Origin of the sequence: Streptomyces sp. MJM8645 (genome assembly GCF_001625365.1) — a bacterium.
GTDB lineage: Bacteria > Actinomycetota > Actinomycetes > Streptomycetales > Streptomycetaceae > Kitasatospora.
Map to the genome: position 1 here is coordinate 3,415,785 of NZ_LJJF01000001.1, position 111,115 is coordinate 3,526,899.

Here is a 111,115-nt window from a genome sequence, read left to right on the forward strand (position 1 = left end):
CCAGCGGTCCGCCCCCTCGGTGATCGCCCAGTCGAGCGAGGAGGGGCCGCGGTCGCCCTGGGGGCCGGGGTGCACGATCAGGACGGTCCGGGTGGACCAGATGTCCTGCGGGACGGCCTTGGTGAGCATCGGACAGATGATCAGTTCGGGGTCGGTACGGTCCACCGCCGTCCTCATCGCCTCGTCGCCGAGGGCGAGTTGGACGGCGACCTGGTGGCCGCGCCCGCGCAGCTCGGTGTGGACGCGCTGGGTCAGGCTGTTGAACGCGCTGGCGATCAGGAGAATGCGCAAGAGGGCCTCCGGACAGGGACTGGGGTCGCGCGCAGGCGATGAAACCAGGGCATGGACACGTAATGATTACGTTCTACGCCTTCCCGCCCGACCCTCACGCACTCCGCACACCTGTGCGCCCGGCGTGGCGTCCGCTTCGCCGGATCTCCCCAGCCCCTCCCCGGAGTTGACGGCATCGACCGCCCGCCGGCATCGACAGGCCCGGCCGCTCCCCGGCATTGACGGCCCCGGCCGCTCCCCGGCGTCGACGACCCCGGCCGCTACCGCGGAAACGCCCGGCGGGCCCGCCAGGTGGTGTGCTCGCGGGACACCGCGTCCTCCGCCTCGGCGGCCATCCGGGCCCAGCGCGCCTCGGCGTCCGGCGTCTTGAGGTCGAGGTCGGAGAGCTGGTTGCCGACGTTCTCCAGTTCGCGCGCGGCCAGCTGGTAGGCGGCGGCCAGCGGGCGCAGCTGCTTGAGCTGGGTCCAGGCGATGACGGCGGCGGCCGCGGCCGAGCTGGCGCCGAAGACGTGCACCTGGAGGGCGCCGGTGGCCTGGGCGACGGCCGCCGCCGCGCCGATGATGATCAGCGCCGCGATGCCGAGCCCCCAGGACACCGCCTGTGTCTCGCACGCCTCGGCCCGGGCGCGGTACCAGGTGCGCTGGCCCTCGACCCGGGTGCGCAGGTAGAGCATGCGGCGGGTGGTCAGGCTGCCGGCCCGCATCCGCCGCATCTCCGGGGTGATCTCGGGGACGGTGCCGGGCGGCACGATCTCCGGGTCCTCGAAGGCCCGCAGCACGTCCTCGACCTGGAGCAGGTAGCCGCGGTCCACGTCCGCGGACTCCGCCTCGCCGTCGAACGGCCGGGCCCGGACGGTGTACTTCCAGGCCAGCGTCTTGACCGACTCGGCCGCCGCCCGGGCCTCGTACCAGCGCCCCTGCGGGTTGCTGCGGCGCAGCCGGGACCAGAAGTAGCCGGCGATCAGGAAGGCGCCCACCGAGTACAGCGGCACGCTGTCGAAGGAGCCGCGGTCCTTCGGCCCGGGGAACGAGCCGATCACGGCGGCGATCACCAGCATGGCGATCAGTCCGCGGTACCAGCGCAGCGTCTCGCGCTGGCCGTCCAGCGAGGCCTTGTCCGCCGTCCAGAACAGCTCCGGCAGCAGCTTCGCCTCGTCTCCCCCGGGCGGATCCTGTTGCACCATCGGTCGAGCCCCCTCCCCGTGTCCGTCCAGGCAGTATTCCCTCCGTCAACTTCGCTACACAGGCCCCTTTTTGACATTTTTCCCGGCGGTGATCGCCGAACCGCCCTCGAAACCGGTACAACCGGTTGCATGCCGCTGCACTGGAAGCTCGTCATCGACTGCGCCGACCCGAACCGCCTGGCCGCCTTCTGGGCCGCCGCCCTCGACCACACGCTTGAGGAGCACAGCGCCCTGATCACCCGCCTGCTCGACGCCGGTGCCGTCACCCCGGACGCCGTCACCGAGGTCGACGGCCACCCCGCCTGGCGCACCCTCGCCGCCGTCCGCCACCCCGAGGACCCGTACGACCCCGCCACCGGCACCGGCCTGGGCCGCCGCCTGCTCTTCCAGGCCGTCCCCGAGCCGAAGCACGGCAAGAACCGCCTCCACCTCGACGTGCACCCGGGCCCGGGCGAGCGCGAGTCCACCGTCGCCCGCCTCCAGGCGCTCGGCGCCACCGTGCTGAACGACATCAAGGAGCCCGGCGGCGCTTGGACACTCATGGCCGATCCCGAGGGCAATGAGTTCTGCGTTCACTGACCGCCGGCCCGGGGCAGGCGCCCCGGGAACGACGGCGGCCCCGCCCCTTCCCCGGAGGGGGACAGGACGGGGCCGCCGGTGGAGCGGTACGGCGTCAGAGCAGGCCGAGGGCCGGCATCAGGTAGTAGAAGGCGAACACCGACGCCACCGCGTACAGCGGGACGGGCACGCTGCGCCCGCGCCCGGCGGCCAGGCGCAGGACGCAGAAGGCGATGAAGCCGAAGCCGATGCCGTTGGTGATGCTGTAGGTGAACGGCATCATCACGATCGTCAGGAAGGCCGGGATCGCGATGGTGTGGTCCGACCAGTCGATCTCCTTGATCGAGCCCGCCAGGATCAGGAAGCCGACGGTGACCAGGGCCGGGGTCGCGGCCTGGGCCGGGACCATGGTGGCGAGCGGCGTGAGGAAGAGCGCGACCACGAAGAGCAGGCCGGTGACGATCGAGGCGAAGCCGGTCCGGGCGCCCTCGCCGACACCGGCGGTGGACTCCACGAAGCAGGTGTTCGCGGAGGCGGAGGTGGCGCCGCCGGCCGCGGTGGCGATGCCGTCGACCATCAGGATCTTGTTGATGCCGGGCAGGTCGCCGTTCTCGTCGAGCAGGTGGGCCTCGTCGGCGACGCCGAGGATGGTGCCCATCGCGTCGAAGAAGCAGGACATCAGCACGGTGAAGACGAACAGCACGCCGGTCAGCACGCCGACCTTCTCGAAGCCGCCGAACAGGCTGACCTTGCCGACCAGGCCGAAGTCCGGGGCGGCGACCGGGTTGCCCGGCCAGGCCGGGACGGTCAGGCCCCACTTGAGCGCCGGGACGTCGACGAGCTTGTCGATCACCACGGCGAGCGCGGTGCTGACCACGATGCTGATCAGGATGGCGCCGGGCACCTTGCGGATCAGCAGGACGAGGGTGAGCAGCAGGCCAAACACGAAGATCAGCACCGGCCAGCCGAGCAGGTGCCCGCTGCCGCCGAGCTGCAGCGGGACGGTGGTGTGCGCGGCGTCCGGCATGCGGCTGACGAAGCCGGAGTCGACCAGGCCGACGAGGGCGATGAACAGGCCGATACCGATCGCGATGGCCTTGCGCAGCCCGAGCGGCACGGCGTTCATGACCCGCTCGCGCAGGCCGGTGGCGACCAGCAGCATGATCGCGAAGCCGGCCAGCACGACCATGCCCATGGCGTCCGGCCAGGTCATCTTGGGGGCGAGCTGGAGCGCCACGATGGTGTTGACGCCGAGGCCGGCGGCCAGGCCGATCGGGACGTTGCCGATCACGCCCATCAGCAGGGTGGTGAGACCTGCGGTGAGGGCGGTGGCGGTGACCAGCTGGGCGCTGTCCAGGTGGGCCCCGGTCATGTCCGTGGCGCTGCCCAGGATGATCGGGTTGAGCACCAGGATGTACGCCATGGTGAAGAAGGTGGCGACGCCGCCGCGGATCTCGCGCGGCAGGGTGGAGCCGCGCTCGCTGATCCGGAAGTAGCGGTCCAGGGCGCCGGCGGGGGGCTTGGGGGCGCTGGAGGCGGGTTCGGGCGACTCGGTGGTCGGCTGGACCACAGGCATGCGTGCGTCCTCTGTGGGGGAGCTGAGGAGGGGGGACGCCCGGGGCGACGGTGGCCGGGCGGGGAACTTTCAGTATGGTTTCCCGATCGCACACGCGCTATCTTCGCGCGTAGAAACCAGAGGGCCCCTGCGGGCCTGCCGCCGCACCGTACGCTAGGCCCCATGCCCAAGACGCCGCTGCACCCCTCGCCCCCTCCGCTGGAGGCCAACGACGTCGCCATCGTCGGCGGCGGCACGGTGCTGTGGTTCGTCGCCTTCCTGGCCCTGCTCCCCTTCCAGGGCACCCTCTCCGACCACGGCCACGGCACCTGGCCGTGGATCTGCCTCTCCGGCGGCCTGCTCGGCCTGATCGGCCTCTGGTACTGCCGCGCCCGACGGGACGCCATCGCCCGCGACCGCGCCGCCGAGGCCGCGAACCGGGCGGCCGGAGACGACGGCCAGGACCCGGCCACCCAGTCGGACTGAATAGTCCTTTAGTAGCACGCACCGGACATAAGGCACCCGTAGAGTCGGTGCCATGACGCAGCCTGCCCACCCCGCGGAAGAGCAGCCCGGCGACGCCGACCGCCCCGACGGTGCGCACCCCCTCGGGCTGCTGCCCGGCCGACGCGGCGGGCTGACCTCCGCCGAGGTGGCCGAACGCGTCGCGCGCGGACAGGTCAACGACGTCCCCGTACGGTCCAGCCGCTCCGCCAAGGAGATCGTCCGGGCCAACGTCTTCACCCGCTTCAACGCGATCATCGGCGTGATGTTCGGGATCATCCTGATCGTCGGCCCGCTCCAGGACGGCCTGTTCGGCCTGGTCATCGTCGCCAACACGGCGATCGGCATCATCCAGGAGCTGCGCGCCAAGAAGACCCTGGACAGCCTGGCCCTGATCGGCGAGGCCCGCCCCGAGGTCCGCCGGGACGGCACCGTCGAACAGATCTCCGTCGCCGAGATCGTGCTCGACGACACGGTGCTGCTCGGCATCGGCGACAAGGTGATCGTCGACGGCGAGGTCACCGAGGCGGACGGCCTGGAGATCGACGAGTCGCTGCTCACCGGCGAGCCCGACCCCGTCCTCAAACAGCCCGGCGACCAGGTCATGTCCGGCAGCTTCGTGGTGGCCGGCGCGGGCGCGTTCACCGCCACCAGGGTCGGCCGCGAGGCGTACGCGGCGCAGCTCGCCGAGGAGGCCAGCCGGTTCACCCTGGTGAAGTCGGAGCTGCGCAGCGGCATCAACAGCATCCTGCGCTTCATCACCTACCTGCTGATCCCCACCGCCATCGGCCTGATCATCAGCCAGCTGGCCGTCGAGGGCCGCGACTGGCGCGAGGCCGTGCGCCGGATGGTGGCCGGGATCGTACCGATGGTCCCCGAGGGGCTGGTCCTGCTGACCTCGGTCGCCTTCGCGATCGGCGTGATCCGGCTGGGCCGCAAGCAGTGCCTGGTCCAGGAGCTCCCGGCGATCGAGGGCCTGGCCCGGGTCGACACCGTCTGCCTGGACAAGACCGGCACCCTCACCGAGGGCGGCATGGACGTCGTCGACCTGCGGGTCCTCTCCGACGGCGAGCCCGGCGCCCCCGACCCGGACACCATCAAGCACGCGCTCGGCATGATGGCCGGCGCCGACGCCCGCCCCAACCCCTCCATGCAGGCGGTCATCGACGCCTACGGGCGCGGCGACGGCGGCGCCCCGGGGGCCGGCGGCTCCCCGGCCGCCGACGGTTGGCGGGTGATCGAGGCGATGCCGTTCTCCTCCGCCCGCAAGTGGAGCGGCGTGCAGCTGCTGGAGCCGCAGGGCGGCGAGGCCAGCTGGCTGCTCGGCGCCCCCGACGTGCTGCTGCCCGCCGGGCACCCGGCGCTCACCGAGGTCGACGAGCTGGGCGCCAAGGGCCTGCGGGTGCTGCTGCTCGGCCGCACCCCCACCCCGCTGGACTCCCCCGACCCGGCCGACGGGCTCGCCCCGCTCGCCCTGGTGGTGCTCCAGCAGCGGCTGCGCAACGACGCCGCCGCCACCCTGCGCTACTTCGAGGGCCAGCAGGTGCAGGCCAAGGTCATCTCCGGCGACGCCGCGGTCTCGGTCGGCGCGGTCGCCAGCCATCTCGGTCTGCCCGGCGCCGACCACCCGCTGGACGCCCGGACGCTGCCCGCCGAACCGGACGCCCTCGCCGACACGGCCGAACGGACCACCGTCTTCGGCCGGGTCACCCCGCAGCAGAAGCGCCAGCTGGTCGCCGCCCTGCAGTCCCGCGGACACACCGTGGCGATGACCGGAGACGGCGTCAACGACGTGCTCGCGCTCAAGGACGCCGACATCGGCGTGGCGATGGGCACCGGCAGCGACGCCACCAAGGCGGTCGCCCAGATCGTGCTGCTCAACGACTCCTTCGCCACCCTGCCCTCGGTGGTCGCCGAGGGCCGCCGGGTGATCGGCAACATCGAGCGGGTCGCGGGCCTGTTCCTGGTGAAGACGGTCTACTCGGTCCTGCTGGCCCTGCTGGTGATCTTCACCCACTCGCCGTACCCGTTCCTGCCCCGGCACTCCACCGTGCTCTCCACCCTCACCATCGGCGTGCCGGCCTTCTTCCTCGCCCTCGCCCCCAATAACGAGCGGGCCCGCACCGGCTTCGTGAAGCGCGTCCTGCGGCTCGCCGTGCCGGGCGGCGTCATCGCCGGCACCGGCACCTTCGTCGCCTACGCGCTGGCCCGCTCCGACCACGCGACCGACCTCAAGGCCGACACCAGCGTTGCCACCCTGACGCTCTTCCTGATCGCCATCTGGGTGCTCGCCATCGTCGCCCGCCCCTACAACTGGTGGCGCCTGCTGCTGATCGGCACCATGGGCGGCGCCTTCGCCCTGGTCCTGCTGGTGCCCTGGCTGGCGGAGTTCTTCCAGCTCTCGCTGGTGGGCACCCGCGACCCCCTGGTCGGCGTCGGCATCGCGGTGGTCTGCGGCCTGGCCCTGGAGATCGCCTGGCGCTTCATGAAGCGCCGCGTCGACTCCTGACCGGGGGCGGCGCCCCGGCCACAGACACCTCTGGCGGTCCGCCCTCCCGGCCTGCATGATGGCCAGCAGGAACGGGGGTGCCGACATGGCCCACACGGGTGGGGAAACCGAGCGCGAGACCGGGCAGGTGGAGGCGTTCACCGCCTTCCTGGCCGGCCTGCTGGCGGCCGGACTGACGGTCCTGGTCCTGGTCGGCGGCCGCTGGCTGACGAACGCCGGCGAGGTGACCGCCCCGGCGCTGCCGTGGGTGCCGACGGCCGTGAAGGCCCTGGTGGCGGCCGTCTGGCTGGCCACCACCACCGTCGTCTACCTGCGGCTCAAGCGCCGTGGGCGGGCCCGCTGAGCGCTCAGCCCTCGAAGTCCCGCGCCGCGGACAGCTCGTACGCCCGGTCCGGATCGGTGAGCACGGCCAGCACCTCGAACCGCCGGTGCCACTGCCCGACCGACCAGGCGAGCCCGGCCGCCAGGCCCTCCGGGGTGGCCGCGTGCAGCAGCCCGGGCACCGGCGGGAGCTCGAACTCGTCGTCCTCGTCGGCGGCCTCGGCCGCGTCCGGGTCGTAGGGCGCCTCCGGGGCGTCCGCCTCGACGTCCCAACGCCAGTCCACGGCGGCGTCGTCGCCGTCCGGGCCGACCACCAGCAGCTCCTCGTGCTCCTCGTAGGCGACCGGGCAGCCGGGCAGCAGCTCCCGCACCACGGCGGGGACCCGGTGCAGCACGCCCTCGGAGAGCACCCGCCCGCCCGCCACCTCGCTGGCGAGCGAGACGTGCAGCCGCTCGGCGAGGTCGGCGGCGAGCGCCGGGGCGACCGGCACCAGCGGGTACGGGTGCAGGAGCTGGACGAGGTCGGGCGCGTCGGCGACGACCGCCCTGGAGGAGTCGACGACCACCGTGTGGGCCGGCCGGCGGCCGGTGTCCGGGTCGAGCGGCGGCAGCGCCCGCACCACGTCGACCGGTTCGATCCGCTCGATCTCGACCCGGGCCAACGCGCTGTGCAGGCCGTGCAGTTGGCGGTGGCCGAGGTCGGAGGCCGGATCGGTGAGCCGGTCCAGCACCTCGTCCGGGCCGTGCGGTTCGGCGAGCAGCGCGGCCAGCGTGGTGCGCACCCCGAGCGCGTGCAGGAACTGCTCGTCCAGGGTCGTCCGGGCCTCGTCGTAGAGGCCGCGCAGCAGCGGGTCGGCACCGGCGGCGCGCAGTCCGGCGGGCTCGCGGCCGTCCAGCACCGGGTGGTCGCGCAGCCACCAGGCGGTGTACGGCGGCAGGTCGGTGTAGGAGCCGTCCGGCAGCAGGGTGCGGACGGGGTTGACGACGGCGTCCCGGTACGGCGGGCGGGAGAGCGCGGCGAGCGCCTCCGGCCAGGCGTCGTCGTCGACCAGGTCGAGGTCGCGGACGGCCAGCAGTTCGGCGGCCACCGGCGGGACGCCCGCGACGTCGTCGGCCTGTAGGGCTTCGAGGGCGTCCTCGGCCCAGTCGGCGAGGCCGTCGGGCGCCTCGTCGAGCAGCCCGGTGGGGTGGCCGCCAGCCGCGCGGTCGGCGGGCGCGGTGGGGTCGAGCCGCTCCAGGTCGTCCGGGTCGAGCACCACGTCCTCGGCGCGGACGAGGACGAAGTCGGCGAGCACGCCGACGGCGGTGAGCACCTCCGGGCCCCAGCGCTCCAGCAGCTCGTCGTCCACCCAGCCGGCGTCCTCCTCGCGGGCGAGAGCCGCGAACGGGCTGCCGGGCAGGACGAGTTCACCGGCGCGGGCGGGCTCGCCCTCGTCGTCGAGCAGGGCCAGCCGGGCCAGCCAGCGGTGCTCGCCGGCGGCCGGGCCGGCGACCTTGACCAACGCCAGGACGGCGTCCGCCAGTTCGAGCGCGGCCTCGACGTCGTCCTCGGCCACCTGGTAGGAGCGGGCGACGGCGGCCCGCACCTCGGGGGTGTCGAGCACCCCGGCCGGGGTGGCGGTGCCGGCGCCGAGCTTGGCGAGCAGCGGGTGGGCCGCCTCGGGGTGGGCGAGCCGCAGGTCGAGGGCGGCGAGCGCGTCGGCCAGCGACTCGGGGTAGCCGGGGAAGGCCGCCCAGTCGGCGTCCTCGGAGGGCAGCAGGACGCGCCGGGGCCCGGTGATGGTCCGGCCGTCGGCGAGCGGGACGGGCAGCGCGCCGAGCGCCTCCGGGTCTGCGGCGCCGAGCGCCGCGTACAGGTTGCGCCACCAGGCGGGCTCGCGGTCCAGGCCGCCGAGCTGGTCGACCACGTCGGCCAGCGGCACCCGGCGCACGTTCAGCACCCGCAGCTCGGTACGGCGCTCCAGCCCGGCCGGCAGCAGCCCGGGGAAGATCGGCGCCAGCGCCTCGACCACCGAGCCGTCCGCCCCCTCCAGCAGGGTGGCGTCCCGGGGGCGCAGCGCGGGCGTGCCCGCCTCGACCGGCGCCGGGTGCGGCAGGAACGGCGTGCCGGGCAGCCGGGAGAGGACGGCCGCGCGGAGCGCGTTGTCGAGCGCACCCTGGCCGAGCGGCCCGGGGACGAGGCCGAGCGAGCCGAGGTCGGCGCCGCGGGCGCGCAGCAGGTCGGCGTAGCTGTCGGCGGCGCGCTCGGTCAGGAAGTCGGCGAGCGCGCCGGGGGCGACGTGCCGGCGGGTGGAGTCCAGCGGGTAGGAGGCGATGAGCAGCGCGGGCAGGCCGATCGGCTCGTCGCTGGGGGTGGGCGCGTGCAGCACCGGCGCGATGCCGGGCGCCTGCGGGGTGCCGTCGGCGGCGACCGGGACGGCCCAGGTGACCGTCCAGTACGGGCGGGCGCGCTCCTCGGTGGGGCGGTCGGCGAGCAGTTCGGCGGCCAGGGTGCCGGTGGCGCCGGCGGTCTGCCAGCGGGTCCGCCGCGGCCGGCCGTCCGCGTCGTCGGTGACGGTGACCTCGGTGACGCCGTCCGGGCGGGGCTCGGCGGCGGCGCGGGTGAGCGTCCGGGTGCCCTCCGGGGTCTCCACCACGACCTCGGCGAGGCCGGGCAGGGTGAGCAGCAGCGCGTCGTCGATGCCGGCGAGCAGACGGCGGGTCAGGTCCTCGGCGGCGGCGTCCCGCAGCGGCAGCACGACCACCGTGTCGTAACCCTCGGGGGCCGGGCCCTCGGCGGCGAACGGCAGCCGCAGCAGCGGCACGTGGCCGTCCCGGCGGCGCAGTTCCTCGGCCAGCGCGGGCTGCGCCTGGGCCAGCGAACGGGCCTCGCCCAGCGACCAGCGCACCCCGCCGGCGGCGCCGAGCACGGCGGGCTCGTCGGTGACGGCGAGCACGGCGGCGAAGCCGACGCCGAACCGGCCGACGGCGGGCGTCTCACCGCGCTTGGAGGAGGCGCGCAGGGTGGACAGCGACTCGACGGCGGCCGCGTCCAGCGGGGCCCCGGTGTTGGCGGCGGCGAGCACGCCGTCGGCGAGGGTGAGCCGCAGCCGGCCGGGACCGTGCCCGGCCCGGACCGCGGCGTCGGCCGCGTTCTGCGCCAACTCGACGACCAGGCGGTCGCGGTAGCCGCCGAGCGCGAGTTCCTCCTCGGCGTTGGCGTCCTCCCGGAACCGGGCCGGCGAGGCGGCCCAGGCGTCCAGCACCCGCCGGCGCAGCGCGGCGCTCCCGAAGGGGTCCGCGAGGTGCTCGTCCGTGCTGCTGCCGATGATCCGAGGTTCCACTGGACCTGCCGCCTTCCGCCGCCCTGTACTTCGTACGGGGGGCATTCTCCCCCGCCCCGGCCGCTGCTCCGGACCGCGCCCCCGCCGCCGGGCGCCCGCAGGGCCCCCACCCGCACGAACGCCACGGCCCGCCCCACCGGTTCGGTGGAGCGGGCCGCAAGCGAGAACAGGTCCGGTCAGGAGTGCCCGAGCTCCTCCGCCGGGGCGTCCGGCTCGACCGAGCCGGAGGTGCGGTCCGGGTGCAGCTGCATCGGCTCGACCACCAGCTCGTCCAGGATCAGCTCGGACGGCGCCGGCGGGGCCGGGATGACGGCCGCCTCGGAGTGCCCGCCGCAGCCGTACGCGAAGGAGACGATCTGCCCGTCCGCCGGCCCGAACTCGTTGCCGCACACGCCGAAGGCCTGTCCGAGCGAGCCGCCGATCGGGATCAGGAAGCCGCAGCTGCCGCACGCGGCGGGCGCGGCCTGCGCCATCGGCGTCTGCGAGCCGTGCGCCTTCTCCCAGCGGTCGGCGGCCAGGTGCAGGCCGAGCCGGGAGAGCACCCGGCTACGGCCCATGCCGAGCTCCTCGGCGACGGCGTTGATCCGGGCCCGGGCCGGGGCGGGCTGGATGCCCGGGTCGGTGACGACCACGTCCTCCTCGGCCGCGAGGGCGACCGCGGAGTTCGGGGCGGGCTCGTCCTCGCCGCTCCAGCCGGGTTCCAGGCGCGCGTCGTCGGCGTCGGTGGGCAGCAGGTCGCCCGGGCCCATGTCACCGGGGCGCAGCCGCTCGCTCCACGGCACCCACTGGGGGGCGAGGACGGCGTCGGCGCCGGGCAGCAGGACGACCTCGTCGAGGGTGACGTTCTTCGCGCGCGGGGCACGGGCGACGGTGACCGCCCAGTGCCAGCCACGGTAGGCGGCGTCCAGGCACTCGAAGGTGTGGGTGACGACGCGGTCGGCGTCCGCCTGGGCGCCGAGATGTGGTCCGACGGTCTCCGGGCCGACGGCCTCCTCGGCCGCCTTCCGGGCGAGTTCGACGGCCTCGGCACAGAGCCGATCGGGGGTACGGCTTCGCATCGCAGCACTCACGGCGTCGATTCTCTCCCAGTTCTTCTGTCGCCCACGGCGTGTTGCCTGTTCCGTCGCGGCTCGATAGTCCCTTGTCCATTCTGCGCGACCAGAGGCCGCCGCGGATACCGGCCGCGCCGCTCGTCCGGGCCTGCCGGCGCCCCGGCGCTCGGCACGCGGCCCCTGGGCAGGCTACCCGCCGGTCGGCGCCCCAGCACAGTCCGGGGCGGTGGCGGCCGTTCCGGGGCCGCGCCGAGGGGGGTGGATTCCCGCGTCACTGCGGCGATTCTGGGGCAGGATGGGCATGTGGCGGACGAGGACCCGTCGCAGCACGCACTGCACGCCTCGCAGGCCGGCAGCCCCGACCAGGCGGACGCCGTGCCGCGACAGCAGTCTCCGGCCCCCGCTGCGGGCGAACCGCAGCCGGGGGGCGATTTCGAGTCGCCCACCGCCCCCGTGAGCCTCGTCAAGACCGGCGCCGCGACCGCCACCGTGGCCGGCGCCGACCCGGCCGTCCACGCCCGGCAGCTCGCCGCCCTGGACGGGGACCCTGGCGAAGAGGAACCCGAGCCGAGCCGCAACCTCCTGGTCCGGACCGCCTCCGCCGCCGGCGCCCGCACCGGCCGGGTGGTGCACGGCACCGGCCGCCGGATCCGCAAGGCCACCTCCGCGGAGGGCGCGGGCGAATCCGGCCTGGCGAAGCTGATCGAACTGCACGCGCTGAACTCCTTCGGCGACATGCTGATCACCGTCGCGCTGGCCTCGACCATCTTCTTCTCCGTACCCACCGGCGAGGCCCGCGGCCGGGTGTCGCTGTACCTGTTGATCACGATGGCCCCGTTCGCCCTGCTGGCCCCGGTGATCGGCCCGCTGCTGGACCGGCTGCCGCACGGCCGCCGGGCGGCGATGGCGATGTCGATGCTGGCCCGGGCGGTGCTGGCCTGGACGATGGCCGGGGTGATCACCGGCGGCGGTCTGGCGCTGTACCCGGAGGCGCTGGGCGTGCTGGTGGCGTCCAAGGCGTACGGGGTGGTGCGCAGCGTGGTGGTGCCGCGGCTGCTGCCGAGCCGGCTGTCGCTGGTGAAGGCGAACTCCCGGGTCACCCTGGCCGGGCTGCTGGCCACCGGGGTGGCGGCCGGGGTGGGCGGTCTGCTGCACCTGATCGGGCCGGGCTGGCCGCTGCGCGGCGCGTTCCTGGTCTTCGTGATCGGCACCCTGATGGCCTTCCACCTGCCGCACGCGGTGGACTCCGCCAAGGGCGAGCAGCGCGCACTGCTGCACGCCGAGATGCACGGCGAGGCGCACGGCGAGCGGGCGCCGGAGGACGCCCGCGCCCCGAAGGCCTCGCTGCGCACCGTCGGCCCGTCGGTGATCCTGGCGCTGCGGGCGATGTCGGCGCTGCGCTGGCTGGTCGGCTTCCTGGTGATGTTCCTGGCGTTCCTGCTGCGCGAAGAGCCGATCGGGGGCCTGCGGCCGACGCTGGCGCTGGGCCTGGTGGCGCTGGCGGCGGGGACGGGCAACGCGCTGGGTTCGGTGCTGGGCTCCTGGCTGCGCACCCGGGGCCCGGAGGCGACGGTCACCGCGATGCTGCTGCTGGCGACCGGCGCGACGGCCGCGGCCGCGCTCTGGTACGGCGTGGTGACGGTGGTCCTGGTCGCCGGCGTGGCCGGGGTGGCGGCCTCGCTGGGCAAGCTGTCGCTGGACGCGCTGATCCAGCGGGACGTCCCGGAGGCGGTGCGGACCTCGGCGTTCGCGCGGTCGGAGACGCTGCTCCAGCTGTCCTGGGTGGCCGGCGGCGCGGTCGGCATCCTGCTGCCGCTGAACGGCGTGCTGGGTCTGTCGGTGGCCGCCGGGGTGGTGGGCCTGATGCTGCTGTGGACGGTCCGCACGCTGTTCCGGGTGGGCCTGCGGCGGCGCCCTCCGGCGCCCAGGGTGGCCTGAACCGGCCATGGGCAACACGCGGTGGCCGACCCCCGCGTAGCGTGATCGGCGAAGCCCGGTAGATTCTGACGCATGAGCCTCAATACCCGTGCCATCGCCGCCCTCGGCGCCGTCGTCGTGGTCGGTGCTGCCACGGTCGGCACGTCCGTCGCCATCGCGAGCGGCCAGACCGAGCACAGCTCCCACCGCGCGACCCTCACGGTCGGCAACTCCTCGATCGTCGCGGACCCGCTGTGCTTCAACGGCGGCAGCCCGATCACGGAGGACCTGCAGCAGGAGTGCCAGCAGAAGGCCACCCAGGCCCTCGCGGAGGGCACCCTCCCGACCTCCGACGTCGTGGTGAGCGACCGGGTCGGCGTCGGCGTCTCCCCGAACGTGGCCGACAAGGGCTGGTGGGCCTTCACCAACGGCGGCTCGCAGGGCCAGGGCGGGCGCTTCAGCCTGTTCTCCTACGCCAAGGGCCCGACCTTCTCCGGCTCCCAGCCGGCGAGCCAGGTGCTGAACGCCTCCGGCAAGACCCTGGTCACCGTGGTCGAGGGCGACAAGAACTCGGACAACCCGGTCGCCGTCTGGTACTTCCAGCTGAACACCCAGGACAGCTGACGCTCCCGCGATGACCGCACACGCCGTCGCGGACGAGCGCAGCGAGCAGCCGGGCCCCGACCGGGCCCGGCTGCTCGTCGTCGTCGCGGTGCCCGCCGAGGCCGAGGCCGTCCTGCGCGGCCTGCCCGGCCCGGCCACCGTGCTGCCGCTGCCCGGCGGTGCGCTGCACCGGGCCGCGGGCGCCCCGGTGGACGTCCTGGCGGGCGGGGTCGGCCCGGCCGCCGCCTCCGCCGCCGCCTCCGCCGCGCTGGGCGCGCAGCCGGCCTCGGGGGGCCGCTACGGCCTGGTCGTCTCGGCCGGGATCGCCGGCGGGTTCGCCCCGCACGCCCCGGTCGGCACCACCGTGCTGGCCGACGCGATCGTCACCGCCGACCTCGGCGCCGAGACCCCCGAGGGCTTCGCCGACGTCACCGAACTGGGCTTCGGCACCGTCCGGCACACCCCTCCCCCGGCCGCCGTCGCGCTGGCCGCCCGGGCCCTGGGCGCCGCCACCGGCCCGGTGCTGACCGTCTCCACCGTCACCGGCAGCGCCGAGCGGGCCGCCGCACTGGCCGCCCGCCACCCGGGCGCCCTGGCCGAGGCGATGGAGGGCTTCGGCGTGGCCGAGGCCGCCGCCCGGTACGGCGTGCCGGTGCTCGAACTCCGGACCGTCTCCAACCCGGTCGGCCCGCGCGACCGGGCCGCCTGGCGGATCGGCGAGGCGCTGGCCGCCCTGGAGCGGGCCTTCGCCGCACTGCCCGTCCACGAACTGATCGAGGAGGCCGGCCGTGGCTGAACGGCTGAGCATCGCGTACTCGCCCTGCCCGAACGACACCTTCGTCTTCCACGCCTGGGCGCACGGCCTGGTGCCCGGGGCGGACGCCCCCGAGGTGACCTTCGCGGACATCGACGTCACCAACGGCCTGGCCGAGCGCGGCGAACTGGACGTCCTGAAGATCAGCTACGGCGCGCTGCCCTGGGTCCTGGACGAGTACACCCTGCTGCCCTGCGGCGGCGCGCTCGGGCGCGGCTGCGGCCCGCTGGTGCTCACCCGGCCGGGCACGGACGCCCCCGCGGACCTCACCGGGAAGACGGTGGCGGTGCCGTCCGAGCGCTCCACCGCCTACCTGCTGTTCCGGCTCTGGGCCGCGAAGGCGGTGCCGGGCGGCTTCGGCGAGATCGTCGTCCTGCCGTTCCACGAGATCATGCCCGCCGTCCGGGACGGCCGGGTGGACGCCGGCCTGGTGATCCACGAGGCCCGGTTCACGTACCGGCAGTACGGCCTGCACAGCCTGGCCGACATGGGCGAGGCCTGGGAGCAGGAGACCGGCCTGCCGATCCCGCTCGGCGCGATCGTCGCCCGGCGCTCGCTCGGCGCCGAACGGCTGCGCGCGCTCACCGACGCCGTCCGCGCCTCCGTCCGGCAGGCCTGGGCGGACCCGAGCGCCAGCCGGGAGTACGTGCTGGCGCACGCCCAGGAGATGGACCCGGCCGTCGCCGACCAGCACATCGCCCTGTACGTGAACGAGTTCACCGCGGACCTCGGCGAGGAGGGCTACGCGGCCGTCCGCGCGCTGCTCACCCGGGCCGCCGCGGAGGGGCTGGTGCCCCCGCTCGACCCGGGTGCGCTGGCGTTCTGATCCCCCTCGGTCAGACGTCGAACTGGTCGGCCACCGCGCGCAGCAGGCCGGCCAGCTTCTGGCCGGTCGCCTTGGCCGGGTAGCGGCCGTGCTGGAGGCCCGGCAGCACCGCGTCCAGCGTGGTGATCAGGTCCTGGACGATCGGCGCCATGTCGTCGGCGCTCTTGCGCTGGGCGGCGGCCACCGACGGCAGTGCGTCCAGCAGTTGCACGGCCATCGCCTGGTCGCCGCGGTGGCCGGCGACCACGCCGAACTCGACCCGCTGGCCCGGCTTCAGCACGGTGACACCGGCGGGCAGCGCCTTGGTGTGGACGAAGACGTCGCCGCCGTCGTCGCGTGACAGGAAGCCGAAGCCCTTCGTCTCGTTGAACCACTTGACCTGGCCGGTGGGCATCTCGACAGTCCTCGAATGGGTGTGAGGGATCCCGGCCCTGGCCGGGGATCACTGGGTGGTGGGGAAGGCAGCCGACCTCGGCTCGGCGCCCGCGGGCGCTCATGGTCAGCACGCTGTCAGGAGCAGACTAACGGTCCGTCACTGCCTCATCCGCGTTCCGCGAAAGATCCGCGTTCCAAGGCCCGTTGGGGGCGGTACGGGCGCGGCGTTCTCGCGATCACGGGCGACCCGGTACTGGCACAGCCGGGGCGCGGCTCAGCACGGTCCATCGGCTCACACCCCCGGGTCTGAGGAAACGGGGCGCACGTGTCGCACCCCTCGGCACCCCCTGCATACCCCCGCCCAGCAGGGATCAAAACGTTCAGCTTCCGAGAAACTGCGCAACGTGACCGGACCGCTCCGGTGACGGGGCCCGGCGGCCGCTCTGCCAGACTGGACCGACCGCCCGACCAGCCCCGAGGAGCGAGCAGACGTGAGCAGCCAGAGCGCCGACCCCGGCGACGTGTACGTCAAGGCCGGGACGATCGTCTTCGGTCTGGGCGCGCTCGCCACCCTGGTCACCTTCGTCCCGCTGTTCCTGCACCTGACGCCGCTGCCGACGGCCGCGTACTGGCTGAGCATGCTGATGCCGGCGGGCTTCCTGGCCGCGCTGACCGGGCTGTTCCTGAACGCGCGGGCCCAGCGCCGCCGGGTGGAGTCCGCGGCCGCGTCCTAGAACGCGGCCCCGGGACCCGGCCCCAGGGCATGCCCCGGGGCCGCGGCTCAGCCGGCCAGGTGGGCGTCGAGCCAGGCCGGGAACCCGGTGAGGTCCGCCAGCACCACGTCCGCCCCGGCCGCGCGCAGTTCGTCCGCGCTGTACGGGCCGGTGGCCACGCACACCGCGACGGCGTCCGCGTGCCGGGCGCCCCGGATGTCGCCGAGGTGGTCGCCGACGTAGACGCTCGCGCCGTACTCGCGCAGCGCCTCGCCCTTGGTCTCCGCCCAGAGGTCGCCGACCAGCGCGTCCGCGTGCAGCCCGGCGTGCTCCAGGTGCAGGCGGGCGTTCGGCTCGTACTTGCCGGTGATCACCGCGACCCGGCCGCCGTGGTCGCGGACCGCCTCGACGGCGGCGTGCGCGCCGGGGAGGGCGACGGTCGGGGCGAAGGCGAGGTCGCGGTAGAGCTCGCGGTAGCGGGTGGCGGCGCGCTCCACCTCGTCCTCCGGGAACCAGTTGCGGATCTCGTCCAGCAGCGGCGGGCCGAGCCGGGTGACCACCAGGTCGGCGTCGATGCGGACGCCGGTCTCGGCCGCGAGCGCCAGGTAAGTGGCGTGGATCCCCGGCCGGGTGTCCAGCAGCGTCATGTCGAGGTCGAAGCCGACGGTGAGCGGGGCGGTGCGGGTCTCGGGCATGCCGCCAGGCTATCCAACGGGCGGTTCGGGGAGCCGGGGCAATTTGCCCCGGCTTCCGACGGGAACTTAGGTTTACCTGAGTTGTCTGCGGAGAGGGCCCATGACCGACACCACCGCGCCACCCGGCGCGCGACGGACAGCGCGCCGCCGAATACTGTGGCTCGCCGCCGCGCTGGCCGTCCTGGCCGCCGCGGTGCTGCTGAGCCTGGCGGTCGGCAGCCGCACCATCCCCTTCGGCGACACCCTCGACGCCCTGCTGCACGGCGGCGACACGGCCAACGCCGTCGTCGTCCGCGAGCTGCGGGTGCCGCGCACCGTCGTCGGGCTGGCCGTCGGCGCGGCGCTCGGCCTCGCCGGGGCCGTCATGCAGGGCCTCACCCGCAACCCGATCGCCGACCCCGGCATCCTCGGCGTCTCCCAGGGCGCGGCGGCCGGCGTGGTCCTCGCCATCTCCGGCTTCGGCGTCTCCACCCTCACCGGCTACGTCTGGTTCGGCTTCGCGGGCGCCGTGATCGCCACCGTGCTCGTGTACGGCCTGGCCGGGCGCGGCCGGGGCGGGGCCACGCCGATCAAGCTGGCGCTGGCCGGCTCGGCGATGTCCGCGTTCATCGCCTCGCTCAACACCATGGTGCTGACGACCGACGCGGCCACCATGGACCAATTCCGCTTCTGGCACGTCGGCTCGCTCTCCGGGCGGACCTCGGACGTGGCCTGGCAGCTGCTGCCGTTCCTCGCCGTCGGCACGGTGCTGGTGGTCGCGGTGGCCCGCGGCCTGGACGCGCTCGCGCTCGGCGAGGACACCGCCAAGGGCCTCGGCGCCAAGACCGGCCTGGTCCGGGCGATCGGCGCGCTCGGCGCGACGGTGCTGACCGGCTCGGCCGTCGCGGCCGCCGGGCCGATCGCCTTCATCGGCCTCGCCGTCCCGCACGCGGCGCGGGCCGTCGCCGGCGCGGACCACCGCTGGGTGCTCGCCTTCTCCGCCGTCCTCGGCCCGGCCCTGCTGCTGCTCGCCGACACCCTGGGGCGGGTCCTCTTCCCGCCGTCGGAGGTCCCGGCGGGCGTGATGACGGCGCTCGTCGGCGTCCCGGTCCTGGTCGCGCTGGTGCGCCGCCGGAAGGTGGTCGCGTCATGAGCGCGCAGGGCGGGCGAACCGTCGGGCGCGGCGCCGTCTCCCCGCGCGGGTACGCCGTGCTGCGGGCCGGGCGGGCGTCCGTGCTGCTGCACCGCCGGTCGGCGGTGGTGGCGCTGGGCCTGCTGGTCGCGCTGGCCGGGACGGTCGTCGCCTCGCTCTGCCTGGGCGAGTCGGCCGTGTCGCCGGTCGAGGTGGTGAAGGTGGTGCTCGGGCAGCCGAGCCCGCACGAGCTGGTGGTCGGCGAGTTCCGGCTGCCCCGGGTGGTCGTGGGCCTGCTGGTCGGCACGGCGCTGGGGCTGGCCGGGGCGCTGATCCAGACCGTCGCCCGCAATCCGCTGGCCAGCCCCGACGTGGTGGGCGTGACCTGGGGCGCGACCGCCACCGTCGTCGGGCTGATGGCGTACGGCGTGGTCGGCTCGACCGGTCAGGCCCCGTACGCGGCGGTCGCGGGCGGGCTGGTGGCCGGGCTGCTGGTGTACGCGCTGGCATGGCGGCGCGGCCTGCACGCGCAACGCTTCGTGCTGATCGGGATCGGGATCAGCGTGGCCCTGTCCTCGCTGACCTCCGTGTTCCTGACCAAGGGCGATGGCTTCCAGGCGCAGGCCGCGAAGGTCTGGATGACGGGCAGCCTGAACGGCGCCGGCTACGACCAGGCCGGCTGGCTGGCCTGGGTGCTGCTCGCCGCCGTGCCCGTCGTCCTGTGGGCGGCGCGGGCGCAGCGCTCGATCTCCTTCGACGACGCGACGGCCGTCGGTCTGGGCCTGCGGCTGGACCGGATCCGCCTCGGCATGGCGCTGCTGGGCATCGTGCTGGCCTCGTGCGCGGCGGGCGCCGCCGGGCCGGTGGACTTCGTGGCGCTGATGGCGCCGCAGATCGCGCTGCGGCTGGTCCGGTCCGCGCAGGTCCCGCTGTTCTGCTCGGCGCTGACGGGCGCGCTGGTGGTCGTGCTGGCCGATCTGATCGCCCGGCGACTGATGGCGCCGACCGAACTGCCGGTGGGCGTGGTGACCGGCATGGTCGGCGCGCCGTACTTGATGTGGCTGCTGATCCTCCCCCGAACTCCGTTCGGGGGTACCCCCATCCGTCGTGGAGGTTCCTGATGTCCGCTCACCGACTGGAGGCCCGGGGCCTCACCCTGGCCTACGAGGCGCGCACGGTCGTCGAGGGCCTGGACGTCGGCATCCCGGACGGGCGGGTGACGGTGATCGTCGGCCCGAACGCCTGCGGCAAGTCGACGCTGCTGCGGGCCCTGGGGCGCCTGCTGAAGCCGGTCCGGGGCGCGGTGCTGCTGGACGGCGAGGAGCTGGCGCGGATCCCGACGAAGCGGATCGCCCAGCGGCTGGGCCTGCTGCCGCAGTCGCCGACGGCGCCGGAGGGCATCTCGGTGGCGGACCTGGTCTCGCGGGGCCGCCAGCCGCACCAGAGCTGGTGGCAGCAGTGGTCGCCGGAGGACGAGGCGGCGGTGACGGAGGCCCTGGAGCGGACGTCCACGGCGGAGCTGGCCGAGCGCAGCATGGACGAGCTGTCCGGCGGCCAGCGGCAGCGGGCGTGGATCGCGATGGCACTGGCTCAGGGCACGGACATCCTGCTGCTGGACGAGCCGACCACCTACCTGGACATCGCGCACCAGGTGGAGGTGCTGGACCTGGTCCGCCGGCTGAACGTCGAGCGCGGCCGCACGGTGGTGGCGGTGCTGCACGACCTCAACCAGGCGGCCCGGTACGCGGACCACCTGGTGGCGATGCGGGACGGCCGGGTGGTGGCGCAGGGCGCGCCGACCGAGGTGGTGACGGCGGAGCTGGTGCGGGAGGTGTTCGGGCTGGAGTCGGTGGTGGTGCCGGACCCGGTGACGGGCACGCCGTTGGTCGTTCCGGGGGCCCCGTGGGCGGCGGCCGTGGACGCCTGACGGCAATTCCACACGAAACCGGACATAATCGGCGCGCCCCCGAAGCCTCACCGCCTGAGGACCGCCGATGCACCGGATCGCCCGCCGTTCGTTCCTCGCCGGTCTCGGCGGGGCCGCGCTCGCGGCCTGCACCACCCGGCGGCCGGCGCCGCCGACCGCCGACGGCCTGGGCGCGGCCGCCTCGCCCACCCCGGTGCCGCCGGTCACGGTGGACACGGCCACCGGGCCGGTGCTGGTGCCGGGCGAGCCGCTGCGAGTGGTCGTCCTCGACACGGACGTGCTGGACTCGGCGCTGACCCTCGGCATCACCCCGGTCGGCGCCGCGCTGCCGGCCGCCGACATCCGGTTCCCGAGCTACTGGCCGGCCTCCCGGGTCGCCGGGATCCACCGGGTCGGCCTGGCCGGCGCCCCGGACCTGGTCGCGATCCGGGCGCTGCGGCCGGACCTGATCCTCTCCAACCAGGCGCGCGACGGCGACCGCTACGACCAACTGCGGGAGATCGCGCCGACCGTACTCACCCAGACCACCGGCGCGCCGTGGAAGGCCGACTTCCAGGTGCACGCCCAGGCGCTGAGCCGGGAGGCCGCGGCGGCGGCCTTCGTCTCCTCGTACCAGCGGCACGCCAACCAGGTGGTGCAGGCCCTGTCGGCGGCGAAGACATCCGGCCGGAAGGTGAGCCTGGTGCGGTTCGTGGAGGGCGGCGGGATCCGGCTGTTCGGGAAGCAGAGCTTCCCCGGGATCGTGCTGTCGGACGCCCAGGTGGGGCGGCCGGACGCACAGAACGTCGACCAGTCCGACGTCGAGATCCCGCTGGACCAGATCGCGAAGGCGGACGGCGACCTGCTGCTGTACGCCACCTCCGGCGACCCGGCCCTGGCCGGCACCGACGCCGCGCTGGAGAGCCCGGGCTGGCAGGCGCTGGGGGCGGTCAAGGCGCACCGGGCGTTCCCGGTGGACGACCAGCTGTGGTTCCAGGGGATCGGGTACACCGGCGCCAACTTCATGCTGGCCGAGCTGCAGCGCTTCCTGGAGGCGTGACCCGCCGCGCGGCGTCGGCGTAGCGGGCCGGGGAGGTGCCGACGGCGGCCGTGAAGTCGCGGGTGAGATGGGCCTGATCCGCGTACCCGAGTTCGGCCGCGAGCGCCGCCAGGTCCAACGCGCCGCCCGCGTCGGCACGTTCGGCGGCCTCGTGGAGGCGGGCGCGGCGCAGCACCCACTTCGGGGAGGCGCCGACGTACTCGGCGAACAGCCGCTGGAGCCGGCGGACGGTGAGGCCCAGCTCCCGCGCCAGGTCGTCGACCCGGCACAGGTCGGGGGTGCCGGTGATCCGCTCCACCATGGCGGCGACCTCCTGCGCGACCGGGTCGGGCGCGGGCAGCCGGGGCAGCAGGAAGGCGTCCGCGAGGGCGGCCTGGTCCCGCGGCCGTTCACCGAGCACGTCCTCGTTGAGCCGGTCCGCCTCCGGGCCGAAGTAGGCGGCCGCGGGCACCGACCGGTCCGCGAGCCCGGCCACCGGGTGCCCGGCGAACGAACGGAACGCGCCCGGCCGGAACTTCACTCCCAGCACGTGCCCGGCGCCCTCCAGGCGGCGGACGAAGAGCGACCGGTCGACCCCGTAGACGCGGGCCCTCGGGGCCTCGAAGACCAGGTGCACGTTCGGGTGGGCGAGCACCTTCTGCTCGTACGGGGGCCGGCCGCGCCGGTCCCAGCGGACCAGCCAGTAGAACTCGACGAAGCGCGCCACGGCGGGGGCGGGCGCGCGCCGCTCCACCCTGATCGCCTCCGCCGCACGGGCGGGGTGGAGCACGCCGCGTCCGAGGTCGGGAGAGTCCATACCCACCAGGCTAGGCCTTGTCCGGTATGGACTCTCCGGGCCCGCGACGCCCGGGTTCCGGCGCCGGTCGGGGTGGCTGCACCCTGCCATAAGCTGGCACGGTGAGTAGCGAACCGGCCCCGCCCGAGGACACCGCCGTCGAGCTGATGCGCGCGATGACGCGGCTGCGGGCACGGCTGCGCACCGAGGCCCCGATCGACGACCTGCCGTGGAACTGGTCGCACCTGACCACCCTGCACCGCGTCGTGCAGCAGGGCCCGACGACCGTGACCGAACTCGCCCAGGCCGAGCACGTGCGCCGCCAGTCCATGGCGGAGACCGTGGCCGCGCTGCGGGCCGGCGGCCTGGTCAGCGCCGCCAAGGACCCGAACGACGGGCGCAAGTCCCTCTTCAGCGCGACCCCGGCCGGAGCCGACCTGTGCGAGCGGATCCCGGCGGCGCGGGAGGCGTGGCTGGCCGAGGTGATCGGCTCCACCCTCCGGGCCGGCGAGCGCAAGACGCTCGACCGGGCCGCCGAGATCATGAACCGCCTGGCGGACAGCTAGCCCCTGTCCGGTTCGCCTGCGGTGGCTAGGTCCTGTCCGGTCGGACAGGGCCTAGGGCGTGTTTCATAATTCGCGGCGGATCAGCGCGCGGCGTTGGGCGCCCGGCTGGGCGTGCCGGCGAAGCGTCCTCGTACTGGGCCGTACTTGGACGTTTCGCCGGTGCGTCCAGGCGGGATGCCCGGCGTCGCGCGCCCGGCGGGAATTATGAAACACGCCCTAGGACTCGGCGAGTCGGCGGTCGCAGACGGTCAGGACGAGGAGGAGTGCGGAGATCGCGACCAGCACCCAGGCGATGAAGTGCAGGCCGCCGTCGTCCACCCGGTCGTGGAAGGCGGTGCCGGTGATCGCCGCCGAGGCGATGGAGCCGAGGTAGCCGAAGGTGCGCAGCAGCCCGGAGGCGGTGCCGACCGTGGCGGCGGGGGCCTCCTGGTAGAGGACGGTCTGGTTGGCGACCGTCCCGGCGCCGGAGGTCAGTCCGAACACCGCGCTGACGGCGACGACCGCCGCCATCGGGGTGCCGCCGCCCACGAACAGCACGGCCACGGCGCCGAACAGCAGCAGCACCGAGCAGACGATCAACGGCAGCCGCACGCCCGTCCGTTGGGCCACCACCCGGGCGGCCACGGCGCTCAGGACGCCCATCGGCATCAGCGCCAGGCCGGCCTGGTAGGCGGACAGCCCGCGGGCCGCCTCCAGCCACTGGGTGAGCCCGTAGAGGATCACGTACGTCCCCATCAGCGTCAGGCCGTTGCGCACGTAGGTACGGGTCAGGGCCCCGTTGGAGGCGAGCAGCCGGACGTCGAGGAACGGGTGGGCGGCGCGCAGTTCCCAGCCGACCAGCACGGCGGCGAGGACGAGGGCGGCGGCGAGCGCGGGCCAGTCCGGGCGCGGCAGGGCGGCGAGGAAGACCATCAGGGCGGTCAGCGAACCGCCGAAGCCCAGCATGCCGGGCAGGTCGAGGCGGGAGGCGAGGGCGCGGGGTGAACCGGGGCGCACCGGGTCGGGGTCCGGTGCGATCCCGACCACCGCCAGGACCAGGGCGACGGCGGCGACCGGAATGTTGATCCAGAAGGCGGTCTGCCAGCCGAACCAGCCCACCAGCAGCCCACCGAGCGCGGGGCCGACGGCGACGGTGGCGGCGCCGGTGATCGCCAGACCGCCGAGCACCCCGCGCGGCGGGGCCTGGTAGCCGGCCTGTTCGGCGCGGCGGCGGATCAGCAGCATCGCGGCCGGGTAGCCGGCCGAGGTGCCCGCGCCGATCAGCACCCGGGCCGTGATCAGGGCGGCCATCGAGTGGGCCAGCGTGCCGACGATTCCGGCCGCGAAGACGAGCACGATCCCGGCGATGAAGATCCGCCGGGGCCCGAACTCCTCGGCGAGCCGCCCGGCGGCGGGCTGGGCCAGCGCGCTGGTGAGGTACAGGCAGGAGATCAGGACCGCGGTGTCCCCGACGGGGAGGTGCAGGGCGGCCGCGATGGCCACCAGTGCGGTCGCGATGATCGAGCTGTTGACCGGGTTGAGCGAGGCCCCCAGGTACAGCGGGACCACGAGGCGCGGGCCGAAGGGGTTTCCGGCGGGCGCCGGGGTCGTCTGCCGCGGGGTGCGGGTGTCGCCGGGGAGAGGCATGCCGGGTTCCTTCCGCTTCCTCCGGGACCTCTGCGACGGGGCGGGGCCTGCTGGGGAGATCCCGGCGGAGATAGGCAGGCTACCTGCTGAACATTAGCAGTCTGCCTGCCTATTTTGAACCGTTCGCCGCAGCCGGGGCGGGCCGCCGCGAGCCCCGGCCCGACGCTCCTGGTCAGGGCGCCGACCGTCGCGTTTCTTCAAGACCCGGCAGCCCCGACCGGCGCAGGATCGGGGCATGAACGATCACCCCACCCCGGACACCCACCCCCTGCACCCCCTGCTGGCCCGCGCCGCCGCGGCCGCCGCACGCGTCGCCGACGGCGTCCCGGCTGGCCACCCGCTGGACGGCCCGACGCCCTGCGCGGACTTCGACGCCCGCGCGCTCGTCAACCACTGGGTGCTCTACACCTCGCACGGCCTGGAGCACCGGGCCCGCCGCACCGAACTGCCCAAGGCACTGGTCGACCACGACTTCACCGCCGACCCCGGCTGGCCCGCCGCCTACGCGGCCCAGCTGGACCGCGCCGTCGAGGCCTGGGCCGACCCGGCCGCCTGGGCGGGGGACGTCGACCTCGGCGGCTCCCCGGCACCGGCGGAGGGCGTCGCCCGGATGCTGATCGCGGAGCTCGTCCTGCACGGCTGGGACGTCGCCCGGGCGACCGGCGGTCCGATCGGGATCGACGAGGAGCTCGCGCAGCTGGTGCTGGAGGTCGTCGAGGAGAACGCCGAGCTGTACCGCCAGTACGGCGGGTTCGCCGCCCCGGTGGCGGTGCCGGACGGCGCCCCGGCGCTGGACCGCGCGCTGGCCGCCTCCGGACGCGATCCGCGCTGGAACGCCTGAGCGGCTGAGCGGCTGAGCGGCTGAGCGGCTGAGCGGCTGAGCGCTCAGCTGGTCAAGCCCTCAGCCCGTCGCCCGCAGGGACGCGCGGAGCCGGGCGTGCAGCAGGCGCACGGCCGGCGAGTGCTGGCCGGGTCGGGCGACCAGGCCGAGGCGGGCCCGGACCGGCGCATCGGCGACGGGGACGGTCCGGAGGCCCTCGCCGGCGGCGGAGGAGGGGCTGAGGACGGCGACGCCGGCCCCGCGCTGGGCGAGCCGGAACAGCGTGGCCGGGGAGCTGGCGTCGATGTCCACCCGCGGTTCGAGGCCGAGTTGCAGGCAGGAGTGCTCGTAGGCGGCGCGGATGCCGGTGCCCGGGGAGAGGCAGAGGATCTTCTCGGACGCGAGGTCGGCGAGCCGGAGGGAGGGGCGGTCCAGGCGGTGGCCGGCGGGGACGATGGCGGCGATCGGCTCGTCGACGACGACGGTGACGTCCAGGCCGGGGTCGGCCTCCTTGGCGAAACCGATCAGCGCCAGGTCGAGGGCGCCGGAGAGGACCTGCGCCTGGAGCAGCTCGGAGTGGCCCTCGTGCAGGCTCAGTTCGATGCCGGGGTGGGTGCGGCCGAGGTCGGCGACGACGTCGAGGAACGGCGGGATCGCACACCCCATGATCATCCCGAGCCGGACACGGCCGCGGACGGCGTCGGCGAACTCGGCGGCGGTGTGCTGGATGGCTTCGAGCGTTGCGAGGGCGTCCTTGGCCAGCGGCAGGACGGCCTCGCCGGCGGGGGTGAGGCGGACCCGGCGGCCGGAACGGTCGAGGAGCAGCTGGCCCAACTCGCGTTCCAGCTTGCCGACCTGGGTGCTGATGCCGGACTGGCTCACGTGCAGGCGGGTCGCGGCGGCGGTGAAGGAGCCCTCGTCGACGACGGCCGCGAAGTAGCGCAGCTGGTGCATCTCCATAACCAGTGATGATAGCTGGGATCTGATCCATCTGTTGGACGGATGGTTGAGCGCTCGGGAGGATGGAGGCATGACGACGACGAAGACTGCGCGTGAGATTTCCGAGACCTACTTCGCGGCCTGGCAGGCGGGCGACTTCGAGGCGCTGCGGGGGCTGCTGGCGGAGGACGTCGACTTCGTGGGGCCGCTGGCCACGGTGTCGGGGGTGGAGAACGCCCTGGCCGGGCTGAAGGGGCTCGGGCAGGTCCTGGAGAAGATCGAGGTGCACACCCGGGTGGTCGAGGGGGACGACGTGATCACCTGGTTCGACCTGCACACGAGCGTCGCACCGCCGGCGCCGACGGCGAACTGGAGCCACGTGGAGAACGGGCGGATCACCCGGATCCGGGTGACCTTCGACCCGCGGGAGCTGCTGGCGGGCTTCGCCCGCTGAGCGGCTGGGGCGCACCGCGCCGCCGGACTGAGGGGCTGGGGGGGTTGAGGGGCTGAGGGGCTGAGGGGCTGGGCGATCCGCCGCCGGACCAAGCGGGGCCAAGCGGTCCGACCCGCCGGGCCGGATCGCCCAGCCCGGCGGGTCGGACCGAGGCGGCCCCGGCTACCGTCGCGCCAGCCAGCCGCGAACCGCCCAGGCCGCCGCGCCGAGGGCGAAGCCGTAGACCGCCACCAGGCCGTGCCCGTTGTCCTGGGCGAGCCACATGGCGAGGCCCAGCACCGGGACGCCGACGGCCAGGGCGCGCTCCCTGGGCAGGCGGGTGCGGGTGAGGAAGGCGAGGGCCAGGGTGGCGCCGAGGAAGTAGGTGGCGCCGGAGCTGCCGGCGAAGTTGCGGGGGTCGGCGCTGGGGCCGTCGCCGAAGCCGAGCAGGTCGTCGATCCGGCCGGGCAGCAGGATGCCCGCGAGGAAGAAGGCGAGGGTGAGCGGGCCGCCCCAGTACCACTGGGCGAGCGCGGCGACGGCGGCGAGGGTGGCGAGGTTCCACAGGCCGCCGCCGAGGCCGCCGTTCTGCAGGAAGACCGAGGTGAACTCGCGCCACCAGCCGGACTTGGCGGGGTCGGCGTCGAGCGCGTCCATGGCGCCGGACCAGAGCAGCTGGAGCAGCACGCCGCCGACGGCGAGCGTGGTCAGGGCGACCGCCGCCCACGGGATCGGCCGCCCCCGCAGCGTGTCCCGGCCGACCACGCCGAGCCCGCAGTTGACCATCATGACCATCAGCGCGGCCGTGGTCACGTTGAACAGGATCGCCCCCATGACTGCCCCTCCCCCATTGCATTCCAACACCGTTCGAAAACCGGGCAGGGCAAAGCTAGCACAGCTTTCGAACGGTGTTGGAAAACGTTGTACGGTGGAGCCATGAAGCTCACCAAGGAGCGCATCGTCGATGCGGGCATGGCCGTCTTCGCGGAGGTCGGCTACCACAACCTGTCCATGCGCCAGGTCGCCGACCGCCTCGACGCCCACGCCGGCAGCCTCTACTACCACGTGCGCGGCAAGGACGAGTTGCTCACCCTGATGGCCGACCGCGTCTGCCGACAGGCCTACGACACCGGCACCGGAGCCCTCGCCACCCTCGGCCCCGACGCCACCTGGCGGGACCGGGTCGAGGCCCAGGCCACCACCCTGCGCCGCAGCATCCAGCAACACCCCGGCGGCGCACTGCTCCTCGCCGAGAGCCCCGGCATCCTCAGCTCCGGCGGCCTCTCCCTGATGGAACGCCTGCTGCGCACCCTCCTCGACGCCGGCCTGCCCACCGTCCACTGCGGCATCGCCGCCGACATCCTGCTCAGCCACGTCACCGGCTTCGTCCTCCAGGAACAGAACCAGCCACCGGCCCCACCACCCGTCAGCGCCGAGCTCTACGCCGACCTGTGCGCGCAGTTCCCGCTGATCATGGGCGAGTTGATCCCCCGGATCAGCCAGGACGAGAAGTTCACCCAGAGCATCCGACTGCTCTGCACCGGCTTCGCCGCCCTCGTCCCGGGCCTCAGCCCTGCTGCGGCGGGCGACGGCGCAGGCTCAACAGCAGCAGCACCACCGCCGACAGCACCGCCGACAGGCGCAGCACGCCCGGGGCCGCCGACCAGCTGATCTGGCTGAACTGCGCACCGGCCTGCACGCCCGCGCCGCCCTGGGCGCCCGGCTTGGCCTGCATGGCGTGCAGGGTGGCCGCGCTCATCGTGATCAGCGGGATCCCGAGGATGACGAACTTGCGCATCAGATCGGAGAGTTGGCGGGACAGGTAGCCGAGGGCCCAGCCCACCAGCATGGCCGGGAAGAAGCTCATGGCGGCGCCGCCGATCAGCAGCCCGCAGGAGAGCAGGACCAGCAGGGACGGCCGCCGAACCCCGACGCCTGCACCTGCACTTGCGCCCGCACCCGCACCCGCACCCGCATCGGCACCGGCCTGGCCGGCGGGGACGGCCGGCTGCGCCTTCGCCTTCCCCGCGGCGGCCGCCCTCCCCTTGGCCTTGCGCAGCTTCTTCCCCTTCCCCGAAGCCGCCGCAGCCGCCCCCGCCGGATCGGCAGCCTGCGCGCCCGCCGCACCCGCCCCGCCCCCGGCGCGCTGCTCGGGGATCGGCTTCGGCGGAGCCTGCGGCGAGTCCGAGAAGTTGAGCAGCACCAGATCCCAGCCGTTCGCGCCGGAGCTGTACACCTGGGGCGGCGGGATGGAGTCCGAATCGTCCTCGGGCCCGTCGAAACGCGACTTGTCCAGCTGTACGGGCGGCGCCCCGGCCCCCGGGGCGCGCGGCGTCCGGGGCGGATCCAGCGGCACCGACGGAGTCCCGCCGCCCGGCGCCGCCGTGTCGTACACGCTGTCCCCGTCGGAGGCGCCGGACGGACCGGAGGCCCCGGACCCACCCGACGCACCCGGACCGCCCGAACCGCCCCTGTCACCGGCAGCACCGGCCCCGGCAGACCCGCCGGAGGCCCCCGCCCCGCCCCCCGAACGGCCGCTCCACGGCCCGCTCCTGCGCCACCACTCGCCGTCCGTCATCACCGACACCCCGCCTCGCGCCCGAACCCCGGCCCACCGAACCACCCTCGGCCGTGACGCTACCCACCCCGCCCCCGCCCACGCGAGTCCTGAGGACCGGTCCACCACGGGCCGCCGCACGGACACCCCGCCGTCCGCCCGCCCGACTAACCTAGGTCGAATGACCACACAGCAGGGCCCTCAACGCCAGGGCAGGTCCGCCGCCGGCCCCCGCACCCTCGCCGAGGAGTTGCGCGCCCGCCCCGACGACGCGCTCGCCGCCCTGCTCCGCTCCCGCCCCGACCTGCTCAACCCCGTCCCCGGCGACCTCACCCAGCTGTCCGCCCGGCTCTCCTCCCGCGCCTCGGCGCTGCGCGCCCTGGAGCGCCTGGACCGCTTCACCCTGCAGGTCGCCGAGGTCCTGGCCACCGCCCCGGACGGCACCGGCCTGGCCACCGTCCGCACCCTGCTGACCGGCCCGGCCAAGGTCAAGCCGCACCCCGGCGCGACCCCGCTGACGCCCGCCGACCGGTCCGCCGTCGCCGCCGCCCTCCCCCGGGCGATCGCCACCCTGCGCGACCGGTCCCTGCTCTGGGGCCCGGACAACGGCCTGCGGCTGGTCCTCGCCGTCCGCGAGGCACTCGCCCCGACGGCCGCCAACCCCGGCCGCACCGGCCTCGGCCCGACCCTCTCCGACGCGACCGTCGGCATGTCCCCGGCCCGGCTGCAGCAGCTGCTCGCCTCCGCCGGACAGCCCGCCACCCCGGACCCGGTCACCGCCGTCGACGCGCTCGCCGCCCTGCTGAACGACCGCGCCCGCTGCGCGGCGCTGCTCGACACCGCCCCCGAGGCCGCGCTGCGGCTGCTGGAGCGGCTGGTCTGGGGGCCGCCGACCGGCACCGTCCCGGACGCCACCCGCCCGGTCACCGCCGAGGACGCGCAGAGCCCCGTCGAGTGGCTGCTCGCCCGCGGGCTGCTGCTGCCCAGCGGGCCGGGCAGCGTCGTCCTGCCGCGCGAACTGGCCCTGCACCTGCGCGGCGGCCGCACCCACCGCGCCGTCGAGCCGGTCCAGCCCGAGCCCGCCCCGGCCGCCGCCCCGCGCGATCCACAGGCTGTGGACGGCGCGGCGGCCGGCCAGGCCCACACCGCCGTCAAGACCGTCGAGGAACTCCTCGACACCTGGGGCCTCACCCCGCCGCCCACGCTGCGCGCCGGCGGCCTCGGCATCCGCGACCTCAAGCGCACCGCGCAGGCCCTGGAGACCACCGAGCAGCAGGCCGCCTTCTGGCTCGAACTCGCCTACGCCGCCGGGCTGCTGGCCCCCGACGGCGAGGCCGACGAACGCTGGGCCCCGACCCCGGCCTACGACGGCTGGCTCCAGCGGGACACCGCCGAACGCTGGTCCGTCCTCGCCGCCGCCTGGCTCGCCGCCACCCGCGTCCCCGCCCTCACCGGCACCCCGGACGGCAAGGGCAAGCCGCGCGCCGCACTCGGGCCCGAGCTCGACCGCACCCTCGCCCCGTCCGTCCGCCGCGCCACCCTCGCGCTGCTCGCCGAACTCCCGCCCGGCACCCCCGCCACCGCCGCCGAACTCCTGCCCACCCTGCGCTGGCAGCGCCCGCTGCGCGGCGGCCCGACCGGCCCGGACGGCCACGAGCTGCGCGACGACCTCACCGCCTGGACCCTCGCCGAGGCCGAACTCCTCGGCGTCACCGGCCGCGGCGCCCTCGCCGCCCCCGCCCGCGCCCTGCTCACCGCCGAATCCGACCCGGCCGAGGTGCTCGCCCCGCTGCTGCCGCAGCCGCTCGACCACGTGATCCTGCAACCGGACCTCACCGCGATCGCCCCCGGCCCGCTGCTCACCCCGCTCGCCCAGGCCCTCGCGCTGTGCGCCGACATCGAGTCCAAGGGCGGCGCCACCGTCTACCGCTTCACCCCGGTGTCCGTACGCCGCGCCCTCGACGCCGGACGCACCGCCGCCGACCTGCGGGCCTTCCTGGAGCAGCACTCCCGGACGCCCGTCCCGCAGCCGCTCGGCTACCTGATCGACGATGTCGCCCGCCGGCACGGCATCCTGCGGGTCGGCGCCGCCTCCTCCTACCTGCGCTGCGACGACCCGTCCCTGCTGAACGAGGTCCTCGCCGACCGCCGCTCCGCCGACCTGCGGCTGCGGCTGCTCGCCCCCACCGTCCTCGCCGCCCAGGCCGCCCCGGACGTCCTGCTCGCCGCCCTGCGCACGATGGGCTACGCCCCGGCCGCCGAGTCCGCCGAGGGCGACGTGCTGATCACCCGCCAGGACAGCCACCGCACCCCGCCCCGCACCGCCCCCGCGCCCGTCCCGGACGGCCCGCCGACCCCCGACGACACCCTGCTCGCCGCCGCCATCAAGGCCATCCGGGCCGGCGACCGCGCCGCCACCGTCAACCGCCGTGACTCCACCCCCGACCCGCGCCAGCTGCCCCGCACCGCCGCCGCCGAGACCCTCGCGGCCCTGCAGACCGCCGTCCTGCTCGGCGAACGGATGTGGATCGGCTACCTCAACGCCGAGGGCATCGCCAGCCAGCGGATCATCGACCCGGTCAAGGTCGAAGGCGGCTTCGTCACCGCCTTCGACCACCACGCCGACGAGCTCCGCACCTTCGCCCTGCACCGCATCACCGGCGTCGCGGAACTCGACGAGTAACCCCGGCGGCAGGGCCGGGCTCAGTGCCCCTGCGACTCCTTCATCTTCTCCTTGACGGCCTTGTCCGCCAGGCTGCCGATCTCCCCCTGCCCGACCGGCAGCGAGCCGCCGCCGACCTGGTCGGCGATCAGGAATCCGGGCGCGGCGAGCAGCCCGCCGGGCCCCTCCCCGATCCCCGCGAGGGCGTGCGCGGAGCCGACGGACGAGGCGGTGGCCGCGAAGGCCGTGCCCATCAGGGCGAGAGCGGTGAGAACGCGCTTCGACTTCTTCATGCCCGGCTCAACGAGCGATGCGCACCGTGGTCACCCGGAGCCGTCGCCCGGAGCGCGGGTACCGGCGCGGTCGCGGTCGCGGGCGCGGTCACCCGTACGAATGGAACAAGCCCGATCACGTTTGGAAGGGGCCCGCTCACGTTCGCCGCGCAATGCGCGACACTGGAGGGTCTGCGTCAATCCAGCCTGTCAGCCAGTGGAGGGCTTCCCCGCGTGAACGACGGACCGCTCATCGTCCAGAGCGACAAAACTCTTCTCCTGGAGATCGATCACCCCAAGGCCGCCGAGTGCCGCCGCGTCATCGCGCCGTTCGCCGAGTTGGAGCGCGCCCCCGAGCACGTGCACACGTACCGGGTGACGCCGCTCGGGCTGTGGAACGCGCGGGCGGCGGGGCACGACGCCGAGCAGGTGGTCGACGCCCTGGTGACGTACTCGCGCTACCCGGTGCCGCACGCACTGCTGGTGGACGTGGCGGACACCATGGGCCGCTACGGGCGGCTCCAGCTGCTCAAGCACCCGACGCACGGGCTGGTGCTCGCCACCACCGACCGGCCGGTGCTGGAGGAGGTGCTGCGCTCCAAGAAGATCGCCCCGCTGGTCGGCGCCCGGGTCGACCCGGACACGGTGGTGGTGCACCCCTCCGAGCGCGGCCAGATCAAGCAGGTGCTGCTCAAGCTCGGCTGGCCGGCCGAGGACTTCGCCGGGTACGTGGACGGCGAGGCGCACCCGATCGAGCTGGACGAGGACGGCTGGCGGCTGCGCCCGTACCAGGCACAGGCCGTCGAGGGCTTCTGGCACGGCGGCTCGGGCGTCGTGGTGCTGCCCTGCGGCGCCGGCAAGACGCTGGTCGGCGCGGCCGCGATGGCGCACGCCAAGTCGACGACGCTGATCCTGGTCACCAACACCGTCTCGGCCCGCCAGTGGAAGCACGAGCTGGTCAAGCGCACCTCGCTCACCGAGGAGGAGATCGGCGAGTACAGCGGGACGCGCAAGGAGATCCGCCCGGTCACCATCGCCACCTACCAGGTGATGACCACCAAGCGGAAGGGCGCCTACGCGCACCTGGAGCTGTTCGACGCCCGCAACTGGGGCCTGGTGGTCTACGACGAGGTGCACCTGCTGCCGGCGCCGGTGTTCAAGTTCACCGCCGACCTCCAGGCCCGCCGCCGCCTGGGCCTGACCGCGACGCTGGTGCGCGAGGACGGCCGCGAGGGCGACGTGTTCAGCCTGATCGGGCCCAAGCGCTTCGACGCGCCGTGGAAGGAGATCGAGGCGCAGGGCTACATCGCGCCCGCCGACTGCTGCGAGGTGCGGGTCACCCTGACCGACTCGGAGCGACTGGCCTACGCCACCGCCGAGCCCGAGGAGCGCTACCGCTTCTGCGCCACCACGGCGACCAAGCGGCGGGTGGTGGAGGCGCTGGTGAAGAAGCACGAGAAGGACCAGACGCTGGTCATCGGCCAGTACATCGACCAGCTGGACGAGCTCGGCGAGGTGCTGGACGCGCCCGTGATCAAGGGCGAGACCAGCAACGCCCAGCGCGAGAAGCTGTTCGAGGCGTTCCGCAACAAGGAGATCGGCGTCCTGGTGGTCTCCAAGGTCGCGAACTTCTCGATCGACCTGCCCGAGGCCACCGTGGCCATCCAGGTCTCCGGGACGTTCGGCTCCCGCCAGGAGGAGGCCCAGCGCCTGGGCCGCGTCCTGCGCCCGAAGGCGGACGGCCACTCGGCGCACTTCTACTCGGTGGTCGCCCGGGACACCGTGGACCAGGACTTCGCCGCCCACCGGCAGCGCTTCCTGGCCGAGCAGGGCTACGCGTACCGCATCATCGACGCGGACGACGTGCTGTAGGGCGTGCGGTAGGGCACCCCGGCCCCGGACACCGTCGCGCCCGAGGAGGACCACGCGCGCGGCGGTGCCCGGGGCGGTGCCGCCGCGGTGCGCGTCCTCCGGGTCGTACGGGGGCCGGGACCTGCGGGCCCGGGACCTGCGGGGCTGGAACCCCGGGCCGCACGGGTCTAGGATCGTCCGTCTGCCCCCTCCCGAACCGTGGTACCTGCTGAAGTCGCGCAGGCAGCCGGGGGAGGCGCCGACCGCACGGCAACCGGTCGGCCGTACCCACCGTGAGCTCCATCGATCCGCTGCGCCCGGTTCCGGCGCAGCCGGGAAGGTTCGCTGTGCCCGCCACCCCCACCACCGACCCCCTCCAGCGCGAACGCGACCACCTGGCCGCGTCCCGGTCCGCGCTGCGAGCGATGCGCGAGGACGTCCAGTCGCTGGACCTGCGCGACGTGACCGGCACCTGGGTGTCCGCCGCCGTCCTCCAGAACCAGATCGAGGCCCGGATCGCCGCCCTCGCCGACCTCTCGCACACCCCGCTGTTCTTCGGCCGCCTGGACTACCTGCACGCGATCAGCGAGGAGCTGAGCGAAGGAGGAGGCGGCGAGAACTTCTACATCGGGCGCCGGCACGTCCACGACGCCGACGGCGACCCGATGGTGATCGACTGGCGCGCGCCGGTCTCCCAGCCGTTCTACCGGGCCACCCGCACCGAGCCGCTGGACGTCGAGCGCCGCCGCCGCTTCGGCTACACCGCCGGCGAGCTCACCGCCTACGAGGACGAGCACCTGAGCGACCCGGCGGAGGCGGACAGCGCCTCCGCCCTGCTCGCCGCCGAGATCGAGAAGCCCCGCGTCGGCCCGATGCGCGACATCGTCGCCACCATCCAGCCCGAGCAGGACGAGATCGTCCGCTCCGACGTGACGGGCACCATCTGCGTCCAGGGCGCCCCCGGCACCGGGAAGACGGCCGTGGGCCTGCACCGCGTCGCGTACCTGCTGTACGCGCACCGTGAGCGCCTCGCCCGGACGGGCACGCTGGTGATCGGGCCGAACAACGCCTTCCTCTCCTACATCGAGCAGGTGCTCCCGGCCCTGGGCGAGCTGGACGTCGCCCAGGCGACCGTGCAGCAGCTGGTCGGGCACGTCGAGGTGCGCGGCGAGGACGACCCGCAGGCGGCCCGGCTGAAGGGCGACGCCCGGATGGCCGAGGTGCTGCGCCGGGCGGTGCGCGCGGGCATCGCGCTGCCCACCGAGCCCTGCGTGGTGGTCCGCGGCTCCCGCCGCTGGCGCGTCCAGGCGCACGAACTCGCCGCGATCATCGAGGAGCTGAAGGGCCGCGAGGTGCGCTACGGCGCCGCCAGGGACGCCCTGCCGCAGCGGATCGCGCACACCGTGCTGCTGAAGATGGAACAGTCCGGCGAGGCCCCCGACGACCGGGTGCAGGACGCGGTGGCCCGCAACGCCGCGGTCAAGGCGGTGGCCAAGGAGTGCTGGCCGGCGGTCGATCCGGCGAAGCTGGTGCTGCGGCTGCTCTCCGACCCGGAGTTCCTGGCCGCCTGCGCGGAGGGCGTGCTGACCCCGGAGGAGCAGCAGGCGGTGCTGTGGCCCAAGCCGGGCCGCTCGGTGAAGACGGCCCGCTGGACGCAGGCCGACGCCGTCCTGGTCGACGAGGCGACGGACCTGGTGCAGCGCACCCCCTCGCTCGGGCACGTGGTGCTGGACGAGGCGCAGGACCTCTCCCCGATGCAGTACCGCGCGGTCGGCCGCCGCTGCACGACCGGCTCGGCGACCGTCCTCGGCGACCTCGCCCAGGGCACCACCCCGTGGGCGACGGCGAGCTGGCCGGACGCGCTGCGCCACCTGGGCAAGCCGGACGCCCACGTCGAGGAGCTGACCAAGGGCTTCCGGGTGCCGGAGGAGGTCATCGCGTACGCCTCCCGGCTGCTCCCGGCGATCGCCCCGGGCCTGGCCCCGGCGACCTCCGTGCGCGACGCCCCCGGCTCGCTGACGATCCGCCGCCTCCCGGACGGGGAGGCCGTGCCCGCCGTCCTGGCGGCCTGCCGCGAGGCGCTGGAGCACGAGGGCTCGACCGGGCTGATCGCCGCCGACGCCCGGATCCCGGCGCTCGCCGAGGCGCTGACCGCGGCCGGCCTGCCGTACCTGTCCCCCGGCGCCGAGACCAGCGCCGAGGCCCGGCTGACGCTCGTCCCGGCCTCGCTGGCCAAGGGCCTGGAGTACGACTACGTGGTGCTGGACGAGCCGGCCGCGGTGGTCGCGGGCGAGCCGGACGAGCGGACCGGCCTGCGGCGGCTGTACGTGGCGCTCACCCGTGCCGTCTCCGGCCTGACGGTGCTGCACGGCGAGCCGCTGCCCGCGCAGCTGCACTGAGGAACCGGGCAGCGGGGGCTGGCCCCACCGGGACCGGCCCCCGCCCGCCACGCGCGCTCAGGCGTCGATCAGCGCCCGCCACTCGGCGACCTTGGCCGCGTCCACCGGCGTCCGCCAGCCGTCGGCCCGCACCGCGCCGCCGACGTGGAAGCCGTCGAAGCCCTCGGCCCGCAGCCCCTTCAGGTGTTCGGCCCGCAGGCCGCCGCCGATCAGGATCCGCTGCCCGTACCCGGGCTCGCCCGCGCGGGCCAGGTCCGCCAGCAGCACCTCGTGCCCGGCGTCGACGCCGGCAGGCGCGCCCGAGGTGAGGAAGGTGTCCAGCCCGGGCAGCGCGCCGACGGCGGCCCGCAGGGCGGCCCGGTCGGCGCTGTGGTCGATCGCCCGGTGGAAGGTCCAGCGGCAGCCGGCCACCGCCTCGGCGACGGCGGCGGTGGCGGCCAGGTCGACGGCGCCATCGGCGTGGAGGAAGCCGAAGACGAACTCCTCGGCGCCCTCGGCCCGCAACGCGGCGGCCCGGGCGGCCAGTTCGTCCAGGCCGCCGGGCGCGAAGCCGTCCTGGATCCGGAGCATGACGCGCAGCGGGATGTCGACGGCGGCCCGGATCCGGGCGAAGTCCTCGACGGGCGGGGTGAGCCCGTCCGCGGCCATGTCGGTGACCAGTTCGAGCCGGTCGGCGCCGCCCGACTCGGCAGCCTGGGCGTCCTGGGGCGTCAGCGCGATGACTTCGAAAATTGGTCTAGACATATCAGTAGGTTGCCACATCCGGCCGGACCCGGCGAGCACTTCGCCCCAGCCCCCGGGTCACGCCAGGCTGCGCCCCTTCCCGGAGCCCCCGCCGAACCGTCCGCCGAGCCCGTCGCCGGTCCCGATCCGGCGCACCGCCACCGCGGCCGCCACCAGGAGCAACAGCACCGGCGCCGCCATCGGCAGCACGTGCCAGAACCCGCGGCCCTCGCGCCAGATGTTGAACAGGCCCGCGAACATCGTCAGCGACAGCACCGCGACCCCGACGGCCGCCGGCAGCACCCGGCCGCGCAGCGCGGTGAAGGTCAGCAGCAGCGGCCCGATCAGCAGCACCGCGAACCACTGCATGTCCAGCGGGAAGGTCGAGTCGCCCCAGTGCTGGAGCGCCACCAGCAGCCCGCCCCCGAGGACCGAGGCCAGCGCCAGCCCGCCGGAACGCCAGGAGGCCCTGGGCAGCAACTCCGTCGGCGCCGCGGCCAGCAGCAGCGCCCCCAGCACGAACGGCATGGTGGCCACGCTGCTGTCCCCCACCCCCCAGAGGTCGAACTCCGGCGGCAGCACGACGGCCTTCGCCAGCACGAACAGCGCGGAGACGGCCTGGACCAGCGAGATGACCCGCACCGCCGTCCAGCGCCCCGTCACGACGGCCACCGCGAGCAGCAGCGCGATCACCGGCGGCGCGATGGTCAGGGCGTACGTGAGGTACGAGTCGTCCCAGGTCAGCCGATGGGCGGCCCGCTCCGCATCGCTCACCCACGGCACCAGGGCCGCACCGGCCAGCGCCCCGGCGACCATCGGCGCGGCCAGCGCGAGCACCCGCCCGGCCAGCGAGGAGCCGGTCAGCCCGAGCCGCACCCGCAGCCCGTACGCGGCCAGGTCGAACGCCTCGCGGGCGACGGCCGAGCGGCCGGCCTCCGCCGTGGTGTCGGCGAACACCGCGGCCAGTTCCTCGCCGCGCTCCCGGCGGTAGCGCGGCGGGTAGAACTGCAGCGCCGCCCGCAGCGCGGTCGAAGGCGCCCCCATCGTCGGCGTGGTCATGGGTGTGGTCATGCGAAGAACCCCCTCATCATCGACTTCCCCTCCGGCTCCGGCTTTCCCTGCAGCGCCGACAGGACGTTCGCGAGACGGCGCTCCGCCTCGGTGGCGACGGCCCGCAGCCGCTCCGCCTCGGAGGCCAGCGCCTCCCGGCCGACGCTGGTCAGCGCGTAGCTGCGCCGCGCCCGCCCGTCCACGACCTCCTCCGCGGCGACCTCGATCAGCCCCTGCTGGAGCAGCCGGTCGAGGGCGCCGTACAGGGTGCCGGTGCGCATCTTGACCCGGCCCTCGGAGATCGCGGCGATCTCCTGGATGAGGGCGTAGCCGTGTCTCGGGGCGTCCGCCAGGGCGGTGAGCAGCAGCAGCGTCGGCTCCTGCATCGAGCGTTCAGTCATACGACTACATATATCGTCAACCTACCTATAGGTCCAGTACTCCCGCCGCCCGGTCCACCACGCGGACCACGAGCCGGCTACGAGCGGACCAGGAGCGGGCTAGGAGAGCTCCCCCACCGGCGCGACCACCGCACCCTGCTTGCCGCACACCCAGTGCGGCTCCGGCCCCAGCTCCGGCTCCACGCCGAGCGCGTGCGGGTCCCCGTCGGCGGCGCAGGCGGTGCACAGCGGCCAGCGCCCGTACGCCTCCAGCAGCGCGTCCTGGACGTCCTGGGCGACCAGCCCGAGCACGTACTCGGTGCCGTCCGGCCACTGCTCCAGCCACCAGCGGCGGTGCGTCACGGCCTGCTCCACCAGGGAGACGACGGCGGCGTCCGCCACGTCCCGCGCGGTGAGGTCGGCCAGGATCAGCGCCCGCGCGTTGTGCAGCGCGGTCTCGATGTCGTCGGAAGCCATCTGTCCATTCTCCGGTAGAACGCCGTGTGGGCGGCCCCCCGAAGGGGACCGCCCACACGATCAGGAACCAACTGATCCGATCGGTGCGATCAGGATCAGAAGTCCATGTCACCGCCCGGCATGCCGCCGCCGGCGGCCGCAGCGGCCTTCTCCGGCTTGTCGGCGATGACGGCCTCGGTGGTGAGGAACAGCGCCGCGATGGAGGCGGCGTTCTGCAGCGCGGAGCGGGTCACCTTGGCCGGGTCGATGATGCCCTCGGCGATCAGGTCGACGTAGGTGTTGGTGGCCGCGTTCAGGCCGTGACCGGCGGGAAGGTTGCGCACCTTCTCCACCACGACGCCACCCTCCAGGCCGGCGTTGGTCGCGATCTGCTTGATCGGGGCCTCCAGCGCGACCTTGACGATGTTGGCACCGGTGGCCTCGTCGCCCTCCAGCTCCAGCTTGTCGAAGGCGACCGAGGCCTGCAGCAGCGCGACGCCACCACCGGCGACGATGCCCTCCTCGACGGCGGCCTTCGCGTTGCGGACGGCGTCCTCGATGCGGTGCTTGCGCTCCTTGAGCTCCACCTCGGTGGCCGCGCCGGCCTTGATGACGGCCACGCCGCCGGCCAGCTTGGCGAGGCGCTCCTGGAGCTTCTCGCGGTCGTAGTCCGAGTCGCTGTTCTCGATCTCGGCGCGGATCTGGTTCACGCGGCCGGCGACCTGCTCGCTGTCACCGCCACCGTCGACGATGGTGGTCTCGTCCTTGGTGATGACCACCTTGCGGGCGGTGCCCAGCAGGTCGATGCCGGCGTTCTCCAGCTTGAGGCCGACCTCCTCGGAGATCACGGTGCCACCGGTGAGGATGGCGATGTCGCCGAGCATGGCCTTGCGGCGGTCGCCGAAGCCCGGGGCCTTGACGGCGACGGACTTGAAGGTGCCGCGGATCTTGTTCACGACCAGGGTCGACAGGGCCTCGCCCTCGACGTCCTCGGCGATGATGACGAGCGGCTTGCCGCTCTGCATGACCTTCTCCAGCAGCGGCAGCAGGTCCTTGACCGAGCCGATCTTGGAGTTGGCGATGAGGATGTACGGGTCCTCGAACGTCGCCTCCATGCGCTCCAGGTCGGTCGCGAAGTAGGCGGAGATGTAGCCCTTGTCGAAGCGCATGCCCTCGGTGAGCTCAAGCTCCAGACCGAAGGTGTTGCTCTCCTCGACGGTGATGACGCCTTCCTTGCCGACCTTGTCCATGGCCTCGGCGATGAGCTCGCCGATCTGGGTGTCGGCGGCCGAGATGGAGGCGGTGGAGGCGATCTGCTCCTTGGTCTCCACGTCCTTGGCCTGGGCCAGCAGCTGGTCGGAGACGGCGGCGACGGCCTTCTCGATGCCGCGCTTCAGGGCCATCGGGTTGGCGCCGGCGGCGACGTTGCGCAGACCCTCGCGAACCAGGGCCTGGGCGAGCACGGTGGCGGTGGTGGTGCCGTCACCCGCGACGTCGTCGGTCTTCTTGGCGACCTCCTTGACGAGCTCCGCGCCGATCTTCTCGTAGGGGTCCTCGAGCTCGATCTCCTTGGCGATGGAGACACCGTCGTTGGTGATCGTGGGGGCGCCCCACTTCTTCTCCAGCACGACGTTGCGACCCTTGGGGCCGAGCGTGACCTTCACTGCGTCGGCGAGCTGGTTCATGCCACGCTCAAGGCCGCGGCGAGCTTCCTCATCAAAGGCGATGATCTTGGCCATCAGAAGTGGTCCTCCGGGACACGGTCGACTGCTCGGACCAAGGGGTGCCCGCGACGGACGGCCCTGGTGTGCGGGGGTCCTTTCCCCTACCGCTCCCGGGGGCCTCACCGACCCGGTCCGCTGTCACTCTCACGCTGTGAGTGCTAACGCCAATGATTAGCACTCCGGGTGGTCGAGTGCAAGCCCAATCGCGATCCCGCGAGCCGTCCGGGGCGCTCCCGCCGACCCGCGCAACTCCCCGCCGGGGAACGCCGACGGGCCCGCACGACGTGTGTCGTACGGGCCCGTCGAGAAGCGAGTGGTCACCAGCCGTGGGCCGCGCCGAGCTCCTGGGGTCGGAAGGGGGTCACACCGCGGCGCGGACCATGTCCGCCTGCGGGCCCTTCTGTCCCTGGGAGATCTCGAACTCGACCCGCTGGCCCTCCTCGAGGGTGCGGTAGCCGTCCATCTGGATCGCGCTGTAGTGGACGAAGACGTCCGCACCACCGTCGACCGCGATGAAGCCGTAGCCCTTCTCCGCGTTGAACCACTTGACGGTGCCCTGAGCCATTCCGAACTCCCCTAGTGCTGTGCTGGCCCTTCACGCGCCCGCAGGTCGCGGGCCCGGGTCTGGTTTGAAGGCCGGCCCGGGGAACCCCCCCTGGGCACAGCCGTGCACGCCGCAGTCCTCCGCCGGGGGTGCCTGACGGCGCCCTGTGAGCGGGTGATTACGTCGACCGCGGCTGAATGTATCCGGATCGACGCCCTCTGCAACAGGGTCAGCTGCGGGGAATTCCGGCACCGCACCAAGGGGCAGGACGGGCGAAAGCGGGAGGAATTCGGCATTTCACGCCGGACATAGCGGACGGATTACTACAAATCCCCGCGGGAATTCTGACATCTGCCTGACATGTTTCACGGCCCAGGCATCCGACCGGTCTCAGCGGCCGGACGACCGTCCGGCGATTCGCGGGTGAGGATGAGGGGAAGCCCTGTTCCCAACCGAGCCACACTCTACTCCGACTTGACCCCGCCATATTCCCGCCGAAATGCGGCCGGCCGTCCGTGCGTACGGAGAACGGAATTCCGTACGCGCGAACGGCCGGTCGGACGAACGGCTCGGGCGGAGTGCCCGGATCGGGGCGCGGCTCAGCAGCCGCCGGCCACCGCCGGGATGATCGAGACGCTGGCGCCGGCCGCGATCCCGGTCGCCAGGCCCTCGGCGAAGCGCACGTCGTCGTCGTTCACGTAGACGTTGACGAAACGACGCAGCTTGCCGGCGTCGTCCAGGATGCGGGCGGCGATCCCCGCGTGGTTCTTCTCCAGGTCGGCGATGACCTCGCCCAGGGTGGCGCCCTCGGCGGCCACCTCGGCGGCGCCGCCGGTGTAGGTGCGCAGGATGGTGGGGATACGGACGTTGGCGCTCATGGTTCTCCTAGCGGGTGCGACCCAGCGGGGTGGGGGGTGTTTCAGGCGGACGCGAGGCCGGCGTCGTGGAAGGACGCCAGGGTCGGGCGGATGACGGCGGTCATCCCGGCCCCGGCGACGGCGTCCAGGGTCTTCAGGCCGTCGCCGGTGTTGATCGCGACGGTCTCCTTGGCCGGGTCCAGCTGGCCGGTCTCCACCAGCTTCTTCAGCACGCCGACGGTCACCCCGCCCGCGGTCTCGGCGAAGACGCCCTCGGTCCGGGCCAGCAGCCGGATCGCGTCCACCACCTCGGCGTCGGTGACGTCCTCGACCGCGCCGCCGGTGCGCCGGGCGATGTCCAGCACGTACGGGCCGTCCGCCGGGTTGCCGATCGCCAGCGACTTGGCGATGGTGTCCGGCTTGACCGGGCGGATCACGTCCTGGCCGGCCTTGAACGCCGCCGACACCGGCGAGCAGCCCGCCGCCTGGGCGCCGAAGACCTTGTACGGCCGGTCCTCGACCAGGCCGAGCCTGATCAGCTCCTGCAGCCCCTTGTCGATCTTGGTCAGCTGGGAGCCGGAGGCGATCGGGATGACGATCTGCTCCGGCAGCCGCCAGCCGAGCTGCTCGCAGATCTCGTACGCCAGCGTCTTGGAGCCCTCGCCGTAGTAGGGGCGCAGGTTGACGTTGACGAAGCCCCAGCCCTCGCCGGCCGGGTCGCCGATCAGCTCCGAGCAGAAGCGGTTCACGTCGTCGTAGTTGCCCTCGATGCCGACCAGCTCGCCGCCGTACACCCCGGCCATGACGACCTTGCCCTGCTCCAGGTCGTGCGGGATGAACACGCAGGACTTGAAACCGGCCCGGGCGGCCGCCGCGCCCACCGCGCCGGCCAGGTTGCCGGTGGAGGAGCAGGAGAGCGTCGTGAAGTTGAAGGCCCGCGCGGCCTCGATGGCGCAGGCCACCACGCGGTCCTTGAACGAGTGGGTCGGGTTGCCCGAGTCGTCCTTGATGTGCAGCTGCGCGGTGAAGCCCAGCTCGCGGCCCAGGTTGTCCGCCTTGACCAGCGGGGTCCAACCGGGGTTCAGGTTGGGCTTGGTGGCGACGTCGGCCGGGACGGGCAGCAGCGGCGCGTAGCGCCAGATCGAACTCGGGCCGGCCTCGATCCGGCGGCGCAGCTCCTCGGCGCCCTCGCTGCCGAAGTCGTACGCGATCTCCAGCGGGCCGAAGCACTCCAGGCAGGCGAAGCTCGGACCGAGCGGGAAGCGGGTGCCGCACTCCCGACAGGACAGCGCGGTGGCGGGGCCGAGGTCCACGGATGCGGGTGCGACAGTGTCGATAGCCATGATGGCGGAGGCCTCTCTCCTCATCTTCCCCGTGGCACGGTCGCGCCACAGGCCGGAATTGGCACCTGTCCCGCCGGGGCCTGTCGACAGACAGCCGCGCGAGAAGGTTGCCGGGACGTCAACGGGCCGTTCCCTCAGTCCCTCTGGATGAGCTTGTGAAATTGTGGTGGTGCTCAACGGCGACCCCGACGTGCAAAGGTCCGGCCGCTGTACGAAGACTGTATCCGAAGGCGTCAACCCCGAACGGGATCGTCCGCCACGCGAGATGGCGCGTCCCACCGACCCCGCCGAGGAGAGTCCCGTGCCCGCCGAACCGACCCCCGCGCTGCTCCCGCAGGCGGCGTCCTGGCTGCGCCGCCGCTCGTGGAGCGCGGTCGACCGGCCGGTGCACGCCCTGCTGGAGGCCAAGCGCCGGACCGGCCACACGGTCAGCGTGGTGCTGCCCGCGCTGGACGAGGAGGCCACCGTCGGCGACATCGTCCGCACCATCCGCCGCGAGCTGATGGAGCGCCTCCCGCTGGTCGACGAACTCGTCGTCATCGACTCCGGCTCGGCCGACGCCACCGCCGCCGTCGCCGCCCGGGCCGGCGCCCGGGTGGAGTACCGCGACGCGATCCTGCCCCGGCTGCCCGCCGTCCCCGGCAAGGGCGAGGTGCTCTGGCGCTCGCTGCTGGTCACCCGCGGCGACATCGTCTGCTTCGTCGACGCCGACCTGCGCGAGTTCGACCCGGCCTTCGTCTCCGGCATCCTCGGCCCGCTGCTCACCGAACCGGACATCCAGCTGGTCAAGGCCATGTACGACCGGCCGCTGGAGACGGAGGGGGCGGTGGTCCCGGCCGGCGGCGGCCGGGTCACCGAACTGGTCGCCCGCCCGCTGCTCAACCTGCACTGGCCGGAACTCGCCGGTTTCGTCCAGCCGCTCGGCGGCGAGTACGCGGCCCGCCGCGCGCTGCTCGAACGGCTCCCCTTCCCCACCGGCTACGGCGTCGAACTCGGCCTGCTGGTCGACGCGCTGGAGACGGTCGGGCTGGACGCCCTGGCCCAGGTGGACGTCGGCGTCCGGCACCACCGGCACCAGGACGGCCAGGCCCTCGGCCGGATGGCCGCCACCATCTACCGCACCGCCCTCGAACGCCTCGACCGCACCCACCGGCTGAAGGCCTCGGCCGACCTCGTCCACCCGCTGCTGACCCAGTTCACCCGCGACCCGCAGAGCCGGGAGTTCACCGCCCACACCCACCCGGTGACCGCCCTGGAACGCCCGCCCATGCACACCGTGCCCGAGTACGCGACCCGACACTGAACACCCACCGAAAGGGTTTGCCGCTCCGGAGCCCAGGCAACGTACCAACCATGGGCGATCTCACGACCGAACGTTCGAGTGCGACCGGCACCGCCCCCGTCCTGGTGGCCTCCAATCGGGGACCGGTGTCGTTCAGCACCGCGGACGACGGCACGCTGACCCTCCGCCGCGGCGGCGGAGGCCTGGTCTCCGGCCTCTCCGCCATCGACGACCCCGACGCCGTCTGGGTCTGCGCCGCCCTCGGCGCCGCCGACCGACAGGCCGCCAGAGAGGCCCCGGACGGCCGCCTCGACCTCGCCGGGCACGACGTGGGCGGCCAGGCCGTCCGCATGCTGGACATCGATCCCGACACCTTCGCCCGCGCCTACAACGGCGTCGCCAACTCCACCCTCTGGTTCGTCCACCACCTGCTCTACGCCACCCCCACCGCCCCCGCCTTCGACGCCGGGTTCCGCACCGAGTGGGCCGCCTACCGCGCCTACAACGCCGCCTTCGCCGAGGCACTGGCCGCCGAGGCCGCCCCCGGGGCCGCCGTGCTGGTCCAGGACTACCACCTCTCGCTGACCCCGGCCCTGCTCCGCGCCGCCCGCCCCGACCTGCGGATCGGCCACTTCTCGCACACCCCGTGGGCCCCGCCCGAGTACTTCCGGCTGCTGCCCGACGACGTCGCCGAGGCCGTCCTCACCGGCATCCTGGGCGCCGACCGGGCCGGCTTCCTGACCCGCCGCTGGGCGCTGGCCTTCGCCGACTGCTGCGCCGACCTGCTCGGTGCCGAGGTCGACCGGGACGCCATGACCGTCACCCACGCCGGCCGCACCACCCGGCTCGGCGTGCACGCGCTCGGCGCCGACGCCGACTTCCTGCGCGAACGCTCCCACCGCCCGGACGTCGACGAACGCCTCGCCGCCCTCCGCGAGGCCGTCGGCGGGCGCCGCACCATCGTCCGGGTCGACCGCACCGAGCTGAGCAAGAACATCGTCCGCGGCCTCCAGGCCTACCGGCACCTGCTGCGCACCCGCCCCGAATGGCACGACCGGGTGGTGCACATCGCCTTCGCCTACCCCTCGCGCACCGACCTCGCCGAGTACCGCGCCTACACCGCCCAGGTCCAACGGCTCGCCGAGGACATCAACGCCGAGTTCGCCACCCCCGCCTGGCAGCCGCTGATCCTGCACGTCGACGACGACTTCCCGCGCTCCCTGGCCGCCTACCGGCTCGCCGACGTGGCCCTGGTCAACCCGATCCGGGACGGCATGAACCTGGTCGCCAAAGAGGTTCCGGTGGTGTCCGACCACGGCTGCGCCCTGGTGCTCTCCCGCGAGGCCGGCGCGTACGCCGAACTCGCCGAGGACGCGCTCACCGTCAACCCGTACGACGTCATCGCCACCGCCGACGCCCTGCACGCCGGCCTCACCATGCCCGAGGAGGAGCGCGCCGACCGCACCAAGCGCCTCGTGGCGGCGGCCACCGCGCTGCCCCCGCAGCAGTGGTTCCTCGACCAGCTCAACGCGCTGTGAACCGGCTCGGCGCGCTGTGAACCGGCTCGACGCGCTCTGAGCCGGCTCGACGCGCGCTGAACCGGCCCGCTCAACACGCTGCCGCCCGGTTCAGCCAGCGCCGACGGCCGCGCCGAGCGCCGCGAGCAGTTCCACCACGCCGGCCGGGCCCGCGACCACCAGGTCCGCCCGGTCGGCGAGCTCGCGCACCGGCGCGTCCCCCACCGCGCCGCTGCACACCAGCAGCCCCGCCACCCCCTCGCCGCGCAGCTTCTCCACCGCAGCGAAGGCCGCCACGTCCCCCAGGTCGTCCCCCGCGTACAGCACCGAGCCGGCCCCGCGCTCGCGCAGGAAGCCGGTCAACGCCGCGCCCTTGTCCACCCCCGGCGGCCGCAGCTCCAGCACCAGCCGCCCGGGCTCCACCACCAGCCCGTGCCCGGCCGCCAGCTCGCCGACCGGCGCCCGCAGCAGCTCCAGCGCCTCCTCGGGCGCCGCCGTGCGCCGGGTGTGCACCGCCAGCGAGCGCCCCTTGTCCTCCAGCCACGTCCCCTCGGGCGCCCCCGCCGCCGCCAGCAGGCCCGGCAGCGCCGCCCGCGCCCCGGCCACCCCGGGGTGCACCGGCGGCGCGGTCACCTCGCCGCCCTCCCAGCGCTCGGCGCCGTAGTGCCCCAGCACCACGACCCCGGGCAGCCCGTCCAGGCCGCCGTACTCCGCCGCCAGCGCGGCCGGCCGCCCGGTCACCACCACCACGGCCCGCACCGCCGGCACCAGCGCCCGCAGCGCGGCCGCCGCCCCCGGATGCGCCCGCGCCCGATCAGGATCCGCCACGATCGGCGCCAGCGTCCCGTCGAAGTCCAGCGCGATCACCGCCTCGCCCGGCGCCGCCAGGATCGCCCGCAGCCCGTCCCGCCCGGCAGCCGTGACCGGCACCCACTTCTCGTCAAAGCCCATGCCCGAGCCCTACCCCGCGGCCCCCTCCCGCTACCGCGCGGACCGCCGGGCCTCCCGGATCCGGCGCAGCCGGTTCACCAGCACCGGGGCGTGCGCCAGTGCCTCCGGCCGGTCCAGCAGCGCGTTCAGCAGCTGGTAGTACCGGGTGGAGGAGAGCCCCAGCTCCTCCCGGATCGCCCGCTCCTTGGCCCCGGCCGTCCGCCACTGCCGCCCCTCCAGGGCCAGCACCGCCAGGTCCCGCTCACTCAGCTCACCCACCAGGACACCTCCGCCATCACTACGGAGTGTCATTCTCCCGCGTGAGCCGGACACACTGTGCGCCCTCCGGCGCCCGGCCGCCCCGGCTAGCGTCGGCGGTATGACCACGCCCAGCTTCGCCGTGCACATCCCCACCGCCGACCTCGAACCCGACCCGCTCGACCCGGCCCAGATCGTCTCCGGCACCCCGGAGGTCTCCGGCCTGGTCCTCTCCGAGTCCCCCGACGGCCGCCAGCTGCGCGGCATCTGGCAGATCACCCCGGGCGTGGTCACCGACGTGGAGGCCGACGAGCTGTTCGTGGTGCTCAGCGGTCGGGCGACCATCGAGGTCGAGGGCGGCCCGACCCTGGAGGTCGGCCCGGGCGACTGCGCCGTGCTGCGCGAGGGCGACCGGACCACCTGGACGGTCCACGAGACGCTCCGCAAGGCCTACGCCATCACGCTCCCCTGACGAGCCCGCCCCTGACGCCCCCGCCCCTGAAGAGCGCCCCGGCCCGGGTTCACCTGCGGACCCGGGCCGCCTCCTTGACCGCCGCGTCCTGCAGCCCGGCGAGCGCCTGCTTCGGGTCCCCGGTGACGGCCTGCCCGATCCCGGCCTTGATCCGGTTGCTGACGTCGCCCCAGGCCGGGTCCCCGAACGGGTAGAAGCTGGCGTTGGTCAGCCCGACCGCGAACTGCTTGAGATCCTCGTGCTTCGGGTCGGACGTCATCTGGTTGAACGCGTCCTGGGTGACCGGCAGCAGGTTGTACTGCTCGTCGAACTTCAGCTGGAACTCGCGGGAGTAGGCGAAGGACAGGAACTTCTTGATCTCGTTCTTGTGCCCGTTGGCCTTGAACGCCATCATCCAGTCCGCGACGCCGAGGCTGCCGGTCTTGCCCACGCCGTCCTTCTTGGGGATCGGCGCCGTCCCGAAGTCGATCTTCCCGGCGGTGGCCATCCGCAGCAGCGTCGGGTGCCCGTTCAGCATCGCGACCTTCCCGGCCGCGAAGTCCTGGAAGACCGGGGTGCGGTTCATCTTGCCCGGGTCCGGATAGGTCAGCCCGGTGGCCACCAGGTTGTTCTTCAGCCAGCTGAAGGTGGCCTGGTTCTGGGTGCTGTCGATGGTGTAGTTGCCGACGTCGTCGGAGAGGCTGCCGCCGCCGCTCAGCGTCCACAGCATGGACTCGGCCGGTGCCTCCTCCGGCCCGAGCGGCAGCCCGTACGGGGTCACGCCCGGCACCTTGGCCTTGATCTTCTCGGCGTCCTGGCGCAGTTCGTTCCAGGTGGCCGGCGGCTGGGTGATGCCGGCCTGGCGGAAGACGGCCTTGTTGTAGAAGAGCACCCGGGAGGAGGAGACGAACGGGATGCCGTACTGGGTGCCGAGCACCTGCCCGGCGTGCGCGAAGGTGTCCAGGAAGTTGGCCTGGGTGTCCATCGAGAGCACGTCGGCGGCCGGGTACAGCCGGTCCGCCGCGACCTGGTCGGCGAAGCCGCCGGTCTGCAGCAGGTCGGGGGACTTGCCGGCCGCGATCATGTCGTCGACCTTCTTGCCGATGTCGGTCCAGCTGTCCACCTCGACGTCGACCTTGATGCCGGGGTTGGCGGCTTCGAAGCCGTGCGCGATCTCGTCCCAGTAGAGCTTGGAGCTGGTGTCGGCGCTCTCCCCGTAGTCGGCGGCGACCAGCTTGAGGGTGACCGGCCCGTCGTTCTGCCCGCCGCAGGCGCTGACGGCGGTGAGTACCAGTGCTCCGGCCAGCGCGGTGCCGAGGACGCGGGTGGGAACGTGGGCGCGCCTGTTCAACGCGGGTACCGCCTTCAGGGGAGAACTGCGACCGGACGGGGGAATCCGGGAGGGGGGAGGCGCAACACTGCCAAACCCACCGGGCGGTGGTCCACACCACTGTGCCGAGCCCGCTGAGTAGTTATCGAAGTGCGGACGTCATTGCACGATGCGCAACAGAAGGTGAACGGAAGGCGCCCGACGCAAAGCCGCTCACACCGACCCCATCTGCGACAAAGCTCACCTACTTTGGACCAGACCAATCCGACAACTGGACTAGACCTCTTCTACCCGACCAAGGGAAACTGTCCTCCGTGAAGCACGTCATCGCACTCGATGTAGGCGGCACCGGCATGAAGGCCGCGCTGCTCGCCCAGGACGGCTCCGTGCTGTTCGAAGCACGCCGACCGACCGGGCGGGAGCACGGCACGGACGCCGTGGTCGCCGCCATCCTCGACTTCGCCGCCGACCTGGCGGACGAGGGCCGGGGCCGCTTCGGCGTCGCCCCGCTCGCGGCCGGCGTCGCCGTCCCGGGCACGATCGACGAGAGGAACGGCATCGCGGTCTACTCGGCCAACCTCGGCTGGCGGGACCTCCCGCTGCGCAAGCTGCTGGGCGAGCGCCTGGCCGGGCCCGACGGAGCCGCCATCCCCGTCGCACTCGGCCACGACGTGCGCTCGGGCGGCCTGGCCGAGGGCCGACTCGGCGCCGGCCGGGGCGTCGACCGCTTCCTGTTCATCGCGCTGGGCACCGGCATCGCCGGTGCCATCGGCATCGGCGGCCGGATCGAGGCCGGCGCGCACGGCTACGGCGGCGAGATCGGCCACGTCGTGGTCCGCCCGGGCGGACCGCAGTGCGGCTGCGGCGCCCGCGGCTGTCTGGAGACGCTCGCCTCCGCCTCCGCCGTGTCCCGCGCCTGGGCCGCGGCCAGCGGCGACCCCGACGCCGACGCGGCATCCTGCGCCGCCGCGGTGGACGCCGGGGACGACCGCGCGCTCGCGGTCTGGCAGGGCGCCGTCGACGCCCTCGCCGACGGGATCGTGCTCGCCCAGAGCCTGCTCGACCCGTCCACGGTGATCGTCGGCGGCGGGCTGGCCGAGGCCGGTGACACGCTCTTCGGCCCGCTGCGCACGGCGGTCACCGAGCGCCTGACCTTCCAGATGCCCCCGAAGGTCGTACCCGCCATGCTCAAAGACACCGCCGCGTCCCTGGGCGCGGGCCTGCTCGCCTGGGATCTGCTCTCCATGGAGGTGACCGCGTGACCACCGCGGACCGTGACCGTACCGCACTGGCCGGCGCCCGGCTGGTCCTGCCCGGCGGCGTCGTCGAGGGCGGCCGCCTGGCCGTCGAGGGCGACCGGATCGCCGGCCTCGGAGGCGAGAGCGGGCCCGGCGACCTCGACCTGACCGGGTACACCGTCGTGCCCGGCTTCGTCGACCTGCACGTGCACGGCGGCGGCGGCGCCTCCTACGCCTCCGGCATCGCCGAGGAGGCCCTGCTCGCCGCCCGTACGCACCTGGAGCACGGCACCACCACCACGGTCGCGTCCACCGTCACCGGGGAGATCGACGAGGTCGCCCGCCAGGCGTCCGTGCTGTCCGAGCTGGTCGAGGACGGCGTGCTGGCCGGCATCCACTTCGAGGGCCCGTTCATCTCCCACAACCGCTGCGGCGCCCACCGGCCCGACCTGCTGCGTGACCCGGACCCGGCGCTGGTGCGCAAGCTGGTCGACGCGGCCCGCGGCCACGCGAAGATGGTCACCCTGGCCCCCGAACTGCCCGGCGGCCTGGACTCGGTGCGGATGCTCGCCGACCTCGGCGTGATCGCCGCCGTCGGCCACACCGACTCCGACTACGCCACCACGCTGGAGGCGATCGACGCCGGCGCGAGCGTCGCCACCCATCTCTTCAACGCCATGCCGGGCATCGCCCACCGCGCCCCGGGCCCGATCGTGGCGCTGCTGGAGGACGAGCGGGTCACCGTCGAGCTGATCAACGACGGCGTGCACCTGCACCCGTCCGTGCTCGACCTCGCCTACGGCACCGCCGGGGCGTCCCGGGTCGCCCTGATCACCGACGCGATGGGCGCGGCCGGCATGGGCGACGGCCTCTACCCGCTCGGCCCGCTCCAGGTCGAGGTCAAGGACGGCGTCGCCCGGCTGGTCGAGGGCGGCGCCATCGCCGGCTCCACGCTCACCCTGGACGTCGCCTTCAAGCGCTCGCTCACCGTCAACGGCCTGACGCTGAACCAGACCGTCGAGTCGCTGTCCGCCACCCCGGCCCGCCTGCTGGGCCTCGCCGACTCGATCGGCTCGCTGGAGACGGGCAAGCTGGCCGACCTGGTCGTGCTCGACTCCGAGGGCTACGACCTGGTCGCCGTCATGCGCCGCGGCCGCTGGGTCCTCGGCGGCGAGCGCTTCGACGTGGTCAAGCCCGCCTGACGGAGCGCCGGAACGCCGACGGCCGCCCTTCCCCCACGGGGACGGGCGGCCGTCTCGCGTTCCGGCTCAGCCGCTCAACCGGTCAGCTGCTCAACCGGTCAGCCGGTCGCATTCGGTTCGAGGGTGATCTGGTCGATCAGGATCGACCCGGAGGGCACGGTGAAGGTGATGCTGTTCGTCCCGGCCTGGAGCTGCGGGAGTATCCAGGTGTTGAACCAGGAGGACGCCGGGTCCTTGCCGGGCACGTAGTTCTTGAAGAGCAGCCCGCTCGGCCAGTCCTTGCCGTTCACCGAGGCGGCGCCCTTCAGGTCCCCGCCGGTGTTGTTGTAGTGCACGTTCAGCTTGTAGGTGCCGGCCGCGGCGACCTCGCCGTTCCAGGTCACCGAGCCGCCCGGCTGGAGCGTCAGGTAGCTGCCGTCGGCGGACTTGGTGCCCTTGACGCCGTTGCCGGACGGCGCGTTCTGGGCCTGGAGCTGGCCCGAGTCCACGGTCAACGGGCCGGCCGGGGCGGTGGTGCTCGCCGAGGCCGAGGCGGTCGGGGACGAACTGCCGGTCGCCGGGGTGCTGGGGGGAGCCGCGGCGGTGGTCTGGGCGCCGCCCTTGGCGGTCTTGTCGCCCTCCGGGTCGCCCTTGGAGAGCGCGATCCCGGCGCCGATCGCTATGGCCGCGACCACCGCGACCGCGCCGATCACCGCGCCCTTGCTCCGGCCGCTGCTCGACCGGTCCTCCCCCGGCTGCGGCCGGGAGTGCTCGGCGTAACGGGTCTGCTGGGTGGGCGCGGTGCCGTGCTCGGGCTGCTGTTGCTGCGGCGGGTACGGCTGCTGGCCGCCGGGGTAGCCCTGCTGCGGCCCCGCCTGCTGGCCGTACTGGGGCTGCTGCGGCCGCGGCTGGTAGGGCTGCTGCCCGTACTGGGCCCGGCCGACCTCCATCGGACGGCTGTACGACGTCCGGGGCACGCCCTGCTGTGGCTCGGCCGGCTGCCCGGAGGCACCCTCCGCCGGGCGGTAGAGGTAGCCGAACGGGTCGTCGTCCTGCGGGGCACCGCCCTCGGGCGCTCCGTTGTTGCCGGCGGTCGTCACGGTGGTCAACTCCCCCATCCGGTTCGCGCCGCCGGGATGCGGGCCGCCGGCGCAGATCATGGACGCTGTCGTACCCGGGAACCCTACCTGTCCTTTGTGACAGCCGGAAAAGAGCCCTTGACAACCCGTGGGTAACCAGGACCGGCGGGCTCAGCCCGCCCGTCGGTGCGAGCGCTCGCCCCGCGCGCCGCGCACCGCGCCGCCCCGGGCCCGCTTCTCGTCGTACATCCGCTCGTCCGCGGTGTGCAGCACCTCCTCGATGCTCATCCCGCAGCCCGCCCAGCCGACGCCGAGGCTCACCCCCACCCGCATCGCCCGGCCGTCGATCCGCATCGGCGGGATGATGGCGCCCCGCAGCCGGTGGGCCAGGTCCTTGGCCTCCTCGCGGCCGATCCCGTCGGCCAGCACGACGAACTCGTCGCCGCCGAGCCGGGCCACCGTGTCGCCGTCCCGGACGGCCTGGCTCAGCCGCCGGGCGACCTCGACCAGCACCGCGTCGCCCGCGTTGTGGCCGAACCGGTCGTTGATCGACTTGAAGCCGTCCAGGTCGCAGAAGAGCACCGCGAGCCCCTTGTCCAGCGACGCCGCGACGCCGGAGCGGAACGGTGCGGACCACGCCTCGCCGCCCGGGCCCTGGTCGGCCGGGACCACCGCGTGCACGTGCTCCCCGTAGCCCGGGGCGAGGCCGTACGGCGGGCCGCCCTCGGGCGTCCCGTAGCCGTGCACCGGCCCGCCGTACGGGTCCGCGCCCTCCAGCCGGTCGTACGCGGCGTGCGCGCTGTAGGAGTCGGCCGGGTAGCCGTACGGCGCCGGGTAGGCCGGCTCGCCCGGCCCGGCGGGGGCCCCGACGGTCTGCGGCTCGGCGCAGAGCCGGCGACCCAGCCGGGCCTTCAGTTCGGCGCCGTTCGGCAGGCCGGTGAGCGCGTCGTGGCTGGCCCGGTGGGCGAGCTGGAACTCGTGCCGCTTGCGGTCCTCGATGTCCTCGACGTGGGTGAGCAGGAAGCTCGGGCCCTCGGCCGCGTCCGCCACGATCGAGTTGCGCAGGCACACCCACTGGTAGCCGCCGTCCCGCCGGGACAGCCGCAGTTCCGCCCGGCCGCTCTCGGCGCTGGTGCGCTCCAGCAGCGCCCGGTCCTCCGGGTGCACGAGGTCGGCGAAGCTCTGCTGGCGCAGCACCGCGCGAGGGCGGCCGAGCAGGCGACAGAGCGCGTCGTTGACCCTGGTCAACTGGCCGCGCCCGGCGCCGTGCAGTTCGGTGATGGCCATCCCGCTGGGCGCGTACTCGAAGGCCTGACGGAAGCTCTCCTCGCTGGCCCGCAGGGCCTGCTGCTCCTTCTCCAGGCGGGCCAGCGCGCGCTGCATCTCGGCCCGCAGCCGGGCGTTGCCGATCGCGATGGAGGCCTGCAGCGAGAACATCTCCAGCGCCTCGCGGGTCCACGCCCCGGGCCGCTTGCCGCTGCGCGGGCGGTCCACCGAGAGGACGCCGAGCAGGTCGCCGCCGGCGCTGTACATCGGGGCGAGCAGCCCGTCGGCGGGGTGCCAGTCGTTGGCGTAGACGGGCAGCGGGCCGTCCCCGATCCAGCGCGGGATGTCGCTGGCGACGGCCCAGCCGCGGTCGTACGGCAGGAAGCGCAGGGTGCCCCAGTGGTCGCTGACGCCGAGCAGCCGGTCCCAGGACTCCCGGGAGCCGACCTGGCCGAGCAGGACGGAGGGGCCGCCCATGGTGCTCTCCTCCAGCTCCCAGACGGCCGCGACCACGAGGTCCCCGTCCGGGCGGACCAGGCTGACCGCGGCGGCGTCGAAGCCGAGCCCGTGCACCGCACCCTCGACGACGGCCTGCAGCGTGCCCGCCAGGCTGCGGGCAGCGTTGAGGTCCGCCACGACCCGGTGCAAGGTGCGGAGGGTCGCGAGACGGACGTACGGCTCCGACTCGGCTTCCATGCGGGGGCTCCCCGGCTGCTTCGGATAGTTCTTGATTGGTTATCGTCCGATTGCCAGAAGAACTGAATCACAGGGAGCACAGCGTTCGGCACGCTCGGTCAGCAATAGGCCATCACTTGTGACTTAAATCACACGACACTAATGCACCCTTAATCAGCTCATCCGCCCCATAGCGGGACATAGAGCGCTATCGGAATATTTCCTTTGGTCGACCGCATTGGCCTCACGCTGAAGCCCGCTGCCGCCTGGCAGGCCCCTTGCTTCACTCCTGAGGGTGAGTCCCGAACCCGGCCGCAACCCCGCCCCGTGCGCCGCTGGTCCTACGACCTCGGCCCGATGCCGATTCCGGCGGCCGCCGACTACCGTGCGGTACGTGTACTCGTCCCCGCAGCCCGAAGCTGCCTCCCACGCCACGCCCGACGAGTTCCGGGCGGCACTCTCCCAGCTCGCCTCCGGCGTGAGCCTGGTGACCGTCCACGACCCGGAGGACGGCGAGGACGTCGGCATGACCGCCACGTCCTTCCTGTCCGTGTCGCTGGAGCCGCCGCTGGTCCTGATCTCGGTCCGCGAGGACTCCCGGATGGACGAGGTGCTCTCCCGCACCGACACCTGGGCGGTCTCGCTGCTCACCGAGGGGCAGAAGGCGCTCGGCTCCCGCTTCGCCATGAAGGGCCGGCTCAGCGACCGGCTGCTGTTCGCGGACACCCCGCACCACCGCGGCCCGCGCTCCGGCGCCCCGCTGATCGACGGCGCGCTCGCCACCGTCGAGTGCCGCACCGAGCAGCGGATACCGGCGGGCGACCACACCCTGCTGCTCGGCCGCGTCCTGGAGGCCGCGGTGCCCAGCCCGGCCGGCCGGCCGCTGCTCTACTTCCGCGGCGGCTACCGCACCCTCGGCTGAGCCGCCCCGGCTACTCGCCGCCCCGCGGCGACTGCCGTCCCTGCTTCAGCTCGGAGCGGCGCCGCTTGTTGGACAGCCGGCGCTCGACCATCCCCCGGCTCGGCCTGGTCGCCCGGCGGGACTTCGGCGGCGGCGCGCACGCCTCGGTCAGCACCGCCGACAGCCGGGCCGCGGCCGCCTCCCGGTTGCGCCACTGCGAGCGGAACTCCGAGGCCTGGATCACCAGCACCCGGCCGTCCACCAGCCGCCCGGCCAGCCGCTCCAGCGCGCGCTCGCGCCACACCTCGGGCAGCGCCTTGGACGCCGCCAGGTCGTAGCGCAGCTCGACCTTGCTGTCGGAGGTGTTGACGTGCTGGCCACCTGGACCGGAGGAACGCGAGAAGCGCCAGACGAGCTCGGCGTCGGGGACGACCACCGACCCCCGTACGCGGATGGGCTCGGGCATGCGTCCATCATCCCGCGCCCACACCGCCCGGTCACCCGGTTATCCGCGACGGCCGACGGCCCGGTTCCGCACCACCGCCCGCAGCCCGGACAATGGCGTACGTGATCGAGCTCGGCTACTCCCTCTCCAACCGCTTCCCCGACCCCCCGCAGACGGACTACCGCTCCGCCCCGGTGCGGTCCCTGCGGTACGACCTGTTCTGCGGCGACGTCTACCTGGACGCCGAGGGCGCCGAGCTGTCCACCGGCTGGGGGTGGGTGCCGGTGCTCGACTTCGCCTGGGCGCTGTGCGACATCGTCGAGGAACTGGACCGCGACCCGGACGGCGGCCGGGCCGCCCGGGTGCAGACCGCCGACCTCGACTTCACCCAGAACACCGAGCTGCTGCGGTTCGCCCGCCGCTTCAACTGGGTCGAGATCACCTCGACCTGGCTGCCGGACGAGCCGCCCGCCGTGGTCCGCCACGGCGAGCTGCGGCGCGAGGCCCGGGACTTCCTCCAGGACACCCTCGCCGACCTCTTCGATATGCACCCCGAGCTGGCCGACAATCCGAACATCTGGTCGCTACAGGGCCGGTTCCCCCGGATCTGACCAGGGCATTGTCAGACCTTTGCCAGCGGATTGGCATCCACGAAGAATTCACGGACTTCGCGGAACCAACCCACCGGAGTATGGCGTTGTCCCGGAAAAAGCGAACGAAAGGACTTCAATCGCCATGCCAGTGAGCCTCTCCAAGGGTGGCAACGTCTCGCTGACCAAGGAGGCCCCGGGCCTGTCCGCGGTCAGTGTCGGCCTGGGCTGGGACGTCCGGACCACGACCGGCACCGAATTCGACCTCGACGCCAGCGCGATCGTCCTGAACGCGGACGGCAAGGTGCTCTCCAACGGGCACTTCGTCTTCTTCAACAACACCAGCAGCCCGGACAACACCGTCGTGCACACCGGTGACAACCGCACCGGCGAGGGCGCCGGCGACGACGAGTCGCTCAACGTCAACCTGGCCGGCCTGCCGGCCGAGGCCGTCAAGATCACCTTCCCCGTCACCATCTACGACGGGGTCGCCCGCGGCCAGAGCTTCGGCCAGGTCCGCAACGCGTACATCCGCGTGGTGAACGCCGCCGGCGGCGCCGAGATCGCCCGCTACGACCTCTCCGAGGACGCCGCCACCGAGACCGCCATGATCTTCGGCGAGCTCTACCGCAACGGCGGCGAGTGGAAGTTCCGCGCCGTCGGCCAGGGCTACGCCTCCGGCCTGGCGGGCATCGCCCAGGACTTCGGCGTCCAGCTCTGACACCCCGCCGGGCCCCTCCCGGCCCGGCGCACCGCCGGAACGAAAGCGGCGCGGGACATCGGTCACACCGATGTCCCGCGCCGCTTTCGCGTATCCGGACCTAACGCGAGGCGCGCAGCTCCGGCAGCTGAATCAGCTCGGTCTCGTCCTCCGGGGTCAGGTCCACCACCGCGGGCGCGCCCGGCGCAGGCTCGGCCGCCGGCTGCGACGCCTGCGAGCCGGCCACGGCCTCCTGCACCTCACGAGCCTCCTGGGCCTCCTGCGCCTCGGCCTTCGCCTGCGCGGCCACCGCCTCGTCGCCCACCACGTCGGCCAGGTCCGTGCGCTCGCCCAGTTCGGCGACGCTGCCCACCGCGGGCGCCGGGGCCGCCGCCCGCACGGCCGCGCCCGCACCACGGCCGAAGAAGCTGAAGCCCGGCCCGCGCACCGCCCCGGGCTGCGCCGACCGCGGCCGCTGCCGCTCCACCGGCGCGGGCGCCGCGACCGGAGCGGACGGCGTCCCGCCGAGCTGCCCGACCGTGGCGGTCAGCGCCGGGCGCACCGGCGCGGGCCGCACCGACGCCTGTGCCTGTGCCTGTGCCTGTGCCTGTGCCTGTGCCTGTGCCACCGGAGCCTGCTCCGGAGTCGGCACCGCGGGAGCCACCGGCGCCGGCACCGAGGGCGCCACCACGGCAGGCACGGGCGCCGGGGCCGCAGCGGCCGGCGCCGTACGCGCCCGCAGCGCGACCGCCGAGCCCGCCGTCCGCTCCCGCCGCGCCTCCTGCTCCGCCGCCCGCCGCTCCAGCACCCGCAGCACGGACGCGGCACGGACGAACGCGGCCGGGCTGGCCGGGTACTTGGGGCGGCTCGCGGCGAGCGCCCGCTGGGCCGCCTCGGCCTCCTTGAGCGCCTGCTCGGCCACCGTCACGGCCCGCTCCCGCAGCAGCCGGGCGATCTCGGTCTCGGCCTTCGCCAGCCGCGACTTCTCCGCCGTCAGCCGCCGCCCGAACCGGGTGGCCCGCTCCTCGGCGACCTCAGCCGCGTACTCGGCCTCCGCCAGCTGCTCCTCGAACCGCTCCTCGGCCCGCAGCCGCTGCGCCGCGGCCATCTCGGCGGCCGCCCGGGCCGCCTTGTCCCGCTGCCGCAGCAGCAGCGCGAAGCCGAGCGTCGCGACGACCGCCGCGACACCCACCGAACGCACCAGGACGGCGTCCTGACTGAAGAGCAGGGCGGCCAGCGCAGCGACGAGCAGCACGCCGGCGGCGGTGGGGGGGAAGATCCGGCCGAGGACGGAGGAATGACGGTGGCGTCCGCGAGACATGCCAAGAAACTAGCGTGCGAATTGGGGCCGTGTCAGCCCAGGGTCCTCTTCCGCCCTTGACAGTGCGCAAGTTTTACCGCACGTGCCCGGCGTTTCACTCAAGATCACGAAAAAGGACCTGCTCAACGGGGCGAGGGCGCCGGGCCGCTCGGATCGTCGTGGTTCTCCGGCAGCTTGCACACGTGCTGCAACCAGAGCGCCGCCGCGATCACCGCGGCCCCCGCCAGCACCGCGAGCCCGGCCGTGACGGCCTGGTCCTTGCGCGCCGACACGTCCAGCTCGCCCAGCAGGAAGATCCCCGCGCCCGCGTAGACGCCGGTGACCACCGCCGAGACCAGCGCGCTGGCCTGCCCCAGCACCACCGCCCGGGCCGCCAGCAGCGGGTCGACGCCCTTCGCGCCGGGCTGCCGCTCGCGCACCGCCTTCAGCCGGGACCGCAGCGAGAGGGCGGTCGCCAACAGGACCACCGCCACCGCCGCCAGCACCACCGGCGCCGCGACCGGCACGGCCGGCAGCGTGTCCAGGGAGGCCCAGAGCTTGGCACCGGCCCAGGACAGCGCCGTGGTAGCAGCGGTGATGCCGACCAGCAGGCGGAGGCGAAGCAGCTTCACTCGGAGGAGGTCCTTCCCGGGGTTACCAGAGCCGGCCGTCGCCCGGTGGCCCGGCACGGCGGCGCCAGGCCACCGTACCGGGCCCGACCGGGCGGGCACCCGCGCGAACGGCGGACACCTACTCGTACGGCCGGGCACCCCGGTCGAGTTCCCCGGCCGCCCTCACCGGGCCGCCGGGCCGCGGCCGGTCACTCCGGCAGCGTCAGCCGGATGTCGTCCCGCCGCCGGACGCCCTGCGCGCCCGGGCCGCCGAGCGCGTCCAGCAGTGCGCCGACCTGCCCGTGGCCGGGCACCTCGGCCTCCGGCTGGGCGTCCAGCCAGGGGGCGAGCACGAAGGCCCGCTCGTGCGAGCGCGGGTGCGGCAGCAGCAGCTGCGGGTCGTCGCTGAGCACGCCCTCGTAGGCCAGGATGTCGACGTCCAGGGTCCGGGGACCCCAGTGCACCGTCCGGACCCGCCCGAACGCGTCCTCGATCGCGTTGCCGCGCTCCAGCAGGTCGCGCGGCGGCAGCGAGGTGCGCAGCACGACGACCGCGTTGTAGTAGTTGGGCTGTTCGTCCGGGCCGCCGACGGCCTCGGTCTCGTAGACCGCGGAGACGGCCTTGATCTTGAGCCCGGGGGTGTCGGCGAGCGCGTCGACGGCGCCCTGGAGGGTGTCCAGGCGGTTGCCCAGGTTGCTGCCGAGTGCGATCACCGCGCAGTGCTGGCTGTGCAGTGTGGTGTCGGCGGAGTCCACCCGGCTCTCCAGGTCGAACGTGGTCGGCGAGGCGGTCGGGTCGCTGGTGCTCATCGAGATCCCTCTGCAACTGGAACGGGGCGCACGGCGGCGGTCATGCGCGGCCCCGGTGAATGGTCACGGTCACGTCGTCGAACGGCACGGTGATCGGGGCGTCGGGCTTGTGCACGGTCACCTCGACCTCCTCGACCGCTTCGTGCTTCAGGCACTGGTCGGCGATGCGCTGGGCCAGGGTCTCGATCAGGTCGACCGGCTCCCCGGCGATGATCGCGGTGACCTCCTCGGCCACGAGGCCGTAGTGCGCCGTGCGGGTGAGGTCGTCGCCGGACGCGGCGGGGCGGGTGTCCAGGTACAGCACGAGGTCGACCACGAAGGTCTGGCCCTCGATGCGCTCGCGCTCGAAGACGCCGTGGTTGCCCCGGGCACGCAGCCCCCGCAGGGTGACGCGGTCCAGCAAACGAATCACTGCTCCCAGTCGGACGGGCCCCACCCGGAGAATGGCATGGACGGGCGGGGCGAAGGCGGGCAGCACACCCGCCACTCCGTTTCGAATCTACCCGCGGGCGCTGACAACGTCTGACCGTCCTACCCGGCACGAACCGTCGCCACGCGCACCGGAATGGCGATTGACGTGAACGTTCGGTGACCACTCGGGAATTCCCGGGCGACCTCCCGGCGGCGTTTTCCGAAGGCCGCCCGAATCAGTCCTCGTCCTCGTCGTCGCCGCTGGTCAGAACGGGTGAACCGTGGTGCGACCAGAGCTTCCACCCGCCCGGGGTACGGCGGAACAGATTCGTGGATACGACCTTTCCGCCGACCAGCGGACCGAGTTCCCCCTCCTCCTCCGCCTCGCCGCCGGAGAGGATGTTCTCGGTGCACGTGACAAGGGCCACATCTCCGTGGACCTCGGCCTCGACATCGGTCAGGAAGAACTGGATGTACTCCGTGTTCATCATGATCAGCATGTACGAGCGGGTCACCTGCGCCCGCCCGCGCAGCACCGGCCAGCCGGGGTGCACGCACACCACGCCGCCCTTGTCGTCCGCGTCCGCGGCCCCCAGCCAGGCGTCCTCGACCGCCTCCAGGTCCCCCTCCTCCAGTGCCTGGTAGAGCGCCTGGTTCGCCGCGAGCACCGCCTCCAGGTCCGCCTCGCGGGCCTGGCCGGCCGTTCCGCCGCTCAGCCTGCCGTCACCTGTCACAGACCCTCCCTCACCCCTTGCCGGGCCGCGTGCTGCCAGGCCGCGACCACCCGGACGGCGTCCGCCGTGCCGGACACGTCGTGCACCCGCACCGCCCAGGCGCCGGCCTGGGCCGACAGCACCGACACCGCGGCGGTCGCGTCGTCGCGCTCCCGGGCCGGGCGCAGCGCCCCGGATTGCGGGTCGGCCAGCAGCGTACCCAGGAACCGCTTGCGCGATGCGGCGACGAGGACGGGACGGCCGAGCGCGGTGAGCGCGTCCAGCCGGCCGAGCAGCGCCCAGTTGTGCTCGGGGGTCTTGGCGAAGCCGAGCCCCGGGTCGAGGATCAGCTGGTCCTCCTTGACCCCGGCCGCCAGCAGCGCGTCCACCCGGACGGCCAGCTCGGCGACGACGTCCGCCACCACGTCCCGGTAGACCGCCAGCCGCTCCATGTCCGCGGACTGGCCGCGCCAGTGCATCACCACGAAGGGCGCGCCGGTGTCGGCGACCACCTGTGCCATCGCCGGGTCGGCGAGCCCGCCGGAGACGTCGTTGACGAGCGCGGCACCGGCCGCCACGGCCTGCTCGGCGACGGAGGCCCGCATGGTGTCGACCGACACCACGACCCCGGCGGCGACGAGCTCGCGCACCACCGGCAGCACCCGGCGCAGCTCCTCCTCCTCGGGCACCCGCTGCGAGCCGGGCCGGGTGGACTCGCCCCCGACGTCCACCAGGTCCGCACCGCGGGCACGCAGGGCGAGCCCGTGCGCGATCGCCTTGGCGGGGTCGTGCCAGAGGCCGCCGTCCGAGAAGGAGTCGGGCGTGACGTTGACCACACCCATCACGGCGCAGCGGTCGAGCCGCGGCAGTCCGGCCGGCAGCGAGAAGGACGGCGAGTTGCTCATGTGCCCATTATCGAACGGGGCCCCCGCCGAGGATTCTCGGCGGGGGCCCCGTTGGTCGCGGCGGTGCCTCAGGCGGCCTCGGTGACGTCGCGGGCGCCCGGGGTGGGCATCAGGCCCTCCCGCTGGCGCCGGCGGCCGAAGCGCGGCATGCCGAGGGTGATGAAGGCCTCGGCCTGCATCGCGGCGAAGCCGATCCGCGGCAGGTCCCGGGTGTTCGGGAAGACCAGGAAGCGCGGTTCCCACTCGGGCTGGAACTTGGCGTTGAACTTGTACAGCGATTCGATCTGGAACCAGCGCGAGAGGAACACCAGCAGTCCGCGCCAGGCCCGCAGCACCGGGCCGGCGCCGATCCGCTCGCCGCGGGCCAGCGCCGAGCGGAACATCGCGAAGTTGAGCGACACCCGGCGCACGCCCATCGCGGGCACGGCCTGGAGGGCGGCGACGATCAGCAGCTCGTTCAGGCCCGGGTCGGCCGCGCGGTCGCGGCGCATCAGCTCCAGCGAGATGCCGTCCGGCCCCCACGGCACGAAGTGCAGCACGGCCTTCAGGTCGTCGCCGCTCTCGCCCTCCTCCGGGGCCTTGTGGGCGGTGACCACCACGCAGTCGTCGTCCAGCGGGTCGCCGAAGCGCCCGAGGGCCATCGAGAAGCCGCGCTCGGTGTCGGTGCCGCGCCAGCGGGCGGCGGCGTCGGCGATCCGCTGCTTCTCCTCCGGGCTGAGGTCGCGGACCCGGCGCACCTGGCAGGAGTAGCCGTTGCGCTCGATCCGCTTGACCATCTGGCGGACGTTGCGCATGGCCCGGCCGGCGAGCGAGAAGGTGGCGGTGTCGACGATCGCCTCGTCGCCCAGCTCCAGCGCGTCCAGGTCCGCCTCGCGGGTCCAGACCTCGCCGCCGACCTCGCTGCAGCCCATCACGGCCGGCACCCAGGCGTGCTCGCGGGCCTCGGCCATGAACACCTTGATCGCGCCCGGCCAGGCCTCGACGTCGCCGACCGGGTCGCCGGAGGCGAGCATCACGCCGGAGACCACCCGGTAGGAGATCGCGGCCTTGCCGGTGGGCGAGAACAGCACGCTCTTGTCGCGGCGCAGCGCGAAGTAGCCGAGCGAGTCGCGCTCGCCGTGCCGGGTGAGCAGTTCGCGGACCTTCTCCTCGTCCTCCGGGGTCAGCTCCGGCTTGGGCTTGCCCGGGCGCAGCGCCAGGTAGGCGGTGGTGAAGGCGGTCAGCAGGCCCAGCCCGCCGAGCAGGTAGGCGACCAGGTCGGACATCCGGACGTTGTTGTACCGGATCGGCCCCTCGAAGCCGAACAGCCCGTACACGACGTGCTGGAGGCGCTCGGGCAGGGCCGGGTAGCCGATCTCGTACTTGGTCCGGGTGCTCACGATCAGCAGGCCGAGCAGCACGCTGACGGCGCCCATCACGATCAGGTTGACCAGCGCCCGCCAGCGGGTGCGCGGGTCGGCCTTGGCGTAGAACTCGCGCTGGTGCACCAGCATCACCACGAAGACCGCCAGCGAGACCACGGCCGGGCCGACCTGGTGCCAGCGCACGATGTGCAGCGCGGCGCCGACCGGCAGCAGCACGCACACCGCCCGCCAGGCCCGCCGCTTGCGCCGGCGCAGCGCGTGCGCGAGCAGCACCAGCAGCAGGCCGACCATCATCGTCCCGACCGCGGCCAGCGAGGTGGTGCCGCCGGGCAGCTGCCCGGTGAAGGTGTGCATCTTGGAGTGCCGGAGCTTGGGGAACACCGCGCTGGCGATGTCGACCAGGCCGATCAGCAGACAGGCGTACCCGACCGCGCGGGGCAGCCAGGCCCTCGGAACGGCCGCCGCCTGGGTGCGAAGCGTCTGCAGGCCGCGTCGACGACGCGGCTGCTCGGGGCTCGGCTCAACGGACACGGGAACGCTCATGGAAGCTCAGCGTAGAGGCTGCGGGACGCCGTCCGGTCACTCCGGGGGAGCACGTGTGATGGACCTTCAATGCCTTTTCCTTCATCAGGCAATGCGCATACCAAGGATCCGGAAACGGTCGGTAAACCGGTGCCGTGGGCGCGCTGCGGTGGAGCCGGGGACGGAGCCGAAGCCCTGCCGCCGCGTGGCGCGGCAGGGTCCTCCGGTACGCCGTACGTACGGTGGACGCCGCATTCTAGGGCGCCGGTTGCCTACGGCTCCCCCCGCCCTCCCAGCTCGCCCGGGCATCCGGACAGCCTAGTCGCGGTGGCCGGAGCTGACGGGCCGCCAGACGATGAGGCGTGCACCGACAGTGTCCCATCGGAAGGCCGACTGCATGGAACTGACCAGCGACGCACTGGTGAACTCGCTGCTCGCACTCGGCGCCGCGGCTCTCGTCACCACCCTGTGGCTCTGGCCGCGGCTGGCGCGCCAGCGCCCGCTGCCCGTCCTCGGCCGGATCGGCCTGCTGACCGTCACTCAAGTCGCGGTCGTGGCCGTGCTGGCGCTGGCGGTGAACAACTCCTTCGGGTTCTACACCTCGTGGGACGACCTGCTCAGCCCCGGCAGCACCAAGCTCGCGCTGACCAGCAACGAGAACCACAAGGGCGGCACCTCGGCCTCGGACACGCCGGTCCAGCCGACCACCGAGGGCGGTCTGGAGACCGTCACCGACCTGCCCAAGGGCCCGCCCGAGGAGACCGGCAAGGTCGAATCGGTCCGGGTCACCGGCAAGGAGACCGGGCTGTCCGACCAGCTGTTCGTCTACCTGCCGCCCGAGTACTTCGACCCGAAGTTCGCCCTGGTCCGCTTCCCCGTCCTGGTCGCCATCTCCGGCTTCCCCGGCACCACGCTCAACCTGATCAAGGAGCTGCCCGTCCTGCGCACCGCGGGCGAGCTGCAGAAGTCCGGCAAGATGCCGCCGACCATCGTGGTCATGGCCCGCCCGACGGTCGCCCCACCGCGTGACACCGAGTGCGTGGACGTCCCCGGCGGCCCGCGCGCCGAGACCTGGTTCACCAAGGACCTGCCGGAGGCGCTCCGCACCGCCTACCGGACCGGCCGCTCGGCCGCCTCCTGGTCCGTCTTCGGCTACTCGACCGGGGGCAGCTGCGCGCTGCGGCTGGCGATGCGCTTCCCGAACGTCTACGGCAGTGGGGTGGGCCTGCACAGCGAGTACAAGGTCAAGGAGGACCAGTTCACCGGCGGCGACCTGTTCGCCGGCGACGCCGCCCTGGCGCAGCAGAGCGACCTCGACTGGCGGCTGACGAACCTCCCGGCCCCCGCCCTCTCGCTGCTGGTGGTCTCCTCCCGCAAGGAGGGCGACTTCGCGCAGACCCTCCAGTTCGTCGGCCACGCCCAGCAGGTCGCCGCGGCCAACCCGCAGTTCAAGGTCGACTCGCTCTACCTGGACGACGGCGGCCACAACTTCGACAGCTGGACCCGTGAGCTGCCGTCCTCGCTGGAGTGGATCGGCGAGCGGCTCGGCTGACGCGGGCGGGTGGCGCGGGCGGGTGGCGCGGGCAGGCGACGGCCGGCCGGTCCGAGGGACCGGCCGGCCGTTGCGCTATCGGCCGATGATGAGGCTCATCGCCTCGGCCCGGGTCGCCGGGTCGCGCAGCTGGCCGCGGACGCACGAGGTGATGGTCTTGGCGCCGGGCTTGCGGATGCCGCGCATCGACATGCACATGTGCTCGCACTCGACCACGACGATCGCCCCGCGCGGCTCCAGGATCCGCATCAGCGCGTCGGCCACCTGGCTGGTCAGCCGCTCCTGCACCTGGGGGCGGCGGGCGTAGACGTCGACCAGCCGGGCCAGCTTGGACAGGCCGGTGATCTTGCCGCTGGCGGACGGGATGTACCCGACGTGCGCCACGCCGCGGAACGGCACCAGGTGGTGCTCGCAGACGGACGTCAGCTCGATGTCCTTCACGAGCACCATCTCGTCGTGCCCGAGGTCGAAGGTGGTGGTGAGGACGTCCTCGGGCTCCTGCCAGAGGCCCGCGAATATCTCCTTGTAGGCGCGCGCGACCCGGGCCGGGGTCTCCAGCAGCCCCTCGCGGTCCGGGTCCTCACCCACGGCGAGCAACAGCTCGCGGATGGCGTTCTCGGCCCGCTTCTGGTCGAAGGTCCCGACGGTGGGTGGACCGTCGAGCGTCACCGGGTCGATCATGCGGGCCTCGCTTACTTGGGACGACTTTGCTGAACAGCACGGATGCCGCGTCTCCAGGGTACAAACCCCGGTGACGCGGCATCCATTCCGTACGGTGCGCGGGATCAGCCCTCGGCGGGCGGCTCCGCGCTCGGCAGCGGCGGGAGCTTCACGATGTCCACCGGGGCGGTGTCGATCGCGGCGGCGCCGTTGGTGAGCGCCAGCTCCTTCGGGGACTGCACCGGAGGCCGGGTGGACGGCGTGCGACGGGACGAGCCCGTCCAGGCCGGCCGGGCCGGGCGCCGGACGATCGTGGCGAAGATCTCCGCGATCTGCTCCTTGTTCAGGGTCTCCTTCTCCAGGAGCTCCAGAACCAGGTTGTCGAGCACGTCGCGGTTCTCGACCAGGATCTCCCAGGCCTCGTTGTGCGCGTTCTCGATGAGCTTCTTGACCTCTTCGTCCACCAGCCCGGCGACCTCTTCCGAGTAGTCGCGCTGGTGGCCCATCTCACGGCCCAGGAACGGCTCCGCGTTGTCCGAGCCGAACTTGATGGCGCCGAGCCGCTCGGTCATGCCGTACTGGGTCACCATGGCCCGGGCGGTGGCGGTGGCCTTCTCGATGTCGTTCGACGCACCGGTGGTCGGGTCGTGGAAGACCAGCTCCTCCGCCGCACGCCCGCCCAGCATGTAGGCCAGCTGGTCGAGCATCTCGTTGCGGGTGGTGGAGTACTTGTCCTCGTCCGGCAGCACCATGGTGTAGCCGAGGGCCCGGCCGCGCGAGAGGATCGTGATCTTGTGCACCGGGTCGCTGTTGGGGCACGCCGCCGCCACCAGGGCGTGGCCGCCCTCGTGGTACGCGGTGATCTTCTTCTCCCGCTCGGACATGATCCGAGTGCGCTTCTGCGGACCGGCCACGACGCGGTCGATCGCCTCGTCCAGGATGCCGTTGTCGATCAGCTTCTTGTCCGAACGGGCCGTCAGCAGAGCGGCCTCGTTGAGGACGTTCGACAGGTCCGCGCCGGTGAAGCCGGGGGTGCGCTTCGCGACGGCCGAGAGGTCGACGTCGGGCGCGATCGGCTTGCCCTTCTGGTGCACCTTGAGGATGTCCAGCCGGCCCTGGAGGTCGGGGCGCTCGACCGAGATCTGACGGTCGAAGCGGCCCGGGCGCAGCAGCGCCGGGTCCAGGATGTCGGGGCGGTTGGTGGCCGCGATCAGGATCACGCCACCCTTGACGTCGAAGCCGTCCATCTCGACCAGCAGCTGGTTGAGGGTCTGCTCGCGCTCGTCGTGACCGCCGCCCAGACCGGCACCGCGGTGCCGGCCGACGGCGTCGATCTCGTCGACGAAGACGATCGCCGGGGCGTTCGCCTTGGCCTGCTCGAAGAGGTCGCGGACGCGGCTGGCGCCGACACCCACGAACATCTCGACGAAGTCCGAGCCGGAGATCGAGTAGAACGGCACCCCGGCCTCGCCCGCGACGGCACGCGCCAGCAGGGTCTTGCCGGTACCGGGCGGGCCGTAGAGCAGCACACCCTTGGGGATCTTGGCGCCGACGGCCTGGAACTTGGCCGGCTCCTGGAGGAACTCCTTGATCTCGTGGAGCTCCTCGACCGCCTCGTCGGCGCCCGCGACGTCCGCGAAGGTCGTCTTCGGGGTGTCCTTGGTGAGCAGCTTGGCCTTGGACTTGCCGAACTGCATGACCCGGGAGCCGCCGCCCTGCATCTGATTCATCAGGAACAGGAAGACCAGGACGATGATGACGATCGGGAGCATCGACAGCAGCAGGCTGACGAAGGTGCTCTGCTTCTCGGGGCTGATGGTGTAGCCCTCGGCGAGCGTGCTCTGGTCGTTGTCGTTGATCTGGGCCTGGAGCTTGTCGGCGATCGCAACACCCTGGTCGCCGATGTACGAGGCCTGGAACTTGCTGCCGGACGGCGTCTTGCCGGTACCGGCGTTGGACAGCGTGGCGCCGTCCTTCAGCTGGATCTTGATCGTGTTCGAGTCACCAGTGGTGATCTGCGCCGACTTGACCTGCTTCGCGTCGATCGCCGCGACGACCTGACCGGTGTCCACCGTCTTGTAGCCGTTCGAATCCGAAACGACCTGCATCAAGACGATGACGGCGAGGACGGCCAGCACGATCCACATGATCGGCGCACGGAAGTATCGCTTGACGTCCATCCATGCGGGGCGTTGCCGCCCCGTCCCTCCTGCCACTCAGCGGCGCCGCGGGCTGGGTGCCGCCGGCGCATCCTGGTCGGTGCTCATGTGAAGAGCGGTTTTAATGGACCGTACCGCAGTCACACCCGCGCATGGCGGGAGCGCAGCGACACGGCCGTCGTTCTTGGTCCCCCCGGTCCAACGGGCGGGAACCGGCTCCTGTTCCCATCCGTAGCCCGAACGGAGTCCTCAGCCCCCGTAGACGTGCGGGGCGAGCGTCCCGATGAAGGGCAGGTTACGCAGCTTCTCCGCGTAGTCCAGGCCGTAGCCGACCACGAACTCGTTCGGAATGTCGAAACCGACGTACTTCACGTCGATCTCGACCTTGGCCGCGTCCGGCTTGCGCAGCAGGGCGCAGACCTCCAGCGAGGCCGGGCCGCGCGAGCTCAGGTTGCCCAGCAGCCAGGACAGGGTCAGACCGGAGTCGATGATGTCCTCGACGATCAGGACGTCCCGGCCGGCGATGTCGGTGTCCAGGTCCTTCAGGATGCGGACCACGCCGGAGGACTTGGTGCCCATGCCGTAGGAGGACACCGCCATCCAGTCCATGGTGACCTGCGAGTGCAGGGCCCGGGCGAGGTCGGCCATGACCATCACAGCCCCCTTGAGGACGCCGACGATCAGCAGGTCCTTGCCTGCGTAGTCCCGGTCGATGCGCTCGGCCAGCTCCAGGAGCTTGGCGTCGATCTCGTCCTTGCTGATGAGCACCTTCGCGAGGTCAGCGCCCATGTCGTTCTGGTCCACCGGGGATACGTCCTCAAACGTTCGGGGTCTGTGTGGCCGGCGGCCGACTACCCCGGGACATGCCCGCCCGTCAGTCGCCCTGCCGCCGAAAGACCAGCGTGCCACACCTGCGGGTGGCCTCGACGCCCCCGGGTAGGTGCAGCGGTCCCTGGCCGCGCCATCCGGTGACCAGCAGGTCGATCGTCTCCAGGTGCCGCGCGAACAGGTCCCCGGCCGGGCAGCCCGCCCGCAGCGCGGCCCGGCGCAGCACCCGGCGGCGGACCGCGGGCGGGAGTTCGGCGAGTTTCACGGCGTCCAGGGCGCCCTCACCCGTCCGGAGGTCGCGTTCGGCCAGGGAGGCCCACTGGTCGAGGGCGTCCGCGTCGTCGCGGAACAGCCGGGCGGTGCGGGCCAGCGCCTCGACCACCCCGCCGCCCAGGTGCTTCTCCAGCACCGGCAGCACCTCGTGCCGGACCCGGGAGCGGGTGTAGGCGGGATCACAGTTGTGCGGGTCGTCCCAGACCGGGATCGCCTGGGCCGAGCAGGCCTGCCGGGTGGCCGCCCGGTCCAGCTCCAGCAGCGGGCGGCGGTAGCGGCCCTTCTGCGCCGGCATCCCGGCCAGCGAGCGGGAGCCCGAACCGCGCGCCAGGCCCAGCAACACCGTCTCGGCCTGGTCGTCCCGGGTGTGGCCGAGCAGCACCGCGACCGCGCCGAGCCGTTCGGCGGCCGTGTCCAGGGCCGCGTAGCGGGCGTCCCGGGCGGCGGCCTCCGGGCCGCCGGACCGGCCGACGCGCACCGGGATCGCCTCGACCGGGTCCAGGCCGAGCGAGCGCAGCCGTTCGGCCACCTGGGCGGCCCGGTCGGCGGAGCCGGGCTGCAGGCCGTGGTCCACGGTGACGGCGCCGACCCGCAGGCCGATCTTGGGGGCTTCGAAGGCGGCGGCGATGGCCAGCGCCATCGAGTCGGCGCCGCCGCTGACGGCGACCAGCACCAGCGGCGAGCCGGGGGCGGCCGGGGTCCGGGGCAGTCCGGACGGGTGCCGGGCGGCGTTGCCGATCAGGGTGGTGCCGACGGCGGCGCCCACCAGGGGCGCCCCGGCCGGGCGCTCGCGGGGCTCGCGCACGGGCGCGGTGAAGGTGGTACCGGCCTCGGCGGCGAGGTCGGTGAGCGTGCGGCGGACGGCCAGGCGTATCGCTGCGACTGCGGGGTGTGGACCCACGGCGGACGACTCCTCGACGGAGGGGAAAGGACGGCGGCTCGCGCGGCTGGGCCGCGCAGCTTCATGAGCGCCCTGTTACCGGGCGCTCACAGATGGTGGCAGAAAGGAGCACCCCGCTACGCCACCCGCGCCACCGGTACGACCACCGTCCCACGTTCGGGTGAATGGAGAAACGTATCTTCACCCTCCGGCTGCCCGATTGGACCACTCGTACGAGCGGGTTTGACCACCACCGACCACCGCGCGGCGCTTGGGGTCCGAGCCCCGTCCGCGCCCGCCTCAGCGGGCGACGCGGGCGACCCAGGAGGCCGGATCGTGGATCTCCTCCTTGGTCGGCAGCGTGTTCGGGGAGGTCCAGACCCGGTTGAAGCCCTCCATGCCGACCTGCTCCACCACCCCGCGCACGAACACCGCGCCGTCCTGGTACTGGCGCAGCTTGGCGTCCATGCCGAGCAGCCGGCGCAACAGCAGGTCGAGCCGGTTCGCCCCGCGGTCCCGGCGCTGCTGGAACTTCTCCCGGATCTCCGCCACCGTCGGCACCACCGCCGGGCCGACCCCGTCCATCACCACGTCCGCGTGGCCCTCCAGCAGCGACATCACCGCCGTCAGCCGGCCCAGGATCTCGCGCTGCGCCGGCGACTGGACGACCTCCATCAGCCCCGCCGACGGCACGCCCTCCCGGCCCCCGACACCCGGCAGCCCGCCGCCGAGCGAACCCGCCGCGTCCCGCAGCCGGTCCAGCAGGGCGCCCGGATCCACGTCCGTCTCCGCCAGGAAGGACTGCACCTCGGACTGGATGTGGTCGCGCAGCCACGGCACCGCGGTGAACTGCGTCCGGTGCGTCTCCTCGTGCAGGCAGACCCAGAGCCGGAAGTCGGACGGGTCGACGTCCAGCTCCCGCTCGACGTGCACGATGTTCGGCGCCACCAGCAGCAGCCGGCCCGGCCCCGGGCCCTCCGGCCCCAGCCGCGGCTTGTCGAACAGCGCCGCCGGGCTGTCCGGGGCCTCCAGCGAAGGCTCCGCCGGGGCGAAGGTCTCGTACTGGCCGAGCACCTTCCCGGCCAGGAACGCCAGCAGCGCGCCCACCTCGATGCCGGTGGCCTTCTCCCCCACCGCGCCGAACACCCCCGCCGTCGGGCTGCTCGCCCGGCGCGCCTGGAGCTTCTCCACCAGCGGCTGGACCACCGTGCGGAAGCCGGCCACGTTCGCCCGCACCCAGCCCGGGCGGTCCACCACCAGTACCGGCGTCGCGGTGGCCGCCGTCAGACTGCTCGACCGCATCCCCGTGAACGCCCGGACGTGCTCCTCGGCCTCCAGCGCGTGCCGGCGCAGTTCGGCGACCACGGCCGCCGCCTCCGCCCGACTCACCTCCGGCCCCGGCCGCACCAACCTGGTCGCGGTTGCGACCGCGAGATTCCAGTCGACCATGCCAGCACCGCCACTCGCGCTCGTCATGCCCTCACCGTACGTGCTCCCACCCACCAGCGGCAGCCACCCGCGACGAACACCCTCACCCCGCCCCCGGCGGGGCCCGGGGCGGGGGCGCGGGCGGGTCAGCGGCAGCCGCAGGTGGCGAGGCGGGCGGCGATGCGGTCCATGGCGGCGCGGGCGGTGTCGGCGGGGGCCGTGGTGCGGGTCATGACGGCGAAGGCCAGAAGGCGGCCGTCGGCGTCGACGACGGTGCCGGCGAGGGTGTTGACGCCGCTGAGGGTGCCGGTCTTGGCGCGGATCAGGCCGGCCGCGGCGGCGGCCCCCGAGCCGGTGCCGTAGCGCTTGCCGAGGGTGCCGGTGAAGCCGGCGATGGGCAGGCCGGTGAGGACCGGGCGCAGGGCCGGGTGCTGGTCGGAGGCGGCCAGGGCGAGGAGTTGGACGAGGACGGCCGGCGGGACGGCGTTGCCCGGGTGCAGTCCGCTGCCGTCGTTCAGGGACACGCCCGTCATCGGCACGCCGAGCTTGGCGAGTTCCCGGGTGACGGCGGTGGCGGCGCCCTCGAAGCTGGCCGGCTGGCCTGCGGCGAGGGCCGCCTGACGGGCCATCGCCTCGGCGAGCTGGTTGTCGGAGGTGGTGAGCATGCGCTCGACCAGCCGGGCGACGGTCGGCGAGTCCACCCGGCCGAGGACGGTGGCGGCGGGGGCGGCCGGGGCGGCGGGGGCGGCCGGGGCGGCGGCGGGCTTGGCCGTGCCGTCGACGGTGACGCCCTGGGCCTTGAGCAGGGCGGCGAAGCTCTCGGCGGCCTTCCCGGCCGGGTCGGCGACCCGGGCCGGCGCCTCGTCACGGCTCTTGGGGTCCACCCTGCCCTCGTCGGCCATCAGCGGGACGACCAGGGCGATGTTCTGCGCGTCGTGGTTCTTGTGCTGCGGGTTGCCCGCGTACATCGACAGGTCGTAGTCGAGCTTGACGGTGGTGGTGCCGGCGGCCTTGAGGGCGGCGGCGGTCTGCCGGGCCAGGGCGTCGAGCGAGGCGGGGGCGGTGTCGGCATCGGCCGCCTGACCACCGATCTGGACCTGGTCGGCGGGCAGCGCGGTGAGCGTCGGGTCGCCGCCGCCGACCAGGGTGATCGTGCCGGGGTCCGCGCCCCGGACCACCCGGGTGGTCAGCCGGGTGTCGCCGGGAATCAGCGACAGGGCCGCGATCGCGGTGGCCAGCTTGGTGGTGGAGGCGGGGGTGCCCGGGGTGTTCTCGCCGGAGCCGTACAGGAGTTGGCCGCCGGCGGCGTCCGCGACGGCGAAGGTGACGGTGCCGAGGCTCTTGTCGGCGACGGCGGCGGCGAGCGCCTGCTGGAGGCCCTGGGCGGTGGGTGCGGCGGCGGAGCCGCCGGCCTCGACGGTGGCCAGGACGGCGCCGGGGGCGGGGGCCGGGCGGGCGCCGCCACCCGGGGCGGGGGCGGAGCCGGTGGGGCCCGTGGAGCCGGTGCCGGTGGGCGTGGAGCCGGCGGCGGTGCCGGGGGCGGTGGGCTGTTCGCCCGGGCGGGTGGCCGGGGTGTCGCCCGGCCCGGGCTTGCCGTCGCCCCTCCCCCGGCCGCCCTTCCCACCGTCGCGGCCGTCCCGGCCGTCGCCCCGGCCGTCGCCCTCGCCGTGCTCGGTGCTGTGGCCGCCGGGGCCCGGGGAGGGCTGCGCGTACGCTCCGCCCGAGGTCAGGACCGTTCCGGCGACCAGCAGGGCCGCTCCGAACAGTCCGGCGGCCGTCCCCCTGCGGCGGCGCGCCGCCCCGACCCCTGTTCCCACCGACCGGCCCCTTTCCCGAGCACTCACTCCCGTAGGAGACACTTGGATTCTGTCAGTCCCTACCTTGGAGGAACCGTTGGAATTCGACGTCCTTATCGAAATCCCGAAGGGCTCTCGTAACAAGTACGAGGTCGACCACGAGAGCGGCCGGCTGCGGCTCGACCGGATGCTCTTCACCTCGACCCGCTACCCGGCCGACTACGGCTACGTGGAGGGCACGCTCGGCGAGGACGGCGACCCGCTGGACGCGCTGGTGATCCTGGACGAGCCGACCTTCCCGGGTTGCCTCATCAAGTGCCGCGCCATCGGCATGTTCCAGATGACCGACGAGGCCGGCGGCGACGACAAGCTGCTGTGCGTTCCGGCCACCGACCCGCGCTGGGAGCACCTGCGGGACATCCACCACGTGTCGGAGTTCGACCGCCTGGAGATCCAGCACTTCTTCGAGGTCTACAAGGACCTGGAGCCGGGCAAGTCCGTCGAGGGCGCCAACTGGGTCGGCCGCGCCGAGGCCGAGGCCGAGGTCACCGCTTCGATCAAGCGTCTGGCGGAGCAGGGCGGTCACTGAGCCGTCGTTCCGATCTCGCTCGATCAGATCGTTCTGAGCAGTTCGAGGTAGGTCGGGGCAGCCGGAGGCCGGGGTTCGCGGATTCGTCCGCGGGCCCCGGCCTTCGCCGTGTCCGGGGCCGGGAGCGGCCGCCTTGCCGACAGCCTGTCGGCAAGACGGCTTGTTAGGTTAGGCTAACCAAAACAATCGGGGCCGAATCCGATCCTGGAGGCCGCATGCCCACGCCCGAGCCCGTCCCGTTCTCCACCGCGCTCCGCACCGCCAGCAGCGAGGAGCACGAGGCCGCGGAACAGTCCTCGTTCATGAGCCACCTGCTGGGCGGACGGCTCGGCATCGAGGCCTACGCCGACCTCACCGGCCAGCTCTGGTACGTCTACCGGGCCCTGGAGAGCCGCGCCGGACACCTGGCGGAGCACCCGCTCGCCGGGCCCTTCATCGACCGGGCACTGCTGCGCACCGCCGCCATCGAGCGCGACCTGGCGCACCTGCGCGGGCCGGACTGGCAGGACGGCCTGGCGCCGCTGCCGGCCACCGCCGCGTACGTCGCGCGGGTGGAGGAACTGGCCGAGACGTGGCCGGCCGGGTACATCGCGCACCACTACACCCGCTACCTGGGCGACCTGTCCGGCGGTCAGATCATCCGCGGCATCGCCGAGAAGACCTGGGGCTTCGAGCGCAAGGGCGACGGCGTGCGGTTCTACGTCTTCGAGGAGGTCGACAACCCGGCCGCCTTCAAGCGCGACTACCGGGCCCGGCTGGACGCGGCCGGGCTGGCGATGGACGAGGTGGAACGGCGCCGGGTGGTCGAGGAGTGCAAGCGGGCCTTCGTGCTCAACGGCGCGGTCTTCCGGGACCTGGACGCGCGCTACCCGCTGAGCGCCTGAACGTTTCCCCGTAGGGCGCACCCGCCTGGGTGCGCCAACGGACCGGCCCCGGCGAGCGGTTGCTCGCCGGGGCCGTCGCGCGTCCCGGGGGTGCGTCAGGAGCGCGCGCCGCGCCGGGTGCGCACCAGCACGGTGGCGCTGCCGCCGACCAGCAGCAGACCGGCCGCGGTGGCCAGCAGCGGGACCACCGGGGTCTGCGAACCGGTGGCGGCCAGCACGCCGCCCGCACCGCCCGCAGCGCCCGCACCGGTCAGGCCGCCGCCGGTGGTCAGCGAGGCGCCGCCGACCGTACCGGTGCCCGAACCCTGGCCTCCGGCAGGCTGGTTGGCGCCGCCAGTACCGGCGCCGGCACCGGACCCGGCGGTCGGCGGGGTGGCCGGCAGCTTGGCGTCCTTGTCGAACGCCAGGGTGGCGCTGACCGGGTCCAGGGCCGTGCCCGCCGGGTAGTTGGAGAACACCGGGACGCCCTCGGCGGTGAGCGTGGCCGGGACGCCGGAGAGCGTCACCACGCCGTTGACCGGCTTCAGGGCGGAGGCGGGCACGTCCAGCTTGGCGATCCGCGCGCCGCTCAGCGACGTCGCCTTGCCGTCGGGGGACTTGCCGTTCACGTCGGCGGTCAGGAAGGCGCCGCCCTGGTCGATCGTCAGGCCCAGCTTGGAGAGCGTGGTGTCGAGCGCCCAGCCGTCCTTGCCGGGGTGGCCGAGGAAGCGGACCGAGCCGTCGAACGCGGCGGTCAGCGAGTGGTCGGCGGTGTTGTAGCCGCCGGTGGCGCCGCCGAAGCGGTAGTCGGCCGCGCCGCCGCCGAACTCGACCTTGCCGCTCGCCATCGGGGTGGCCAGGTACGCGCGGAAGCTCTCCTTGACCTTCCAGTCGAGGGTGCCGTTCAGCACGGGCAGCCGGCCGGGGGCACCGGTGGGCGCCGGGGTCCCGGTCGCGGACGGGGTGGCGCTCGCGGACGGCGAGGCGGTGGCGCTCGGCGACTGCGTCGCGGACGGCGTCGTGGTGGCCGACGGCGTGGCGGTGGGCGTGGCCGACGGCGTGCCGGTGGCGGACGGCGAGGCGGTCGGCGTGCCCGTGGCGGTCGGGGTCGATGTCGGGGTCGGGGCCGTCGGCGAAGCGGTGGCGGTCGCCGTGGCCGTCGGCGACGGCGTCGCCGGGCTCTGCTTCAGCAGCAGCGACAGCGGGTCCATGTCCGTCCCGGCCGTGTAGAAGCCCGCGAAGGCCTTGGCGCCCTGCTCGGTCAGCTTCGCCGCCGTCGGCACCCCGGTAGTGGTGTCCCGCCCGACGGTGAACGTCACCAGCGGCACGTCGTCCCGTCGGGTGACCTCGGTGGCCCCCATCGACTCCTTGGACGCGGTGTCGGCGGTGAGCGTGCCGGTCGTCCCGGCGGTGGTGACCTTGAGGTCGCTGAGGGCGACGTCCAGCGCGCCGTGGTGGGCGGTGAAGCGGACCCCGCCGGTGAAGGAGGAGCTCAGCGCGTGGGTGGCGAGGTCGTACGTGGCGTTCGCCAGGCCGAAGTGGAAGGTGCCGTCGGCGTTGGTGGTGGCGCCGCCGGTCAGTTCGATGGCGCCGCCCTGGGAGGCCGGGCCGCTGACGTAGCTGCGGAAGCTGGCCTTCACGCCCCAGTCCAGCGCGCCGGTGTCGTACGTGACGCTGCCGGGGCCGCCCGCGCCGAAGGCCAGTGCGGGGGCGCCGAGGGCGGTCAGGCCGAGGCCGGCGGTGGCGGCCGCGAGGGCGGCCAGCCGGGTGCGGTTGCGGGACATGGTGGGTACTCCGTTCGGATGGGGCGGGGGGAGGGAGCGGGGGGACGCTCCGGGGTGTCAGGCCGCGTCGCCGGGGCCCGGCGCATCGCCGGGGCCGCCGTCGGCGCCCGCGCCCGACGCGGCGGCCGCGCGGCGGCGCCGGACGAGCAGGCCGCCGATCACGGCGAGCGCGGCCACCAGCACGGCGCCGCCGGCCACGGCCGCCACCGGGAAGCCGCCCTGGGAGGAGGAGGCGACGGGCGCGGCGGAGGGGCTGGTGGCGGGGGTCGCGGTGGCGCTCGGCGCGGTGGCCGGGGCGCTGCCGAGGTCCGGCAGCGGGGGCAGCGCCGCGGCCGGGTCGAGCGCGACGGCGAAGCTCAGCGGGTCCATCTCGGTGCCGGCCGGGTAGAGGCCGCCGAAGGCCTTGGCGCCGCCCTCGGTGAGCTTCAGCGGCACCTCGACGGCCTTCAGCAGGCCGCCCTCGGGCTTGAGGCCGGCCGGGTCGAAGGCGGCCAGCTCGACGCCGGTGAGCTGCTGGGTGGCGCCGTCCGGGGTCCGGCCGGAGACGTCCGCGACCAGTCGGCCCTGGCCGCCGGCCACGGTGACGCCCGGGTTGGCGAGGGTGAGGTCCAGGCCGTAGGTGTCGCCGCTGCGCAGGCCGGTGAAGCGCACGGTGCCGGTGAAGGCGGCGGTGAGGTCGCCGTTCGCGGGGTCGTAGCCGCCCTTGGCCGGGGTCCAGCGGAAGTAGGCTCCGCCGTCCGCCGCGCCGGCGCCGAGTTCCCAGCGGCCCTGGGCGATCGCGCCGGTGACGTAGTCGCGGAAGGTGCGGCGCACGCCCCAGTCGAGGGCGCCGTTGGCGAACTCGGTCCTGGCGGGGGCCTGGGCGCCGGGCGGGGCGGTCGGGGTCTCGGCGGACGGGGTCTCGGCGGTCGCCGACGGCGTCGGCACGGCGGCCGCCGAGGGGGTGGCCGCGGCGGTCGGCGACGGGGCCTGCGAAGTCGGCTGCGCGGCGGGCAGGTTGACCGAGAGGGTGAGCGGGTCCAGGGCCGTCCCGGCGGGGTAGAAGTTGCCGAAGGCCTTGGCCCCGGCGTCGGTGAGGGTGCCCGGCACGTTGCTGAGCGTCAGGGTGCCGGCCGCGCCGCGCAGGTCGACGCCGGCCAGTGAGAGCTCGGCCAGTTTGGCCTGGCTCGCGTTGCTGACCTGTCCGGTGTCCTTGGACTTGCTGCTGACGTCGGCGTACAGCCCGGCCGCGCCGCCCTGGACGGCCCGGACGGTGAGCTGGCCGAGGCTCAGGTCGAGCGCGTTGGCGCCGTTCTCCTGGTGCCCGGTGAACCGGACCCCGCCGGAGAAGGCGGCGGTCAGCGCACCGGTCGCCGGGTCGTAGCCGCCGGTCGCGGAGTGGAACCGGAAGGTGCTGCCGCCGACCGTGGCCGCGCCGCCGTTGAGCGTCCAACTCCCCTTGGCGATGGGGCCGGTGATGTACGTCAGGAAGGACTGCTTGATGCCCCAGTCCAGCCGCCCGCCGGCGACCTTGCCCTCCGCCGCGTGCGCCGGGCCGGGTGAGAGGCCCACCGCCAGCAGGGCGGCGAGGGCGGCCACCAGGGTGGCGGCCAGACGGCGGAGCCGGCTGGACAGGGGCACGGCGGATCACTCCTCGGCGGGGTGCGGTCAGTGGTGGTGAAGGACGCGGCAAGGGAGGGGTCGGGCGTGGCGCCGACCCCCTTGCGGAACTCAGGTAAGGCTAACCTAATATATGAGTCAAGAGTCCCGCCGCAACCCCTCCACCAGGACCGGAGCGGCGACAACTCCCATCGAAGGGAAGCGCGTTGAGCAGCAGTACGATCCGAACCGGGGCGGCCCGCGGGCCCGCCCTCCTGCTGCTCGCCCTCGGCCTGCTGCTCGCCCTCACCGCCTGCGGCCCGTCCGGCACCACCACCGGAGCGGCCGCGGCGAGCTCCTCCCGGGCCCCCGACGCGGTCGAACCGCTGCCCGTCGAACCCGTCCCGCAGCTCCCGGCCACCACCGCCTCCGTCGACGGCCGCCAGGTCACCGTCACCAGCGCCGAGCGGATCATCCCGCTCAACGGCAGCCTCTCCGAGCTGGTGTTCAGCCTCGGCCTCGGCCCCAAGGTGGTCGCCCGGGACGTCTCCACCACCTTCCAGCAGGCCACCGCCCTGCCGGTGATCACCCAGGCCCACGACGTGTCCGCCGAGGGCGTGCTGTCGCTGCACCCCACCGTCGTCCTCGCCGACCGCTCCACCGGCCCGGCCGAGGCCATCGCGCAGATCCGCGCGGCCGGCGTCCCGCTGCTCGTCCTGGACGACGCCAAGCGGCTCGCCGACGTCGGCCCGCGCATCGACACCGTCGCCGCCGCCCTCGGAGTCCCGGACGCCGGACGGCAGTTGAAGGAGCGCACCGAACAGCGGATCGACGAGGCCAGGGCCGCCGCCCCGGCCGCCGCCCGCCACCCCAAGGTCGCCTTCCTCTACCTGCGCGGCAGCGCCTCCGTCTACCTGCTCGGCGGGCCCGCCTCCGGCGCCGGCTCGCTGATCGAGGCGGTCGGCGGCCAGGACGCCGGCACCGCCGCCGGCCTCACCGGCGACTTCACCCCGCTCACCAGCGAGGCCCTGGTCAAGGCCGCGCCCGACGCCATCCTCGTGATGAGCAAGGGCCTGGACTCGGTCGGCGGCGTCGACGGCCTGCTCAAGCTGCCCGGCGTCGCCCAGACCCCGGCCGGCCTCGACCGCCGGATCGTCTCGATCGAGGACGGCCAACTGCTCAGCTACGGCCCGCGCACCCCCCAGGTGCTCCGCGAGATCGCCGCCCAGCTCTACCCGGCGGACGCCAAGTGACCACCGCCGTACGGGCGAAGACCGCGCCCGCCGTCAGCAGGACCACCCTGATCACCGCCGGGCTCGCCGCCGCCCTGGTGCTCTGCGCCCTGCTCGCCGCCGGCATCGGCGCCTACCGCATCCCGCTCGGCGACATCCTGGCCTCCGCCACCCACCGACTCGGCCTCGGCGGGCACGCCCTGGACCGGGTGCCCGAGTCGGTGCTGTGGAACGTCCGGCTCCCCCGGGTGGTGCTCGCCCTGCTGGTCGGCGGCTCGCTCGGCTGCGCCGGGGCGCTGATGCAGGGCGTGTTCGGCAACCCGCTGGCCGAGCCCGCCGTGATCGGCGTCTCCTCGGGCGGCGCGGTCGGCGCGGTGGCCTGCATCGTGCTCGGCCTGGACGCCCTCGGCAGCTGGACGATCACCGCCTTCGCCTTCGCCAGCGGCCTGCTGACCGTCTTCGCCGTATACCTGATGGCCCGCTCCGGCGGACGCACCGAGGTGGTCACGCTGATCCTCACCGGGGTCGCCGTGAACGCCTTCTGCGGCGCGCTGATCGGGATCTTCCTGTTCACCGCCGACTCCGCCGCGATCAGTCAGGTCACCTTCTGGCAGCTCGGCTCGCTCGCCCAGGCCACCTGGGGCAAGGTGCTCGCCGTCCTGCCGTTCGCCGCCGTCGGCCTGGCCGTCGCCCCGCTGTACGCCCGCAAGCTGGACCTGCTGGCCCTCGGCGAACGCCCGGCCCGCCACCTCGGGGTGGACGTCGAGCGGATGCGGCTGGTGCTGATCACCGTCGTCGCGCTGCTCACCGCCGCGGCCGTCGCGGTCAGCGGCATCATCGGCTTCGTCGGGCTGGTCGTCCCGCACCTGCTGCGGATGCTGGCCGGGCCCGGCCACCGCTTCCTGCTGCCCGCCTCGGCGCTCGGCGGCGCGCTGGTCCTGGTGGCCGCCGACCTCGCCGCCCGCACCGTCGCCGAGCCGGCCGAGCTGCCGCTCGGGGTGCTCACCGCACTGATCGGCAGTCCGTTCTTCTTCTGGCTGCTGCGCCGCACCAGGACCAGGCAGGGAGGCTGGGCATGAGATTGCGAACCCCCCGGGAGGTGCCCGAACGGCCCTTGCCCGGAAGCGAGTTGCTGACCGCCGAGACCGTCCGGCTGACCATCGGCGGGCGCGCCCTACTGGACGGCGCGTCGGTGCGGGTCGCCGCCGGAGAGGTGGTCGCGCTGCTCGGGCCGAACGGCGCCGGCAAGTCCACCCTGCTGTCCGTCCTGGCCGGCGACGTCCGGCCGGACGGCGGCGAGGTCCGACTGCGCGGCCGCCCGCTGGCCGGCTACGGCGCCGCCGAGCTCGCCCTGCACCGCGCGCTGCTGCCGCAGTCCGCCGCACTGTCCTTCCCGTTCCCCGCCGACGAGGTGGTCCGGATGGGCCGCGCCCCCTGGACCGGCACGGCCGCCGCCGCCGAGGACGAGGCCGTGGTCGCCGAGGCGATGGCCGCCACCGAGTCCGCCGCCTTCGCCGGGCGCCCGTTCACCGCCCTGTCCGGCGGCGAGCGGGCCCGGGTGGCGCTGGCCCGGGTGCTGGCCCAGCGCGCCCCGCTGCTGCTGCTGGACGAGCCGACCGCCGCCCTCGACCTGCGCCACCAGGAGCTGGTGCTGCGGGTCGCCCGGGAGCGCGCCGCCGCCGGGGACGGCGTGGTCGTGGTGCTGCACGACCTGTCCCTGGCGGCGGCCTACGCGGACCGGGTGGTGCTGCTGAACGCCGGGTCGACGGTCGCGGACGGGCCGGTCACCGAGGTGCTGCGCGCCCCGCTGCTCAGCGAGGTGTACGGCCACCCGGTCGAGGTGCTGGCGCACCCGCGCACCGGGGTGCCGCTGGTGCTGCCCGAACGCTGACCGGGCGCGGGGCCGGCGGCAGCGGGGCGGCGGGGCGGCGGCCGGGCCGCGGAAGCGGGCTCAGTCCTCCAGCCGGAAGCCGAGCTTCAGTCCGACCTGGTAGTGCTTCACCCCGCCGTCCTCCAGGTGGCCCCGGACCTGCGTCACCTCGAACCAGTCGAGGTTGCGCAGCGTCCGGGAGGCCCGCTCCACCCCGTTGCGGATCGCGGCGTCGACGCTCTCGGTCGAGGATCCGACGATCTCGGTCACCCGGTACACGTGGTCAGTCATGGCGGACTCCCTCAGCTGTGCGACGGCCCCCGGTCCACCGTGCACCGCCGCCGCTCCGCCCGCACGCCGACGGCCGCCTCCGGCCGCCCCGCATCCCCTGGAAGGCCGCTGCCAGGCCCCTTGCAGGCCGCGACAGGCCCCGGGGAGGCCCCTTGCAGGCCCCCGGGAGGCCGTGGGAGGCCGCTAGAAGGCCGCCCGCACCTGCCCGACCGGGACGCCGCCGCCCAGCAGCGGGGCCGCCCCGATCCGCTCGACGGTCTCGTCCGCGCCGGTCACCCCGAGCCGGCGCAGTGCGGCCGCCAGCACCGGGCCGCGGGCCCGCTCGCCGCCGTCGTCGATCTTGAAGGCGAGCGCCCGCCCGTCCGGCAGCGCCACCACCTGGACGGCCTCGGCGCCCATCTTGGACAGCGCGCCGGGGACGGCCCGCATCAGCCAGGTGTCGGCCCGGCGGGTGCCGGCCACGTACTCGGGGTGGGCGCGCATCGCGTCGGCCACCCGACGGGGCGCCGTGCCCTCGGCGGCCAGCACCAGGCCGCGGTAGCCGCGTGCCAGGCCGGTCAGCGTGACGGCCAGCAGCGGCGCGCCGCAGCCGTCCACCCCGGCGTGCGTGGCGGTCTCGCCGGTGCCCTCCTCCAGGGCCTCGCGGGCCAGCAGCTGGATCGGGTGCCCGGGGTCGAGGTAGCTCGCGGTGTCCCAGCCGTTGGCGACGCAGGCGGCGAGCCAGCCGGCGTGCTTGCCGGAGCAGTCCATCAGGACGGGGGCGCGGCGGCCGCCGGAGCCGAGCAGCAGTTCCGCCTCGGTCTCGTCCAGCGGGAGGTCGGCCGGGGTGCGCAGGGCGGACTCGTCGAGCCCGGCGGAGCTCAGGATGGCCCGGACAGCGTCGAGGTGAAACGATTCTGCGGAGTGGCTGGAGGCGGCCAGCGCCAGCAGCTCGCCCTCGATCGCCAGCCCGGCCCGCAGCGTGGCCACCGCCTGGAACGGCTTGGCGGTCGACCGGGGGAAGACCGGAGCGTCGGGGTCGCCGAGCGCGAACTCCACCGAGCCGTCGGCGGCGAGCAGCACCAGGGAGCCGTGGTGGCGGCCCTCGGTGAAGCCCGAGCGTATGACCTCGGCGAGGACGACGGGCGGGGTGGCGGACTGGGACATGGCGGGAGCCTTCCGGGGGTGAGGGTGGACCGGGCCCCGCCCGCCCGTGGTACCTCACCCGGTCAGAGCGGCCCCCCTGCGAGCAGGTCCTCGACCCGTGCTTCCCCATCACGGTACCTGCGGGTGATCTCCGCGCTGCAACCGTCGGCCGTCCGCAGCAGCCGCTGCCGCCGCCCGGACACCTCGCGCTCGTGCGCGCGCAGCCGCTCCAGCGCGGCCAGCAGCTCCTCCGCCGGGTGCGCGGCCAGGTCGGCGAGCTGGACGTCCCCCATCAGCTCGGCCGCCTCCAGCTGGGACTCGTGGCCGCGTGGCGGCCCGAGCGTGACGTGCCGGGCCGAGCGCCGCACGGTGGAGGGCGCGTCGGTCAGGATGGCCGGGAGGCGGTCCAGCAGGTCGCCGGGGGGCCCGTCGGCGCCGCCCGCCCCGGGCGGTCCGGCCGGCCGCGGCGGACCGCCGGGCCGGCGGTCGAGTTCGGCGCGCAGGATGTCCATCCGCCCGTGCAGCAGCCGCCGCAGGTAGGAGAGGTCGGCCTCCTGCTCCAGGGTCTCCCGGCGCAGGATCCGCAGCTGGTCCAGGCCCAGCCGCTCCAGGTCGGGCTCTATCGCCGTGCCCAGGGCCCCGGCGCCCCCGGCGGCCTCCGCCACGTGCCCGGACCGGTCCCACGCCGCGCTGCTCGCGTCCATCAACCAACCCACCTGCCGTCGTCCGATCCCGCCCGCTCGCGGCACTGCGTCCCTGCCGCCGGTCCGGCCCGTCCCCCGACGGGCTCACGCGTCCCGTCCGTTGGCACGCCCGGCCACCCCCGAAGGTTCCGGTTCCCGGCCGCAACCACCCACCGGGGCGATGCCGCCAGAACGCCTGACCTACCGGCTCGACCTCCCGGCCGAGCCCGGCCCGGTGCGGCGGACCATATGGCGCGCCGGGCCCTCCGTACGGTCCACCAGCGTGCCACCCCGCCCGGCGCGGGCGCACCGCCCGTGCACCCGAACGGCCCCCTGGCGAACGGGGGTGGCTGATATGACCGGACCTTTCCGCAGGAAGAGCGGCGCCCGACCCCGCGCAGGCGTGCACCACCCAGCGTGCACCACCTGCACACGCGCCCCTCCCGCACGCCCCGGGGTGCCGCCGGGCACGGCACCGGGTGCCCGGCGGGCACGCCCCGGGCCTCCGGCACAATGGCGGCATGCGAGCAGTGGTGCAGCGAGTGACCGAGGCCAGGGTGACCGTGGCCGGAGAGACCGTCGGCGCGATCGAGGGGCCCGGGCTCTGCGTCCTGGTCGGCGTCACCCACGAGGACACCCCGGCCAAGGCGGCCCAACTGGCCCGCAAGCTGTGGACGCTGCGGCTGCTGCCCGCCGACGACGAGGGCGTCGAGCAGTCCTGCTCCGACCTCGGGGCCCCGCTGCTGGTGATCAGCCAGTTCACCCTCTACGGCGACGCCCGCAAGGGCCGCCGCCCGACCTGGAACGCCGCCGCCCCCGGCCCGGTCGCCGAGCCCCTGGTGGACGAGGTGGTCGCCCAACTGCGCGCGCTCGGCGCCAAGGTGGAGACGGGCCGGTTCGGCGCCGACATGCAGGTGGCGCTGGTGAACGACGGCCCGTTCACCGTCCTCGTGGAGGTCTGACCGCAGCCGGGCACACGGGCTACTGCGGGACGATCACGTCCTGGGTGCCCGGCACCGTCCCGGCCAGCAGCACCGCGTCCACCGGGACGTTCCGCTTGACGATCGCCAGCGCGATCGGCCCCAGCTCGTGGTGGCGGGCCGAGGAGGTGACGAAGCCGAGCGGGCGCCCGTCCGGCTCGGCGGCCAGCCGCACCTGCGTCCCGTGCGGGGGCAGCGTCTCCTCGGTGCCGTCCAGGTGCAGGAAGACCAGGCGGCGCGGCGGCCGGCCCAGGTTGTGCACCCGGGCGACGGTCTCCTGTCCGCGGTAGCAGCCCTTCTGCAGGTGGACGGCGGTGCGCAGCCAGTCCACCTCGTGCGGGATGGTCCGGTGGTCGGTCTCGAAGCCCAGCCGCGGCCGGTGGCCCTCGATCCGCAGCGCCTCGTACGCCCAGACCCCCGCCGCCGGGCCGTACCCGGCGGTCAGCTTCGCCAGCTCGGCGCGCGGCACGAACAGGTCGCGCCCGTACGGGAGTTCGCGCACCGCCGCGACGCCCTCGACGGAGGCGGTGGAGCCCGCCGGCAGGTGCACCACGGCGTACTCAGCGGTCGCGTCAGCGACCTCCACCCGGTAGAAGAACTTCATGCTCTCCAGGTAGCCCAGCAGCGCCTCCTGGGTGCCCGGCTCGACGTGCGCCCAGGTGGTGGTGCCGTCGTCGACCAGGTAGAGCGCGTGCTCGACGTGCCCGTTCGGGGAGAGCACCAGCGCCTCGGTGGCCTCCTGCGGCGCCAGCGCGCTGACGTGCTGGGTGAGCAGCAGGTGCAGCCAGGCCAGGCGGTCCTGGCCGGTGACGGTGAGCACGCCGCGGTGCGAGAGGTCGACGAAGCCGGTGCCCTGCGCGAGGTTGCGTTGCTCGCGGAAGATGTCGCCGTAGTGGGCGGCGACGCCCTCGTCGGCGCCTTCGGCGGGGACGGCTCCGGGCAGGCTCAGCAGCGGGCTCTTCATACCGGCCAGCTTACGACCGGCCGTCCGCGAGCTTGGCGGTGCAGTCGGCGCAGCGGCCGAAGATGGCGAAGTGCTTGAGGTCGGTGTCGAATCCGTGCTGTTCGCGCAGGCTGCTGATCAGCGGCTCGGCGATCTCGGTGCCGGTCTCGGAGACCTTGTCGCAGTCCCGGCAGACCAGGTGCAGGTGGTGGTGGCGGCTGGCCAGGTGGTAGGTCGGGGCGCCGTGGCCGAGGTGGGCGTGCGAGACCAGGCCGAGTTCCTCCAGCAGCTCCAGGGTCCGGTAGACGGTGGAGATGTTGACGCCGCTGGCGGTCTGCCGGACGTGGCAGAGGATCTCGTCGGGGGTGGCGTGGTCGAGGCGGTCGACGGCTTCGAGTACGAGCTGCCGCTGCGGGGTCAGCCGGTAGCCGCGTTCGCGCAGGTCGGCCTTCCAGTCGCCGGAGAGCTGCCAGTCGGTGGTGCCGGTGTCCGCCACGGTGCTGTCCCTGCCAAGGTCGGGGGTCCTGAGGCAAGTGTAGGGACCGGCCGGCGGCCGGTCCCTACCTCACGCGAAAGCCGTACCGCTCAGCGGAGCGCCGGGCTCACTTGAAGAACGCGATGCCGTCGTCCGGCAGGTCGTTGATGTCCTTGATCAGCTGGGCCGGGCTGAGCACCTTCTTCAGCTGGGCCGACATGTACGGGCGCAGCGGCACGTTCGGGGCGGCCTTCTCGCCGACCCAGAGCAGCTCCTCGTTGACGAAGCCGTACAGCCGCTTGCCGCCCGAGTACTCCGGCGAGCCCTCGATCCGGGCGACCGCGTCCGTGGAGACGTCGATCTGCGGCTTGCCGTCGGCCAGCTCGCCGTACCAGATCTCCACGGTGCCGTCGTCGCGGACGGAGGAGATCTCGATCCCGCGGACGCCGCTGGTGCCGTCGTGGTTGCTGGTGATGCGCCAGAACGCGTGCTCGTTCTCCAGCGGACGGACCTTCTCGCCCTCGTTGTCCAGCACCCAGGTACGGGAGCGGAACTCCAGGAAGGGCCGGCCGTCGTGCCGGATCACGATCTCCTGGCCGAAGTTGCACTTCTCGGCGCCGGGGCCCTCTTCATCTGGCAACGGGGCGTAGACGCCCGCGCCCTCCCAGGTGCCGAGGAGGAAGGCGAGCGGGACGACGTCCTTGTGGAGGTCAGAGGGGATCTCGATCATGTTCCTGGTCGCTGTCGTCGTCGGTGTGGGCTGCCTCAACCGTACGGCAGGATCAGCGCTGGCCCTGGTAGAGCTTCATCACCGAGAAGATGGCGAACCAGGTGATCAGCACGGCCATGAGGGCCAGCAGACCGTCGAAGAAGATTTCCAGACCGGACACGGGTGGCTCCCAGGCGGCGACAGTGTGGTGGATTTTGCTGCCGCTCACTCTATCCGCCGGTCATCGGCCGGTCGCGGTGAGCCCCACCACGTCATCGTTCGCGCCGATTCTCCCCCGCCGTCCAAGGTTTCCCCAAGGGATCCTGGGATGACGGCGAGCGGGGGCCGCGAGCCCTCTAAGGTGGCGCCATGTCGAAGAAACTCGTCATCAAGGTCACCGCCGGGGCCGATGCGCCGGAGCGGTGTTCGCAGGCGTTCACCGTCGCGGCGGTGGCCGTCGCCAGCGGGATCGAGGTCTCGCTCTGGCTGACCGGGGAGTCCTCCTGGTTCGCCCTGCCGGGGCGGGCGGCGGAGTTCGAACTGCCGCACGCGGCACCGCTTCCGGACCTGCTGGAGGCGATCCTCGCGAGCGGCTCGGTGACGCTGTGCACCCAGTGTGCGGCCCGCCGGGGGATCGTGCAGCAGGACACCGTCGAGGGCGTCCGGATCGCGGGCGCGCAGGTCTTCGTCAGCGAGATCATGGCGGACAACGTCCAGGCACTCGTCTACTGACGCCTACGGGTGCTCCTCGTGGTCGGGGCGGTCCCGGTCGTGGCCGGGATCGTCCCACTTCGGGTCGTCCCAGCGCGGGTCGTTCCACCAGTCGTCGTCCGGGTCCCGCTTGTTGGCGAACACGGCGGCGGCCGGCGGGATCACCATCGCGACCACGCACATGCCGATCGCGGCGGGCACGGAGAAGAACCTCACCACGCCCCAGGCCAGCACGAACAGGCCCAGGCAGACGCCCATCAGGGCGAAATAGTAGTGCCGCCGCCGCCTTGTCTGCACGCCTCCACGGTACGACCGAGGGCCCTGCCGCGGCAGGGCCCTCGGTGTACTTCGTCCGCGGATCTGGTGGATCGGGCGGATCAGGTGGATCGGGTCGATCGGGCGCCGATCAGACCGCGATCGCGACCTCGACGGCGGTGCCCTGGGAGGCCACCACCTGACGGTCCACGGTCTGGCCCGGCACCAGCGCGCGCAGGGTCCACTTGCCCGGGCGGGCGAAGAACCGGAACTGGCCGGTCGCCGAGGTGGGCACCTCGGCCGTGAACTCGCCCCCCTCGTCGAGCAGCCGGACGTAGCCGTTGACCGGCTCACCGTCGCGGGTCACCGAACCCTGGATGATCGTTTCGTTCGCCACGTCAACTCCTGCCAGGTCCGGGCCGCCGGCCTTCGCACCGCACATGTCTTGTCTTCCCTTCTGACGACGATCGAGCCGCGGGCTCAGTTGCTGCCGAGCTCGATCGGCACGCCGACGAGGCTGCCGTACTCGGTCCACGAACCGTCGTAGTTCTTGACGTTCTCCTGGCCGAGCAGCTCGTGCAGGACGAACCAGGTGAGCGCGGAGCGCTCGCCGATGCGGCAGTAGGCGATGGTGTCCTTCGCCAGGTCGATGCCCTCGGCCTCGTACAGCGCCTTGAGCTCGTCGTCGCTCTTGAAGGTGCCGTCGTCGTTGGCGTTCTTGGCCCACGGGATGTTGCGGGCGCTCGGCACGTGGCCGGGGCGCTGCGACTGCTCCTGCGGGAGGTGCGCCGGGGCGAGCAGCTTGCCGGAGAACTCGTCGGGCGAACGGACGTCGACCAGGTTGAGCTGGCCGATGGCCGCGAGCACGTCGTCGCGGAAGGCGCGGATCGAGGAGTCGGCGGCCTGCGCCCGGTACTCGGTGGCCTCGCGGGCCGGCACCTCGGCGACCAGGTCGCGGGAGTCCAGCTCCCACTTCTTGCGGCCGCCGTCCAGCAGGCGGACGTCACCGTGGCCGTACAGCTTGAAGTACCAGTAGGCGTACGAGGCGAACCAGTTGTTGTTGCCGCCGTAGAGCACGACGGTGTCGTCGTTGGCGATGCCCTTGGCGCTGAGCAGCGCGTCGAAGCCGGCCTGGTCGATGAAGTCGCGGCGGACCGGGTCCTGGAGGTCCTGCTTCCAGTCGATCCGGACGGCGTTGCGGATGTGGTTCTTGTCGTACGCGGAGGTGTCCTCGTCGACCTCGACGATGACGACCTTCGGGTCGTCCAGGTGGGCCTGGACCCAGTCGGCGTCGACCAGGACGTCGCTGCGGCTCATGGTGGTGTTCTCCATCCGAGGGCGGTGTGCGGAAGGTTCTGCTCGGGAGGTGCTGCTGGGTGCCCGGGCGACTGCGGTCCGAATTCCTGTCCGAATACTGGGACGAGGGTGGTGGTCCGGGCCGACCGGGCGGGGAGCTGCGGGGTGCGGCGGCGACGGCCGGCCGGGGTGGCCGGGCAAGGTCACCGGGAAAATCGGCGGCGGGCTTCAACTGCCCAGCCAAAACGCCGAGTTAGCGCATTCGACACAGACAGGCGGCCACGCGGCACAGGTCGACCGCCCGCCGCTTCGTGAGATCCGTCTGTCGCTTCATGTCGACGATGCTAGGGACACCGAAGGCCCGCTGTCATCAGCGTACCGAATACCGAGACCAGATAGCCCGAATGCTGAGATTTGACCCTTTCATGGCCTGCCGGGCAGCCGTCCCGTCCGAGACCGGCGGCCCCGGACGGCCCACAACGGGCGGAAACGACACCGCTCCGCGAGACGCGCCGGACGACGCGTCTCGCGGAGCGGAACACAAGAGACGGAAGGAACGGAAGGAACGGACGGAAGGAACCGAGGGAAGGAGCGGCACGGGAGTGGAAGTGACCGGCCGGTCAGTCCAGCAGCTTGACGCCCTTGCCCTCGAAGGTCAGCTGCACGCCCTCCGGCAGCGGCGTCGCCCCGTCCTTGTCGGCCAGCTTCAGCCCGGCCGGGAGCGAGTCGAGGGTGAAGCTCATCGGCGCCAGCCGCTGGTCGGTGACCCCGGCGAACATCCCGGCCAGCGCGCTGAGCTGGAAGCCGTCCACCGTGACGGTGCTCCCGCTGTTGTGCAGCGAACCCTCGCCGACCGCGATCGGCCCCAGCGCGGCCTTGATCTTGCCCGGCCCGCCGTACGACAGGGCCAGCCGGGTGTTGCCGCCCACCGGCAGCTTGCCCGCCCCCGACATCAGCTGGGAGGCCGGCGGCAGCAGCTGCGCGAGGTCCGCGTACGAGATCAGGCCGCTGCCGGTGCCGCTGTCCACCGTGGCGCTCTTCAGGCTGTCGCTCACCGTGACGCCGGACAGCCGGGCCTTGAAGGAGCGCAGCGCCACCTGGCGGCCGCCGTCGCCGACGGTCAGGCCGTCGGAGGAGATCCGGACGTCGTCCAGCTTCATCGACAGCGCCTGGGTGAGGAACGGGAAGCCCTCGATCGAGATGTCCGGCCGCTGGCTCATCCGGCCGCTGCTCACCATCCGGTCGGCGGCCTGGTCCTCGGCCACCCCGACCGCGATCCGGTCGGCGCCGACCAGCAGGCCGGCGAGCACCACCAGGCCGATCGTCGCCTTCAGCCATCCGCGCATCGCACTCCCTGTCGTCGCCGGTCGCCCTTGTCGTTCGCTGTCCTCGTTCGGTGTTCCTCGCCCGGCGTTCCCTGCCCGGCGTTCCATGGCGGCCCCCGGCCGAGGCCGTTCCCGCCCGACCGTACGACGTCCCGCCCCGGAGCATGGTTCCGGAGCGGGACTCGCCGGTCGTCTGCCGGGTGTCAGCCGGCCAGCAGGTCCGTGGCGATCCAGATCAGCGGCGAGGCCACCGCCAGCGGCAACGCCACACCCGCCGTCATGTGCACGAACCGGGACGGGAAGTCGTACGCCGCGACGCGTCGGCCGACCAGCGCACCCAGCCCCGCCAGCACCCCCAGCGCCGGCGGCGCGCCCACCAGCAGACCCAGCAGCACCGCCGCCGCCAGGCCCAGCACCGGGCCCAGCAGCTTCGGACCGGGCAGCGGCGCCGCGGCCAGCACGGTGGCCAGCGCGACCGCGCCCACCCCGGCCGGCACCCAGTCGGCCACCAGCAGCGAGGTGCACAGCGCCGTCACCACCGTGGCCGAGCCGAGCACCGTCAGCGCGTAGAACCGCTCCTTCGGGTCCGAGGGGCGGAACGTCTGCAGCACCAGGACCAGCAGGAAGAACCCGCCCAGCGTGCCGACCACCGCCGCCACGCTGCCCTCGGAGTCCGCCAGCAGCACCGCCGCGTCCGCGGTCAGCCCGGCCAGCGCGGCGAGCGCGATGCCCTGGCGGGCCGGCCACATCCCGTTCAGCCGGAACCAGCCGGCCGCCGTCAGCACCTGGAGCAGCGCCACCACCAGTGCCAGCGCCACCTGCCCGAGCGCGGCGCCGCCGGCCAGCAGCGCGGCCACGCCGGCGGTGATCAGCGCGGGCTGCAGGCCCGGATCGATGATCGGCGAACCGGTCCGGCCGCGCGGGCCGGCGGGCGGCGCCACCGGCGCGGGCTGCGCCGGGACGGCCGCGTACGGCGGCGCGGCCGGGGCGCCCGCCGGGCCGCCGGGGGCGACCGGGCGCTTGAGCGTCATGGTCGGCGAGTCGAGGGCGGGCGCTCCCTGCTGCGGGGGCGCCATCGGCGGGGCCGTCCGCTGCGGGCCCGGCGCCGGAGCGGCGTGCCGGGCCTGCGGCGGCGCGGCGTGCCGTGCCGCCGCCGGCGGCGGCGGCGGCGGCGGGGCGGGCGTCCAGGCCGGCGGGGCGGGCGGCCTCGCGCCGGACACGACCACCGGCGGCAGCAGCGTCGTCGCGGCCGCGTCCTCCATCGGGGGCACGGGCGGCAGCAGCGTGGTGGCCGCGTCGTCCATCGGCGGCACGGGCGGCAACAGCGTGGTCGCCGTGGCGTCGTCCATCGCGGGGACGGGCGGCAGCAGCGTGGTCGCCGCGTCGTCCATCGGCGGCTGCCCGTACCCCGGGTGGCCGTACGGCGGCTGCTGCCCCGGCTGCGGCGCCTGGGCCTGCGGGTACGGGGGCTGCGGGTACTGCGGGTACTGCGGCTGGGGCTGCTGCTGCGGATGCCGGTAGGGCGGCTGGGGCGGCGGGGGCTGCTGCGGCCACTCGCCGTAGCCGCCCTGGTTCGCGTTGTTCATGTCCGTCACGCCGCTCAGCCTCCCGCGAACGGCGGCAGCACCTCGACCGTGCCGCCCTCGGTGAGGGCCACGGTCGTGTGGTCCCGGCCGCCGACCTGGGAGCCGTCGACCAGGTAGGAGCAGTGCCCGAGCAACTGGACGAGCTTCGGCCGGTCCGCGTGCCGCCGCCTGGCCTGTGCCAGTGCCTCCGCCAGGGTCACCGCCTCGTACGGCTCCTCGGCCAGCCCGGCCTCGGACTTCGCGGCCGCCCAGTAGCGGATCGTCCCGCGCACCCGGGCGCCGCTCGCGGGCTCCGTGGTCGCACCCATCGGGGCCACCCCTTCTCGTCGTCCTCGCCCGGACCCGGTGCCCCGGTCCGGCTCGCCACCGGGCCGCCCGACCACCCGAAAGATGGACTCGCACGGCGCCGCCGATGTGCGTCCCATGATGGCGTGTCCGCCGCCACGACCGGCAATCGCCCTGGCCGAGGGGGCCCGGAGGACGGCTCGAAGCTGTGTCCAGGCTCACCCGGCGCGCGCCCGGATTGGGCGAACCGCCGGATTCGAGCCCTCCCGGCGCGGATGGCCGTCGGCTATCCTCGACGTCCAAGAGGGATCCGGGCAGAGTCGCCCCCGGGTCCTTTTGTGCTTTCAGGACGCCAGTACGGACATTCTTGCGATTCGTCGGCCCACCCCCGGCGCGTCGCGGGAACCGCCCCGCCCCACGCGGCACGACGACGTGCCCCGGCCGGCCGGGGTGTCCACCCGGCACCCGGGCCGCCGCCCGGGACCGGAAACAAACCGGAGGGTTCGCGGGATGAACAGGGCAGAAACGGCGCGCCAAGGGTTGCGGGACCCTCGGCGCGTGCGCCGTCGCGTCCTGCGCACCGGCCGGCCCTCCGGCGCTCCTCGGGCGTCCGTCCACCTCCCCCCGACCTCAGCACGTGCGCCATCCGGCTGTGGCGGCAGCCGTAACGCGACCGCGACGACCCGGAAAGGGGACTACCGGGTATGAGTTCTCTCCTCCTCCTCACCAACGCTCTGCAACCCTCCGCGGAGGTGCTGCCGGCCCTCGGCCTGCTGCTGCACAACGTCCGGGTGGCCCCCGCCGAGGGATCCGCCCTGGTGGACACCCCCAGTGCGGACGTCATCCTGGTCGACGGCCGGCGCGACCTGCCACAGATCCGCAGCCTCTGCCAGCTGCTGCGCTCCACCGGCATCGGCTGCCCGCTGATCCTGGTGGTGACCGAGGGCGGCCTCGCCGCCGTCACCGCCGAGTGGGGCATCGACGACGTCCTGCTGGACACGGCCGGCCCCGCCGAGGTCGAGGCCCGGCTGCGGCTCGCACTCGGCCGGCTCCACATCAGCACCGACGACAGCCCGATGGAGATCCGCAACGGCGACCTCACGGTCGACGAGGCCACCTACTCCGCCAAGCTCAAGGGCCGGGCGCTCGACCTCACCTTCAAGGAGTTCGAGCTGATCAAGTACCTCGCCCAGCACCCCGGCCGGGTCTTCACCCGGGCCCAGCTGCTGCAGGAGGTCTGGGGCTACGACTACTTCGGCGGTACCCGCACGGTGGACGTGCACGTCCGCCGGCTGCGCGCCAAGCTCGGCGTCGAGCACGAGCAGCTGATCGGCACCGTGCGCAACGTCGGCTACCGCTTCGTCGTCCCGGAGAAGCCGGAGAAGGGCGAGCGCCCGGAGCTCGCCCAGCGCCCCTCGGCGCCGCTGGAGGCCTGACCGACGGCCGGGCGGGCCACCCCGCCCGGCTTGTCCGGTTCGCTCCCCGGTACCCCCTGGACACCCGGAGAAAGCCCCAGGTCCCACTGCCGACGCGCACGCCACACGCGTAGACTCCCCCCCGTGGCCAAAGTGACGCGCGACGATGTAGCCCGGCTGGCTGGTACCTCGACCGCGGTCGTCAGCTACGTCATCAACAACGGGCCGCGCCCGGTCGCGCCCGCGACCCGGGAGAAGGTCCTCGCCGCGATCGAGCAGCTCGGCTACCGGCCGAACAGCGTCGCCCAGGCGATGGCCTCCCGCCGGACCAACCTGATCGGCATGGTCGTCCCGGACGCCCGCCAGCCCTTCTTCGCCGAGATGGCGCACGCCGTGGAACGGGCCGCCTCCGAGCGCGGCAAGCTCGTGCTGATCGGCAACTCCGACTACGTGGACGACCGCGAGGTGCACTACGTCCGGGCCTTCCTCGGTATGCGCGTCTCCGGCCTGATCCTGGTCAGCCAGGGCCCCTCGCAGCGCGCCGCCGAGGAGTTCGCCGCGATGGAGGGCGCCAAGGTCGTGCTGCTGCACCGCCGCCCCGAGGCGATCGACGACGTCGCGGTGGTCACCGACGACGTGGGCGGCGCCGAGGCCGTCGTCCGCCACCTGCTGGAGGTGCACGGGCACCCGTACGTGGCCTGCTTCGGCGGCCCGGTCGAGTCCCCCGCCCCCGGCGACCCGGTCATCGACCACGTCGAGGGCTGGCAGCGCGCCATGGACGCGCACGGCCTGCCCACCGAGCCCCACCTGATCGACGCGCCCTTCCACCGCTACGGCGCGTACGAGGTCGCGCTCGGGGTGCTGCGCTCGCCGGACCGGCCGCGGGCGATCTTCTGCTCCACCGACGACCAGGCGATCGGCGTGCTGCGGGCCGCCCGCGAGGTCGGCCTGAAGGTCCCGGAGGACCTCGCGGTGGCCGGCTTCGACGACGTCCCCGAGGCCGCACTCGCCGACCCGCCGCTGACCACCGTCGCCTCCGACCGCGACGCGATGGCCCGGGCCGCCGTGGACCTGGTGCTCGACGACTCGCTGATGGTGCCCGGATCGGACACCGAGCGGGTCCGCAAGTTCCCGTCCCGCCTGGTGATCCGCCGTTCCTGCGGCTGTGGCGGCTCCGCGGCGGTCCCGACCGGGGAAGCGGAGTAGCGCACTCCGCTCCACCCGCCACCGCACACCGCCTGACCAGGCTTTATGAGAACCCAACGGGCTTCTCGGACCCTTCTGAGCCGGTTCTCATGCCATCCTCATCCACCAGGCGGACGTTGGTCGGCATGAGCGAACAGCAGCAGCACCACGACGAGCAGTACGGCCCGTACGAGCCCCGCGTGGTCGAGGGCACCGTCCTCGGCAGCAGCGCCGCCACGACCGCCTACGGGTACCACGAGGACTACTCGGCAGGCGGCTTCGACTCCCCGACCCCGCCCCCGCCCATGCCCCCCGAGCCGCCCACCGCCGGCCAGCCCGGCGGCCACGGCGGCCACGGCAACCGCGCCCGGCGCGGCCTGCTGCGCGGACGGCTCGCCCTGGTCACCGCCGTCGCCGCGGTCGCCGCCGTCATCGGCGGCGTCACCGGCGGGTTCGTCGCCGCCGAGCAGCACGGCTCCGCCGCCCGCACCAGCACCGTCGCCAGCCCCGTCTCCGCCCGCTCCGACGGCGGCGCCGACGTGCCGGCCATCGCCGCCGCCGTCTCGCCGAGCGTCGTCCAGATCACCGTCAAGAACGGCAACGGCACCGCCACCGGCACCGGCGTCATCCTCGACACCAGCGGACGGATCCTCACCAACTACCACGTGATCGACACCGCCGCCGACGGCGGCCAGATCACCGTCGCCTTCAAGGACGGCTCCACCGCCCCGGCCACCGTCACCGGCACCGACAAGTCCCTCGACGTAGCCGTGATCACCGCGAGCGGCGGCAAGAACCTCATCCCCGCCACCCTCGGCGACTCCTCCGGCGTGGCCGTCGGCGACCCCGTCGTCGCCATCGGCAACCCGGACGGCCTCACCGGCACCGTCACCTCCGGCATCATCAGCGCCGAGAACCGCGACGTCACCGTCCAGCTCGACGAGGGCACCACCAGCAGCAACGGCGGCTTCGGCTTCCCCAGCCTGCCCGGCCTGCCCAACCTGCCCGGCACGCGCGGCAACCTCCCGCAGCAGAACAGCGGCAGCACCACCACCTACAAGGCCTTCCAGACCGACGCCGCCCTCAACCCCGGCAACTCCGGCGGCCCGCTCATCAACGCCAACGGCCAGGTCATCGGCATCAACTCGGCGATGTACGCCCCCAGCGGCGCCAGCTCCACCGCCGGCGGCGGCGGCAGCAGCGCCGGCAGCGTCGGCCTCGGCTTCGCCATCCCGATCAACGACATCAAGCAGGTTCTGCCGAAACTGGAGGCCGGCCAGAACCTGTAAGACGGACAATTACCCCCGGTACCCCCAGCAGGCCCTCCACCCGACGAGAAAGGGCAGCAGCCCATGACCCCGTCCGCCGACGACCGCACCGCCGCCGAGGCCGGCCACCCCTCCGCCCGGCTCCTCGTGGTCGACGACGAACCCGCCCTCCGGGACGCCCTGGAGAGCAGCCTCGCCTTCGAGGGCTACGAGGTCGCCACCGCCACCGACGGCTACGAGGCCCTGGAGTCCGTCGAACGCGACCGGCCCGACCTCGTCCTGCTGGACATCATGATGCCCCGGATGGACGGCCTCACCGCCGTCCGCCGGATGCGCTCCCGCGGCGACACCGTCCCCGTCCTGATGCTCACCGCCCGCGACGCCGTCGGCGACCGCGTCACCGGCCTGGACGTCGGCGCCGACGACTACCTCGCCAAGCCCTTCGAACTCGACGAACTGCTCGCCCGCGTCCGCGCCCTGCTGCGCCGCAACGCCCTCGCCACCGAGGCCGCCGCCCGCGCCGCCGCCGAGGACGAGAGCGAGGTGCTGGCCTTCGGCGACCTGCGGATGAACACCGCCACCCGCGAGGTCACCCGCGCCGGCAAGCCCGTCGAACTCACCCGCACCGAGTTCATGCTGCTGGAGATGTTCCTCGCCCACCCCCGCCAGGTCCTCACCCGCGAACAGATCCTCAAGGCCGTCTGGGGCTTCGACTTCGAACCCTCCTCCAACTCCCTGGACGTCTACGTGATGTACCTGCGCCGCAAGACCGAGCAGGGCGGCATGCCCCGCCTCATCCAGACCGTGCGCGGCGTCGGCTACGCCCTGCGCCCGGCCGCCGGCGCCACCACGTGACCTCCCCCACGCCCTACCCGCCCCCGCCACTGGCTCCACCCGGCGTCCCCCGCCGCCGGCGCCTCTCCCACTGGCTCCGCTCCCGCTCCCTCCGCAGCCGCCTCACCTTCCTGAGCGCGGCCGCGGTCGCGGTGGCCATCGCCCTGTCGGCGCTGGCCTGCTGGTTCATCGTGGAGAAGCAGCTGTACGACCAGGTCCGGGCGGACCTGGCGGGTGCTCCCGCAGCACCGATCGGGAGAAACCCCCTGGTCTGCTACGCCACCCCGGAAGCCGCGCTGGAGAACCAGCGCGGCGTCGTCATCCCGGACATCAGCGGAGCCGTCCCCCGGGACACCCAGTTCCTCCGGGGCGGGGCCGGGGGCGTCTGCCTGCCCCCCGGGGCGACCAAGGCGATCGTGACCACGTCGGAGGACGCCGCCGGATTCCGGCTCAAGCCGGGCCAGTCGATCATCCGGGACGGCAGGTACACCAACGGCGACCCCGCGATCGTCCGGCTGACCCTGAACCACAGCTTCCAGGTGCCCGTCGTCGTCATGGTGGCGACCCCCTCCCAGCCCATCGAGGACTCCCTCCAGCGGCTCGCCCTCCTCCTCGGCGGCGTGGCCCTCGGCGGGATCATCCTCGCCGCCATCGCCGGCCGCGTGGTCGCCCGGTCCGCGCTCAAGCCCGTCGACCAACTCACCGACGCCGTCGAGCACATCGCCCGCACCGAGGAGGTCGGCACCACCATCCCCGTGCACGGGGACGACGAGATCGCCCGGCTCTCCACTTCCTTCAACTCGATGAGCACCGCCCTCGCCAACTCCCGCGAGCGGCAGACCCGTCTGATCGCCGACGCCGGGCACGAGCTGCGCACCCCGCTCACCTCGCTGCGCACCAACGTCGACCTGCTGATCCGCAGCAACGACACGGGCCGCCCGCTGCCCGCCGCGACCAAGACCAAGCTGCTGGGCAACATGAAGGCGCAGATGCAGGAGCTCACCGTCCTGATCGGGGACCTGCTCCAGCTGTCCCGCCCGGATTCCCCCAAGCCGGTCCACAACCCCACCGTGGTGGCCCTGCACGAGATCGCCGGGCGGGCGGTCGAGCGGGCGAAGCTGCGCGGCCCGGGGCTGGTCTTCGAGACCGCGACCGACCCCTGGTTCGTGCACGGCGACGCCGCCGGGCTCGAACGGGCGGTGATCAACCTGCTGGACAACGCGGTCAAGTACAGCCCGCCCGGCGGCACCATCGAAGTCCGGCTCCAGCAGGGCGTGTTGACCGTCCGCGACCACGGCCCCGGCATTCCGCCGGAGGAACTGCAGTACGTGTTCGACCGGTTCTGGCGTTCGCCGTCCTCTCGACAGCTGCCCGGTTCCGGCCTGGGCCTGTCGATCGTCGCGCAGAGCGTCCGGGAGGCGGGCGGCGAGGTGTCGCTGGGCCCGGCCGGGGACGGCGGCCCGGGCGCGCTGGCGACCGTCCGGCTGCCCGGCGGCCCCGCCCCCGAATAGGGCGGGACGGGCGGACGACGCAGGACGGGCGGGGCGCCCCGACAGCGCCCCGCCCGTCCTGTACCGGCTCACGGTCAGTCGATGTCGACGCCCGGGCCGATGACCTTGATCCGATCCTGCGCCGGGGCCTTCAGCGGCGAGGCCGCCGAGCTGTGGGCACCCAGGTAGGCGGCGAAGACGTCCAGGTCGGAGGCGCCGACGAGCTTGTCGGTGCCGGCCGCGAAGGCCGGGAAGCCGTCGCCGCCGCCGGCCAGGAACTCATTGGCCGCGACCCGGTACTTGGCGGCCTGGTCGATCGGGGCGCCGTTCAGCCGGATCGAGTCGACGACCACCCGGTCCGCACCGGTCTTGCGCATGTCCAGGGTGTAGTGGAGGCCCGAGGACGCCTGGAGGATCTTCGGCGCGGCCGCGTTGGAGCCGCTGACCTGCTGCTGGAGCAGCTGCACCAGCTGGGCGCCGGTCAGCGTCTTGACCTGCATCATGTTGGTGAACGGCTGGACGGTGAACGCCTCGCCGTAGGTCACCACGCCGTCGCCCTCGGCGCCGGAGGCCTTGTAGACCAGGTCGGAGCGGATGCCGCCGGGGTTCATGAAGGCGACCTGCGCCCCGCCCTTGGCGGCCGGGGCGAGCCCCTCCACCTGCGCGTCGGCGATCAGGTCACCGAGCGGCTTCTCCAGGTCGCTGTTGCCGCGGCCGTTGATGTCCGAGGCGATGTAGCCGATCGGCCGGTTGGCGATCGGGGCGGCCAGCTTGGAGTAGTGGTCGACCAGCGCCGTCATGTCGGGCGCCTTCTCGACGGTGCGGCGCACCACGTGGTTCTCGGCCTTGACCGTCGGGCGGACGATCTCGCCGGTGGTCTTGTCCAGCTTCATGTCGATCTCGGTGTACAGCCGGCCGAAGGAGGCGGCGCTGGTGACCGAGCGCGGGACGCCGTTGGGGTCGGGGATGGTGCAGGCGTACGCGTTGTGGGTGTGGCCGGTGACGATGGCGCCGATCGACGGGTCGAGCTTCTTGGAGATGTCGACGATCGGACCGGAGATGCCCTGGCCGGCCGGGCCGCAGTCGTAGTTGTAGACGCTGCTGGCCGGGTACCCGCCCTCGTGGATCAGCGCGACGATCGAGTTGACGCCCTTGGCCTTGAGCTCGGCGGCGTACTTGTTGATCGTGGTGACCTCGTTGGCGAACTTCAGGCCCTTGACGCCCTCGGCGGTCACGATGTTCGGCGTGCCCTCCAGGGTGACGCCGATGAAGCCGACCTTCACGCCCTGGGACTTGGTCACCCAGTACGGGGCCAGCAGCGGCTTGCCGGTCTTCTCGTCGGTGACGTTGGCCGACAGGTAGTTGAAGTTGGCGCCCTTGAACGTGCGGCCGGGCTCGTAGCAGCCGTCGACCGGGTGGCAGCCGCCGTCCTGCATGCGCAGCAGCTCCTGCGCGCCCTCGTCGAACTCGTGGTTGCCGACCGAGGTGACGTCCAGGCCGAGCTTGTCCATCGCCTCGATGGTCGGCTCGTCGTGGAAGAGCGCCGAGGTGAGCGGGCTGGCGCCGATGATGTCGCCGGCCGCGACGGTGATCGAGTCGTCGGCCGGGATCCGGGCCTTGCGCAGCTCGGTGGCCAGGTACTCGATGCCACCGGCCGGGGTCGAGACCTCCTTGCCGGTGGCCGGGTCGATCTCCCGGATGGTGCCGGACGAACCGGCCGGGGGCTCCAGGTTGCCGTGGAAGTCGTTGATCGCCAGCAGCTGGAGGTTGACGGTCTTGTGACGCTTGGCGTTGGCGTCGGCGGCCTGCGCGGCCGTCGGCACGGCCACCGTGCCGACCAGACCTGCGGCGGCGACGACGGCGAGCGCCGCGCGTCGGGATCTGACGGTGAGCATGAGGGTCCCCTGCACCTTGGAGGAGCGCCCGCTGTGGACTTGACCGGGCGTCTGGGTGATGTGTTGCGCCTGTGAAGCCTAGAGTCAACGCGCGTAGCTGTCAGGACGTCGAACGTAACGAGAGGATTACCTCCTGACGAACCGTCGCCGTCCGACCAGCGCCGGCGCCCCCGTCCGGGCCTCCCCGCCCAGACCACCCGCCCGACCCGCCCAGGCCCCCGACCCGGCCGCTCAGGCCGCCCGACCGGCCGCTCAGACTCCCGGCTCGGCAGCCAACTGTCGCTCGGCCCGGTCCCGTTCGGCCACCGCGTCCTCGGTCATCGCACGGTCGGTGTACACCAGCGGCCGCTCGGCCTCGGTGATGATGTGCTTGACCACCTGGACATTGCCGTTGACGTCCCAGACCGCGATGCCCGGCGACAGGGTGGGGATGATCTCCACCGCCCAGCGCGGCAGGCCCAGCACCCGGCCGGTGGACCGCGCCTCCTCCGCCTTCTGCATGTAGATCGTCCGGGTGGAGGCCATCTTCAGGATCGCCGACGCCTCCTTGGCCGCCGCACCGTCCACCACGTCGGACAGGTGGTGCACCACCGCGACGAAGGAGAGCCCGAGCCGGCGGCCGAACTTCAGCAGCCGCTGGAACAGCTGCGCCACGAAGGGGCTGTTGATGATGTGCCAGGCCTCCTCGACCAGGAAGATGCGCTTCTTCCGGTCCGGCCGGATCCAGGTGTGCTCCAGCCACACGCCGACGATCGCCATCAGGATCGGCATCGCGATCGAGTTGCGGTCGATGTGCGAGAGGTCGAAGACGATCAGCGGCGCGTCCAGGTCGATGCCGTCGGTGGTCGACCCGTCGAACATGCCGCGCAGGTCGCCGTCGACCAGCCGGTCCAGCACCAGCGCCACGTCCAGGCCCCAGGACTGCACCTCGTCCACCGCCACGCCCAGCGACTCCACCGAGGACAGCTCGGGGCTGCGCAGGGTGTCGATGATGTCGTCCAGCACCGGCTGACGGTCCTTCACCGTCGCCACCACATGGGCGTGCGCGGCCTTCAGCGCGAACCCGGCCCGCTCCTCCAGGCCCCGCCCCATCGCGACCTCGACGATGGTGCGCAGCAGCGACAACTGGCCGGTCTGGGTGATCGCCGGGTCCAGCGGGTTGAGCTTCACCCCGCCGTCCCGGGCGGCCATCGGGTCGAGCCGGATCGACTTTATGCCCAGCGCGTTGGCGATCAGGTTCCACTCGCCGACGCCGTCCTCGCCCTGCGCGTCGAGCACCACGACCTGCCGGTCGCGGAACCTCAACTGCCGCAGCACGTACGTCTTCTCCAGCGCCGACTTGCCGTTGCCGGACTCGCCGAGCACCAGCCAGTGCGGGGCCGGCAGCTGCTGCCCGTACAGCTGGAAGGGGTCGTAGACGTACCCCTTGCCGCTGTACACCTCACGGCCGATGATCACGCCCGAGTCGCCCAGCCCCGGCGCGGCGGTGGGCAGGTAGACCGCCTGCGCCTGGCCGGTGGAGGTACGCACCGGCAGCCGGGTGGTCTCCACCTTGCCGAACATCAGGCTGGTGAACGCCTCGGAGAGGTTGCCGAGCGCCATGTACGGCCTCCTGGTCTGGTCGACGGGCGATGGTGGAGCGGTGCGGACCGGGCGTCAGCGGCGGATGCCGGTCGCGAACGGCAGGGTGTTGACGAAGGCCCGGTGGTGCTCGCGGTCGCACCACTCCAGCTTGAGGTAACTCTTGCCGGCCGAGGCCCGGATGGTGCGCTTGTCCCGGGCCAGCGCGTCGGGGTTGCGCGAGGACACCGTGATGTAGCCGACCAGGTTCACCCCGGCCGCACCGGAGGCCAGGTCGTCGCCGCGCTGGTCCACCCGGCCGGTGTGGGCCAGGTCGCGCGGGTCGACCGTCCGGTTCATCTTGGCCGCGCGGCTGGCCTCCGCCTCGTCGTTGGTCTTCTCGGTCAGCATCCGCTCGATCGCGACGTCGGTGGGCTCCAGGTCCATCGTCACCGCGACGGTCCGGATCACGTCCGGGGTGTGCACCAGCAGCGGCGCCAGGAAGTTGACCCCCACCGGGGTCAGCGGCCACTCCTTGATCCACGCGGTGGCGTGGCACCACGGCTCCCGGGTCGCCGACTCGCGGGTCTTCGCCTCCAGGTACTGCGGGTTGGTCGCGTCCAGTTCGGCCGGCCAGGCGTTGCGCCGGGACATCGCCTGGATGTGGTCGATCGGGTGGTCCGGGTCGTACATCGAGTGCAGCAGCGAGGAGAGCCGGGCCTGCCCCAACGGCTGGCGCACCCGGATGTCCGCCTCCGCCAGCCGGGCGCAGATGTCGGTCAGCTCGCGCGCCATCACGGCCGCCAGCCCCTCGTCGTCCCGGGCCCGCCGACCGGTCGCCGTACGGCCCATCGCGTGCGCCTCGGCCGCCAGGTCGCGGGTGTAGTGCATGCAGGCCACCAGGTACGCCCGGTGCTGCTCCGAGGAGGTCGACACCATCGACTGCAACTGGTCGTACGAGTCCTGCAGCCAGCGCGGCGCGTCGTGGTCCCCGCGCCGCTCGACGTCCTTGGCGTGCGCGTCCGGGTCGGCCGGCAGCGTCCGGGCCAGGATCTGCAACCGGGTCACGAAGCCGTCCCCGTTGGCGACGTGCTTCAGCAGCGTGCCGAACCGGTCGACCAGCGCCTCCTGGTCCTCCGAGTCGCGCAGGCCGACACCCGGGCCCTCGATCTCGATCGCGGCCGTCACCGTCCGCCGCTCCAGGTGCATCAGCACCCCGACCTCGTCCGGCCCGAACGGCGCGGCCAGCCAGCGCAGCCGCCCCACCCCGGGCGGCGGGCCGACCTCCACCTCCCGGCCGTCCATCCGGGTCCCGGCGTCCATCACGTCCGAGCGCCACACCGACCGGCCGCTGCGCACCGTCCGGCGGTAGGTGCGGTTGATCTCCGCCCACTTGTAGAACGTCCGCCTGCGGTACGGCACGTACACCGCCGCGATGGCCACCATGGGCAGGCCGATCAGGCCGCCGATCCGCAGCGGCAGGATCGGCATCAGCAGGCCCCAGAGCATGCCGAGGAACGCCCCGAAGATGATCAGGACGATCTCGCCGGACTCCCGGTTGCGGCCGATCGGCGCGTTCGGGCGGGCCTTGCCGATCAGGTAGGTGCGGCGCTGGTGCACGTACGGCTGGGCGTACTGGGCTCCGTACTGGCCGAGCGGTTCACTGCTCACTTACCCGTCACCCTCCCTTCGCTGAGTTGCTGTCGCGGATCGGAACCGAGGTCTGCGGCGGCCCGGCCTGCGGTGGTGGCGCCGGCGTCCGCCCGGCGTGCGCGGCGATGCCCGGCGCGACCGAACCGCCGCCCGCACCCCCGCCGCCGCCACCACCCGCACCGACCGGCCCGCGGTCACCGTGGGTGGTGATGCCCTGCTTCATCAGGTTCGCGGTGCCGTTGATCATCGCCGAACCGGCCGACACCGCACTCGCCCGGGCATGGCGCATGTTCATGATCTCGTCGCCGAAGCCCGGCACGAAGCGGTACACGGCGGCGCTCGCGAAGATCGACAGGAACAGGATCGCCAGCCCCGACAGCACCCGCGCGAAGTCGTCGCTGGCCCCGGCCCCCGACGCCACCGCACCCGCCAGGCCCAGGATGACCACGATGATCGGCTTCGCCAGGTCCACCGCCACCATCACCCCCGCCCACCGGCGCACGTGCTTCCACAGCTGCTTGTCCACCAACCCCGCGTACACCGCCGTACCCAGCAGCGCGCCCACGTACAGCATCGCCGCCCGGATCAGCAGCTCGATCCAGAGCACCGCCGCCGCCAGCACCGCCACCAGCGACACGATGATCAGGATCAACGGACCGCCGCCCATGTCCCCCTTCTCCAGGGTGTCGGCGAACGCGCCCAGGTACGACCCGGTGTCCGACTTCGTCCCCACCGCGATCGCCTTGGTCAGCCCGTCCGTCACGCTCACCACGGTGTAGAGGATCAGCGGCGTGAACGCGGACGCCACGACGGTCAGCCACAGGAAGCCGATCGCCTCCGTGAACGCCGTCGCCAACGGCGCCCCCCGCACCGCCCGCTTCGTCACCGCCAGCAGCCACAGCACCAGCGTGATCACCGTCGACACGGCGAACACCACCGCGTACTGCTGCAGGAACGACGCATTGGTGAAGTCCACCTGCGTCGTCCCGTCGATCGCGCTCGACAACTTCCGCACCACCCAAGCCGCCGCCTGGGCACACCCCTTGGCCAACGACCCCAACGGATCGGCCACACTCCCGATGGCCCCACCGCCCGGGATGACGACCGCGCCATTCGGGGCGCAGCCCGCGTCGCTGCCCGGGATCGGCAGATCGACCTTCTGGCACGTGGGGGTGGCGGACGGCGTGGCCGACGGTGACGGCTCGGCGAACACCCGCTGGGCCGCCAGCAGCGCCGCGACCTGCAAGGCGGCGAACGCGCCCGCCAGCGTGCCCGCTCGGCGTGCGGTGGAGCGGTGTGAGGTCTGGTCAACGGGCATAGCGGAACCCCCCGAGCTGCTGGACGGCGCCGGTGATCTCGTCGGCGGTGGCGGCCTGCTGGTCCCCCGGCATCGGCGCGGGGCCCTGCTTGCTGGTGAAGTCGGTGAGCTTCCAGTCGCTGCCCGTCCAGTGGAGCGAGAGCGTGAGGGTGAACCAGTTCGTCGTCACGGGCTGGACCGAGTGTTCGCCGGCGAGGCCGGTGAGGCCGGTGCACCAGACCTCGACCTTGGCGTCGCCGTCGCTGTAGCCGGTCGACTTGGCGCCGACGGGGACGGTGCGGCTGACGAACGTGAGGCCCTTGGGCGCGCGGCCTTGGGCGTCGAGGCCGTAACGGGCGGCGGTGTCGCCGCCGAACCCCTGGTCCAGGCGGCTCTGGAGGCCCGAGACCGCGCCCGGGTCGGCGATGGTGGCGACGATGGTGTGGCGGCTGTCGGCGCGGAACATGTCGGCGGAGCCGATCGCCACCGCGTAGTTGGCGGCGGCGGACTGGGCGCCCTGGTCGGTGTGCGGGTAGCCGGAGCCGATGCCGTTGGTGGTGGTGCCGACGGGCTGGTCGCCGCTGGGGGCGGGGCCGGCGCCGGCGGGCGCGGTGGGGGCGGCGTGGTCGGCGGAGCGGCCGGTGCTGCCGGGGTCGGGTTTGTCGCGGTTGGCGATGGAGATGGCCACGACGAGCAGGGTGACGACGACGAGGACGGTCAGCAGGGTGCGGAGCGGTCGGGCCTGACGCTGGGTCGGCTGGGAGGAGGGCTGTTCGCCGACCGGCAGCCGCGTACGGGTGTGCGGCTGGTCGTCGGACAACGGCACGGCGGCCCTCCTGGTGCGGGGAGCCGGGGGGCTCCGGGGGCCCTCCGCCGGGGGCGGGCGCGGACGGAGGGTGGGAACGGGGGGTGGACTGCTGGCGGGTGGGCTCGGGGCGGTCCGGACGGGGACCTGGCCCCGGGGCGGGCGGGCCTGGCTACTGCTGTCCGATCGTCAGATCGCCATGCCGTAGACAATGGTGAACAGAGTGCCGAGTGATCCAATGATGAACACGCCGGTCAGACCGGCGACGATCAGCCCCTTGCCCTGTTCGGCGCCGAAGCTGTCGCGCATCGCGGTCGCACCGATCCGCTGTTTGGCCGCCCCCCAGACGGCGATGCCGAGGCAGAGCAGGATGGCGACGGCCATGATGACCTCGACCATCACCCTGGCCTCCGACCCGAGGGTCGCGAACGGGCCCCAGTCCGGGGCGATCCCGCCGATGATGGTGTCGATATTCGGCTTCTTTGGTGGGTCCTCGGCCAGGTGGCCGATCGCGTTCGTGTGCACGCTGCTCAGGTTCATTTCCATCTCACCGCCCGATCAGGCAAATTCAAGGGCCCTGACCCCGCCCGCGCGAAGGGTCGGTACCTATTCTTGGCCAGATCTGATGTCGACTTGGCTACTTCTCGCGGATTGGTCGTGAGGTACCGGGCACGTACGCGAGGATGTCCACCGTACGAAGGATAGCGCTCACTCTTTGTATCTCTGATGATTGCGGTGAGCAACGCCTTCCGGAACACTTCGACTGACGATTCGTCGGGATGGTGCTGATGGTACTCCGGAAGGCCGGTACGGCCGCCGCCGCTGCGGGAGTTGTGACGTTCGGGTTGATCGGTTTGGTGACGGTGGGGACGTTCGCGGCGAGTGGGACGCCGCAGCAGTCGGCGAATCGCGCCGCACTCTCGCCGGGGACGGTCCCGGCGGCGTTCCAGGCGCCGATCCAGCAGTGGGGCGCGCTCTGCCCGGAGATCTCGCCGCCGATGCTCGCGGCACAGCTCTACCAGGAAAGCGGTTTCGATCCGAAGGCCCAATCGGGCGTCGGGGCACAGGGAATGGCGCAGTTCATGCCCGATACCTGGGCGGCGTACGGCACGGATGCCAATGGGGACGGCAAGAAGGACGTCTGGGACCCGCTGGACGCGATCGCCTCGGCGGCCACCTTCGACTGCGCGCTCGCGAAGGACGTCGCCAAGGTCCCGGGCGACCGGCAGGCCAACCTGTTGGCCGCCTACAACGCCGGCCCGTACGCGGTGACCAAGTACAACGGGGTGCCGCCGTACAAGGAGACCCAGGGCTATGTGAGGAACATTCAGGCGATGGCCCGCAGCTTCACCGTGCCCACGGCGCCGGTGGAGGTGTCCGGGCAGTCGGCCGCGGCGATCTACTTCGCGCAGAGCAAGCTCGGGACGCCGTACCTGTGGGGCGGGGAGGGGCTGCCCTCGCAGAACGGGCGGTTCGACTGCTCGGGCCTGACCCAGGCGGCGTACGCCAGCGTGGGCATCACGCTGCCCCGGGTGGCGAACGACCAGTGGTACGCCGGCCCGCACCCGTCGCGCTATCAGCTGCGGCCGGGCGACCTGGTGTTCTGGGCGACGGACCTGAACGATCCGCGGAGCATCCACCACGTCGGGATCTACGTCGGCGGCGGCTACATGATCAACGCGCCGCACACCGGCGCGGTGATCCGCTACGACAAGATCGACACCAGGGAGTACATCGGCGCGACCAGGGTCACCTCGGACGGCGCCCAGGCGCTGCCGGCCCGCAACGCGGACGGTTCCGTGAGCGCCCCGAGCCGCCCGGGCTCGACGACGCCGACCGGCCCGACCAGCCCGACCGCGGCGACCACCCCTTCGGCCCCGGTGGCCCCGGCAGCCCTGGCGAGCCCCAGCAGCGCCGCCACCCGGCCCGCCGCCGGACCGCCCGCGGCCGCCGCGCCACCCGCCCCGACCGGCCCGGACCCCGCCGGGGCGGGGCGGCCGGCGGCGAGGAACTGAGCCGCCCGTGGCCCCGAGGTGTGAGTGCCCTGTGGACGCTGAGTCAAGTTTCCATAACCGCGCGTTTCCGTGGAACGCTGTGCCCCGGCGATGACGTTGATCCCGATGGCCCACCGTCAGCTTCCCGCGCCGGGAAGGGCCCCGACCGGATCGAACAGCTGCAGCGGACCAGAAGGAGGTGCGGCGTGTCGACGCCGCTTGCCGACACGACCAACCCCGACCTCGGCCTGCTCTACGCCGTCAACGGACTGGCCAAGCGCTCCCCGCAGTGGCTGGACCACCTGGTCTCGTGGATCGGTGAGTACGGCATCCTGATCGGCCTGGCGATGCTGGGCCTGGTGGCCTGGCTGCAGGCGAGACGCCGCCCGGACGCGCCGGTGGCCGTCGCCGGGCTGCTCTGGGTGCCGCTCTCCGTCGCCATCGCCGAGCTGGCCAACCTGCCGATCGCCGCGATCGTGAACCGCCCGCGCCCGTTCGTCGACCACAGCGGGCTGCTGGTGCTGGTGGACGGCAAGGCCGGCACCCACTCCTTCGTCAGCGACCACTCGACCATGACGATGGGCGTGGCGGTGGCGCTGTTCCTGGTGAACCGGCGGCTCGGCTGGATCGCCGGGGGCCTGGCCCTGTTGCAGGGCTTCTGCCGGATGTTCATGGGCGTGCACTACCCGACCGACGTGATCGGCGGCTTCGCGCTCGCCGCCGCGGTGGTGCTGCTGCTGGCACCGATCGCGATGGCGGTGCTGGTCCCGCTCTGCCACGCGCTGGGCCGGACCGCCCTCGCCCCGCTGATCCGGGCGCCGGAGCGGGCCGGCGCCGGCCCGCGCGGCCGGCGGCGCGGGCGCGAGCGCGGGGCGGTGCGTTCCGAGGAGCAGCCGCCGGAGTCCGATCTGGCGGCGTGAGCCGCCCGGCCCGGCTACCCCGGTCCGCCGCCGCTCTCGGCGAGGGCGAGGTGGTCGTCCCCCTCGCGCCGGGCCAGGTCGCGCGAGCGGCGGGCCGGTGAGAACCAGCCGCAGCTGCAGGTCGCGAAGGCGAAGGAACCGCGCTCGCTGACCGCGACACGGTGTTCGGGCATCCGGGCGGTGCCGGGGAAGGCCGGCAGCTCACTGTGCACGTGGTTCACCGTAACGCGCCGGGCGCCGGGCGCGCGATGCCGTCCGCAAGACCTCTTCCGCGTAACCCTTCGCGGCTCAACTCGTTTGCCCGGAAAGAGCTCTGTTCACCTGGTGGTGTCGGCAGGGCAGTCAGGCCCGAGGGGGTTGTCGCGAGGATGAAGATGACCGACCAGCAGCGTGGCGGACGGCCGGGGCGCCGTCCGCTGCCGCATCTGCGTTCGGCGGCCGGGGCCGCCCTGCTCGCCGCCGCCCTGGCCGGCCTGTCCGCCGGCTGCGCGGCCGGCTCCGGGGGCGGCTCCTCCGACCGGCAGTCGGGTGCCCCCGACCAGCTCGCCGCGGACCCGCTGACGGCGGTGCGCAACAGCGCCGACATCACCGGCCGCACCGGCTCCGCGCACACCGCCACCGAGTTGGTCACCGAGTCGTCCGAGAAGAAGGCCGTCTTCACCGGGACGGGCGGCTACGACTACGTGAAGCGGATCGGCCGGCTGGAGGTCCAGGTGCCGCCGGGCGCGGCGACCACCGGGAAGATCGTCGAGGTGGTCCTGCCGGGCACCGTCTACCTGCAGAACAGCGGCGCCAAGGTGCCCGAGGGCAAGTGGGTCAAGCTGGACGTGCGCCAGCTGCCGGACGGCAACCTGGTCAGCAGCGGCGCCACCGACCCGGCCTCGGCGGCGGGCGCCCTGCGCGGGGCGCAGAAGGCGGACGCGGTCGGCACCGAGACTGTCGACGGGGTGGCGCTGCACCACTACCGCGGCACCCTGGACCTGGCCAAGGCGGCCGACGCGACCGGCGGCCGCGGCGGGGACGGCCTGCGGATGGGGGCCCAGACCTTCACCGTGAAGGAGGTCCCGTACGACGCCTGGCTGGACGACCAGGGCCGGCTGCACAAGGTGGTCGAGGTGTTCACCTTCGCCGGGGTGGCCGGTTCGAAGGAGGCCAAGGACCAGGTGAAGGTGACGTCGACCACCTCGGTGACGGACTTCGGCAAGCCGGTGGAGGCGGCCGAGCCGCCGGCCTCGGACATCTACGCGATGAAGCCCTCGGAGAGCCCGAAGTAGGCCGCCGGGGCAGGGCTCCGGCGCCGGGGCGAACCGGGGCGCCGCCGGAGCGGGTGGCCGCCCGGGGAGCGGCGGTCACCCGTTTCGGCGGCGCCGAGATGGCCCGTCCGTGCCATGTGGACGGGCTCCGAAGTGCCTAGGCTGGACGTCGGGTGGCTGCCGCCCGGGCTGGCGAGGCACTGAAGGGGTGGTGCAGGTGGTGTCGTCCACGGGCGGCCGCAGCGGCGGCCACGACGACGCGGCCCTCGACGAGATCGATCTGGCCGGCGAGCTGATGATCGCCGCGACGGCCAGCACCAGCGACCGGCTGCCGACCGAGCGGATCGACGAGGTGCTGCTCGACCGGGCCGAGCCTGGGCGGGCCGACGGCGAGGCCTGGCGGCAGGCCGACGGTTAGGTCGCTCCCGGCCCAGGGACGTTCGCGGCTGGGGGTGTTGGCGGTCCGGACCCGCGCGCCCGGCCCGGACCAGGCCCGGCCTCAGCTGCGCAGCAGCCGAGCGATCGCGGCCGTGGCCTCCGCGACCTTGGCGTCGAGTTCGGCGCCGCCCTCCTCGGCGGCGGCCGCGACGCAGTGCCGCAGGTGCTCCTCCAGCAGGGACAGTGCGAAGGACTGCAGCGCCTTGGTTCCGGCCGAGACCTGGGTGAGCACGTCGATGCAGTAGACGTCCTCGTCGACCATGCGCTGGAGGCCGCGGATCTGGCCCTCGATCCGGCGCAGCCGCTTGAGGTGGGCGTCCTTCTGGGCGCTGTAGCCGTGCGGGCCGTGCCCGCCCTGATGTCCTGCGGCGGCCGCGGGGACGGCGGGTGCGTCGGCCTGCGCGTCGGTGCCGTGCCCGTGGTCCGGCTCGGTGCGCGCTTGCGTCGTGGTCATCGGCCCGCCTTCGTCTGGATGCCTGGTGGCTGCGTCGGCCACCAGTGTCCAACACCGGGGCCGTCCGTGGTGTTCCGACGGCCGACGCGGCATGTGCCGAAGGGTTCGGGACGGGTTCCGGACGGTCTGCGAACGGGCTGCGACCGGGCTGCGGGCGGCCCGCCGCGCGGTTCACCCGTCTGAGCGGCGCCCCCGTCTTCCGTACGTACCACGGGGACAATCCGGGCGAGGTTCCGTCAGACTGGGGGCTCACGTCCGCACCTGGGTGTGCGGTCCGGGTCAGCTGGTGCGGCAGCCGAACGGAAGAGGAGGTTCCGCCTCCACCATCACCACCCCGTTTGCACGATTGCGCTTGGTTGCACCTAGCATCGTTCAGTCCCTACCCCGCACATCGGAGATTTCCGTGCGTTTTAGCCTGACCCCGAAGGAGACGAGCTTCTACGACATGTTCTCTGCCGCCGCGGAGAACCTCGTCGTCGGTTCGAAGCTCCTGCTGGAACTGCTGGGATCAGACGTGTCGGCCCGCGCGGAGATCGTCGAGCGCATGCGCGCCGCCGAGCACGCCGGGGACGACACCACCCATGCCGTGTTCCACCAGCTGAACTCGTCCTTCATCACGCCCTTCGACCGCGAGGACATCTACAACCTCGCCTCGTCGCTGGACGACATCATGGACTTCATGGAGGAGGCCGTCGACCTGGTCGTCCTCTACGACATCCAGACGCT

General features: G+C 73.6%; 108 protein-coding genes and 1 riboswitch (2 of these 109 only partly in view). Of the genes, 46 read left to right on the forward strand and 62 right to left on the reverse strand.

All coding sequences use genetic code 11. From position 1 onward, the window contains the following. Together A6F73_RS14525 and A6F73_RS14530 are read right to left on the reverse strand one after the other, a co-directional pair. Positions 1-291, reverse strand: partial view of a hydrogenase maturation protein gene (locus A6F73_RS14525; RefSeq protein ID WP_063348197.1) — the 5' portion only. It extends 1,422 nt beyond the left edge of the window; the window shows 291 of its 1,713 coding nt (coding positions 1-291); the start codon lies at positions 289-291; the stop codon falls past the left edge of the window. Positions 292-551: 260 nt separating this feature from the next. Then, positions 552-1,475, reverse strand: a complete 924-nt coding sequence (locus A6F73_RS14530) for a DUF4231 domain-containing protein (protein ID WP_063348198.1) — start codon at positions 1,473-1,475, stop codon at positions 552-554. Between the two features lie 129 nt (positions 1,476-1,604). Between A6F73_RS14530 and A6F73_RS14535 the strand changes: the two genes are divergently transcribed. After that, positions 1,605-2,054 (forward strand): VOC family protein, encoded by a 450-nt coding sequence (locus A6F73_RS14535; RefSeq protein ID WP_063348199.1) that lies wholly within the window; start codon positions 1,605-1,607, stop codon positions 2,052-2,054. 94 nt (positions 2,055-2,148) lie between these two features. Here the strand turns inward: A6F73_RS14535 and A6F73_RS14540 are convergent, their stop codons facing one another. Further along, positions 2,149-3,609 (reverse strand): NCS2 family permease, encoded by a 1,461-nt coding sequence (locus tag A6F73_RS14540; protein ID WP_063348200.1) that lies wholly within the window; start codon positions 3,607-3,609, stop codon positions 2,149-2,151. Positions 3,610-3,771: 162 nt separating this feature from the next. On the opposite strand from A6F73_RS14540, the gene A6F73_RS14545 reads away from it, so the two are divergent. The 3 genes from A6F73_RS14545 (at position 3,772) to A6F73_RS14555 (ending at position 6,944) form a co-directional block, all read left to right on the forward strand. Beyond that, positions 3,772-4,074: a DUF2530 domain-containing protein gene (locus A6F73_RS14545; protein ID WP_063348201.1), complete on the forward strand. Its 303-nt coding sequence runs from the start codon at positions 3,772-3,774 to the stop codon at positions 4,072-4,074. 52 nt (positions 4,075-4,126) lie between these two features. Next, positions 4,127-6,601, forward strand: coding sequence for an HAD-IC family P-type ATPase (locus A6F73_RS14550; RefSeq protein ID WP_063348202.1), 2,475 nt, complete (start codon positions 4,127-4,129; stop codon positions 6,599-6,601). A gap of 85 nt (positions 6,602-6,686) precedes the next feature. Beyond that, a complete protein-coding gene (locus A6F73_RS14555) occupies positions 6,687-6,944 on the forward strand; it encodes a hypothetical protein (protein ID WP_063348203.1) in 258 nt (85 codons plus the stop codon). A 4-nt stretch (positions 6,945-6,948) separates the two neighbouring features. Here the strand turns inward: A6F73_RS14555 and A6F73_RS14560 are convergent, their stop codons facing one another. Together A6F73_RS14560 and A6F73_RS14565 are read right to left on the reverse strand one after the other, a co-directional pair. Further along, a complete protein-coding gene (locus A6F73_RS14560) occupies positions 6,949-10,245 on the reverse strand; it encodes a molecular chaperone Hsp90 (RefSeq protein WP_079135690.1) in 3,297 nt (1,098 codons plus the stop codon). 176 nt (positions 10,246-10,421) lie between these two features. Then, positions 10,422-11,303 carry a DUF3027 domain-containing protein gene (locus tag A6F73_RS14565; RefSeq protein ID WP_063348204.1) on the reverse strand — a complete coding sequence of 294 codons (882 nt, stop codon included), beginning with the start codon at positions 11,301-11,303 and terminating at the stop codon, positions 10,422-10,424. A gap of 618 nt (positions 11,304-11,921) precedes the next feature. Here A6F73_RS14565 and A6F73_RS14570 point away from each other — a divergent pair. The 4 genes from A6F73_RS14570 (at position 11,922) to A6F73_RS14585 (ending at position 15,457) form a co-directional block, all read left to right on the forward strand. Next, on the forward strand, positions 11,922-13,235 hold the full coding sequence (locus A6F73_RS14570) for an MFS transporter (protein ID WP_107453039.1): 1,314 nt from the start codon (positions 11,922-11,924) through the stop codon (positions 13,233-13,235). 72 nt (positions 13,236-13,307) lie between these two features. Beyond that, positions 13,308-13,838, forward strand: coding sequence for a hypothetical protein (locus A6F73_RS14575; protein ID WP_063348205.1), 531 nt, complete (start codon positions 13,308-13,310; stop codon positions 13,836-13,838). Between the two features lie 10 nt (positions 13,839-13,848). Continuing rightward, a complete protein-coding gene (locus A6F73_RS14580; RefSeq protein WP_063348206.1) occupies positions 13,849-14,613 on the forward strand; it encodes a futalosine hydrolase in 765 nt (254 codons plus the stop codon). After that, positions 14,606-15,457 carry a 1,4-dihydroxy-6-naphthoate synthase gene (locus A6F73_RS14585; protein WP_208869081.1) on the forward strand — a complete coding sequence of 284 codons (852 nt, stop codon included), beginning with the start codon at positions 14,606-14,608 and terminating at the stop codon, positions 15,455-15,457. The genes A6F73_RS14580 and A6F73_RS14585 overlap by 8 nt, the downstream gene beginning before the upstream one ends. Before the next feature lie 10 nt (positions 15,458-15,467). On the opposite strand, the gene A6F73_RS44010 is transcribed toward A6F73_RS14585, so the two are convergent. Then, entirely contained in the window at positions 15,468-15,851 is a 384-nt protein-coding gene (locus A6F73_RS44010; RefSeq protein ID WP_063348207.1) for a cold-shock protein, read from the reverse strand. Positions 15,852-16,323: 472 nt separating this feature from the next. On the opposite strand from A6F73_RS44010, the gene A6F73_RS14595 reads away from it, so the two are divergent. Further along, a complete protein-coding gene (locus A6F73_RS14595) occupies positions 16,324-16,566 on the forward strand; it encodes a hypothetical protein (protein WP_063348208.1) in 243 nt (80 codons plus the stop codon). Positions 16,567-16,613: 47 nt separating this feature from the next. On the opposite strand, the gene A6F73_RS14600 is transcribed toward A6F73_RS14595, so the two are convergent. After that, the gene (locus tag A6F73_RS14600; RefSeq protein WP_063348209.1) at positions 16,614-17,240 is read right to left on the reverse strand and encodes an HAD family hydrolase; all 627 of its coding nucleotides are present in this window, start codon (positions 17,238-17,240) and stop codon (positions 16,614-16,616) included. Between the two features lie 100 nt (positions 17,241-17,340). Here A6F73_RS14600 and A6F73_RS14605 point away from each other — a divergent pair, with 100 nt between their 5' ends. The 4 genes from A6F73_RS14605 to A6F73_RS14620 all read left to right on the forward strand — a co-directional run bounded on the left by A6F73_RS14605 (position 17,341) and on the right by A6F73_RS14620 (position 21,317). Beyond that, positions 17,341-18,372, forward strand: coding sequence for an iron ABC transporter permease (locus A6F73_RS14605; protein ID WP_063348210.1), 1,032 nt, complete (start codon positions 17,341-17,343; stop codon positions 18,370-18,372). Beyond that, positions 18,369-19,472 (forward strand): iron ABC transporter permease, encoded by a 1,104-nt coding sequence (locus A6F73_RS14610; protein WP_063348211.1) that lies wholly within the window; start codon positions 18,369-18,371, stop codon positions 19,470-19,472. The genes A6F73_RS14605 and A6F73_RS14610 overlap by 4 nt, the downstream gene beginning before the upstream one ends. Continuing rightward, complete coding sequence (locus A6F73_RS14615) at positions 19,472-20,278, forward strand: ABC transporter ATP-binding protein (protein WP_063348212.1); 807 nt, start codon at positions 19,472-19,474, stop codon at positions 20,276-20,278. Before A6F73_RS14610 ends, A6F73_RS14615 begins: the two co-directional genes overlap by 1 nt. A gap of 67 nt (positions 20,279-20,345) precedes the next feature. Next, positions 20,346-21,317 carry an iron-siderophore ABC transporter substrate-binding protein gene (locus tag A6F73_RS14620; RefSeq protein ID WP_063348213.1) on the forward strand — a complete coding sequence of 324 codons (972 nt, stop codon included), beginning with the start codon at positions 20,346-20,348 and terminating at the stop codon, positions 21,315-21,317. Here the strand turns inward: A6F73_RS14620 and A6F73_RS14625 are convergent. Next, on the reverse strand, positions 21,280-22,113 hold the full coding sequence (locus tag A6F73_RS14625) for a helix-turn-helix domain-containing protein (RefSeq protein ID WP_063348214.1): 834 nt from the start codon (positions 22,111-22,113) through the stop codon (positions 21,280-21,282). The genes A6F73_RS14620 and A6F73_RS14625 overlap by 38 nt on opposite strands. Positions 22,114-22,214: 101 nt before the next feature. Here A6F73_RS14625 and A6F73_RS14630 point away from each other — a divergent pair, with 101 nt between their 5' ends. Then, positions 22,215-22,658, forward strand: a complete 444-nt coding sequence (locus A6F73_RS14630) for a MarR family transcriptional regulator (RefSeq protein ID WP_079135691.1) — start codon at positions 22,215-22,217, stop codon at positions 22,656-22,658. 216 nt (positions 22,659-22,874) lie between these two features. Here the strand turns inward: A6F73_RS14630 and A6F73_RS14635 are convergent, their stop codons facing one another. Then, a complete protein-coding gene (locus A6F73_RS14635; RefSeq protein WP_063348215.1) occupies positions 22,875-24,284 on the reverse strand; it encodes an MFS transporter in 1,410 nt (469 codons plus the stop codon). 235 nt (positions 24,285-24,519) lie between these two features. Here A6F73_RS14635 and A6F73_RS14640 point away from each other — a divergent pair, with 235 nt between their 5' ends. Beyond that, entirely contained in the window at positions 24,520-25,125 is a 606-nt protein-coding gene (locus A6F73_RS14640; RefSeq protein ID WP_063348216.1) for a TIGR03086 family metal-binding protein, read from the forward strand. A 60-nt stretch (positions 25,126-25,185) separates the two neighbouring features. Here the strand turns inward: A6F73_RS14640 and A6F73_RS14645 are convergent, their stop codons facing one another. Next, positions 25,186-26,064: a LysR family transcriptional regulator gene (locus A6F73_RS14645; RefSeq protein ID WP_063348217.1), complete on the reverse strand. Its 879-nt coding sequence runs from the start codon at positions 26,062-26,064 to the stop codon at positions 25,186-25,188. A 70-nt stretch (positions 26,065-26,134) separates the two neighbouring features. Between A6F73_RS14645 and A6F73_RS14650 the strand changes: the two genes are divergently transcribed. After that, entirely contained in the window at positions 26,135-26,497 is a 363-nt protein-coding gene (locus A6F73_RS14650) for a nuclear transport factor 2 family protein (RefSeq protein ID WP_063348218.1), read from the forward strand. A gap of 162 nt (positions 26,498-26,659) precedes the next feature. On the opposite strand, the gene A6F73_RS14655 is transcribed toward A6F73_RS14650, so the two are convergent. After that, complete coding sequence (locus A6F73_RS14655) at positions 26,660-27,310, reverse strand: hypothetical protein (protein WP_063348219.1); 651 nt, start codon at positions 27,308-27,310, stop codon at positions 26,660-26,662. 102 nt (positions 27,311-27,412) lie between these two features. Here A6F73_RS14655 and A6F73_RS14660 point away from each other — a divergent pair, with 102 nt between their 5' ends. After that, positions 27,413-28,147, forward strand: a complete 735-nt coding sequence (locus A6F73_RS14660; RefSeq protein WP_063348220.1) for a TetR/AcrR family transcriptional regulator — start codon at positions 27,413-27,415, stop codon at positions 28,145-28,147. Here A6F73_RS14660 and A6F73_RS41455 read toward each other — a convergent pair. Next, positions 28,044-28,871 (reverse strand): hypothetical protein, encoded by an 828-nt coding sequence (locus A6F73_RS41455; protein ID WP_159398458.1) that lies wholly within the window; start codon positions 28,869-28,871, stop codon positions 28,044-28,046. The two genes, A6F73_RS14660 and A6F73_RS41455, sit on opposite strands and share 104 nt — an antisense overlap. 343 nt (positions 28,872-29,214) lie before the next feature. Here A6F73_RS41455 and A6F73_RS14665 point away from each other — a divergent pair, with 343 nt between their 5' ends. Next, positions 29,215-31,716, forward strand: a complete 2,502-nt coding sequence (locus A6F73_RS14665) for a helicase C-terminal domain-containing protein (protein ID WP_063348221.1) — start codon at positions 29,215-29,217, stop codon at positions 31,714-31,716. Between the two features lie 20 nt (positions 31,717-31,736). Here the strand turns inward: A6F73_RS14665 and A6F73_RS14670 are convergent, their stop codons facing one another. Next, positions 31,737-31,988, reverse strand: a complete 252-nt coding sequence (locus tag A6F73_RS14670) for a hypothetical protein (RefSeq protein WP_063348222.1) — start codon at positions 31,986-31,988, stop codon at positions 31,737-31,739. Between the two features lie 213 nt (positions 31,989-32,201). On the opposite strand from A6F73_RS14670, the gene A6F73_RS14675 reads away from it, so the two are divergent. Both A6F73_RS14675 and A6F73_RS14680 read left to right on the forward strand, forming a co-directional pair. Next, complete coding sequence (locus A6F73_RS14675; protein ID WP_063348223.1) at positions 32,202-33,839, forward strand: DNA repair helicase XPB; 1,638 nt, start codon at positions 32,202-32,204, stop codon at positions 33,837-33,839. Between the two features lie 326 nt (positions 33,840-34,165). After that, positions 34,166-36,217, forward strand: a complete 2,052-nt coding sequence (locus A6F73_RS14680; protein WP_244293388.1) for an ATP-binding domain-containing protein — start codon at positions 34,166-34,168, stop codon at positions 36,215-36,217. 57 nt (positions 36,218-36,274) lie between these two features. On the opposite strand, the gene A6F73_RS14685 is transcribed toward A6F73_RS14680, so the two are convergent. The 8 genes from A6F73_RS14685 to thrC form a co-directional block, all read right to left on the reverse strand. Then, a complete protein-coding gene (locus A6F73_RS14685; RefSeq protein WP_063348224.1) occupies positions 36,275-36,961 on the reverse strand; it encodes a copper homeostasis protein CutC in 687 nt (228 codons plus the stop codon). Between the two features lie 57 nt (positions 36,962-37,018). Further along, a complete protein-coding gene (locus A6F73_RS14690) occupies positions 37,019-38,011 on the reverse strand; it encodes a hypothetical protein (RefSeq protein ID WP_159398459.1) in 993 nt (330 codons plus the stop codon). Beyond that, complete coding sequence (locus A6F73_RS14695) at positions 38,008-38,391, reverse strand: PadR family transcriptional regulator (RefSeq protein WP_079135692.1); 384 nt, start codon at positions 38,389-38,391, stop codon at positions 38,008-38,010. The genes A6F73_RS14690 and A6F73_RS14695 overlap by 4 nt, the downstream gene beginning before the upstream one ends. 99 nt (positions 38,392-38,490) lie before the next feature. Beyond that, positions 38,491-38,847, reverse strand: coding sequence for a hypothetical protein (locus tag A6F73_RS14700; protein WP_063348227.1), 357 nt, complete (start codon positions 38,845-38,847; stop codon positions 38,491-38,493). A 95-nt stretch (positions 38,848-38,942) separates the two neighbouring features. After that, positions 38,943-40,565, reverse strand: coding sequence for a chaperonin GroEL (gene groL, locus A6F73_RS14705; RefSeq protein WP_063348228.1), 1,623 nt, complete (start codon positions 40,563-40,565; stop codon positions 38,943-38,945). A 346-nt stretch (positions 40,566-40,911) separates the two neighbouring features. Continuing rightward, entirely contained in the window at positions 40,912-41,115 is a 204-nt protein-coding gene (locus A6F73_RS14710) for a cold-shock protein (RefSeq protein WP_030289665.1), read from the reverse strand. 578 nt (positions 41,116-41,693) lie between these two features. After that, positions 41,694-41,972: a MoaD/ThiS family protein gene (locus A6F73_RS14715; protein WP_063348229.1), complete on the reverse strand. Its 279-nt coding sequence runs from the start codon at positions 41,970-41,972 to the stop codon at positions 41,694-41,696. 41 nt (positions 41,973-42,013) lie between these two features. Next, entirely contained in the window at positions 42,014-43,294 is a 1,281-nt protein-coding gene (thrC, locus tag A6F73_RS14720) for a threonine synthase (protein ID WP_063348230.1), read from the reverse strand. A 17-nt stretch (positions 43,295-43,311) separates the two neighbouring features. Then, positions 43,312-43,448: riboswitch (SAM riboswitch) on the reverse strand. A 147-nt stretch (positions 43,449-43,595) separates the two neighbouring features. On the opposite strand from thrC, the gene A6F73_RS14725 reads away from it, so the two are divergent. Then, the gene (locus A6F73_RS14725; RefSeq protein WP_244293389.1) at positions 43,596-44,597 is read left to right on the forward strand and encodes a glucosyl-3-phosphoglycerate synthase; all 1,002 of its coding nucleotides are present in this window, start codon (positions 43,596-43,598) and stop codon (positions 44,595-44,597) included. Positions 44,598-44,647: 50 nt separating this feature from the next. After that, positions 44,648-46,114 carry a trehalose-6-phosphate synthase gene (locus A6F73_RS14730; protein ID WP_063348231.1) on the forward strand — a complete coding sequence of 489 codons (1,467 nt, stop codon included), beginning with the start codon at positions 44,648-44,650 and terminating at the stop codon, positions 46,112-46,114. Between the two features lie 90 nt (positions 46,115-46,204). Here A6F73_RS14730 and otsB read toward each other — a convergent pair whose 3' ends face one another. Next, complete coding sequence (otsB, locus tag A6F73_RS14735) at positions 46,205-47,044, reverse strand: trehalose-phosphatase (RefSeq protein WP_063348232.1); 840 nt, start codon at positions 47,042-47,044, stop codon at positions 46,205-46,207. A gap of 30 nt (positions 47,045-47,074) precedes the next feature. After that, on the reverse strand, positions 47,075-47,335 hold the full coding sequence (locus A6F73_RS14740) for a DUF3263 domain-containing protein (RefSeq protein ID WP_063348233.1): 261 nt from the start codon (positions 47,333-47,335) through the stop codon (positions 47,075-47,077). 67 nt (positions 47,336-47,402) lie between these two features. On the opposite strand from A6F73_RS14740, the gene A6F73_RS14745 reads away from it, so the two are divergent. Then, positions 47,403-47,753 carry a cupin domain-containing protein gene (locus A6F73_RS14745; RefSeq protein ID WP_063348234.1) on the forward strand — a complete coding sequence of 117 codons (351 nt, stop codon included), beginning with the start codon at positions 47,403-47,405 and terminating at the stop codon, positions 47,751-47,753. Positions 47,754-47,802: 49 nt separating this feature from the next. Here the strand turns inward: A6F73_RS14745 and A6F73_RS14750 are convergent, their stop codons facing one another. Then, positions 47,803-49,083, reverse strand: a complete 1,281-nt coding sequence (locus A6F73_RS14750) for an extracellular solute-binding protein (protein ID WP_063348235.1) — start codon at positions 49,081-49,083, stop codon at positions 47,803-47,805. 293 nt (positions 49,084-49,376) lie between these two features. On the opposite strand from A6F73_RS14750, the gene A6F73_RS14755 reads away from it, so the two are divergent. Further along, positions 49,377-50,324: an ROK family protein gene (locus A6F73_RS14755; RefSeq protein ID WP_063348236.1), complete on the forward strand. Its 948-nt coding sequence runs from the start codon at positions 49,377-49,379 to the stop codon at positions 50,322-50,324. Next, positions 50,321-51,502: an N-acetylglucosamine-6-phosphate deacetylase gene (nagA, locus tag A6F73_RS14760; protein ID WP_063348237.1), complete on the forward strand. Its 1,182-nt coding sequence runs from the start codon at positions 50,321-50,323 to the stop codon at positions 51,500-51,502. Before A6F73_RS14755 ends, nagA begins: the two co-directional genes overlap by 4 nt. Before the next feature lie 98 nt (positions 51,503-51,600). Here nagA and A6F73_RS14765 read toward each other — a convergent pair whose 3' ends face one another. Further along, complete coding sequence (locus A6F73_RS14765; protein ID WP_063348238.1) at positions 51,601-52,641, reverse strand: hypothetical protein; 1,041 nt, start codon at positions 52,639-52,641, stop codon at positions 51,601-51,603. 90 nt (positions 52,642-52,731) lie between these two features. Continuing rightward, positions 52,732-54,522, reverse strand: a complete 1,791-nt coding sequence (locus A6F73_RS14770) for a diguanylate cyclase (RefSeq protein ID WP_063348239.1) — start codon at positions 54,520-54,522, stop codon at positions 52,732-52,734. A gap of 373 nt (positions 54,523-54,895) precedes the next feature. On the opposite strand from A6F73_RS14770, the gene A6F73_RS14775 reads away from it, so the two are divergent. Then, positions 54,896-55,423 carry a flavin reductase family protein gene (locus tag A6F73_RS14775; RefSeq protein ID WP_244293390.1) on the forward strand — a complete coding sequence of 176 codons (528 nt, stop codon included), beginning with the start codon at positions 54,896-54,898 and terminating at the stop codon, positions 55,421-55,423. A 10-nt stretch (positions 55,424-55,433) separates the two neighbouring features. Here the strand turns inward: A6F73_RS14775 and arfB are convergent, their stop codons facing one another. Beyond that, positions 55,434-55,868 (reverse strand): alternative ribosome rescue aminoacyl-tRNA hydrolase ArfB, encoded by a 435-nt coding sequence (arfB, locus tag A6F73_RS14780; RefSeq protein WP_063348241.1) that lies wholly within the window; start codon positions 55,866-55,868, stop codon positions 55,434-55,436. A 101-nt stretch (positions 55,869-55,969) separates the two neighbouring features. Between arfB and A6F73_RS14785 the strand changes: the two genes are divergently transcribed. Beyond that, complete coding sequence (locus A6F73_RS14785; protein ID WP_063351208.1) at positions 55,970-56,458, forward strand: hypothetical protein; 489 nt, start codon at positions 55,970-55,972, stop codon at positions 56,456-56,458. A gap of 124 nt (positions 56,459-56,582) precedes the next feature. Continuing rightward, on the forward strand, positions 56,583-57,158 hold the full coding sequence (locus tag A6F73_RS14790; RefSeq protein WP_063348242.1) for a TerD family protein: 576 nt from the start codon (positions 56,583-56,585) through the stop codon (positions 57,156-57,158). Between the two features lie 100 nt (positions 57,159-57,258). Here the strand turns inward: A6F73_RS14790 and A6F73_RS14795 are convergent, their stop codons facing one another. The 7 genes from A6F73_RS14795 to A6F73_RS14825 all read right to left on the reverse strand — a co-directional run bounded on the left by A6F73_RS14795 (position 57,259) and on the right by A6F73_RS14825 (position 63,793). Next, positions 57,259-58,458: a hypothetical protein gene (locus tag A6F73_RS14795; RefSeq protein ID WP_159398460.1), complete on the reverse strand. Its 1,200-nt coding sequence runs from the start codon at positions 58,456-58,458 to the stop codon at positions 57,259-57,261. 122 nt (positions 58,459-58,580) lie between these two features. Continuing rightward, positions 58,581-59,069, reverse strand: a complete 489-nt coding sequence (locus tag A6F73_RS14800; protein ID WP_063348244.1) for a DUF3180 domain-containing protein — start codon at positions 59,067-59,069, stop codon at positions 58,581-58,583. A 188-nt stretch (positions 59,070-59,257) separates the two neighbouring features. After that, positions 59,258-59,857, reverse strand: a complete 600-nt coding sequence (gene folK / locus A6F73_RS14805) for a 2-amino-4-hydroxy-6-hydroxymethyldihydropteridine diphosphokinase (protein WP_063348245.1) — start codon at positions 59,855-59,857, stop codon at positions 59,258-59,260. A gap of 40 nt (positions 59,858-59,897) precedes the next feature. After that, the gene (gene folB / locus A6F73_RS14810; RefSeq protein WP_063351209.1) at positions 59,898-60,257 is read right to left on the reverse strand and encodes a dihydroneopterin aldolase; all 360 of its coding nucleotides are present in this window, start codon (positions 60,255-60,257) and stop codon (positions 59,898-59,900) included. Positions 60,258-60,504: 247 nt separating this feature from the next. Further along, entirely contained in the window at positions 60,505-61,002 is a 498-nt protein-coding gene (locus A6F73_RS14815; RefSeq protein ID WP_063348246.1) for a nuclear transport factor 2 family protein, read from the reverse strand. Further along, complete coding sequence (gene folP / locus A6F73_RS14820) at positions 60,999-61,886, reverse strand: dihydropteroate synthase (protein WP_063348247.1); 888 nt, start codon at positions 61,884-61,886, stop codon at positions 60,999-61,001. Before folP ends, A6F73_RS14815 begins: the two co-directional genes overlap by 4 nt. 68 nt (positions 61,887-61,954) lie before the next feature. Then, the gene (locus A6F73_RS14825; protein WP_079135693.1) at positions 61,955-63,793 is read right to left on the reverse strand and encodes a phosphatidylglycerol lysyltransferase domain-containing protein; all 1,839 of its coding nucleotides are present in this window, start codon (positions 63,791-63,793) and stop codon (positions 61,955-61,957) included. A gap of 376 nt (positions 63,794-64,169) precedes the next feature. On the opposite strand from A6F73_RS14825, the gene A6F73_RS14830 reads away from it, so the two are divergent. Then, positions 64,170-65,324 carry an alpha/beta hydrolase-fold protein gene (locus tag A6F73_RS14830; RefSeq protein ID WP_063348249.1) on the forward strand — a complete coding sequence of 385 codons (1,155 nt, stop codon included), beginning with the start codon at positions 64,170-64,172 and terminating at the stop codon, positions 65,322-65,324. 75 nt (positions 65,325-65,399) lie between these two features. Here the strand turns inward: A6F73_RS14830 and folE are convergent, their stop codons facing one another. The 6 genes from folE to dacB form a co-directional block, all read right to left on the reverse strand. Then, positions 65,400-66,005: a GTP cyclohydrolase I FolE gene (gene folE / locus A6F73_RS14835; RefSeq protein WP_063348250.1), complete on the reverse strand. Its 606-nt coding sequence runs from the start codon at positions 66,003-66,005 to the stop codon at positions 65,400-65,402. A 104-nt stretch (positions 66,006-66,109) separates the two neighbouring features. Beyond that, positions 66,110-68,164, reverse strand: a complete 2,055-nt coding sequence (gene ftsH, locus A6F73_RS14840) for an ATP-dependent zinc metalloprotease FtsH (RefSeq protein WP_063348251.1) — start codon at positions 68,162-68,164, stop codon at positions 66,110-66,112. A gap of 228 nt (positions 68,165-68,392) precedes the next feature. Then, positions 68,393-68,947, reverse strand: a complete 555-nt coding sequence (gene hpt, locus A6F73_RS14845) for a hypoxanthine phosphoribosyltransferase (RefSeq protein ID WP_063348252.1) — start codon at positions 68,945-68,947, stop codon at positions 68,393-68,395. A gap of 70 nt (positions 68,948-69,017) precedes the next feature. After that, on the reverse strand, positions 69,018-70,145 hold the full coding sequence (gene tilS / locus A6F73_RS14850; protein ID WP_063348253.1) for a tRNA lysidine(34) synthetase TilS: 1,128 nt from the start codon (positions 70,143-70,145) through the stop codon (positions 69,018-69,020). A gap of 279 nt (positions 70,146-70,424) precedes the next feature. Next, a complete protein-coding gene (locus tag A6F73_RS14855) occupies positions 70,425-71,600 on the reverse strand; it encodes a zinc-dependent metalloprotease (RefSeq protein ID WP_063348254.1) in 1,176 nt (391 codons plus the stop codon). 98 nt (positions 71,601-71,698) lie between these two features. Beyond that, a complete protein-coding gene (dacB, locus tag A6F73_RS44015; protein ID WP_063348255.1) occupies positions 71,699-73,369 on the reverse strand; it encodes a D-alanyl-D-alanine carboxypeptidase/D-alanyl-D-alanine-endopeptidase in 1,671 nt (556 codons plus the stop codon). A gap of 76 nt (positions 73,370-73,445) precedes the next feature. Between dacB and A6F73_RS14865 the strand changes: the two genes are divergently transcribed. Next, a complete protein-coding gene (locus A6F73_RS14865; RefSeq protein WP_063348256.1) occupies positions 73,446-73,937 on the forward strand; it encodes an inorganic diphosphatase in 492 nt (163 codons plus the stop codon). Positions 73,938-74,152: 215 nt separating this feature from the next. Beyond that, positions 74,153-74,821, forward strand: a complete 669-nt coding sequence (locus A6F73_RS14870; RefSeq protein ID WP_063348257.1) for a biliverdin-producing heme oxygenase — start codon at positions 74,153-74,155, stop codon at positions 74,819-74,821. A gap of 95 nt (positions 74,822-74,916) precedes the next feature. Here the strand turns inward: A6F73_RS14870 and A6F73_RS14875 are convergent, their stop codons facing one another. Further along, positions 74,917-76,584: an HtaA domain-containing protein gene (locus tag A6F73_RS14875; protein WP_063348258.1), complete on the reverse strand. Its 1,668-nt coding sequence runs from the start codon at positions 76,582-76,584 to the stop codon at positions 74,917-74,919. Between the two features lie 57 nt (positions 76,585-76,641). After that, positions 76,642-78,204: an HtaA domain-containing protein gene (locus A6F73_RS14880; protein WP_244293391.1), complete on the reverse strand. Its 1,563-nt coding sequence runs from the start codon at positions 78,202-78,204 to the stop codon at positions 76,642-76,644. Between the two features lie 251 nt (positions 78,205-78,455). On the opposite strand from A6F73_RS14880, the gene A6F73_RS14885 reads away from it, so the two are divergent. Genes A6F73_RS14885 through A6F73_RS14895 form a run of 3 tightly spaced genes read left to right on the forward strand, consistent with a single transcriptional unit; the run spans position 78,456 to position 81,285 of the window. Next, the gene (locus tag A6F73_RS14885; protein ID WP_244293630.1) at positions 78,456-79,415 is read left to right on the forward strand and encodes an ABC transporter substrate-binding protein; all 960 of its coding nucleotides are present in this window, start codon (positions 78,456-78,458) and stop codon (positions 79,413-79,415) included. Beyond that, positions 79,412-80,473: an iron ABC transporter permease gene (locus tag A6F73_RS14890; protein WP_063348259.1), complete on the forward strand. Its 1,062-nt coding sequence runs from the start codon at positions 79,412-79,414 to the stop codon at positions 80,471-80,473. The genes A6F73_RS14885 and A6F73_RS14890 overlap by 4 nt, the downstream gene beginning before the upstream one ends. After that, positions 80,470-81,285, forward strand: coding sequence for a heme ABC transporter ATP-binding protein (locus A6F73_RS14895; protein ID WP_063348260.1), 816 nt, complete (start codon positions 80,470-80,472; stop codon positions 81,283-81,285). Before A6F73_RS14890 ends, A6F73_RS14895 begins: the two co-directional genes overlap by 4 nt. A 60-nt stretch (positions 81,286-81,345) precedes the next feature. Here the strand turns inward: A6F73_RS14895 and A6F73_RS14900 are convergent, their stop codons facing one another. The 3 genes from A6F73_RS14900 to A6F73_RS14910 all read right to left on the reverse strand — a co-directional run bounded on the left by A6F73_RS14900 (position 81,346) and on the right by A6F73_RS14910 (position 83,384). Next, positions 81,346-81,555, reverse strand: coding sequence for a dodecin (locus A6F73_RS14900; RefSeq protein WP_063348261.1), 210 nt, complete (start codon positions 81,553-81,555; stop codon positions 81,346-81,348). 183 nt (positions 81,556-81,738) lie between these two features. Continuing rightward, positions 81,739-82,701 carry an asparaginase gene (locus tag A6F73_RS14905; protein ID WP_063348262.1) on the reverse strand — a complete coding sequence of 321 codons (963 nt, stop codon included), beginning with the start codon at positions 82,699-82,701 and terminating at the stop codon, positions 81,739-81,741. 62 nt (positions 82,702-82,763) lie between these two features. Next, positions 82,764-83,384 (reverse strand): ABC transporter substrate-binding protein, encoded by a 621-nt coding sequence (locus A6F73_RS14910; protein WP_244293392.1) that lies wholly within the window; start codon positions 83,382-83,384, stop codon positions 82,764-82,766. 500 nt (positions 83,385-83,884) lie between these two features. On the opposite strand from A6F73_RS14910, the gene dtd reads away from it, so the two are divergent. Next, positions 83,885-84,325, forward strand: coding sequence for a D-aminoacyl-tRNA deacylase (dtd, locus tag A6F73_RS14915; protein ID WP_063348263.1), 441 nt, complete (start codon positions 83,885-83,887; stop codon positions 84,323-84,325). 19 nt (positions 84,326-84,344) lie between these two features. Here dtd and A6F73_RS14920 read toward each other — a convergent pair whose 3' ends face one another. The 3 genes from A6F73_RS14920 to A6F73_RS14930 form a co-directional block, all read right to left on the reverse strand. Continuing rightward, complete coding sequence (locus A6F73_RS14920; protein WP_063348264.1) at positions 84,345-85,307, reverse strand: glycine cleavage T C-terminal barrel domain-containing protein; 963 nt, start codon at positions 85,305-85,307, stop codon at positions 84,345-84,347. Positions 85,308-85,317: 10 nt separating this feature from the next. Further along, positions 85,318-85,782, reverse strand: coding sequence for a transcriptional repressor (locus tag A6F73_RS14925; RefSeq protein ID WP_063348265.1), 465 nt, complete (start codon positions 85,780-85,782; stop codon positions 85,318-85,320). 106 nt (positions 85,783-85,888) lie between these two features. Continuing rightward, positions 85,889-86,491 carry an FABP family protein gene (locus A6F73_RS14930; protein ID WP_063348266.1) on the reverse strand — a complete coding sequence of 201 codons (603 nt, stop codon included), beginning with the start codon at positions 86,489-86,491 and terminating at the stop codon, positions 85,889-85,891. Between the two features lie 348 nt (positions 86,492-86,839). On the opposite strand from A6F73_RS14930, the gene A6F73_RS14935 reads away from it, so the two are divergent. Continuing rightward, complete coding sequence (locus A6F73_RS14935) at positions 86,840-87,202, forward strand: DsrE family protein (RefSeq protein ID WP_063348267.1); 363 nt, start codon at positions 86,840-86,842, stop codon at positions 87,200-87,202. 3 nt (positions 87,203-87,205) lie between these two features. On the opposite strand, the gene A6F73_RS14940 is transcribed toward A6F73_RS14935, so the two are convergent. The 6 genes from A6F73_RS14940 to A6F73_RS14965 form a co-directional block, all read right to left on the reverse strand. Next, complete coding sequence (locus A6F73_RS14940; RefSeq protein ID WP_079135696.1) at positions 87,206-87,478, reverse strand: DUF3099 domain-containing protein; 273 nt, start codon at positions 87,476-87,478, stop codon at positions 87,206-87,208. A gap of 109 nt (positions 87,479-87,587) precedes the next feature. Next, positions 87,588-87,878: a DUF1416 domain-containing protein gene (locus tag A6F73_RS14945; protein ID WP_030059605.1), complete on the reverse strand. Its 291-nt coding sequence runs from the start codon at positions 87,876-87,878 to the stop codon at positions 87,588-87,590. A gap of 38 nt (positions 87,879-87,916) precedes the next feature. Continuing rightward, the gene (locus A6F73_RS14950) at positions 87,917-88,753 is read right to left on the reverse strand and encodes a sulfurtransferase (protein WP_063351213.1); all 837 of its coding nucleotides are present in this window, start codon (positions 88,751-88,753) and stop codon (positions 87,917-87,919) included. Between the two features lie 599 nt (positions 88,754-89,352). Next, entirely contained in the window at positions 89,353-90,078 is a 726-nt protein-coding gene (locus tag A6F73_RS14955) for a DUF2993 domain-containing protein (RefSeq protein WP_063348269.1), read from the reverse strand. Between the two features lie 182 nt (positions 90,079-90,260). Then, complete coding sequence (locus A6F73_RS14960; RefSeq protein ID WP_079135698.1) at positions 90,261-91,652, reverse strand: hypothetical protein; 1,392 nt, start codon at positions 91,650-91,652, stop codon at positions 90,261-90,263. A gap of 5 nt (positions 91,653-91,657) precedes the next feature. Further along, the gene (locus tag A6F73_RS14965) at positions 91,658-91,951 is read right to left on the reverse strand and encodes a MoaD/ThiS family protein (protein WP_063351215.1); all 294 of its coding nucleotides are present in this window, start codon (positions 91,949-91,951) and stop codon (positions 91,658-91,660) included. Between the two features lie 681 nt (positions 91,952-92,632). Here A6F73_RS14965 and A6F73_RS14970 point away from each other — a divergent pair. From A6F73_RS14970 to A6F73_RS14990, 5 genes are all read left to right on the forward strand, one after another. Beyond that, positions 92,633-93,364 (forward strand): response regulator transcription factor, encoded by a 732-nt coding sequence (locus tag A6F73_RS14970; protein ID WP_063348270.1) that lies wholly within the window; start codon positions 92,633-92,635, stop codon positions 93,362-93,364. A gap of 123 nt (positions 93,365-93,487) precedes the next feature. After that, positions 93,488-94,549, forward strand: coding sequence for a LacI family DNA-binding transcriptional regulator (locus A6F73_RS14975; protein WP_063348271.1), 1,062 nt, complete (start codon positions 93,488-93,490; stop codon positions 94,547-94,549). Positions 94,550-94,674: 125 nt separating this feature from the next. Further along, complete coding sequence (locus A6F73_RS14980; protein WP_079135699.1) at positions 94,675-95,817, forward strand: trypsin-like peptidase domain-containing protein; 1,143 nt, start codon at positions 94,675-94,677, stop codon at positions 95,815-95,817. 63 nt (positions 95,818-95,880) lie between these two features. Continuing rightward, positions 95,881-96,651, forward strand: a complete 771-nt coding sequence (locus A6F73_RS14985; protein ID WP_063348272.1) for a response regulator transcription factor — start codon at positions 95,881-95,883, stop codon at positions 96,649-96,651. Then, on the forward strand, positions 96,648-98,141 hold the full coding sequence (locus tag A6F73_RS14990) for a HAMP domain-containing sensor histidine kinase (protein WP_347878534.1): 1,494 nt from the start codon (positions 96,648-96,650) through the stop codon (positions 98,139-98,141). Before A6F73_RS14985 ends, A6F73_RS14990 begins: the two co-directional genes overlap by 4 nt. Positions 98,142-98,215: 74 nt before the next feature. Here the strand turns inward: A6F73_RS14990 and A6F73_RS14995 are convergent, their stop codons facing one another. The 6 genes from A6F73_RS14995 to A6F73_RS15020 form a co-directional block, all read right to left on the reverse strand. Next, a complete protein-coding gene (locus A6F73_RS14995) occupies positions 98,216-100,015 on the reverse strand; it encodes a bifunctional metallophosphatase/5'-nucleotidase (protein WP_063348273.1) in 1,800 nt (599 codons plus the stop codon). A 252-nt stretch (positions 100,016-100,267) separates the two neighbouring features. Next, positions 100,268-101,617 (reverse strand): ATP-binding protein, encoded by a 1,350-nt coding sequence (locus tag A6F73_RS15000; protein ID WP_063348274.1) that lies wholly within the window; start codon positions 101,615-101,617, stop codon positions 100,268-100,270. A 54-nt stretch (positions 101,618-101,671) separates the two neighbouring features. Then, positions 101,672-103,246 carry an SCO6880 family protein gene (locus A6F73_RS15005; protein WP_063348275.1) on the reverse strand — a complete coding sequence of 525 codons (1,575 nt, stop codon included), beginning with the start codon at positions 103,244-103,246 and terminating at the stop codon, positions 101,672-101,674. A 7-nt stretch (positions 103,247-103,253) separates the two neighbouring features. After that, a complete protein-coding gene (locus A6F73_RS15010; RefSeq protein ID WP_208869082.1) occupies positions 103,254-104,546 on the reverse strand; it encodes a hypothetical protein in 1,293 nt (430 codons plus the stop codon). After that, positions 104,536-105,351, reverse strand: coding sequence for a hypothetical protein (locus A6F73_RS15015; protein ID WP_063348276.1), 816 nt, complete (start codon positions 105,349-105,351; stop codon positions 104,536-104,538). Before A6F73_RS15015 ends, A6F73_RS15010 begins: the two co-directional genes overlap by 11 nt. A 168-nt stretch (positions 105,352-105,519) precedes the next feature. Further along, positions 105,520-105,870, reverse strand: coding sequence for a hypothetical protein (locus A6F73_RS15020; RefSeq protein WP_063348277.1), 351 nt, complete (start codon positions 105,868-105,870; stop codon positions 105,520-105,522). 248 nt (positions 105,871-106,118) lie between these two features. Between A6F73_RS15020 and A6F73_RS15025 the strand changes: the two genes are divergently transcribed. Both A6F73_RS15025 and A6F73_RS15030 read left to right on the forward strand, forming a co-directional pair. Beyond that, positions 106,119-107,345, forward strand: coding sequence for a bifunctional lytic transglycosylase/C40 family peptidase (locus tag A6F73_RS15025; RefSeq protein WP_079136270.1), 1,227 nt, complete (start codon positions 106,119-106,121; stop codon positions 107,343-107,345). A 185-nt stretch (positions 107,346-107,530) separates the two neighbouring features. Then, positions 107,531-108,244 (forward strand): phosphatase PAP2 family protein, encoded by a 714-nt coding sequence (locus A6F73_RS15030; protein ID WP_063348278.1) that lies wholly within the window; start codon positions 107,531-107,533, stop codon positions 108,242-108,244. Between the two features lie 14 nt (positions 108,245-108,258). On the opposite strand, the gene A6F73_RS15035 is transcribed toward A6F73_RS15030, so the two are convergent. Further along, a complete protein-coding gene (locus tag A6F73_RS15035) occupies positions 108,259-108,456 on the reverse strand; it encodes a hypothetical protein (RefSeq protein ID WP_079136271.1) in 198 nt (65 codons plus the stop codon). Positions 108,457-108,618: 162 nt separating this feature from the next. Here A6F73_RS15035 and A6F73_RS15040 point away from each other — a divergent pair, with 162 nt between their 5' ends. Beyond that, positions 108,619-109,518 (forward strand): hypothetical protein, encoded by a 900-nt coding sequence (locus tag A6F73_RS15040; protein ID WP_063348280.1) that lies wholly within the window; start codon positions 108,619-108,621, stop codon positions 109,516-109,518. 196 nt (positions 109,519-109,714) lie between these two features. Then, on the forward strand, positions 109,715-109,915 hold the full coding sequence (locus tag A6F73_RS15045) for a hypothetical protein (RefSeq protein WP_063351218.1): 201 nt from the start codon (positions 109,715-109,717) through the stop codon (positions 109,913-109,915). Positions 109,916-109,996: 81 nt separating this feature from the next. Here the strand turns inward: A6F73_RS15045 and A6F73_RS15050 are convergent, their stop codons facing one another. Next, positions 109,997-110,389: a metal-sensitive transcriptional regulator gene (locus tag A6F73_RS15050; protein WP_063348281.1), complete on the reverse strand. Its 393-nt coding sequence runs from the start codon at positions 110,387-110,389 to the stop codon at positions 109,997-109,999. Positions 110,390-110,792: 403 nt separating this feature from the next. Between A6F73_RS15050 and A6F73_RS15055 the strand changes: the two genes are divergently transcribed. After that, positions 110,793-111,115 carry the 5' portion of a DUF47 family protein gene (locus A6F73_RS15055; RefSeq protein WP_063348282.1) on the forward strand. It continues 298 nt past the right edge of the window, so 323 of the gene's 621 nt are visible here — the first part of the coding sequence; the start codon lies at positions 110,793-110,795; its stop codon lies off the right edge, out of view.

What these genes read in the sequence shown, in the direction of transcription:
- A6F73_RS14545 (WP_063348201.1), top strand. Translation starts at nt 3,772, where the DNA reads ATGCCCAAGACGCCGCTGCACCCCTCGCCCCCTCCGCTGGAGGCCAAC.
- A6F73_RS14825 (WP_079135693.1), bottom strand. Translation starts at nt 63,793, where the DNA reads ATGAGCGTTCCCGTGTCCGTTGAGCCGAGCCCCGAGCAGCCGCGTCGT.
- A6F73_RS14660 (WP_063348220.1), top strand. Translation starts at nt 27,413, where the DNA reads ATGAAGCTCACCAAGGAGCGCATCGTCGATGCGGGCATGGCCGTCTTC.
- A6F73_RS14580 (WP_063348206.1), top strand. Translation starts at nt 13,849, where the DNA reads ATGACCGCACACGCCGTCGCGGACGAGCGCAGCGAGCAGCCGGGCCCC.
- A6F73_RS14605 (WP_063348210.1), top strand. Translation starts at nt 17,341, where the DNA reads ATGACCGACACCACCGCGCCACCCGGCGCGCGACGGACAGCGCGCCGC.
- A6F73_RS15010 (WP_208869082.1), bottom strand. Translation starts at nt 104,546, where the DNA reads ATGCCCGTTGACCAGACCTCACACCGCTCCACCGCACGCCGAGCGGGC.
- A6F73_RS14855 (WP_063348254.1), bottom strand. Translation starts at nt 71,600, where the DNA reads ATGACGAGCGCGAGTGGCGGTGCTGGCATGGTCGACTGGAATCTCGCG.
- A6F73_RS14700 (WP_063348227.1), bottom strand. Translation starts at nt 38,847, where the DNA reads ATGGCTTCCGACGACATCGAGACCGCGCTGCACAACGCGCGGGCGCTG.
- A6F73_RS14965 (WP_063351215.1), bottom strand. Translation starts at nt 91,951, where the DNA reads ATGGGTGCGACCACGGAGCCCGCGAGCGGCGCCCGGGTGCGCGGGACG.
- A6F73_RS14600 (WP_063348209.1), bottom strand. Translation starts at nt 17,240, where the DNA reads ATGCCCGAGACCCGCACCGCCCCGCTCACCGTCGGCTTCGACCTCGAC.
- A6F73_RS14905 (WP_063348262.1), bottom strand. Translation starts at nt 82,701, where the DNA reads ATGTCCCAGTCCGCCACCCCGCCCGTCGTCCTCGCCGAGGTCATACGC.
- A6F73_RS14795 (WP_159398460.1), bottom strand. Translation starts at nt 58,458, where the DNA reads ATGTCTCGCGGACGCCACCGTCATTCCTCCGTCCTCGGCCGGATCTTC.
- A6F73_RS44010 (WP_063348207.1), bottom strand. Translation starts at nt 15,851, where the DNA reads ATGCCCACCGGCCAGGTCAAGTGGTTCAACGAGACGAAGGGCTTCGGC.
- A6F73_RS14635 (WP_063348215.1), bottom strand. Translation starts at nt 24,284, where the DNA reads ATGCCTCTCCCCGGCGACACCCGCACCCCGCGGCAGACGACCCCGGCG.
- A6F73_RS14555 (WP_063348203.1), top strand. Translation starts at nt 6,687, where the DNA reads ATGGCCCACACGGGTGGGGAAACCGAGCGCGAGACCGGGCAGGTGGAG.
- A6F73_RS14870 (WP_063348257.1), top strand. Translation starts at nt 74,153, where the DNA reads ATGCCCACGCCCGAGCCCGTCCCGTTCTCCACCGCGCTCCGCACCGCC.
- A6F73_RS14945 (WP_030059605.1), bottom strand. Translation starts at nt 87,878, where the DNA reads ATGTGCGGTGCGAAGGCCGGCGGCCCGGACCTGGCAGGAGTTGACGTG.
- A6F73_RS14615 (WP_063348212.1), top strand. Translation starts at nt 19,472, where the DNA reads ATGTCCGCTCACCGACTGGAGGCCCGGGGCCTCACCCTGGCCTACGAG.
- A6F73_RS15040 (WP_063348280.1), top strand. Translation starts at nt 108,619, where the DNA reads ATGACCGACCAGCAGCGTGGCGGACGGCCGGGGCGCCGTCCGCTGCCG.
- groL (WP_063348228.1), bottom strand. Translation starts at nt 40,565, where the DNA reads ATGGCCAAGATCATCGCCTTTGATGAGGAAGCTCGCCGCGGCCTTGAG.
- A6F73_RS14535 (WP_063348199.1), top strand. Translation starts at nt 1,605, where the DNA reads ATGCCGCTGCACTGGAAGCTCGTCATCGACTGCGCCGACCCGAACCGC.
- A6F73_RS14685 (WP_063348224.1), bottom strand. Translation starts at nt 36,961, where the DNA reads ATGTCTAGACCAATTTTCGAAGTCATCGCGCTGACGCCCCAGGACGCC.
- A6F73_RS14895 (WP_063348260.1), top strand. Translation starts at nt 80,470, where the DNA reads ATGAGATTGCGAACCCCCCGGGAGGTGCCCGAACGGCCCTTGCCCGGA.
- thrC (WP_063348230.1), bottom strand. Translation starts at nt 43,294, where the DNA reads ATGGCTATCGACACTGTCGCACCCGCATCCGTGGACCTCGGCCCCGCC.
- A6F73_RS15050 (WP_063348281.1), bottom strand. Translation starts at nt 110,389, where the DNA reads ATGACCACGACGCAAGCGCGCACCGAGCCGGACCACGGGCACGGCACC.
- A6F73_RS15025 (WP_079136270.1), top strand. Translation starts at nt 106,119, where the DNA reads ATGGTACTCCGGAAGGCCGGTACGGCCGCCGCCGCTGCGGGAGTTGTG.
- A6F73_RS14970 (WP_063348270.1), top strand. Translation starts at nt 92,633, where the DNA reads ATGAGTTCTCTCCTCCTCCTCACCAACGCTCTGCAACCCTCCGCGGAG.
- dtd (WP_063348263.1), top strand. Translation starts at nt 83,885, where the DNA reads ATGCGAGCAGTGGTGCAGCGAGTGACCGAGGCCAGGGTGACCGTGGCC.
- ftsH (WP_063348251.1), bottom strand. Translation starts at nt 68,164, where the DNA reads ATGGACGTCAAGCGATACTTCCGTGCGCCGATCATGTGGATCGTGCTG.
- A6F73_RS14920 (WP_063348264.1), bottom strand. Translation starts at nt 85,307, where the DNA reads ATGAAGAGCCCGCTGCTGAGCCTGCCCGGAGCCGTCCCCGCCGAAGGC.
- A6F73_RS14995 (WP_063348273.1), bottom strand. Translation starts at nt 100,015, where the DNA reads ATGCTCACCGTCAGATCCCGACGCGCGGCGCTCGCCGTCGTCGCCGCC.
- A6F73_RS14530 (WP_063348198.1), bottom strand. Translation starts at nt 1,475, where the DNA reads ATGGTGCAACAGGATCCGCCCGGGGGAGACGAGGCGAAGCTGCTGCCG.
- A6F73_RS14640 (WP_063348216.1), top strand. Translation starts at nt 24,520, where the DNA reads ATGAACGATCACCCCACCCCGGACACCCACCCCCTGCACCCCCTGCTG.
- A6F73_RS14670 (WP_063348222.1), bottom strand. Translation starts at nt 31,988, where the DNA reads ATGAAGAAGTCGAAGCGCGTTCTCACCGCTCTCGCCCTGATGGGCACG.
- A6F73_RS15020 (WP_063348277.1), bottom strand. Translation starts at nt 105,870, where the DNA reads ATGAACCTGAGCAGCGTGCACACGAACGCGATCGGCCACCTGGCCGAG.
- A6F73_RS14765 (WP_063348238.1), bottom strand. Translation starts at nt 52,641, where the DNA reads ATGATCTGCGCCGGCGGCCCGCATCCCGGCGGCGCGAACCGGATGGGG.
- A6F73_RS14665 (WP_063348221.1), top strand. Translation starts at nt 29,215, where the DNA reads ATGACCACACAGCAGGGCCCTCAACGCCAGGGCAGGTCCGCCGCCGGC.
- folP (WP_063348247.1), bottom strand. Translation starts at nt 61,886, where the DNA reads ATGAGCAACTCGCCGTCCTTCTCGCTGCCGGCCGGACTGCCGCGGCTC.
- A6F73_RS14715 (WP_063348229.1), bottom strand. Translation starts at nt 41,972, where the DNA reads ATGAGCGCCAACGTCCGTATCCCCACCATCCTGCGCACCTACACCGGC.
- A6F73_RS14710 (WP_030289665.1), bottom strand. Translation starts at nt 41,115, where the DNA reads ATGGCTCAGGGCACCGTCAAGTGGTTCAACGCGGAGAAGGGCTACGGC.
- A6F73_RS14745 (WP_063348234.1), top strand. Translation starts at nt 47,403, where the DNA reads ATGACCACGCCCAGCTTCGCCGTGCACATCCCCACCGCCGACCTCGAA.
- A6F73_RS14690 (WP_159398459.1), bottom strand. Translation starts at nt 38,011, where the DNA reads ATGACCACACCCATGACCACGCCGACGATGGGGGCGCCTTCGACCGCG.
- A6F73_RS14770 (WP_063348239.1), bottom strand. Translation starts at nt 54,522, where the DNA reads ATGGAAGCCGAGTCGGAGCCGTACGTCCGTCTCGCGACCCTCCGCACC.
- A6F73_RS14790 (WP_063348242.1), top strand. Translation starts at nt 56,583, where the DNA reads ATGCCAGTGAGCCTCTCCAAGGGTGGCAACGTCTCGCTGACCAAGGAG.
- A6F73_RS14610 (WP_063348211.1), top strand. Translation starts at nt 18,369, where the DNA reads ATGAGCGCGCAGGGCGGGCGAACCGTCGGGCGCGGCGCCGTCTCCCCG.
- A6F73_RS14910 (WP_244293392.1), bottom strand. Translation starts at nt 83,384, where the DNA reads ATGGACGCGAGCAGCGCGGCGTGGGACCGGTCCGGGCACGTGGCGGAG.
- A6F73_RS14980 (WP_079135699.1), top strand. Translation starts at nt 94,675, where the DNA reads ATGAGCGAACAGCAGCAGCACCACGACGAGCAGTACGGCCCGTACGAG.
- A6F73_RS14575 (WP_063348205.1), top strand. Translation starts at nt 13,308, where the DNA reads ATGAGCCTCAATACCCGTGCCATCGCCGCCCTCGGCGCCGTCGTCGTG.
- A6F73_RS14985 (WP_063348272.1), top strand. Translation starts at nt 95,881, where the DNA reads ATGACCCCGTCCGCCGACGACCGCACCGCCGCCGAGGCCGGCCACCCC.
- A6F73_RS14930 (WP_063348266.1), bottom strand. Translation starts at nt 86,491, where the DNA reads ATGATCGAGATCCCCTCTGACCTCCACAAGGACGTCGTCCCGCTCGCC.
- A6F73_RS14565 (WP_063348204.1), bottom strand. Translation starts at nt 11,303, where the DNA reads ATGCGAAGCCGTACCCCCGATCGGCTCTGTGCCGAGGCCGTCGAACTC.
- A6F73_RS14655 (WP_063348219.1), bottom strand. Translation starts at nt 27,310, where the DNA reads ATGGGGGCGATCCTGTTCAACGTGACCACGGCCGCGCTGATGGTCATG.
- folK (WP_063348245.1), bottom strand. Translation starts at nt 59,857, where the DNA reads ATGAGCACCAGCGACCCGACCGCCTCGCCGACCACGTTCGACCTGGAG.
- A6F73_RS15000 (WP_063348274.1), bottom strand. Translation starts at nt 101,617, where the DNA reads ATGGCGCTCGGCAACCTCTCCGAGGCGTTCACCAGCCTGATGTTCGGC.
- A6F73_RS14620 (WP_063348213.1), top strand. Translation starts at nt 20,346, where the DNA reads ATGCACCGGATCGCCCGCCGTTCGTTCCTCGCCGGTCTCGGCGGGGCC.
- A6F73_RS14955 (WP_063348269.1), bottom strand. Translation starts at nt 90,078, where the DNA reads ATGCGCGGATGGCTGAAGGCGACGATCGGCCTGGTGGTGCTCGCCGGC.
- A6F73_RS14650 (WP_063348218.1), top strand. Translation starts at nt 26,135, where the DNA reads ATGACGACGACGAAGACTGCGCGTGAGATTTCCGAGACCTACTTCGCG.
- A6F73_RS14550 (WP_063348202.1), top strand. Translation starts at nt 4,127, where the DNA reads ATGACGCAGCCTGCCCACCCCGCGGAAGAGCAGCCCGGCGACGCCGAC.
- A6F73_RS14645 (WP_063348217.1), bottom strand. Translation starts at nt 26,064, where the DNA reads ATGGAGATGCACCAGCTGCGCTACTTCGCGGCCGTCGTCGACGAGGGC.
- A6F73_RS14540 (WP_063348200.1), bottom strand. Translation starts at nt 3,609, where the DNA reads ATGCCTGTGGTCCAGCCGACCACCGAGTCGCCCGAACCCGCCTCCAGC.
- A6F73_RS14875 (WP_063348258.1), bottom strand. Translation starts at nt 76,584, where the DNA reads ATGTCCCGCAACCGCACCCGGCTGGCCGCCCTCGCGGCCGCCACCGCC.
- A6F73_RS14900 (WP_063348261.1), bottom strand. Translation starts at nt 81,555, where the DNA reads ATGACTGACCACGTGTACCGGGTGACCGAGATCGTCGGATCCTCGACC.
- arfB (WP_063348241.1), bottom strand. Translation starts at nt 55,868, where the DNA reads ATGCCCGAGCCCATCCGCGTACGGGGGTCGGTGGTCGTCCCCGACGCC.
- A6F73_RS14695 (WP_079135692.1), bottom strand. Translation starts at nt 38,391, where the DNA reads ATGACTGAACGCTCGATGCAGGAGCCGACGCTGCTGCTGCTCACCGCC.
- folE (WP_063348250.1), bottom strand. Translation starts at nt 66,005, where the DNA reads ATGATCGACCCGGTGACGCTCGACGGTCCACCCACCGTCGGGACCTTC.
- A6F73_RS14830 (WP_063348249.1), top strand. Translation starts at nt 64,170, where the DNA reads ATGGAACTGACCAGCGACGCACTGGTGAACTCGCTGCTCGCACTCGGC.
- A6F73_RS14730 (WP_063348231.1), top strand. Translation starts at nt 44,648, where the DNA reads ATGGGCGATCTCACGACCGAACGTTCGAGTGCGACCGGCACCGCCCCC.
- A6F73_RS14625 (WP_063348214.1), bottom strand. Translation starts at nt 22,113, where the DNA reads ATGGACTCTCCCGACCTCGGACGCGGCGTGCTCCACCCCGCCCGTGCG.
- A6F73_RS14740 (WP_063348233.1), bottom strand. Translation starts at nt 47,335, where the DNA reads ATGACACTCCGTAGTGATGGCGGAGGTGTCCTGGTGGGTGAGCTGAGT.
- otsB (WP_063348232.1), bottom strand. Translation starts at nt 47,044, where the DNA reads ATGGGCTTTGACGAGAAGTGGGTGCCGGTCACGGCTGCCGGGCGGGAC.
- A6F73_RS14935 (WP_063348267.1), top strand. Translation starts at nt 86,840, where the DNA reads ATGTCGAAGAAACTCGTCATCAAGGTCACCGCCGGGGCCGATGCGCCG.
- A6F73_RS14950 (WP_063351213.1), bottom strand. Translation starts at nt 88,753, where the DNA reads ATGAGCCGCAGCGACGTCCTGGTCGACGCCGACTGGGTCCAGGCCCAC.